This window comes from Gillisella terrae (assembly GCF_004801395.1).
Lineage (GTDB): Bacteria > Pseudomonadota > Alphaproteobacteria > Rhizobiales > Rhizobiaceae > Allorhizobium > Allorhizobium terrae.
In genome coordinates, this window is record NZ_SSOA01000006.1 from 115,343 (window position 1) to 218,964 (window position 103,622).

92 protein-coding genes (1 of these 92 cut by a window edge) are annotated in these 103,622 nt (G+C 56.0%); 41 read left to right on the forward strand and 51 right to left on the reverse strand.

Annotated features, from left to right (window positions below):
• Window positions 1–964 carry the 3' portion of a saccharopine dehydrogenase family protein gene (locus E6C51_RS12955; protein ID WP_190236266.1) on the forward strand. 140 nt of this gene lie to the left of the window's left edge, so 964 of the gene's 1,104 nt are visible here — the last part of the coding sequence; the start codon falls outside the window, past its left edge; its stop codon occupies window positions 962–964.
• Between the two features lie 68 nt (window positions 965–1,032).
• Here the strand turns inward: E6C51_RS12955 and E6C51_RS12960 are convergent, their stop codons facing one another.
• Window positions 1,033–2,520 (reverse strand): xylulokinase, encoded by a 1,488-nt coding sequence (locus tag E6C51_RS12960; RefSeq protein ID WP_190236267.1) that lies wholly within the window; start codon window positions 2,518–2,520, stop codon window positions 1,033–1,035.
• A 178-nt stretch (window positions 2,521–2,698) separates the two neighbouring features.
• On the opposite strand from E6C51_RS12960, the gene E6C51_RS12965 reads away from it, so the two are divergent.
• Genes E6C51_RS12965 through E6C51_RS12980 form a run of 4 tightly spaced genes read left to right on the forward strand, consistent with a single transcriptional unit; the run spans window position 2,699 to window position 7,429 of the window.
• Window positions 2,699–4,219: an ABC transporter substrate-binding protein gene (locus E6C51_RS12965; protein WP_190236268.1), complete on the forward strand. Its 1,521-nt coding sequence runs from the start codon at window positions 2,699–2,701 to the stop codon at window positions 4,217–4,219.
• Window positions 4,216–5,151, forward strand: a complete 936-nt coding sequence (locus tag E6C51_RS12970) for an ABC transporter permease (RefSeq protein ID WP_146935959.1) — start codon at window positions 4,216–4,218, stop codon at window positions 5,149–5,151. Before E6C51_RS12965 ends, E6C51_RS12970 begins: the two co-directional genes overlap by 4 nt.
• Window positions 5,148–5,966, forward strand: coding sequence for an ABC transporter permease (locus E6C51_RS12975; protein ID WP_190236269.1), 819 nt, complete (start codon window positions 5,148–5,150; stop codon window positions 5,964–5,966). The genes E6C51_RS12970 and E6C51_RS12975 overlap by 4 nt, the downstream gene beginning before the upstream one ends.
• The gene (locus E6C51_RS12980; protein ID WP_190236270.1) at window positions 5,963–7,429 is read left to right on the forward strand and encodes an ABC transporter ATP-binding protein; all 1,467 of its coding nucleotides are present in this window, start codon (window positions 5,963–5,965) and stop codon (window positions 7,427–7,429) included. The genes E6C51_RS12975 and E6C51_RS12980 overlap by 4 nt, the downstream gene beginning before the upstream one ends.
• Before the next feature lie 23 nt (window positions 7,430–7,452).
• On the opposite strand, the gene E6C51_RS12985 is transcribed toward E6C51_RS12980, so the two are convergent.
• From E6C51_RS12985 to E6C51_RS13020, 8 genes are all read right to left on the reverse strand, one after another.
• Window positions 7,453–8,721 (reverse strand): glycerate kinase type-2 family protein, encoded by a 1,269-nt coding sequence (locus E6C51_RS12985; RefSeq protein WP_190236271.1) that lies wholly within the window; start codon window positions 8,719–8,721, stop codon window positions 7,453–7,455.
• Between the two features lie 161 nt (window positions 8,722–8,882).
• Window positions 8,883–10,574: a glycerol-3-phosphate dehydrogenase/oxidase gene (locus E6C51_RS12990; RefSeq protein WP_190236272.1), complete on the reverse strand. Its 1,692-nt coding sequence runs from the start codon at window positions 10,572–10,574 to the stop codon at window positions 8,883–8,885.
• On the reverse strand, window positions 10,571–12,103 hold the full coding sequence (locus E6C51_RS12995; protein WP_190236273.1) for an FGGY-family carbohydrate kinase: 1,533 nt from the start codon (window positions 12,101–12,103) through the stop codon (window positions 10,571–10,573). The genes E6C51_RS12990 and E6C51_RS12995 overlap by 4 nt, the downstream gene beginning before the upstream one ends.
• A 56-nt stretch (window positions 12,104–12,159) precedes the next feature.
• Window positions 12,160–13,008 (reverse strand): DeoR/GlpR family DNA-binding transcription regulator, encoded by an 849-nt coding sequence (locus tag E6C51_RS13000; RefSeq protein ID WP_190236336.1) that lies wholly within the window; start codon window positions 13,006–13,008, stop codon window positions 12,160–12,162.
• A gap of 130 nt (window positions 13,009–13,138) precedes the next feature.
• Window positions 13,139–14,086, reverse strand: coding sequence for a D-ribose ABC transporter substrate-binding protein (locus E6C51_RS13005; RefSeq protein WP_190236274.1), 948 nt, complete (start codon window positions 14,084–14,086; stop codon window positions 13,139–13,141).
• 223 nt (window positions 14,087–14,309) lie between these two features.
• Window positions 14,310–15,350 (reverse strand): ABC transporter permease, encoded by a 1,041-nt coding sequence (locus E6C51_RS13010; protein ID WP_190236337.1) that lies wholly within the window; start codon window positions 15,348–15,350, stop codon window positions 14,310–14,312.
• Window positions 15,351–15,352: 2 nt separating this feature from the next.
• Entirely contained in the window at window positions 15,353–16,912 is a 1,560-nt protein-coding gene (locus tag E6C51_RS13015; RefSeq protein WP_190236275.1) for a sugar ABC transporter ATP-binding protein, read from the reverse strand.
• Window positions 16,913–16,914: 2 nt separating this feature from the next.
• Complete coding sequence (locus E6C51_RS13020; protein WP_190236276.1) at window positions 16,915–17,571, reverse strand: DUF2291 family protein; 657 nt, start codon at window positions 17,569–17,571, stop codon at window positions 16,915–16,917.
• 1,343 nt (window positions 17,572–18,914) lie between these two features.
• Between E6C51_RS13020 and E6C51_RS13025 the strand changes: the two genes are divergently transcribed.
• Genes E6C51_RS13025 through derI form a run of 6 tightly spaced genes read left to right on the forward strand, consistent with a single transcriptional unit; the run spans window position 18,915 to window position 25,258 of the window.
• Complete coding sequence (locus tag E6C51_RS13025; protein ID WP_190236277.1) at window positions 18,915–20,552, forward strand: FGGY-family carbohydrate kinase; 1,638 nt, start codon at window positions 18,915–18,917, stop codon at window positions 20,550–20,552.
• A complete protein-coding gene (locus tag E6C51_RS13030; protein WP_190236278.1) occupies window positions 20,549–22,069 on the forward strand; it encodes a glycerol-3-phosphate dehydrogenase in 1,521 nt (506 codons plus the stop codon). The genes E6C51_RS13025 and E6C51_RS13030 overlap by 4 nt, the downstream gene beginning before the upstream one ends.
• Before the next feature lie 15 nt (window positions 22,070–22,084).
• A complete protein-coding gene (locus tag E6C51_RS13035) occupies window positions 22,085–23,017 on the forward strand; it encodes a sugar phosphate isomerase/epimerase family protein (protein WP_190236279.1) in 933 nt (310 codons plus the stop codon).
• 18 nt (window positions 23,018–23,035) lie between these two features.
• Window positions 23,036–24,034 carry a sugar-binding transcriptional regulator gene (locus E6C51_RS13040; RefSeq protein ID WP_190236280.1) on the forward strand — a complete coding sequence of 333 codons (999 nt, stop codon included), beginning with the start codon at window positions 23,036–23,038 and terminating at the stop codon, window positions 24,032–24,034.
• Window positions 24,031–24,795 (forward strand): triose-phosphate isomerase, encoded by a 765-nt coding sequence (locus E6C51_RS13045; protein WP_190236281.1) that lies wholly within the window; start codon window positions 24,031–24,033, stop codon window positions 24,793–24,795. Before E6C51_RS13040 ends, E6C51_RS13045 begins: the two co-directional genes overlap by 4 nt.
• Before the next feature lie 10 nt (window positions 24,796–24,805).
• Entirely contained in the window at window positions 24,806–25,258 is a 453-nt protein-coding gene (gene derI / locus E6C51_RS13050; RefSeq protein ID WP_146935931.1) for a D-erythrulose-4-phosphate isomerase, read from the forward strand.
• A 56-nt stretch (window positions 25,259–25,314) separates the two neighbouring features.
• Here derI and E6C51_RS13055 read toward each other — a convergent pair whose 3' ends face one another.
• Both E6C51_RS13055 and E6C51_RS13060 read right to left on the reverse strand, forming a co-directional pair.
• Window positions 25,315–26,058, reverse strand: coding sequence for a response regulator transcription factor (locus E6C51_RS13055; protein WP_190236282.1), 744 nt, complete (start codon window positions 26,056–26,058; stop codon window positions 25,315–25,317).
• Window positions 26,039–27,277: a GAF domain-containing sensor histidine kinase gene (locus E6C51_RS13060; protein ID WP_190236283.1), complete on the reverse strand. Its 1,239-nt coding sequence runs from the start codon at window positions 27,275–27,277 to the stop codon at window positions 26,039–26,041. Before E6C51_RS13060 ends, E6C51_RS13055 begins: the two co-directional genes overlap by 20 nt.
• A 253-nt stretch (window positions 27,278–27,530) precedes the next feature.
• On the opposite strand from E6C51_RS13060, the gene E6C51_RS13065 reads away from it, so the two are divergent.
• The 6 genes from E6C51_RS13065 to E6C51_RS13090 all read left to right on the forward strand — a co-directional run bounded on the left by E6C51_RS13065 (window position 27,531) and on the right by E6C51_RS13090 (window position 33,271).
• Window positions 27,531–28,547 (forward strand): ABC transporter substrate-binding protein, encoded by a 1,017-nt coding sequence (locus tag E6C51_RS13065; protein WP_146935925.1) that lies wholly within the window; start codon window positions 27,531–27,533, stop codon window positions 28,545–28,547.
• Window positions 28,548–28,639: 92 nt separating this feature from the next.
• Window positions 28,640–30,094 (forward strand): sugar ABC transporter ATP-binding protein, encoded by a 1,455-nt coding sequence (locus E6C51_RS13070; RefSeq protein WP_407920808.1) that lies wholly within the window; start codon window positions 28,640–28,642, stop codon window positions 30,092–30,094.
• Window positions 30,091–31,035: an ABC transporter permease gene (locus E6C51_RS13075; protein ID WP_190236284.1), complete on the forward strand. Its 945-nt coding sequence runs from the start codon at window positions 30,091–30,093 to the stop codon at window positions 31,033–31,035. The genes E6C51_RS13070 and E6C51_RS13075 overlap by 4 nt, the downstream gene beginning before the upstream one ends.
• The gene (locus tag E6C51_RS13080) at window positions 31,032–31,979 is read left to right on the forward strand and encodes an ABC transporter permease (RefSeq protein WP_190236285.1); all 948 of its coding nucleotides are present in this window, start codon (window positions 31,032–31,034) and stop codon (window positions 31,977–31,979) included. The genes E6C51_RS13075 and E6C51_RS13080 overlap by 4 nt, the downstream gene beginning before the upstream one ends.
• Before the next feature lie 57 nt (window positions 31,980–32,036).
• Complete coding sequence (locus tag E6C51_RS13085; RefSeq protein ID WP_190236286.1) at window positions 32,037–32,957, forward strand: SMP-30/gluconolactonase/LRE family protein; 921 nt, start codon at window positions 32,037–32,039, stop codon at window positions 32,955–32,957.
• 131 nt (window positions 32,958–33,088) lie between these two features.
• Entirely contained in the window at window positions 33,089–33,271 is a 183-nt protein-coding gene (locus E6C51_RS13090; RefSeq protein WP_146936085.1) for a DUF3008 family protein, read from the forward strand.
• Between the two features lie 76 nt (window positions 33,272–33,347).
• Here E6C51_RS13090 and E6C51_RS13095 read toward each other — a convergent pair whose 3' ends face one another.
• From E6C51_RS13095 to E6C51_RS13110, 4 genes are all read right to left on the reverse strand, one after another.
• On the reverse strand, window positions 33,348–34,799 hold the full coding sequence (locus tag E6C51_RS13095; protein ID WP_230987273.1) for a phospholipase D-like domain-containing protein: 1,452 nt from the start codon (window positions 34,797–34,799) through the stop codon (window positions 33,348–33,350).
• A gap of 139 nt (window positions 34,800–34,938) precedes the next feature.
• The gene (locus E6C51_RS13100) at window positions 34,939–35,178 is read right to left on the reverse strand and encodes a hypothetical protein (RefSeq protein ID WP_146935915.1); all 240 of its coding nucleotides are present in this window, start codon (window positions 35,176–35,178) and stop codon (window positions 34,939–34,941) included.
• 359 nt (window positions 35,179–35,537) lie between these two features.
• The gene (locus E6C51_RS13105) at window positions 35,538–35,834 is read right to left on the reverse strand and encodes a DUF2934 domain-containing protein (protein WP_146935913.1); all 297 of its coding nucleotides are present in this window, start codon (window positions 35,832–35,834) and stop codon (window positions 35,538–35,540) included.
• A 68-nt stretch (window positions 35,835–35,902) separates the two neighbouring features.
• The gene (locus E6C51_RS13110) at window positions 35,903–36,829 is read right to left on the reverse strand and encodes a lysylphosphatidylglycerol synthase domain-containing protein (protein ID WP_190236287.1); all 927 of its coding nucleotides are present in this window, start codon (window positions 36,827–36,829) and stop codon (window positions 35,903–35,905) included.
• A gap of 72 nt (window positions 36,830–36,901) precedes the next feature.
• Here E6C51_RS13110 and E6C51_RS13115 point away from each other — a divergent pair, with 72 nt between their 5' ends.
• From E6C51_RS13115 to E6C51_RS13125, 3 genes are all read left to right on the forward strand, one after another.
• Entirely contained in the window at window positions 36,902–37,648 is a 747-nt protein-coding gene (locus E6C51_RS13115; protein ID WP_190236288.1) for an endonuclease/exonuclease/phosphatase family protein, read from the forward strand.
• 170 nt (window positions 37,649–37,818) lie between these two features.
• The gene (locus E6C51_RS13120; protein WP_230987276.1) at window positions 37,819–39,483 is read left to right on the forward strand and encodes a sensor histidine kinase; all 1,665 of its coding nucleotides are present in this window, start codon (window positions 37,819–37,821) and stop codon (window positions 39,481–39,483) included.
• Window positions 39,484–39,499: 16 nt separating this feature from the next.
• Entirely contained in the window at window positions 39,500–39,901 is a 402-nt protein-coding gene (locus E6C51_RS13125) for a response regulator (protein WP_146935905.1), read from the forward strand.
• Window positions 39,902–39,972: 71 nt separating this feature from the next.
• On the opposite strand, the gene E6C51_RS13130 is transcribed toward E6C51_RS13125, so the two are convergent.
• Window positions 39,973–40,617, reverse strand: coding sequence for a TetR/AcrR family transcriptional regulator (locus E6C51_RS13130; RefSeq protein WP_146935903.1), 645 nt, complete (start codon window positions 40,615–40,617; stop codon window positions 39,973–39,975).
• Between the two features lie 247 nt (window positions 40,618–40,864).
• Between E6C51_RS13130 and E6C51_RS13135 the strand changes: the two genes are divergently transcribed.
• The 5 genes from E6C51_RS13135 (at window position 40,865) to E6C51_RS13155 (ending at window position 46,395) form a co-directional block, all read left to right on the forward strand.
• Entirely contained in the window at window positions 40,865–42,484 is a 1,620-nt protein-coding gene (locus E6C51_RS13135) for a peptide ABC transporter substrate-binding protein (RefSeq protein WP_190236289.1), read from the forward strand.
• A gap of 109 nt (window positions 42,485–42,593) precedes the next feature.
• On the forward strand, window positions 42,594–43,517 hold the full coding sequence (gene oppB, locus E6C51_RS13140; protein WP_146935899.1) for an oligopeptide ABC transporter permease OppB: 924 nt from the start codon (window positions 42,594–42,596) through the stop codon (window positions 43,515–43,517).
• 4 nt (window positions 43,518–43,521) lie between these two features.
• Window positions 43,522–44,448 (forward strand): ABC transporter permease subunit, encoded by a 927-nt coding sequence (locus tag E6C51_RS13145; RefSeq protein ID WP_190236341.1) that lies wholly within the window; start codon window positions 43,522–43,524, stop codon window positions 44,446–44,448.
• A 1-nt stretch (window position 44,449) separates the two neighbouring features.
• The gene (locus tag E6C51_RS13150; protein ID WP_190236290.1) at window positions 44,450–45,418 is read left to right on the forward strand and encodes an oligopeptide/dipeptide ABC transporter ATP-binding protein; all 969 of its coding nucleotides are present in this window, start codon (window positions 44,450–44,452) and stop codon (window positions 45,416–45,418) included.
• The gene (locus tag E6C51_RS13155; RefSeq protein WP_190236291.1) at window positions 45,415–46,395 is read left to right on the forward strand and encodes an ABC transporter ATP-binding protein; all 981 of its coding nucleotides are present in this window, start codon (window positions 45,415–45,417) and stop codon (window positions 46,393–46,395) included. Before E6C51_RS13150 ends, E6C51_RS13155 begins: the two co-directional genes overlap by 4 nt.
• Before the next feature lie 110 nt (window positions 46,396–46,505).
• On the opposite strand, the gene E6C51_RS13160 is transcribed toward E6C51_RS13155, so the two are convergent.
• A complete protein-coding gene (locus tag E6C51_RS13160) occupies window positions 46,506–46,889 on the reverse strand; it encodes a hypothetical protein (RefSeq protein ID WP_190236292.1) in 384 nt (127 codons plus the stop codon).
• 85 nt (window positions 46,890–46,974) lie between these two features.
• On the reverse strand, window positions 46,975–47,490 hold the full coding sequence (locus tag E6C51_RS13165; RefSeq protein WP_190236342.1) for a hypothetical protein: 516 nt from the start codon (window positions 47,488–47,490) through the stop codon (window positions 46,975–46,977).
• A 241-nt stretch (window positions 47,491–47,731) separates the two neighbouring features.
• Between E6C51_RS13165 and E6C51_RS13170 the strand changes: the two genes are divergently transcribed.
• From E6C51_RS13170 to E6C51_RS13180, 3 genes are all read left to right on the forward strand, one after another.
• Complete coding sequence (locus E6C51_RS13170; protein WP_146935888.1) at window positions 47,732–48,400, forward strand: response regulator transcription factor; 669 nt, start codon at window positions 47,732–47,734, stop codon at window positions 48,398–48,400.
• Complete coding sequence (locus E6C51_RS13175; protein ID WP_190236293.1) at window positions 48,397–49,800, forward strand: sensor histidine kinase; 1,404 nt, start codon at window positions 48,397–48,399, stop codon at window positions 49,798–49,800. The genes E6C51_RS13170 and E6C51_RS13175 overlap by 4 nt, the downstream gene beginning before the upstream one ends.
• A gap of 122 nt (window positions 49,801–49,922) precedes the next feature.
• Entirely contained in the window at window positions 49,923–50,489 is a 567-nt protein-coding gene (locus E6C51_RS13180; protein ID WP_230987278.1) for a cytochrome b, read from the forward strand.
• A gap of 118 nt (window positions 50,490–50,607) precedes the next feature.
• Here the strand turns inward: E6C51_RS13180 and E6C51_RS13185 are convergent, their stop codons facing one another.
• The 6 genes from E6C51_RS13185 to E6C51_RS13210 all read right to left on the reverse strand — a co-directional run bounded on the left by E6C51_RS13185 (window position 50,608) and on the right by E6C51_RS13210 (window position 58,133).
• A complete protein-coding gene (locus E6C51_RS13185) occupies window positions 50,608–52,350 on the reverse strand; it encodes a hydantoinase B/oxoprolinase family protein (protein ID WP_190236294.1) in 1,743 nt (580 codons plus the stop codon).
• 1 nt (window position 52,351) lies between these two features.
• Entirely contained in the window at window positions 52,352–54,439 is a 2,088-nt protein-coding gene (locus E6C51_RS13190; RefSeq protein WP_230987280.1) for a hydantoinase/oxoprolinase family protein, read from the reverse strand.
• An 84-nt stretch (window positions 54,440–54,523) separates the two neighbouring features.
• Window positions 54,524–55,108, reverse strand: coding sequence for an amino acid synthesis family protein (locus tag E6C51_RS13195; RefSeq protein WP_190236295.1), 585 nt, complete (start codon window positions 55,106–55,108; stop codon window positions 54,524–54,526).
• Window positions 55,105–55,689 carry an amino acid synthesis family protein gene (locus E6C51_RS13200; RefSeq protein WP_190236296.1) on the reverse strand — a complete coding sequence of 195 codons (585 nt, stop codon included), beginning with the start codon at window positions 55,687–55,689 and terminating at the stop codon, window positions 55,105–55,107. The genes E6C51_RS13195 and E6C51_RS13200 overlap by 4 nt, the downstream gene beginning before the upstream one ends.
• Window positions 55,682–56,671 carry a UPF0280 family protein gene (locus E6C51_RS13205; protein ID WP_230987282.1) on the reverse strand — a complete coding sequence of 330 codons (990 nt, stop codon included), beginning with the start codon at window positions 56,669–56,671 and terminating at the stop codon, window positions 55,682–55,684. Before E6C51_RS13205 ends, E6C51_RS13200 begins: the two co-directional genes overlap by 8 nt.
• The gene (locus E6C51_RS13210) at window positions 56,643–58,133 is read right to left on the reverse strand and encodes a 6-hydroxynicotinate reductase (protein ID WP_190236297.1); all 1,491 of its coding nucleotides are present in this window, start codon (window positions 58,131–58,133) and stop codon (window positions 56,643–56,645) included. The genes E6C51_RS13205 and E6C51_RS13210 overlap by 29 nt, the downstream gene beginning before the upstream one ends.
• A gap of 195 nt (window positions 58,134–58,328) precedes the next feature.
• On the opposite strand from E6C51_RS13210, the gene E6C51_RS13215 reads away from it, so the two are divergent.
• Window positions 58,329–58,808 (forward strand): MarR family winged helix-turn-helix transcriptional regulator, encoded by a 480-nt coding sequence (locus E6C51_RS13215; protein ID WP_190236298.1) that lies wholly within the window; start codon window positions 58,329–58,331, stop codon window positions 58,806–58,808.
• Between the two features lie 84 nt (window positions 58,809–58,892).
• Here the strand turns inward: E6C51_RS13215 and E6C51_RS13220 are convergent, their stop codons facing one another.
• Complete coding sequence (locus E6C51_RS13220) at window positions 58,893–59,372, reverse strand: MarR family winged helix-turn-helix transcriptional regulator (protein ID WP_190236299.1); 480 nt, start codon at window positions 59,370–59,372, stop codon at window positions 58,893–58,895.
• Between the two features lie 338 nt (window positions 59,373–59,710).
• On the opposite strand from E6C51_RS13220, the gene E6C51_RS13225 reads away from it, so the two are divergent.
• From E6C51_RS13225 to E6C51_RS13240, 4 genes are all read left to right on the forward strand, one after another.
• Complete coding sequence (locus E6C51_RS13225; RefSeq protein ID WP_190236300.1) at window positions 59,711–60,898, forward strand: ABC transporter substrate-binding protein; 1,188 nt, start codon at window positions 59,711–59,713, stop codon at window positions 60,896–60,898.
• A 142-nt stretch (window positions 60,899–61,040) separates the two neighbouring features.
• The gene (locus E6C51_RS13230) at window positions 61,041–62,924 is read left to right on the forward strand and encodes an ABC transporter permease (RefSeq protein WP_230987284.1); all 1,884 of its coding nucleotides are present in this window, start codon (window positions 61,041–61,043) and stop codon (window positions 62,922–62,924) included.
• A complete protein-coding gene (locus tag E6C51_RS13235) occupies window positions 62,921–63,709 on the forward strand; it encodes an ABC transporter ATP-binding protein (RefSeq protein WP_190236302.1) in 789 nt (262 codons plus the stop codon). The genes E6C51_RS13230 and E6C51_RS13235 overlap by 4 nt, the downstream gene beginning before the upstream one ends.
• Window positions 63,706–64,410, forward strand: a complete 705-nt coding sequence (locus tag E6C51_RS13240) for an ABC transporter ATP-binding protein (protein WP_190236303.1) — start codon at window positions 63,706–63,708, stop codon at window positions 64,408–64,410. The genes E6C51_RS13235 and E6C51_RS13240 overlap by 4 nt, the downstream gene beginning before the upstream one ends.
• Before the next feature lie 412 nt (window positions 64,411–64,822).
• On the opposite strand, the gene E6C51_RS13245 is transcribed toward E6C51_RS13240, so the two are convergent.
• The gene (locus E6C51_RS13245; RefSeq protein ID WP_190236346.1) at window positions 64,823–66,340 is read right to left on the reverse strand and encodes an ABC-F family ATP-binding cassette domain-containing protein; all 1,518 of its coding nucleotides are present in this window, start codon (window positions 66,338–66,340) and stop codon (window positions 64,823–64,825) included.
• A 552-nt stretch (window positions 66,341–66,892) separates the two neighbouring features.
• Between E6C51_RS13245 and E6C51_RS13250 the strand changes: the two genes are divergently transcribed.
• Window positions 66,893–67,039, forward strand: a complete 147-nt coding sequence (locus tag E6C51_RS13250) for a DUF1127 domain-containing protein (protein WP_146935859.1) — start codon at window positions 66,893–66,895, stop codon at window positions 67,037–67,039.
• Window positions 67,040–67,522: 483 nt separating this feature from the next.
• Here the strand turns inward: E6C51_RS13250 and E6C51_RS13255 are convergent, their stop codons facing one another.
• The 8 genes from E6C51_RS13255 to E6C51_RS13290 all read right to left on the reverse strand — a co-directional run bounded on the left by E6C51_RS13255 (window position 67,523) and on the right by E6C51_RS13290 (window position 75,384).
• On the reverse strand, window positions 67,523–67,951 hold the full coding sequence (locus E6C51_RS13255; RefSeq protein WP_190236304.1) for a hypothetical protein: 429 nt from the start codon (window positions 67,949–67,951) through the stop codon (window positions 67,523–67,525).
• Between the two features lie 272 nt (window positions 67,952–68,223).
• On the reverse strand, window positions 68,224–69,090 hold the full coding sequence (locus E6C51_RS13260; protein WP_190236305.1) for a D-psicose 3-epimerase: 867 nt from the start codon (window positions 69,088–69,090) through the stop codon (window positions 68,224–68,226).
• Between the two features lie 73 nt (window positions 69,091–69,163).
• Window positions 69,164–69,817 (reverse strand): nucleoside triphosphate hydrolase, encoded by a 654-nt coding sequence (locus E6C51_RS13265; RefSeq protein ID WP_190236306.1) that lies wholly within the window; start codon window positions 69,815–69,817, stop codon window positions 69,164–69,166.
• A gap of 39 nt (window positions 69,818–69,856) precedes the next feature.
• Entirely contained in the window at window positions 69,857–70,717 is an 861-nt protein-coding gene (locus E6C51_RS13270) for a sugar phosphate isomerase/epimerase family protein (RefSeq protein ID WP_190236307.1), read from the reverse strand.
• A gap of 1 nt (window position 70,718) precedes the next feature.
• Window positions 70,719–71,714: an ABC transporter permease gene (locus E6C51_RS13275; RefSeq protein ID WP_190236308.1), complete on the reverse strand. Its 996-nt coding sequence runs from the start codon at window positions 71,712–71,714 to the stop codon at window positions 70,719–70,721.
• Window positions 71,711–72,742 carry an ABC transporter permease gene (locus tag E6C51_RS13280; protein ID WP_190236309.1) on the reverse strand — a complete coding sequence of 344 codons (1,032 nt, stop codon included), beginning with the start codon at window positions 72,740–72,742 and terminating at the stop codon, window positions 71,711–71,713. Before E6C51_RS13280 ends, E6C51_RS13275 begins: the two co-directional genes overlap by 4 nt.
• The gene (locus tag E6C51_RS13285) at window positions 72,735–74,243 is read right to left on the reverse strand and encodes a sugar ABC transporter ATP-binding protein (RefSeq protein ID WP_190236310.1); all 1,509 of its coding nucleotides are present in this window, start codon (window positions 74,241–74,243) and stop codon (window positions 72,735–72,737) included. The genes E6C51_RS13280 and E6C51_RS13285 overlap by 8 nt, the downstream gene beginning before the upstream one ends.
• A 163-nt stretch (window positions 74,244–74,406) precedes the next feature.
• Complete coding sequence (locus E6C51_RS13290) at window positions 74,407–75,384, reverse strand: substrate-binding domain-containing protein (RefSeq protein WP_146935844.1); 978 nt, start codon at window positions 75,382–75,384, stop codon at window positions 74,407–74,409.
• Between the two features lie 240 nt (window positions 75,385–75,624).
• On the opposite strand from E6C51_RS13290, the gene E6C51_RS13295 reads away from it, so the two are divergent.
• Window positions 75,625–76,695: a LacI family DNA-binding transcriptional regulator gene (locus tag E6C51_RS13295; RefSeq protein WP_190236311.1), complete on the forward strand. Its 1,071-nt coding sequence runs from the start codon at window positions 75,625–75,627 to the stop codon at window positions 76,693–76,695.
• 123 nt (window positions 76,696–76,818) lie between these two features.
• Here the strand turns inward: E6C51_RS13295 and E6C51_RS13300 are convergent, their stop codons facing one another.
• The 7 genes from E6C51_RS13300 to E6C51_RS13330 all read right to left on the reverse strand — a co-directional run bounded on the left by E6C51_RS13300 (window position 76,819) and on the right by E6C51_RS13330 (window position 84,874).
• Window positions 76,819–77,982 (reverse strand): OmpP1/FadL family transporter, encoded by a 1,164-nt coding sequence (locus E6C51_RS13300; protein ID WP_230987286.1) that lies wholly within the window; start codon window positions 77,980–77,982, stop codon window positions 76,819–76,821.
• A gap of 251 nt (window positions 77,983–78,233) precedes the next feature.
• Entirely contained in the window at window positions 78,234–79,292 is a 1,059-nt protein-coding gene (locus E6C51_RS13305) for an NAD-dependent epimerase/dehydratase family protein (protein ID WP_190236313.1), read from the reverse strand.
• Window positions 79,293–79,335: 43 nt separating this feature from the next.
• Complete coding sequence (locus E6C51_RS13310; RefSeq protein ID WP_190236314.1) at window positions 79,336–80,016, reverse strand: hypothetical protein; 681 nt, start codon at window positions 80,014–80,016, stop codon at window positions 79,336–79,338.
• A gap of 1 nt (window position 80,017) precedes the next feature.
• Entirely contained in the window at window positions 80,018–81,481 is a 1,464-nt protein-coding gene (locus tag E6C51_RS13315) for an aspartate aminotransferase family protein (RefSeq protein WP_190236315.1), read from the reverse strand.
• A gap of 1 nt (window position 81,482) precedes the next feature.
• Window positions 81,483–82,136, reverse strand: coding sequence for a class II aldolase/adducin family protein (locus tag E6C51_RS13320; RefSeq protein WP_190236316.1), 654 nt, complete (start codon window positions 82,134–82,136; stop codon window positions 81,483–81,485).
• Window positions 82,129–83,727, reverse strand: a complete 1,599-nt coding sequence (locus E6C51_RS13325) for a xylulokinase (protein WP_190236317.1) — start codon at window positions 83,725–83,727, stop codon at window positions 82,129–82,131. Before E6C51_RS13325 ends, E6C51_RS13320 begins: the two co-directional genes overlap by 8 nt.
• A 106-nt stretch (window positions 83,728–83,833) precedes the next feature.
• Window positions 83,834–84,874: an AraC family transcriptional regulator gene (locus E6C51_RS13330; RefSeq protein ID WP_190236318.1), complete on the reverse strand. Its 1,041-nt coding sequence runs from the start codon at window positions 84,872–84,874 to the stop codon at window positions 83,834–83,836.
• A gap of 231 nt (window positions 84,875–85,105) precedes the next feature.
• Here E6C51_RS13330 and E6C51_RS13335 point away from each other — a divergent pair, with 231 nt between their 5' ends.
• Both E6C51_RS13335 and E6C51_RS13340 read left to right on the forward strand, forming a co-directional pair.
• On the forward strand, window positions 85,106–86,251 hold the full coding sequence (locus E6C51_RS13335) for an MFS transporter (RefSeq protein ID WP_190236319.1): 1,146 nt from the start codon (window positions 85,106–85,108) through the stop codon (window positions 86,249–86,251).
• 5 nt (window positions 86,252–86,256) lie between these two features.
• A complete protein-coding gene (locus E6C51_RS13340; RefSeq protein WP_230987288.1) occupies window positions 86,257–87,660 on the forward strand; it encodes a coniferyl aldehyde dehydrogenase in 1,404 nt (467 codons plus the stop codon).
• Window positions 87,661–87,771: 111 nt separating this feature from the next.
• On the opposite strand, the gene E6C51_RS13345 is transcribed toward E6C51_RS13340, so the two are convergent.
• From E6C51_RS13345 to kdpF, 6 genes are read right to left on the reverse strand one after another with little or no spacing between them, the layout of a single operon-like run.
• A complete protein-coding gene (locus E6C51_RS13345; protein ID WP_190236320.1) occupies window positions 87,772–88,473 on the reverse strand; it encodes a response regulator in 702 nt (233 codons plus the stop codon).
• Entirely contained in the window at window positions 88,470–91,175 is a 2,706-nt protein-coding gene (locus tag E6C51_RS13350) for a sensor histidine kinase (RefSeq protein ID WP_190236321.1), read from the reverse strand. Before E6C51_RS13350 ends, E6C51_RS13345 begins: the two co-directional genes overlap by 4 nt.
• Window positions 91,176–91,183: 8 nt before the next feature.
• Window positions 91,184–91,753, reverse strand: a complete 570-nt coding sequence (kdpC, locus tag E6C51_RS13355) for a potassium-transporting ATPase subunit KdpC (RefSeq protein ID WP_190236322.1) — start codon at window positions 91,751–91,753, stop codon at window positions 91,184–91,186.
• A 4-nt stretch (window positions 91,754–91,757) separates the two neighbouring features.
• Window positions 91,758–93,794, reverse strand: a complete 2,037-nt coding sequence (gene kdpB / locus E6C51_RS13360) for a potassium-transporting ATPase subunit KdpB (RefSeq protein ID WP_190236323.1) — start codon at window positions 93,792–93,794, stop codon at window positions 91,758–91,760.
• A gap of 11 nt (window positions 93,795–93,805) precedes the next feature.
• Complete coding sequence (gene kdpA / locus E6C51_RS13365) at window positions 93,806–95,515, reverse strand: potassium-transporting ATPase subunit KdpA (protein WP_190236324.1); 1,710 nt, start codon at window positions 95,513–95,515, stop codon at window positions 93,806–93,808.
• Between the two features lie 20 nt (window positions 95,516–95,535).
• Complete coding sequence (kdpF, locus tag E6C51_RS20280; protein WP_083638641.1) at window positions 95,536–95,655, reverse strand: K(+)-transporting ATPase subunit F; 120 nt, start codon at window positions 95,653–95,655, stop codon at window positions 95,536–95,538.
• A gap of 404 nt (window positions 95,656–96,059) precedes the next feature.
• On the opposite strand from kdpF, the gene E6C51_RS13375 reads away from it, so the two are divergent.
• Both E6C51_RS13375 and E6C51_RS13380 read left to right on the forward strand, forming a co-directional pair.
• Window positions 96,060–96,617 (forward strand): DedA family protein, encoded by a 558-nt coding sequence (locus E6C51_RS13375; protein ID WP_190236348.1) that lies wholly within the window; start codon window positions 96,060–96,062, stop codon window positions 96,615–96,617.
• A gap of 188 nt (window positions 96,618–96,805) precedes the next feature.
• Complete coding sequence (locus E6C51_RS13380; protein WP_190236325.1) at window positions 96,806–98,104, forward strand: chloride channel protein; 1,299 nt, start codon at window positions 96,806–96,808, stop codon at window positions 98,102–98,104.
• 152 nt (window positions 98,105–98,256) lie between these two features.
• On the opposite strand, the gene E6C51_RS13385 is transcribed toward E6C51_RS13380, so the two are convergent.
• From E6C51_RS13385 to E6C51_RS13395, 3 genes are all read right to left on the reverse strand, one after another.
• The gene (locus E6C51_RS13385) at window positions 98,257–99,201 is read right to left on the reverse strand and encodes an XdhC family protein (protein WP_190236326.1); all 945 of its coding nucleotides are present in this window, start codon (window positions 99,199–99,201) and stop codon (window positions 98,257–98,259) included.
• 233 nt (window positions 99,202–99,434) lie between these two features.
• Window positions 99,435–100,214, reverse strand: coding sequence for an SDR family oxidoreductase (locus tag E6C51_RS13390; protein WP_190236327.1), 780 nt, complete (start codon window positions 100,212–100,214; stop codon window positions 99,435–99,437).
• Window positions 100,214–100,534, reverse strand: coding sequence for a nuclear transport factor 2 family protein (locus E6C51_RS13395; protein WP_190236328.1), 321 nt, complete (start codon window positions 100,532–100,534; stop codon window positions 100,214–100,216). The genes E6C51_RS13390 and E6C51_RS13395 overlap by 1 nt, the downstream gene beginning before the upstream one ends.
• 107 nt (window positions 100,535–100,641) lie before the next feature.
• On the opposite strand from E6C51_RS13395, the gene E6C51_RS13400 reads away from it, so the two are divergent.
• Window positions 100,642–101,547 (forward strand): LysR family transcriptional regulator, encoded by a 906-nt coding sequence (locus E6C51_RS13400; RefSeq protein WP_190236329.1) that lies wholly within the window; start codon window positions 100,642–100,644, stop codon window positions 101,545–101,547.
• Between the two features lie 142 nt (window positions 101,548–101,689).
• Here E6C51_RS13400 and E6C51_RS13405 read toward each other — a convergent pair whose 3' ends face one another.
• Window positions 101,690–102,865: a polysaccharide biosynthesis/export family protein gene (locus tag E6C51_RS13405; RefSeq protein ID WP_146938040.1), complete on the reverse strand. Its 1,176-nt coding sequence runs from the start codon at window positions 102,863–102,865 to the stop codon at window positions 101,690–101,692.
• A gap of 297 nt (window positions 102,866–103,162) precedes the next feature.
• Between E6C51_RS13405 and E6C51_RS13410 the strand changes: the two genes are divergently transcribed.
• A partial coding sequence (locus E6C51_RS13410) for an SDR family NAD(P)-dependent oxidoreductase (protein WP_190236330.1) occupies window positions 103,163–103,622 on the forward strand: 460 nt, incomplete at its 3' end.

Here is a 103,622-nt window from a genome sequence, read left to right on the forward strand (position 1 = left end):
TTCCACATCCCTGCTTGATATTGCCGATCAGGCCCAGCTGGTCAAAGCGCTTTCGGGCAAATTTGCCGTTCTTTCTGCCGCGCCCTTCAACCTCACCGGCCTGATTGCCGAAGCCGCGAAATCGGCAGGCGTGCATTACCTTGACCTGACCGAAGATGTGGCAACGACCAAAAAGGTCGAGCAATTGGCCCAAGATGCGGATGTCGCCTTCATTCCCCAGTGCGGCCTTGCACCGGGCTTCATTTCCATTGTTGCCAATGATCTGGCCAAACACTTTGACAGCCTCGACAGTGTGCGTATGCGCGTTGGTGCCTTGCCGCAATATCCGTCCAACGCGCTGAACTATAACCTGACATGGAGCACAGACGGGCTGATCAACGAATATATCGAGCCTTGCGAAGCCATTGTCGAAGGCAGGTTCGTCACGGTTCCGGCCATGGAAGAGCGCGAAGAGTTTTCGTTGGATGGTGTGACCTATGAGGCTTTCAACACCTCAGGCGGTCTCGGCACGCTCGCCAAGACGCTGGAAGGGAAAGTGCGGACCATGAATTACCGCACCATCCGCTACCCCGGCCACCAAGTGATCATCAAGGCGCTGTTGAATGATTTCAACCTGAAAAACCGCCGCGATGTGCTGAAAGACCTGTTTGAAAACGCGCTGCCTGCCACCATGCAGGATGTGGTGGTGATCTTTGTCACTGTTTGCGGCTGGAAAGACGGACGTTACTTGCAGGAAACCTATGCCAACAAGGTTTATGCCGGTGTTGTGGCAGGCAAAAAGATGAGCGCCATCCAGATCACCACGGCAGCAGGGATCACCACTGTTCTGGATCTGCTTGCTGAGGGCAAGCTGCCACAGAAGGGCTTTGTGCGTCAGGAAGAAATCACCCTGGATGATGTGCTGACCAACCGCTTCGGCCGCGCCTATGATCCAGCAGCGCAGCACCTCAAAGAAGCTGTCTAAGAGAAAAGACGATCACCCCTGTCTGGGCGGTGCTAAGCGCCGCCTGTCCTATCGGTCCAAGGGGGGGCTTACGTTCCAGGCAACCGGCAGGAGGCCAGACGGTGAGATGCGGTGCGGACCGGCTCTAAAGTGTCGAGGAAAATTGCATAAAGCTCGTCATAAAACCGGCTCTCGGCAGCTTGTGGCTCAAAACGTCGCCAAGGTGCCGAAATGCCCTCCGTCGCTTGCGCAATACTTGAGACAAGTGAAAGCCCAAAGCGAGCAACCGCAAGGCACCCCATAAGCCCGACCTCCTCGGCCTCGGAAACGATAACCGGTCTTTTGAGAATATTCGCCCTGATCTGGTTCCAGTCGGCATTGCGGGCACCGCCGCCGCCGAGGCGGATCTCCTGGACCTCCTGCCCTGCCCCCGCCTCTGCCCGCTCCAACACCATGCGGTTGACAAAGCTAACCCCTTCCATGGCACCGCGCACCAGATCACCCGGCTTATGGCTGGCCATCAATCCCATAAAACTGGCGCGGATATCTCGATCCCAGAGCGGTGTGCGCTCACCATGCAGATAGGGATGGAAAAGAAGGGGCAAGCCGGTCTGCTGCGACAGAAGAGCCGCGAGCCGTTCGTCGAACGGGCGCTCATCTGGCATCAGGCTGTTGACCATCCACGTCAGCACGTTTGCGCCATTCAGTCCGGGGCCGCCCAGTTGCCACAGAGTATCCGCCCAAGGCATTGTGATTAAACCCGGCACTTCTGCTTGTGCGTCGGACAGGATGCCGAATACTTCCGACGAGCCGGAAATGCAGTAGGCCATTGCATTCTTGAGCGCGCCAAGGCCAGCCGCTGCCGTCCATGTGTCGTTGCAGCCGCAAAAAACACTCGCCCCCGCGATCCTGCCAAGCGCGCCCGGCATGTGTTTCAAAACGGTTCCGACAGCCTCATGCGGCCTTCTCAATTCTGGCAGCAAAGACCTGTCTAAACCCGCCAAAGCCGTCAGCGCATTCTCTCCGCCCTCCATCGCACTCCGCAGCCAGAATTGCGAAATGGGGTCCGAGGCCAGCGCGCCTGTGAGCTTGAAGTTTAAATAGTCCTTCGGCTCAACAACCCATTTGGTCTTTTCCCAGACGGCGGGCTCGTTATGCTTCAGCCACAGGATGCGCGCCAGCGGATGGAAGGCATTGAAGTGGCGAACAAGCGGATGATCCGCAACGCCGGGACGCAACAACACGTCTTCCACAACGCCCTGAGCCCGTGAGTCCCGGAAGGTGATTGCCGGGCACACGGGCAGGCCATCATCGTTGAGAAACACCTGCGTTCGGGTGAACCCGCACAGGACAACCGCCTCTATGCCTGCCAGTCCGTCTGGAATGTGCTTGTCCAATCGATCTGCGACCGTCTGTAGCGCCGTCCACCAGCCGTCTGGCTGCTGTTCAGATTTGTTGATCTCATCCTCGATGAAGACATTGGCAACGCGCTCGGTGGCAATCAACGTGCCATTGAGGTCAAATACCCCGGCTTTGAGCGATGATCCGCCCAGATCAACCAATAGCGCTCGTCTCATGCAGTGAACTCCTGATTTGAATTTTCAAGCAGCACGATGTGGAGCCGTCCGCCCACCGGCGTTTTCAACAGGCAGATGGCATCCTCCGTCCGTTCGAGGGATAAATGGTCTTGAAGGACTCGACAAACAAAATGCTCATAACTAAAGACGTAATAATATAACATTATGAGGCGAACTTATGTTCAAGACATCCCTTTTTGTGGCATCGATCGTGATGCTATTTTCCGGCTCGGCACTGGCTGGCGTGAAAGACGCATCCGTAAACGTGGTGGCTCCTTTTGAGATCACCGGCCTGGACCCCGCCAAGTCGGGCGATATTTTTCTGCGGATGGGCATTGTCGAAACACTGGTTGAAGCGGACAAGAATGGCAATCCGATACCAGCCATCGCAAAAAGCTGGATCATTTCGCCAGACGGTAAGTCGGTGCGTTTCACGCTCCAGCCGGGCATCACCTTTCATGATGGATCGCCCCTTGTGGCAGAGCATGTTGCCAAAGCCTTGAACATTTCGCGCAGCAAGCCGGGCCTTCTGAGCAAGGCCCCGATTGAAGCCATCACTGCCGACGGTCCAGATACTGTTGTTGTGACGTTGAGTCGGCCTTTTGCCCCGCTACTGGCTTTTCTGGCCGAGAGCCGAGCGCAGATTCTGGCACCGTCAGCCTATGAGGGCGACGCCGTCAAGGCTGTTATCGGGACCGGCCCCTTTAAGCTGACGCGGATCGAGGCGCCGCAAAGCCTCGCCGTTGAACGCTTTGATGGCTATTGGGGTCACAAACCAAGCATTGAGAAAGCGACCTATCTCACTGTCAGCCGCAGCGAGACCCGCGCCTTGATGGCGGAAAGCGGCGATGCTGACTATGTCTTCAATCTCGATCCGGCCAGCAGAACCCGTCTGGCCAAAAGCACCAAGGTTAAACTGCTTTCAACCTCAATTCCACGCAGCGTCCTTTTGAAGGTGAATGCAGGTCTGACCTCATTGAAGGACGTCAAGGCGCGCGAGGCCCTGAGCCTTGCCATTGACCGCGAAGGATTGGCGGTTGCCATCTTGCGCTATCCCGCCGCCGCAACCCAGCTCTTCCCGCCAAGCGTCGGCAATTGGCATGACCCGTCGCTTGCCCCTCTCGCCTATGATCCAGCCAAGGCCAAATCCCTTCTTGCCGAGCTTGGCTGGAAATCGGGGCCAGATGGTATGTTGCAAAAGGATGGCAAACCCCTCGCCCTGACACTGATCACCTATCCCGACCGCCCGGAACTGCCGTTGATTGCCGCCGTCCTTCAGGAACAGTTCAAGGAGATCGGTGTTGCCTTGACAATCAACGCCACCAATTCGAGTGAAATCCCCGCGAAGCATCAGGATGGCACTTTGGAACTGGCGTTGATGGCGCGCAATTTCGCACTGGTTCCTGATCCCATCGGAACCATGCTGTCTGACTATGGCCCCAACGGCGGTGACTGGGGAGCGATGAACTGGACCAATCCGACCTTCAACAAGGCGCTTGACGCCCTTAGCCGCGTGACGGATCCGGCAGAAGCCAGCGCCTTGCGTCACCAGGCTGTCGCGACCATCCAAAGCGATATGCCTGTTATTCCGATTGCCTGGTATCAGCAGACAATTGCGGTTTCACCAAAGCTGGAGGGGGCGATGATCGACCCCTTTGAGCGCAGTTTCGGCCTACAGACCATGCGGTGGGTAAAATGATCCGGGCGATCACCAGCCGTCTCATTCAGGCCGCTCTTGTGGCACTGATGGTTGGCATTCTGACATTCATCATGGCAAGGTCGCTTCCCGGCGATCTTGCCTACCGGATCGCGGCTGGCCGCTATGGCTACGATATTGTCGATAGCGCCGCGGCTGCGAAAGTGGCAGCGGAGCTTAACACCGGCCAGACATCATTTGCAGCCCTTGGGCAATGGCTGCTGGATCTGTCGCGTTTTGATCTCGGCACATCGCTGGTGACGGGAGAGCCCGTGATACAGGCTATCCACCTTCAGTTGAGCCATACGCTCGAATTGTCGCTGGCAGCCATCCTGCTATCGCTTCTGATTGGCCCACCTTTGGGCGTTCTGGCCGGTCTGCGACCGGGCGGTCTGCTTGATCGTGCGCTGATGTTGCTCTCAACCGCGCTTCGGGCCCTACCGCAATTTGTCCTTGGCCTTATCCTGATTGTGATTTTCGGCCTCACTCTCAATATCTTGCCAACCGCTGGGCACGAACATGGTGGACACCTGATCCTGCCTGCCCTCACGCTGGCGCTTGGCCTCGCGGCCGTGTCCAATCGCGTCGCCAGAGACACCATGCTGTCCGTGTCACAATCCGCATACTATGCCTTTGGCCGCACCAAGGGCCTCTCGGAATGGCAGGTCTTTCGCCGTCACGGCCTGCGCAATATTGCCGTGCCGATCATCACCTATCTCGGAGTGCAACTGGTCTATCTTGTTGAAGGCGTGGTGGTGGTTGAGACGCTGTTCGCATGGCCGGGAATTGGGCATGCCCTGGTTCATGCTATTTTCGGGCGGGATGTGCCGATGATTCAAGGCACAGCCCTGATCATGGGCTTGTTCTTTGTCATCCTCAACGCAGGCATCGACCTTTTGTGCCACACGATTGATCCTCGGAGACGGACGCTATGACGGCTCTCGACTTTACCGCACCACCTGAAACACGCTGGCCACTGCGGCGATTGACCGGAATTGCGATTCTGGCAAGCTTGCTGCTCTTTGCCTTCCTGCCCTTGTTGATCGGTGGTGAAGACCCGTTAAAACAATCCTTGCGCCTTTCCCTGCAAGGGCCAACGGCAGAGAACTGGTTCGGATATGACCACCTTGGCCGTTCGATGCAAGCGCGCTTGTCAGCGGCGATGCGGCTATCCCTCGGGCTTGCCGGGCTTTCCGTGCTGACAGCAATGATCCCCGGTGCACTTCTGGGTATTGCCGCCGCCTGGCGGGGTGGTTTTGTTGATAGAGCCATCGGCAGCGTCTCCGAAGCCTTTATGGCGCTGCCCGGACTGCTCTTGGTGCTGATGCTGACCGCGATTGTGCCCGATAGCGCGACCACGCTCTATCTGGGGATTTCCCTTGTGCTCTGGGTCGAATACTTCCGCATCACCCGCGCTCTTGCCAAACCTTTGCTCACCTCGCCAGCCGTGGAGGCTTCAAGACTTCTCGGGTTCGGACCCGCTTATATCCTGCGCCGACACCTGTGGCCGGATATCGCACCGGTGCTGTTGACCGTGGGGGCCTATGGCGCGGCTTCAGCGATCATGGCCATCGCGGCACTCGGCTTCGTCAGTGTTGGTGTTCGGCCCCCTACGCCTGAGCTGGGGTCCATGATGATCGAACTTCTTCCCTATTACGAGGAAGCGCCGCACGCCATTCTCCAGCCCATCGCGCTGATTTTCCTGATCGTTTTGGCCTTGCAACTCATTGGGGGAAAGAACAAGCCATGACCGTTTCACTCAACGTGACCAATGCAACGGTGTTCACACCCAGCAATGTTCTTGTGCAGCCTGTCAACCTCGCCCTTCGCGCTGGCCGCGCTTTCACCATTCTGGGCGAAACGGGATCGGGTAAAAGCCTGCTCACCCAAGCGATCATGGGAACCCTGCCGGACGGCCTCATAGCCAATGGTGAAGCCATCCTTGACGGCAACACCCTGGACCTCGCCAATCCCTCAGGACATCGCGCCTTTTGGGGGCGCAAGATCAGCATTTTGCCGCAGGAACCATGGCTGGCGCTCGACCCGACCATGCGCGCGGGTGCCCAGATTGCCGAAGGCCATCGATATGTTGGCGGCATGACTGCTTTGAGAGCTCGTGCACAAGCCCGTAACGACCTGATGGCTTTGGATGTCGCCGATGCAGAAGGCAAATTACCGGGCGAACTTTCGGGTGGCATGGCCCAGCGCGTCGCCTTTGCCGCAGCGACAACGGGCGGTGCGCGGATTGTGATTGCCGACGAACCAACCAAGGGGCTGGACATTGCGCGCCGGGATGATGTCATCGCTTTGTTGATGAAAGAAATTGAGGCCGGGGGCACGGTCCTCACCATCACCCATGATCTGGCACTCGCCCGGCAAATGGGCGGTGACGTCGCCGTTATGCTCAATGGGCGGATTGTCGAGCAGGGAGAGACCGCAAGCGTTCTGGCTGATCCCGCCCATGCGTATACGCGCCGTCTGATTGCTGCCGATCCCGAGAATTGGCACAAAACGGCAACGCGACCTGCCATCCCGCGCGATCCTATCCTGACCGCCCGCTCCCTCGCGAAGCGTCGGGGCGGAAAGCACCTGTTTGAAGCGCTTGATGTGGATATTGCAGCAGGCGAAATTGTCGGCGTGACAGGCCCCAGTGGCTCCGGCAAAAGCACACTCGGTGACATTCTTTTGGGTCTGCTGCCGCCGGACACAGGATCTGTCAACCGCCCTAAAGCAATTGCGCGGACGCGCTACCAGAAGCTCTATCAGGATCCGCCCTCTGCATTCCCGGCCAAGATCCGCATCGGCACTGGGCTGGATGATCTTATCCGCCTCCACCGACTGGATTCAACGCGGATTGCCCCGCTGATGGATCGTCTTCATTTGTCGCAGACATTGCTGAAACGCTTACCCACCGAAGTATCCGGCGGCGAATTGCAGCGCTTTGCGCTGCTGCGCGCCCTCATCCTTGACCCCGTTTTCCTCTTCGCCGACGAGCCGACATCAAGGCTCGATCTCATCACGCAACAGGAAACCATTCAACTCCTGACCGAACTGGCACGCGAACAAAATTGCGCAGTGCTGATCGTGAGCCACGATCCAGCGATCATAGAACACACCTGTGACCGGAGACTGGACATTTCGCGCGGAACCTCTTCGACGGGCACCGTACCGCACAGCCATGTCAACTTCAGCGCGGTGCGCCATATTTGGTGAAAGGCGCTGGAGCCCCCGATACCTCATCCAATCAGGATCGCCCGGATATCATTGACATTGGTCAGCGTCGGGCCGGTGACAACCAGATCACCAATGGCCTTGAAAGCCGTATGGCTGTCATGGTTGGCGAGAGCCTGACGCGGCGCGATACCGGCCTGCTTCAGCCGGACAAGCGTATCTGGGCCAATAATTGCGCCTGCGGCATCCTCGACCCCATCAATTCCGTCGGTGTCGCCAGCAATTGCCCAAACAGAAGCAAGACCGTTCAAACCGAGGGCAAGGCTGAGGAGAAATTCGGTGTTGCGCCCTCCCCGTCCGGTGCAGCCCTTCGGCAGTGACACCGAGGTTTCGCCACCAGACAAGATGACGGCGGGAGCGGAAACGGGAAGCCCCTTGCTCTTCACCGACTGGGCAATGCCGGCAAAGACAGTGCCGACCTCCCGTGCTTCGCCCTGCAATGCGTCGCCCAAAATGATGCTGGGCAATCCCTCTTGCCTGCAAATCTCCGCCGCCGCTGCCAAAGCCATCGAAGGCGAGGCAATCAGCCGGACATCAACATTCATTGGCGCGGGAGAAATCTGGCTTTGCTTCTGCGCAAGAACCTGCTGTGCCGCTTCCGGCAAATCAAGCTTATACCGCGCAACAATCTCACGGGCATCCTCAAGCGTTGTCTGTGTCGGCACGGTTGGTCCAGATGCAATTTCGGAAGGATCATCACCCGGAACGTCGGAGATCACCAGCGTTACCACCTTTGCCGGATAGGCCGCCTGTGCCAGGCGTCCGCCCTTGATGGTGGACAATTGCTTGCGCACCGTATTCATTTCCGCAATCGTCGCACCACTGGCCAGCAATGCCGCGTTCACGGCCTGCTTGTCTGCCAGGGTCATGCCACCAGCCGGAGAGACGAGCAGCGAGGAACCGCCGCCGGAAATCAGCGCAATAACCAGATCGTCAGGCCCAAGACCGCGAACGCTTTCCAGAATACGTTTGGCCGCTTCCACACTCATGGCATCAGGAACAGGATGCGCCGCCTCGATGATTTCGATCCGCCCGGCAGACACGGCATGACCATAACGTGTGACCACAATACCGCTCAAATCAACATCCTGCCATGCAGTGTCGAGCGCCGCTGCCATGGCCGCCGAGGCTTTCCCGGCCCCGATCACCACACATCGCCCAGACGGGCGCTCGGGCAAATGCGCAGCAACAACTTTGGCCGGATCGGCGCTGGCAACCGCAGCGTTGAAAATTCGACGCAGCGTGGCCCGTGCAGAGGTATCATTCCAACTCATGCGGAAGCCGCCACTTTAAGGATATTGGAACCGGCGATTGTCTGGCAGACAGCCGCCGCGATCGGCGAAATCTTGTGTTCATGCATCAGAATTCTCCGTATCGGCTGTATCATTCCTCAAGTCAGACTCACTGTAAGGAATGGTGCAGCAGATTAACAGTGCTACCGCGCCGCGGCCATTGGCGGGCGAAGGTTTACGCCGTGGCGGTCGCGCAATTGCTGGATCACGGCTTCTATCTCTTCGGTCTGTCGTGCCGCATCCCATCCAAGGGTTGGGGCGGCAATGGCGGCGATTTCTTGCAAGGTTTGCCCACTCAACGCATTTTCAATCGCCATGCTGGTGCGGCGAAACACAATGTCTGCGAGGCTGACCACCAGTTCGTGCTTCACAAGCCAGTCGATTTCCAAGGCGCTGTAGGACGCCGCAGCACTCAAGCGTTGGTCATCCCCATAGGGCGAAGGTGTCGAGAGCATTGCTCGCGCCGTCGTGCCGTAGCGCGATAGTAACTCGGCAGCCCTTGCCGTGCTCAAGCCATATTGCTTGGCCAGATCGGCCACCCATTGGGCGCATGCATCATCGCTGGCGGGAAAATCCCGACCACCACCGATTGGCAGATTTTGCGTGCTGCAAACCCGTTTACGATCAAGCCTTGCAAGGACGCTATCCGTCACCTCTTCAGCGAAGCCGCGAAAGGTTGTCCATTTGCCGCCCACCAGAGAAATGATGGCAAAGGGCCGCTCACCGTTTGCCTCCAGCACGGGTGCGGAATGATCGCGGCTGATCAAGCCGGGGTTTTTGGCATCCGAGGCCGGGAGCGGACGAATGCCGCTGTAGCTGTACACCACCTGCTCACGGTCAAAGGACAGACCCGGTAGCAGGCTGCGCAAACTGTCGAGGAAATAATCCAGCTCTGGCTCTTCACAGCGCACCGCATCGGGGTTGTCGCTGGGAATATCCGTTGAGCCCACCAGAGCAAAGCCGAGATAGTCGTAGACCAGGCATATGCGCCCGTCATCGGCCTCAAAATAGATCATGTGGCCTTTCAGGCTTTGCAGCAGCTCCGGGTGGTCAAGCAGGATGTGCGAGCCTTTGGTGCCGCCGATCATCTTGGTGGGGGTACCCAGTGCTGCATTCACCCGATCAATCCACGGACCACTGGCATTGACCACAAGCGAGGGTTTTACCGAAAATGTCGTGTTGTCTTGCTGGCGAAAACTCAGAACACCTGCCTCACTTGCCACCAGATCGGTATAGGTAACCGCTCTGGACTGGGAATTGGCGTTGAGCCCGTCGCGCACCAGCTCATAGACCAACCTCTCAGGACGGCTGATTTTGGCATCATAATAAATGCCGCCCGCCACAATGCTGTCGGTCAAGGGCGGAATATGTTGTCGCGACGCGGCTTTAGACAAAAAGCGATGGCGCGGCATGACCCGATGGCGCGCGCCATAAAAATCATAAAGCGCTAAGCCGACCTTGATCAGCAAGGCACCTCGGCTACGCGGTGCCGTTGTTGATCCCGCAAGGGTGCGCAGCGCTGCGTAGATACCCCGCATCCATGAAAACGCCGGAATGAAGGTGGGCAGCGGCGTGACGCAATGGGGCGCGTTTTTTAACAGCAGGTTGCGCTCCAGTGTCGATTGCGCCACCAGCGAAAACTCGCCGGTTTCCAGATATTTCAGACCGCCGTGTATGAGGCGTGAGGGAGCGGCACTGGTGCCCGCGCCAAAATCGGTTTTCTCCACCAACAGGCATTTGATGCCCTGCTCGCACAGATCGCGAAACAGCCCGGCACCGTTGATGCCAGCACCGAGAATAACCACGTCAAAAAGGCTCTCATTACGGTCGTTCATAGCGCTACCTGCTGGGTGTCATTCAATGTAACCATTCGCGACCACATGGGGGCCATGACTGCTGCCAAATCCTGAAACAGCTCAAACCGTTGCTGATAGAAACTCGCCCTGCCCGCGTCTGGCACATAATGCTGCTCCAACTGATCCAGCGGGCGTGGGTCATGTCTGGGCGTTTCAAAAATATCGACACCGGAGCCCGCGCACAAAGCCGCACCCCAGGCGGCGGCCTCAGCTGTTGTGGTCACTGTCACCGGCATGTTCAGCACATCGCAAAACAGCTGGGCAACAGATGCGTTGCGCGACACGCCGCCGGTGAGGCGCACGCTGTCAAAGGCAAAGCCGGTGGTCAGATCATCAACATGCAGGCGATGATTGAAAGCGATGCCTTCCAGCACCGCGCGCAACAGATCGCCGCGATCATGCCAGCCGTTGAGCCCGAAAAATCCGGCACTGGCTTGCGCGCCAAAAGGAGAGCCGAACAGATAAGGGTGAAACATCACCGTCGAGGGCCTTGCAAAAGCCGCATCAATTTCAGCGGCCAGCAGCGTGTGGATGGATTGCCCATTGGCTTCGGCGGCCCGCGCCTCGGCATCACAAAGCCGATCAACAAACCAATCATAATTGGTGGTGGAAGCAGGCGAAATTGCCATATTGTTCCACTCACCGGCCGCGATACCGTTGCGGCAAAACCAGTTGCGGCTGACATTGGGCTGGAGCGACATTGTCTCGTTGATGGAATAGGTTCCGGCGATCACCGATGCAACCCCCGCACCATAACCGCCAATGCCCAGCGCTGATGCGGTCACATCATGCAGGCCTGCCACCACAGGCGTGCCGACAACCAGCCCGGTTTCCACGGCGGCTTTCGCACTGACCCCAGCCACCACGCAATCGGAACGGGAAATGGGCGGAAGCCACGGCCAGACCTCGTCAAGGCCAAACAGGGATAGCGCATCGCGGCTATAGGTCTGGCTTTGCACGTCGGTGAACGATGTGCTGGCCTCGGTGTAATCGGTTCCCACCTCACCGGTGAGGCAAAAGCGCAGCCAATCCTTGCAGCTCAGCACATGGCCAATACGGCCAAAGCGCTCAGGCTGGTGGCGCTTGATCCATGCCAGCAAGGCGGAAGGGGCGGACGCATGCGGCAATTGGCCGGTCAGCGCCAAAATTGCATTCGAGTCCGGGCCGTCGACCCATTGTTGCACTAACGCACCCGCTCGGCTATCGAGCGATAAAATACCAGCGCCCAAGGGTTGGTGGTGCTGATCAAGAAGGTAAATGCCATCACCATGGGCGGTTGCACCCACGGCTTGAATGTCAGACGCAGGCCGTCCCGATGAGGCAATCACCTCTTTGATGGCATCTGCGGTTGCCATCCAGAACGATTGCATATCACGTTCAACATGATGCGGCTTTGGCATGGCCTGGGCAATGCGACGGCGCGCAACGGCAATCTGCGTGCCATCCACGTCAAACAGAACGGCTTTGGTCACCGTCAGGCCACTATCAATTCCAAGCAGGCTTGGCATGCCGTCTCCTCTTTCCAGCAGGTCACGGCTTGCGCATGGTCTGCGCGGCCCGCCTGTTACGTCTTGTTTCGTGCGCCCCGTGCCACCAGCACATTGACGCCTTTGTCACGCATTCGATCCAGATCGATGTTGGGCATGCCCTCATCGACAATCACCACATCAAACTCTTTCAGCGCCGCAAAACTATGCAGAGCGCGGCGCTCAAATTTGGTGTGATCGGCCAGAAGAATGCGCTTGGCGGCACACTCAAACATGGCCCGCTTGGTATCCACCATTTCCGGCGATTGGTGAAAGGCGATGTCATCAATGATGGCCGACATCGACATGAAGGCGATGTCAGCGCGAAGCTGGCGGATTTCGTGGGTTGTCACCCGCCCCATGAACGCATTGCACCAATTGTAATAATGCCCGCCCAGACTGAGCAATGTCAGGTCACGCACATCCTTCAAGGCGTTGATCAAGGTCAGTGAATTGGTAATCGCTGTCAAAGGCACCTTGCCGGGGAGCTGCTGCACCATATGCTGCACAGTGGTGGAATCATCGAGAAAAATCGCCTGCCCCGGCTCCACGAAGGTCAGAGCCAGATCAGCAATCTGTTGTTTTTCATCGGCCTGACGGGTGGCGCGATAGACATCGCTGGCCTCAATCAGACTGGTGGGCGAGGCCGAGACAACGCCACGGGTTTTGCGAAACAGGCCCCGGCTGACCAGTTCATCCACATCGCGATGGGCGGTCATGAGGCTGATGCCAAAACGCTCGGTCAGATCCTCGATCCTCAGCGATCCTTCCGCCAGAATGGCCTCGGCAATCAACTGACGGCGCACCAGCTGGCGCGCATGGCGGCTGTCGCTGGGCAGTTCCGTGGAAAGAAGAGTGTCTAAATTGGCTTTTTTGCTCACGATCACGTCCGATGTTGATGGCACTCACACGTTGGTATCATCCATTGCAACACGCAGATCAACCGGCCAGCACAACGCTTTCGGCGAAAAACAAACAAAGGCGTGGCAGAGCCACGCCCCGATTTGCGGTGACCGCTTACTTCGACAACACAAAGGGTGCTGTGTATTTCGCCACATTGTCCTTGGTGATCAGCAGGCAATCAAACAGCTGCTTTTCAGCGCTGGCTCCGGTTTTGCCGGTCTTGATGAAACTGTCGGCCTGTTTCACCGCTTCGGCAGAAAACACAGCAACAGGCTGCAAAACGGTATATTGCAGCTCACCGGCCTTGATGGCGGCCACAGCATCTGGCGATCCATCGAAACCGCCAACCTTGACCTTGGACAGTTTACCGGCTTCCTTGAGGGCGGCAATCGCACCGAGCGCCATTTCATCATTGCCGCTGATCACGCCGATAATATCGGGATGCGCTTGCAGCATTGACTGCATCTTGTCATGGCCCTGGGTGCGGTCCCAGTTGGCCACTTCCTTGGCAACTTTGACCAGATCAGGATATTGGCTCAGGACCGTCTCGTAACCATTGGAGCGGGTTGCGGCGTTGTTGTCGGAAGGCGCGCCCAACAATTCGGCGTAATTGCCCTTGTCGCCCACATCAGCCACCCATTGGGTCGCACCAAGAGCCGCCCCTTGCGCATTGTTGGACACCAATTGCGCCTTGGCCAAACCTTCCTGATTGATCTCGGCATTGACCAAAAACACCGGAATGCCGGCCGCAACGGCCTTTTTCACCGCACCAACCGAGCCATCAGCATTGGCCGGGTCCAGAATGATGGCTTTGGATTTGTTGGTGATGGCGGTATCAATCAAACGGCTTTCCGTATTGGTGTCGCCTTTGTGGGCGCTGACGGTTGCCGTATAGCCCAGCTTTTCAGCTTCTGCTTTTGCCACCTGACCCTCCGTATACCAATAGGGGTTGGACGGATCATTGACGATAATCGTCATCAACCCATCGGCCCAGGATACGCTGGCCAGAAGCGGCAGAGCCGCAACGGCCGCAAACATGATTTTCATGGTTTTCTTCAACATTCACTCTCTCCCGTTAATTCAGTTCACCCATTTTGCCGAGAATCCGGCAGTCCTCCCGATGCGGCCCGTGAGCTACCCCACCCCGATGCGGAAAATTTTAAATTCACGAATGTCTGCCTTGGTTAGAGTCTGTCAGGTTCAGATTGAACCAGACAGGCTCTAAAATTCTTTGTTTTCGTTTGTCTTTTCGGGAAAACCGGATTCCACTTTTCCCTGACAAACTCTAATGACGTCCGTAACGAATGCTGTTGAGCAGCACGGCCATGACAATCACCGCGCCGGTAAACACGGTTTGCCAGTAGGAGGACACGCCGATGATCACCAGGCCATCCGACAGAAAACCAATCACGAAGGCCCCAAGCATGGTGCCCAGCACCGTGCCACGCCCGCCGGTCAGCGCCGCTCCGCCAATCACCACAGCCGCAATGGCGGTGAGTTCGTAAGATGTGCCCGCCGTTGGCCCCGCCGAGGTCAGTTGTGATGACAGCACAAGGCCTGCGATGGCGGCACACACGCCCGACAGCACATAGGCCGTGATCTTGACCCGCTTGACCGGAACGCCCGACAGCTCGGCTGCATTTTCATTGCCGCCCGATGCATAGAGCCAGCGGCCAAAGGCGGTGCGCATCAGCAAGATCGCGCACAAAATGGCAACGCTTGCCAGAACCAGCACGCCAATGGGCACGCCAAACAGGCGGTTAAAGCCCAGCCAGTCAAAGCCCATATTGCCATGCTCTGGTGTGCCACCCAGATTGTTAAACGTCAGACCATTGGTCATCAGCAGGGCGGCACCGCGCGCCACATACAAAACACCCAGGGTGGCCACAAAGGCAGGCACCCGCAAAAAGGCAATCAACACACCGTTGATAGCTCCGACAAAAGCCCCCAGCGCGCAGGTCATCACCACCACCGCCCAGACCGGCGGATAGAGAATGACACCATAGTCTTTCAGCACCACGCCCTGCATCAGAAAGCCTGCCACAACGCCGCAGAGACCAAGGGTGGAGCCGACTGAGAGATCAATGCCGCCGTTGAGGATCACCAGCAGCATTCCCAGGGCCAGCAAGCCATAAATGGCCACATGCGAGGCCATGATGAGGAAATTGTTCAAGGTGAAGTAATAGGGCGACAGCGATGAAAACACGGCAATAATTGCAATCAGCGCGAAAAATGCCCGTCCCTCGAACAGAAGCTGGATGATGTTGATCTGCCGTTTTGGCGGATGGATCTGGCTTTTTTTATCTATCGTGGTTGTTACCGACATCATCAATGCTCCATGCGTTCTGACGAATGCGCAACAACAGCCTGACCAGAGGCGGCCATGATCTGCTCCTTGCTTGCATCAGGTCCAAATTCTGCCGAAATGCTGCCGCGGCGCATCACGATGATGCGGTGGGCGATGCTCAGGCATTCTCCCACCTCGGAGGTGGAGTAAATCACGGCCAACCCCTCGCGTGCGCCCTCGGCCAACAGCTTGAACACTTCGGCTTTTGCGCCGATGTCGATGCCACGGCTGGGTTCATCCAGCAAAATGACGCGCGGGTTGGTGGCCAGCATTTTGCCAATCACCACCTTTTGCTGATTGCCGCCCGACAGGGCACCAATGGCGGAATTGCCGCCGCTGGTCTTGATATGCACCCGCTGGATGGAGCGATTGACAATCGCCTGCTCTTTGCTGTGCGAGGTAAAGAGCCCACGGACAAAATTGCTGATACTGGCCAGAGACAGATTGTTTCCAACCGTCATGGTTTGCACCAGCCCGTCGCGCTGGCGATCTTCCGGCACCAGAACAAGGCCTGCTGCGATGCAATCGGCAATGCGAAAATGCGAAATATCCTGACCTTGCAGCAGTATACGGCCGCTGGCAGCTGGCACCCGTCCGGCAACGCATTCCAGCAGTTCGGTGCGGCCAGCCCCCATCAAACCATAGATGCAGACAATTTCACCGGCGCGCACATTGAGTGACAGATTATCCACCACGGCATAGCCCTGACCGGGACCACCCTGAACCGTGACATTTTCAATCGACAGCGCAACATCACCCATGGTGTGACCCGTGGGTGGTGAGCCGAGATCGAAATTCTCGCCCACCATGTTGCGAACAATCCACTCAAGATCAATATCCTTGCGCTCGGCATAGGCTGTCATGGTGCCGTCGCGCAAAACCACGGCGTGGTCGGTGATCTGCAAGGCTTCTTCCAGATGGTGGGAGATGTAAACAATGGAAACGCCACGGCTTTTGAGATCGGAAATCAGCTTGAACAGCACCTCCACCTCGGAGGCGCTGAGCGCCGATGTTGGCTCATCCATGATCAGAATGCGCGAATTGACCGACAAGGCGCGGGCAATTTCAACAATCTGCTGCTGGCCAAGGCGCAATTCTTCCACCGGCGTCAGCGGATCAATGTCTTCTTCCAAATCTTGCAAAAGCGCGCGCGCCTGGCGCTCTTCCTCGGCATAATTTACCCCCGTGGCGCTTTTTATTTCGCGCCCCATGAAGATATTGTCTCGCACATTCATGTTGGGGGCGAGGCTGAGCTCTTGATGAATAATCGAGATACCAAGATCGCGGGCATGGGAGGACGAGGCCAAGGTTACCGCCTGCCCATCCAGCACAATTTCACCGGACGTGGGGCGCACAACACCGGAGAGAATTTTCATCAGGGTTGATTTTCCAGCCCCGTTTTCGCCAAACAGGGTGGTGACCTGACCGCGATAGATGTTGAAATTCACCCCTTTGAGCGCATGAATATTGCCATAGGATTTCGCCACATTGCGTGCGGCTAAAACCACTTGGGCAGAAGATGCGGATGCGAGATCAGCCATGGCTATTTCACCTCGAAGCTGACCGGCGTCACCAGCCAGTTTTTCGGATTGATCAGTTGAAACACGCCCACAACGGAAACCGTCTTTCCGCTCAGATTTGCCGGATCAAGATTGGCAAGAACCTCTTTCTTGACCTGATTGTTGATGGCTGAACCGGCGTTTTGATATTCGATCTGATTGGTAAACTGGCCAAATGAAATGGTGCCGGTGGCATCGCGCAAATCGGTGCCGTTCAAGGCTGGTCCCGTTTGCACCCGGACGGTCACGTCACCGGCAAGGCCATCGACCTTGACCACATTGTAATTGGCCTTGCGCTCGCTCACCACGCCGGTGAATTTGATCGGAATGATCGGGCCAACGCCGCCTGCCACACCAAATTTTTCACCGGCTGCTTTTTTATCAGCCTCAATGGCTTTTAACAGCACCACAGCATCCACGGCGCGCTTTTCGACATTGTCTCTGATCTTGGGAAATTCTTCGACGCCATAGGCTTCAGCCGAAAAGGCCTTTTGGCGCACATCCTGCTCCGAGCCAATGTGAACGACCGTGGTGTCGAGCGCGATTGCACCAAGAACGGCGAGCACACCGACCACGGTTATCACGCCATAGGAGCGTGATTTTGTCGATCTCGGTGATAGCCCTGCATGTGCTATGCTCATGGTCGAAGACCTCCGCTTCAATTCATCATCGCAATCGGTTGCCCACCAAAAAGGCGGCGTGGCGCGCTAGCCTCAGTTGGTAGACATTCAATTTTCGACACGCCTTCACCCTTCCAACCCGAAGAGGTTGAACGGAGGCAGTCACTCATGGTCGAAAATTGGTGTGAAAAATTTGCGCCTTTTCCTGAAGCCTTTGCACAAGACGCAGAAGCTAAAAGGCAAAGATCGCATCAGCCTGGCTCGAAAACAGCCAACGACCGGTCGACACGCCTTCCCCGGTCTGCGCACATTCCCCGGTTTGCGCACATTCCAAAGTGTAATGTAATCACGCGGATCTCCTCCCGACATTGACCGCCCTAAGCCTGACCGCCTCCTCCGGGCATGTTGGTCAGCATGGCAGCAATTTAACGGTATTACTGTGTTATATTCACCTCGAAAGATGTTATAAATATGAAGGGCTGTCAATCGGTGAATTTAACATTTTCCAACAATCTCGAAGATGTGAGAATGAATCAATCTGCCCATCAACCTGAGGCGGTGACGATTTCGCACAACAATCCTCCGCCCCATCATGCATCTGTCATGCACACATTCAAGATTGAAGGAGAAAGAAACAAGTCATTGTTTATAATAGATATTATTGTTTATCATGTTCAACACTCCCAAAAAACCGGTAGGAAGGCAACCCTGTCTTTTACGTGCAAAGCAGCAACAACCTCGGGATGGTCTGTGCGATTGCCAAGCAGGATGGCCCCAGGAGCGCAATGGCACTTGCCTGTATATTTTTTCTGGTTTTGAAAAATTTTACGAGACATATGTTAAATCTATGGTATTTGATAACACCAGTTGAGTGATTGATCTCACAGCAACGAACCGCAGCAAAAACAACAGCGGTTCGACGCGCTCCGGGAGAGAGCGCCAAAGAGGCGGGAGGAAACCATGGTAATCAGGCAGGATTGTTTGAAGCCTCTTAAAGCGGTTTACTGTTTCACGGAAACCACGGTAGACGACCTAAACGTTTTAACGTGCCGCTTACCCCCTCATCCCCCTGCCGGGACCTTCTCCCCGCTGGGGAGAAGACATGTCAGGGAAGCCTTGTCCTTCCTTAACGTGTCTTTCCTCAACACAGAACCGAGGCACCGTGCTGTCGCTTTGGTATCTTCTCCCCAGCGGGGAGAAGGTGGCGGCAGCCGGATGAGGGGGGCGAAGCCCCGAAAAGATTTGCGTCGTGTACTGTGCACGGAAACACCAAGCCGTTCTCACTTTTTGTTTTTGCGCATGTCCGAACGGAAAACCATTACACAGTTTTCCTGGACATGCTCTCAACGAGGTGGAGCGGCGCTATGATCGTTCAAAGTGATCGTCGGGGCGATATCATCATTGGCATTGATGCCGGCACATCGGTGATGAAAGCCGTTGCCTTCACGCTCAACGGCGAGCAATTGGCTGTCTCATCCATTCGCAATCACTATGTCATGGGCCATGATGGTTCCGCCACCCAGTCGCTTAGCAAAACATGGGCCGATTGCCAAAGCGCCCTACGCGCGCTGGGTGATAGGGTGCCGCAGCTGGCGGAGCGCACGGCAGCGATTGCCGTCACCGGACAGGGCGATGGCACGTGGCTGGTTGGCAAGAACAATCAGCCGGTGGGTGATGCATGGCTGTGGCTGGATGCGAGAGCCGCTCCCACCGTTGAGCGCCTTAGCCTGCAAGAGAGTGATCGCCCCCGGTTTGAAGCCACCGGCACCGGCCTGAACACCTGCCAGCAAGGCAGCCAGATGGCCCATATGGATGCCACCACCCCCAATTTGCTCGATGAGGCCGAGGTCGCCCTGCATTGCAAGGATTGGCTCTATCTCAATTTGACCGGTGTGCGCGCCACCGACCCCTCGGAGGCGAGCTTCACCTTTGGCAATTTCCGAACCCGCCGTTATGACAGCGTGGTGCTCGATGCGCTTGGGCTTGATCATCGTCGGCATTTGCTGCCGGAGATTCTGGAGGGCACGCAAGCAACCCATCCGCTCACCGAGGCAAGCGCCAAAGCCTGTGGCCTCAAGCCCGGAACACCCGTGTGTCTGGGCTATGTGGATATGGTCATGACCGCATTGGGGGCCGGTGTGCGCAGCGGCGGCCACAATGCCGCCTGCTCCACCATTGGCTCGACCGGTGTGCACATGCAGGCAAAGGCGGTGGCCGATGTGCAGCTGAATGCGGCCCGCACTGGCTATGTGATCGCCTTGCCCCTGCCCGATCTGGTCACGCAGGTGCAAAGCAATATGGGTTCGACCATCAATCTCGACTGGTTGTTGCAGCTGGCCGCCGATCTGATGGGCGAAAATGGCGATGTGGTTGATTACACGGCGCTGATCCCGCGCATTGATGCATGGTTTGCCAAAAGCCAGCCCGGCACCTTGATTTACCATCCCTATATTTCCGAGGCCGGTGAGCGGGGGCCTTTTGTCAATGCCCATGCGCGCGCGGGCTTTACCGGGCTCAACAGCCGCCATCGTTTTCCCGATATGGTGCGCTCCGTGGTCGAGGGTCTGGCCCTTGCCACGCGCGATTGTTATGCGGCCATGGGTGCCTTTCCCAAAGAACTGCGCCTGAGCGGCGGTGCGGCGCGCTCAAAGGCTTTGCGCCAGACACTGGCCGCCGCCGTTGGCGCGCCCATTCGCGTCAGCCGCCGCGACGAAACGGGCGCCGCGGGAGCGGCGATGATGGCAGCGGTGGCCATTGGCGCTTATGGCAGCATGGATGATTGCATTCAGGATTGGGTGACGCCCTATCTTGGCACCGCGGAAACGGTTGATCGGGGTGAAGCCCGCCGCTTTGATCTGCTTGCGGCATCTTATAGCGAAATCCGCCATGCGCTGGAGCCGGTGTGGAACCACATGGCCCAGGGTGACGGCTGGCCGGACGCAGCAGCACTCCCATCGCCCCCACAGGACACCATGACCACCATGCAGAGGAGCCCCTTATGACGGAGAGGGATGATAACACCATCATTGATCTTATGGTGATTGGCGGCGGCATTAACGGGGCTGGCATTGCGCGCGATGCCGCAGGCCGGGGACTGTCTGTTGTCTTGTGCGAGAAAGATGACCTGGCACAAGGCACATCCTCGCGCTCGGGCAAATTGGTGCATGGCGGCTTACGCTATCTGGAATATTACGAGTTCCGGCTGGTGCGCGAAGCGCTGATCGAGCGTGAGGTTTTGCTCAATTCCGCCAGCCACATCATCTGGCCGATGCGCTTTGTGCTGCCGCACAGCCCCAATGATCGCCCGGCCTGGCTGGTGCGTCTGGGTCTGTTTCTCTACGACCATCTGGGCGGGCGTAAAAAACTTCCCGGCACCCGCAGTCTGGACCTGCGCCGCGCGCCCGAAGGTGCCCCCCTGCAAGACCAGTTTACCAAGGGCTTTGAATATTCCGATTGCTGGGTCGATGACGCCCGCCTCGTTGTTTTGAACGCGCTGGACGCGGTTGAAAAAGGGGCAACCGTGCTGACCCGCACCGCCTGCATCAGTGCGCGGCGCGAAAACGGGCTTTGGACCGTGCAATTGCGCAACAGCCGAAACGGCATGGTCCAAACCTATAAGGCGCGCGCTGTCGTTAACGCCGCAGGGCCGTGGGTCAATGACATTATCGGTCGGGTTGCTGGCACCAACAGCCAGCGCACGGTGCGACTGGTCAAAGGCAGTCATATTATTGTGCCAAAGTTCTGGAACGGCAATCAGGCCTATCTGGTGCAAAACCACGACAAGCGGGTGATTTTCATCAACCCCTATGAGGGCGACAAGGCGCTGATTGGCACCACGGATATTCCCTATGATGGCGCGCCCGAACATGTGGCGGCAGATGAGAGCGAAATTGAATATCTGATTGCCGCGGTTAATCGCTATTTCAAGGAAAAGCTGCGACGCAGCGATGTGATCGAGAGCTTTTCCGGTGTCAGACCCTTGTTTGATGACGGCAAGGGCAATCCATCCGCGGTCACCCGCGATTATGTGTTTGATCTGGATGAGACCGGCGGCGCGCCGCTGCTCAACGTATTTGGTGGCAAGATCACCACGTTTCGTAAATTGTCCGAGCACGCCCTGCAAAAACTCGCAGGCTTTTTCCCGAAAATGGGACCCGATTGGACCGCCCGCGCCACCTTGCCGGGCGGCGAGATTGCCAATGCCGATTATGTGGCCTTCACGGAGCAATTGCGCAGCCGCTATCCATGGATGCCTCGGGCATTGCTGCATCACTACGGCCACCTTTATGGCGCGCGCACGCCGCAAATCATCAAGGATGCGAAGGCCTTGTCGGAGCTGGGACGCCATTTTGGCGCACAGCTTTATGAGGCGGAAGTGCGCTATCTGATCGCCACCGAATGGGCTGAAACAGCCGATGATGTGCTCAAGCGCCGCACCAAAGAAGGGCTGCACATGACGGAGCTGCAAAAGGCCGAGTTCACCGCCTGGTTTGAGGCTGAACTGGCAAAAGCGGCGTAAACGACAGGACACACCATGCCCCTCACTTTGTCTTTAAACACAAATCCGCTGGTCAATCGTTTTGCCGATCCCAATGACCTGATCGACACCGTGGCGCGGGATTTGAAAATCCGCGACCTGCAATTGACCCACGAGTTTATCAATCCCAGCTGGCCGGCTTCCACCCTTCGCCGCCTGACGCGGGAGATGAATGCAGCGCTGCACAGAACGGGCGTGCGCGTTACCTCCGGCATGACAGGGCCTTACGGCCGCCTGAACCATTTCGGCCATCCCGATGCCGAAGTGCGGCGCTATTATGTGGAGTGGTTCAAGACTTTTGCCGACATCACCGCCGATCTCGGCGGCCAGTCGCTTGGCACGCAATTCGCCATCTTGACCTATAAGGATTATGATGATGATGCGCGCCGGGAGGAGCTGATCCGCATTGCCATCGAATGCTGGCAGGAGGTGGCGGACCACGCGAAAGCGGCAGGCCTGTCTTTCTTGTTCTGGGAGCCGATGAGCATTGGCCGGGAATTTGGCGAAACAATTGATGCCTGTCTTGCCCTGCAAACCCGCCTGACCAACACGCCCATGGCCATTCCCATGTGGATGATGGCCGATATTGACCACGGCGATGTGACCTCCCCCAACCCGGATGATTACGACCCTTATGCCTGGGCACGGGCCGTGCCGAAACTCTCACCAATCATCCACATCAAGCAAAGCTTGATGGACAAAGGCGGTCATCGCCCCTTTACCGCCGAGTTCAACGCCAAAGGGCGCATTCAGCCCGCTCCTCTGCTCGAGGCTTTGGCCGCTGGCGGGGCCATCGACAATGAAATTTGTCTGGAACTGTCGTTCAAGGAGCGCGAGCCCAATGACCGGCAGGTGATCGACCACATTGCAGAAAGCGTTGCCTTCTGGGCACCGTTTATTGAGACCGGCGTCAACGACCTGAATATTTAGAGATTGGAACGGCTCGGCATGGATAGGCTCGTAAAAACCAATGTGACCACCAGCGACGCTGACGAATCTCTCGCCATCCGTGCCGCCTGGTTGCATTATGTTGGCGGCTTGACCCAATCGGCGGTGGCCAAACGGCTTGGCTTGCCCTCCGTCAAGACCCATCGGTTGATCGCCAAGGCGGTGGCAGAAGGGGTGGTGAAGGTCACCATTGACGGTGACATTGTCGAATGCGTTGAGCTGGAGATGCAGCTCTCAAACCATTTTGGTCTGGCCTATTGCGAGGTCGCACCCGACCTTGGCGAGGACGGACTGGCGCTGCGCACGCTGGGGGCTGCCGGTGCAGGCTTCTTGCGGCGCGAGATTGAGCGGGGTGACAACAAGGTAATTGGCCTTGGCCATGGTCGCACCTTGTCGGCAGCCGTGCAGCACATGCCAAGGCTGAATGGCAGCACCGTGCGGTTTGTGTCGCTTTTGGGTGGGCTGACGCGCCATTATGCTGCCAATCCCTATGATGTCATGCATCGGCTGGCTGAGAAAACCGGCACGCTGGCCTATGTGATGCCGGTGCCATTTTTTGCCAATACGGCCGAGGATCGCGATGTGCTTTTGGCCCAGCGCGGCGTGCGCGAAGTTTTTGATATGGCCAATCAGGCCGATCTGAAGCTGGTTGGTATTGGCACCGTCGATAGCCATGCGCAATTGGTGCAATCGGGCATGGTGGAAATGCGCGAGATTGTTGCCATTGCCAACCAAGGCGGTGTTGGCGAATTGCTGGGCCATTTTTTTGACGACAAAGGCCGAATCCTCGAAACCGACCTCAGCAATCGAACCCTTTCCGCTAATCTCCCCACCCGGCGCGGAGACAGGCTGGTGGCGCTGGCAGGTGGTGCCTCCAAACTTTCAGCCATCCGCGCCGTGCTCAAAAGCCATCGTCTGCATGGCCTGATTACCGATGAAACAACGGCGCGGCATTTGCTGAGCGAAGCCACCCCTATCAAGAGAACCGATAGATCATGACAGACACCACAGCTTGCTGGATTGGCACCAGCTGGAAGATGAACAAAACGTTGGATGAGGCTTTGGCCTTTGCCAATCGTCTGGCGGATGTTGCCGAGATGCCGGGCATTCAACGCTTTGTCATTCCGCCCTTTACCGCCGTTCGCGAGGTGAAAGAGGCTTTGGCAGGTACCGCCACCAAGGTGGGGGCGCAAAACATGCACTGGGCCGATCACGGTGCCTGGACCGGCGAAATTTCACCCTTGATGCTCAAGGATTGCGGCGCGGATCTGGTCGAGCTCGGCCATTCTGAACGGCGCAGCCATTTTGGCGAAACCGATGACACGGTAGGCTTGAAGGTGGAAGCGGCTTTGCGCCACGGCCTCGCGCCTCTGATCTGCATTGGCGAGACACTGGCTGAGCGCGAGGCGGGCGACGCGCAAAAGGTGCTGGAGATGCAGGTTCGCGCGGCACTGTCGCGCCTGTCACCACAACAATGCAAGGCTGAGATTCTTTTGGCCTATGAGCCTGTCTGGGCCATTGGCGAGGGCGGCATTCCGGCAACCGTTGATTATGCCGATGCCCGCCATGCCGAGATTATCGCGGTGGCACAATCGGTTCTGGGGCGCGCCATTCCATGCCTCTACGGCGGCTCGGTCAATCCCGGCAATTGTGAAGAGCTGGTTTCCAGCCCCCATATCGGTGGGCTTTTCATTGGCCGTTCCGCCTGGAGCGTTGACGGCTATCTGGACATTTTAGCGCGCGTTGCGCGGACATTGTGAGGAGAACATCATGAAAATTGCGATTGCCGGAGACAGCGCGGGTGAAGGTCTTGCAAGCGTGTTGGCAACCTATCTGAAAGACCGTTTCGAGGTGCATGAAATTTCGCGCACCGATGCCGGACCAGACGCCTTTTATGCCGACCTTGCTGACCGGGTGGCCTCTGCCGTCATAAAGGGCACCTATGATCGGGCCATTCTGGTGTGCGGCACCGGCATTGGTGTCTGCATTGCCGCCAACAAGGTGCACGGCATTCGGGCGGCCCTCACCCATGATACCTATTCGGCCGAACGGGCGGCCCTGTCCAACAATGCGCAGATTATCACCATGGGCTCACGGGTGATTGGCCCGGAAGTGGCCAAAGCGGTGGCGGACACTTTTCTCTCCAACACCTTCGATCCGCAAGGCCGCTCTGCCGATAACGTCAAGGCGATTGATGCGGTGGATGCCAAATATAGCGCGTGACAATACCGTGTGTCCTTGATTGAGCGACACACGGTCTATCTTTATCTCGGCATGGCTCACAATTGCGCGTCCTGCCGGGCAATGCGTTTCAACCAGATGGCAAGCTCTGCCTCTGCCCGTTCCAGCGCCGGGTGATTGAGCAGTTTGCGCAAAAACGCGACTGTCACCGCCCTAGCCCGCAGGTTGAACAAGGCCTCGCTGCTGGTGTCAGCACTGGGATTATAGACCCCCAATTTGTCGTAGATGCTTTGCAGACGGTTTTGAACGCTTCTGAGCGAGAGGTTGCGCCGTCTTGCAATGGCGCGATCCGTCAGGCCCAAGGCAATGTCGATGAGAATTTCATATTCGGAATCACTGAAGCCATAGACATTGCCCAGGCTTTTTTGCTGTAAGCCTCGAATTTCGCGATCAATCACGCATTGCGCCTCAACGAATATTGAGCGGAGCGCCAGATGCAGCCGTTCCTCTGATGCCGATTTCAACACATAGCCATAGGCGGCACCGTCGGGCACGATGCGGGCAATGCCGCGCACATTGGCCTCATCGGCAAAATTCGACCAGAACAGAATGCTGGTTTCCGGTCGCTCATGCCATATGGTTCGTGCCGCCTCAATTCCGTTGCGCGGGCTCATCTGCAAATCCATGACGATTTTGTCAAAGCGGTACTCACGGGCGAGCTTTTCACAGGCAAGCCCATCGGACGCCTCCATGATCAACTCGCACTCCGGCAGGGCTGCATGCACCGCTTCGTTCAAATACATCCGATGCAACGGATCATCTTCAACGATCAAAACTTTCATCGATCCCTCCCTGTTCTGGCACCGGCCAAAGTAAAGATACGCAGAAGCCGTTTTCGCCATTTCGGCACACAAACCGCGCTCCGATCAGTTCGGCACGGGTTCTCATATTGTCCAGACCGTTGCCGCGCATGACGCTCTTCTTTTCCAACCCGACACCATTATCGCAAACTTCAAGCACAATCTGGCCGTCTTCATTCCACAGACGCACGGTCAGCTTGTCTGCACGAGAATGGCGCACGACATTGTTGATCGCCTCCTGCGCAATGCGGAAAATTGCCAATGTTTCCGTGTCCGGCAATTGCGATGACAGGCCCTCTGTGTCGTCTGAAATCTGCCATGCGATCGAAACACCGCTATCGCGAATAGAGCGCTCCAAATGGTTTTCAATCGCTTCCACAAGGCCAAAGAGCTGCAACACCGAAGGCCGGGCCTGCTCGATGATCAGGCGCAAATCCTGCATGGATTGCTGCAAACTGCGGGTCAACGGCTCAAGCAAGTCTCCTGAAAGAGTCGGCATCAGGCTTAAGCGTTCGAGACGGCGGGCATAGCGGGTCATGTCGGCAAGGGTCTGATCATGCAGGTCCATGCCAATACGCTGGCGGTCCGCATCGAGCGCCTCCGTCAGGCGGCGCGCGCCCTGACGCAGCGTTTCCTCGCGCACCCGCGCTTCCGCCTCAATAATGGCCGATTGTTTTGCCCGATCGGCGATCAAAAGTGCGTAGAAATAGGGGGCCAGAAGATCGGCAATGGCTGCCAAACGCGCAAGATCGGCCTCCGTGTAAACATCGGCCTGAAGGCTTGAGCACGACAGCGCCCCAATTGTTTCACCATGCACCTTCAGGGCGGCGTGCAGCCGTCCTTTGAGCCTGTTTTCAAGGATTGGAGACGAAAAGGCACCGGGAAAATGAAAGCGTGGATCGGCGCAGGCATTGCCTGTTATCATGCAATCGATCACGCCCTTCAACAGGTCACGCAAGGGGCTTTGTTCGATACTGGCTGGTGGCCGCGTGCTCCATTCGGTCTCCAGGCCATTTTCATAGGCGGTGTGAAACGTGCTGCCCGGCGCAATGATGCAGACATCCATATGATCATTGGGCACAATGCTTTTGATTTCCTTGGCCACGGCATTGATCGCCGATTGAAAATCAAGCTGCCCGGCGAGAAGACGGGAAATACGCATATATTGCGCAAAAAGACCCGCCGATAGCGCGTTGGACATTGTTTCCTCCTGCCAGCGCCATCCTCCCGGCACTGTCCTACAGATTAATCCGATCAGGACGGCATCTGTCTTGCGGGATCCCGCACATGATCTGCATAAAACCGTAAGCTTTTTGCACCCCTTCGTCTATTCGCAAGCCTAAAGATGCGGCATTCTCTTCTTGCTGAAGACTGAATTCAGGACAGTATTTTCGGTCAAGCCGTTGAGGAGCGGCCCGAAAGTAGAGCCGCAAGCGGCTTTGAGGGAGAGAGACATGAATTCCAAGAGTATTTTCATGGCATCCGTTGCCATGCTGTGCGCAGCTTTGCCCTTATCGGCTCATGCCGAAACGGCTGATAAGAAAATTGCCCTGTCCAACAATTATGCTGGCAATTCGTGGCGTCAGGCCATGCTGACCAGTTGGGACAAAGTGACGAAAGAGGCGGTGAAAACCGGCGTTGTCAGTGCGGCCGATGCGTTCACAACCGCAGAAAATCAGGCGACAGAGCAGGCCGCCCAAATCCAGAACATGATTTTGCAAGGCTATAATGCCATTGTGATTGATGCCGCCTCGCCCACCGCCCTGAACGGCGCGGTCAAGGAAGCGTGCGATGCGGGCATCGTGGTTGTGTCCTTTGATGGTATCGTCACCGAGCCTTGCGCATGGCGCATTGCTGTTGACTTCAAGGGCATGGGCAAAAGTCAGATCGATTACCTTGCCAAGCGGCTTCCCAAAGGCGGCAATCTGCTGGAAATTCGCGGGCTGGCTGGCGTCTCCGTTGATGATGAAATCTCCGCAGGCATTCATGAAGGCGTAAAAGAACATCCACAGTTCAAGATCGTCGGTTCCGTGCATGGCGATTGGGCACAGGAAGTGGCCCAGCGCGCCGTGGCCGGTGTTTTGCCAAGTCTTCCCGAGATTGCCGCCGTTGTGACCCAAGGCGGCGATGGCTATGGCGCAGCGCAAGCCTTTGAGGCCGCCAAGCGTCCGACACCCGTCATTGTCATGGGCAACCGACAGGATGAGCTGCAATGGTGGAAGCAGCAAAAGGATGCCAATGGCTATGAAACCATGTCGGTCTCAATTGCGCCCGGTGTCTCGACACTGGCTTTCTGGGTGGCGCAGCAAATTCTGGATGGCAAGACCGTGAAGAAAGATCTGGTGGTTCCTTTCCTGCGCATCAATCAGGATACGTTGGACAAGGCGCTTGAAACCACCCCGAAGGGCGGCGTTGCCAATGTCGAATATACGTTGAAAGACGCGCAGGCCGTGATTGACGCGGCAAAATAACCCGGCCTCACAGTGTCTCACGCTCTGCCCTTTCACATGAGCGGCAGAGCGTCCGACGTCTCATGTTCGATTTTATTGGAATGCGGAGAGCCATGCAGAGCCCTCAAACAGTTGTCTCAGTCGAAAATGTGCGGATCCAGTTTGGTGCTGTCAAAGCGCTGGATGGCGTGGATCTTGCCATTCAAAGCGGTGAAGTGCTCGGCTTGATCGGCCATAATGGCGCGGGAAAATCAACCATTGTCAATGTGATCAATGGCGCTTTGGCACCCCATCAGGGAACGGTAGCCTATGGGGCGAGTACAAAGCGCACAGGCATCGCCACTGCTCGCGCCAATGGCATTCGCTGTGCTTTTCAAGAGCTGTCTTTGTGCCCCAATCTCACGGTTGCGGAAAACACCAGGCTGATGCACGCTGCACTCAAGGGTTTTGGCTGGCGAAAGCGTGCCGGTCAGCTTTTTCGCCAGGCCATGGATGAGATTTTTCCCGGCAACACCGTTGCCGCCGATGATCTTGTCGGCGATCTGTCGATTGCGGAGCGGCAGATGGTGGAAATTGCCATCAACTTTATGACCGCTGGTGAAAAGCCAAGGCTTGTTATTCTCGATGAGCCAACATCCTCGCTGGATTCCGGTCTTGCCGAGCAATTGCTGGCCTATGTCCGGCATTTTGTGGCAAATGGCGGCTCGGTCATCTTGATCTCCCACATTTTGAGCGAAATTCTGTCCACCGCCAACCGCATCGTTGTGATGAAGGATGGTAAAATCGCAGCCTCAAAACCAGCATCTGAGTTCACGGTGCGCAGTCTGGTGGAAACCATGGGCAGCGTGGTGAAAGAGAAAAGCCATCGTGCCGAAAACAGTGATCTGAACGGGGCTGAAATTGTTATCTCCCATGCTCAGAAGCCATCAGAAAACATTCCCTTCCATGCCCGCAAAGGCGAAATTGTCGGGCTGGCCGGTCTTGCAGGCCATGGACAGACCGAAATGCTGCTCGAACTTTTTGAGCAGCAGTCCAGCAATTGGTGGCCAGCGCGCGACAACAGCATTGCGTTTGTTGCAGGTGATCGCAGCCTGAACGGCACATTTGCGCTGTGGAGTATTCTCAGAAACCTGACGATCAGCAATCTGCGCGCCCTCGCCCGGTTTGGGACAATTGACGGGTTGCGCGAGGAAGCTTTGGGGCAGGACTGGAAAAAGCGCATCTCGATCAAGACGCCGGATACCGATCTGTCCATTCTCTCGCTATCCGGCGGCAATCAGCAAAAAGTGCTGTTTGCCCGGGCATTGTCGCTCAACGCCCCCATTGTGCTGATGGATGATCCCATGCGTGGTGTCGATATTGGCACCAAGCAGGAAGTCTACAAAATTCTGCGCGATGAGGCCGCCAAAGGCTGCACCTTCCTGTGGTATTCGACCGAAATGGACGAAATCTGCCTCTGCGATCGGGTCTATGTGTTCCGTGATGGGGCCATCGTGGCGGAGCTCTCTGGCGAACAAATTTCCGAAGAGAGCATTCTGGCAGCGTCGTTTAGCGGAGGAAATCCATGAAGTCCCCTTCAGCCAATGCCATGCGGCTCCTGATCCCGGCAATCTCACTCATCGCCCTGCTTGCCGCCGTTTTCTATCTCCAACCACGCGCCATGAGTTATGTTGGCCTCAACCTGCTGTTCAATCTGGCTGTGCCGATTGCGCTGGCCACCATTGCGCAAATGACCATCATGGCTGTGAATGATCTCGATTTGTCGATGGGCACATTTGTCAGCTTTGCCGCCTGTGTCACGGCGGTTTATATGCCGCAAGAGCCCGTGCTTGCTGTTGTAATTCTTCTGGCTGCCATTGCCATCTATGCCTTGCTTGGCTTTCTCATCGCGTTGCGCGATTTGCCGTCCATTGTGGTGACGCTTGGCATGAGCTTTGTGTGGGGCGGGCTTGCCGTTCTCATTTTGCCAACACCGGGCGGGCAGGCTCCGCAATGGCTGCGGGCCTTTATGACGATCAAACCACCATTCGTGCCCATGGCCATCATTGCCAGCGTGGTGATTGCTCTGTTGGCGCACTATCTCATCATGCGCACCACCTTTGGTGTGATCATTCGTGGCGTTGGTGGCAATAGCCGCTCTGTTGCCCGCGCTGGCTGGTCGGTGCTGAAAATCAAGGCTGCGGCCTATGCGCTCGCCGGTTTCTTTGCCGTGCTCTCCGGCATGGCGCTCGTGGGGCTCGCAACCTCTGCCGATGCCAATATTGCGCTGCGCTACACGCTGCTCTCCATTGCAGGCGTCATCCTTGGTGGCGGCGAGTTTGTCGGTGGCCGGGTTTCGCCCATCGGGGCTGTGATCGGCACTTTGACGCTCACCCTTGCCGGGTCATTCCTGTCATTTCTTCATATTTCGCCCGATTGGCAGATCGGAGCCCAGGGCGCAATCCTGATCCTTGTGCTTGGCCTACGCTTGCTGTTCAACCGTACACAAACTTCGGGGAGCAAATCATGAAACATCTATCCCTGCTGTTTTCCAAGCCATGGATCTGGTCGTTTATTGCGGCCCTGATCACCTGGATCATCACTTTGGTGTTTACCGGTGGCGCAAGCTTTGTCGGTCTTTCACAAGCGGCTTTAACCTTCGCGTCCTTTTCGATCATCGTAGGGCTTGGCCAGATGATGGTCATCACGCTCGGCCCCGGCAATATCGATCTTTCGGTTCCCGCCACAATCACCCTGTCAGGCACCGTGGCGCTGAAGGTGATGGACGGCAACAATGCCATGATCCTCTCGGGCCTGTTGATTGCCATCGGTATTGGGCTGGCAATTGGCGTGTTCAATTATGCGCTGATCAAGCTTCTGCGCATTCCGCCCATTATCGCAACCCTATCAACCAGCTTTATCGTGCAGTCGGCAGCCATCTGGTATAATCGCGGCCTGCGTGTAAAGCCGCCGGAGGCGCTGGCCACATTCACTACCTCAAGCGTGATGGGCATTCCCAATCTCGCCATTCTGGCCCTGATTTTGTCCCTGATCGGCTGGTGGCTGCTGGAAAAAACCGTTTATGGCCGCTGGATATCCGCCATCGGGCAAAGCGCATTTGCAGCGAAAATGGCAGGCATTCCGGTCGATGGTGTCAGGCTTGTGACCTATATGCTGTGCGCAGTGATGTCATCGCTCTGCGGCTATGTGCTGGCCAGTTTTTCCGGCGGTGCAGCACTCAATATGGGGGCAGAATATCTTCTGATGTCGATTGCCGTCGTAGTGATCGGCGGATCGGCGGTGGCCGGTGGCAATTCCAATGTTCCGGGCATTTGGGGCGCATCCCTTTTTCTGTTTTTGGTGGTGTCAATGCTCAATACCTATGGATTTGGTGCCGGTATCCGCCTGATCCTGACGGGCACCATCATCATCGCTGTCATCCTTGTTGCCAGTCGGCCCCCGCGCAGAGCGTGATGCTTTTTATACCCAACCATTTCGAACCCAATAGAATTTGAGGAGTTCAGTCCGCCCATGCCCCATGAAGACGACACCTGTTTTGAAATTCACGATTCGCGTTTTCGCCACCTGATTGTCCCAAGTGCCAAGCTCGAAGAGCTTTATTCGGGGTGCCGCTGGGCGGAAGGGCCTGTGTGGTTTAGCGATCACAACTATCTGATTTTCAGCGATATTCCAAATCAACGCATGCTGCGTTACACGCCGGACGCTGGCATCTCGGTTTTTCGCGAGCCCAGCAATTTCATCAATGGCAATACACGCGACCGCAGTGGTCGGCTGATCTCCTGTCAACACGGCAACCGTCAGGTGGTTCGCACCGAAATCGACGGCACCATCACGGTGCTGGCCGATCGCTATCAGGGCAAGCGCCTGAACTCACCCAACGACGTTGTTGTCAAAAGCGATGGCAGCATCTGGTTCACCGATCCGACCTACGGCATTTTGTCTGACTACGAAGGATACCGGACTGAACCAGACCTTCCGACCCGCAATGTCTATCGGCTTGATCCCGAAAGCGGTGATCTGCGGGCGGTTGTTGAGGATTTTCAACAACCAAACGGGCTGGCTTTCTCGCCCGATGAACGACTGCTCTATATCGCCGATTCCGCCTATAGCCACGACGAGTCAGCGCCACGTCATATCCGCGTTTTCGATGTGGTGGATGGGCAGCGCCTTGAAAACGGCTGTATCTTCTGCACGATTGATAAGGGCCTTCCAGACGGCTTTCGGCTTGATCTGCAAGGCAATGTCTGGACCAGCGCTGGCGATGGCGTTCACTGCTTTGCACCGGATGGCACGCTGCTTGGAAAAATTCTGGTGCCACAAACCGTCGCCAACCTGACATTTGGCGGACCACGCAAAAACAGATTGTTCATCACTGCCACCCAATCGCTCTATGCCATCTACACTCTCGCAACGGGTGCGCAATATCCGTAACGATAGAGAGGTTATGCTGAATATTATCTGCGCTGAAGGGAACATTGCGGGGTGGGCGTGGTTGGGGAATGGACGGCCTGATTTTACGAGGCCGGAATTTACCGCTCCAGATTGACCGAAAGGAAAAAATCATGCCCGCAAAATCACAAGCCCAACAAAAAGCGGCAGGAGCAGCCCTGGCTGCCAAGCGCGGAGAGATGAAAAAGAGCGATTTGAAAGGTGCTTCGAAAAGCATGGAAAAGTCCATGTCCGAGCGCGAACTCGAGGAGATGGCCTCCACCAAGCGCAAAGGAAAACCTGACCACGTTTCATGACCGCCCCTCCACGGAAGGTGTGGAAGGTGCCACGTGCCTGGGTATCACCTTTCCAGCAGCAAAATTGCGCAACAGATTAAAAAATCAGGGATATCAGCCGCGTCCCGATGTGCTGCATTCTTCTGCGAAGATGAGCCACGGGATGGAAAGGCCTGGACGGATCGACAAGCGCTGTTCCCATCACCGGCTCCGTCTTTCCCTTTTGCACATCAACCTTGAAATCGCGCAGGCCACGGGCGTTAACATTATGCCTGTCAATGGTTTGGCCCAGTGTGCCACATTCTTCAAAGGTTTCACAAATCTCTTTCGGGGTGCTGGCCAAATGCTCGGCCAGCAAGCGATGACGCAATCCGGCAATTGCCGCCCGCTCCTGTGGTGAATGGGCCTCAATTGCCAGATCCGCTTCTGTATCAAGCCCTTCTGAGCGATTGTTGAGATTGGAAGAACCGACGCGAATGAAGCGATCATCGACAATCAGCAGCTTGGAATGAATGTAAACGTCATGAAGCTCCCCGGCCTCATCGGGAACCACAGCATACATGACGCGCAGCCGGTTTTGCCTGTCAACGCGCTTCAAACGTCGAATGAGACGCTGGCGATTGACGCCCAACACCAGCTTTTCCATCAGACCATGGCAAAGGCGAGTGGTGACCACCACAATTTCAGGCGGGTTTTCTTCTGCCAGCCGTTTGGCCATCGCGTCTGCAATGGAAAAGGACGTGAGATACTGCGCTTCGATATATATATGGCTTTCGGCCGCGTGAATGGCATTCAGGGCGAGCCGGTTGGATTGCCCTCTTCTGATCGGAGATTTTGCATCGGGTTGAGTGAGAGCCAGCGCGACGCGACAATTCTCCAGATCCGGCATGCGGTGAGCAGGCCAGCGCGTGGTCTGCACCGGCCGATGCCGGGGTATTTCTTCATTCGCTTGCGCCCAGCGATGGCGCACAATATCGCTGATGCTTCTGGCTGCGGAGCCATCTATCATCACCTGCATATCGTGAACGGCTTCATACGGTTTACCGTTGGGGCTGACGCGCAGCGGATTGGTGGGCAGATGATTGCTATCATCCCAGCGGCGGGCCGTCAGATCGATCCCACCGATGAAGGCAATGGAATCGTCGATAACCACGATTTTCTGATGGTGCGAGCTCCAAACGGGCTGACGCATGGCAAATTTCAAACACACACGCTCGTGACCAAGAATGCCGTTTTCCTGGAACACCTTCAGCGATTTTCCAGAATACACCGGCCCCATGGCCCAGACCAGAATGCGGATCACCAGATCCGGTTTCGCATCCAGCGCCTGTTGAAACAGCTCCCCTAGCCGACACTCATCCTCGTGTCCGGGGCGTAAGGGAATGTCCGGGTTAAAATCCCAACCAACCACCCATATCTCGTGCTCCGCCTGGCGGAGCGCCTCGGCAAGTTCATTGAAGTAATCGGCGGAATCCACCAGAAAGGCCAGCCTTCTGGCGCGATCCATGCTCCACACGGTGTCCTGAGAATGAGCGAGAACTGTATTCAAGATCGATAGTCCGGCTTGTTGGAATAGCAGACTAACCCCTCAAACGTCCTATTGTTCCTTGAATACCCTGCTTCATCGACAAACTTTGTTCGAAACGCCATCTGGTCCGTCGTCCAATCACAAGAAGATTGCCACGCCGTTAAGCAACGGAGTCGTCATCGCTGACCGACGGCAGCAGTAAGATAACCTCTCTTTGCCTTTCTTCATCGAGACTTTCAATGTGTTTATGCCAGAAGATCTTCGCCTCCTCGGGCTCATCTTCCCAGTGGCGCACAAACACCTTGTTGTCATCGATCAGGCCAAGGCGGGTACCGCCCAGCGAGAGATATTGTTTGGCAAGGCCCTCAGGTGCAAGTTCGGCAGGGTGGCTCTGAGACATGGGTTCACACTTCTCGGGTTCAAGCTCCTCGCGGAGGATTAAGAGAGCGGAGTTGCGTCGGATGGATAGGAAGCTCGACTGCCATTTCGTTGGCCATCGGTCGAAAACGGAAAAAGACCGATGTTCTTCAGCACCATCGTGTCCGTTTGGCACGACGCAACTCCTGTCTGTCAAACTCAGCTCGGCCGCCATGGTTCCAAATGATTGAGACGTTTTCGCCGGGAAGTTTTCGGATTGGAACGGCAATGACGACCCGCCACTGAATGCTTTCTTCAATCGGAAAGCCTCTTCAAAAAACTGCGAAGCCACACCCCTGTTTGGGGTGCGGCTGCATTTTATCACCTGCGTGAGGTTCCAGCCTACCGACTGGACGATTTCTGTTTGGGGCTGCCTGCCACAGAGGGCGAGGAGATTGCCACAGGGTCACTGGCAGGAAAGCTATCTTCGATGGCGGATTCCAGCGTGTCCTCCTTCTGCCCCGCCTGCTTCTTCTCCTTCAGATAAGACACAACCGGCGCACTCTCGCCTCCTTCCGCTTCATTTTGCAGCTCTTTCTCGGCTTGAAGCCAATGATCGACACTTCGACCTTGCTTGCAGCCGTCGTTCTGCCAAAGTTGATAGGCGCGGGCACGAATTTTATCTGTTTCAATCGACATGGTTTTCTCCCTTTGTTGATACACTAACCCGCAAATGTCGCTTGTGTTCCATCCCGGCGCATCTGAATTTATTCCAAGCTTTGAGATCGGCGTTGCTCAGCGGGGGCAGTAGTGGCGACTTCATAGAGCCCGAACAGCAGCAGACCGAGCAAAAGCGGCACAAAATAATAGATGACGCGAAAAGCGATGACCGCAGCCAAGGCTTTTGCCCCCGGCAGAATATAGGAGACGGTGGCTTCGAGAACGCCAAAGCCGCCGGGCACATGGCTGATGATGGCGGCAACATTGGCAATAACAGAGATGGCAGCGACCTTGAGATAGCTGGCCTGTGAAATGGCAGAGAGCACCTGATGCAGGCTTGCAGACACAAAAGCAAAGTTCACCGTGCCAATGATCACCTGCAAAACCGCAATGCGAAGGTGCGGCAGATACAGGCGACGTCCGCGAATGGTCAGCGGGCGGCGAAAAAAAGCAGCAAAAACGAGATAGAGCACAGGCAAACTCGCAGCAGCGGCCGCAATAGTGGCAATGACGCCCTCACCCAGCCCTGTCAGGGCTTCGGCATCCTGAGGTCGGAGCACCAGCGCCGCAGAGCCCAGCGTGGACAAGCCCAGCACCACGGTGGCACCACAAAAGATGACAACCAGCCCCACATCGCCGGATGAAAATCCCCAACGGGAATAAAACCGATAGCGGATGGCGGCACTGCTCAAGGCCGCCATGCCGACGTTATGGCCAATGGACAGGCTGATAAACGAGGTGAGGCCTGTTTTCCAAAGCGGCAGAGGCTTGCCGATGTAGCGAGTTGCCAGCCAATCAAACAGCGAGAGCGACGCATAGGAAAGACCCGCAAACAGAAATGCCAGCCCCAGACTGCCAAAAGGCAGCGCAAAAAGCGCATTGATGATCTGTGCAACGCTATATTGCTGTACGGTCTGAAACAGCAGATAGGCCGCAACCCCGATGCTGATCACAATGACCACTTTGAAAATCATGTTTAAAAACATCGTTCTGCCATTTGTTTGTTCACGGTGGGAACGAAAAGGCAGAGGAATAGTTCCCTTTTTATGAGCCCAAGATCAGACAATTCATCCGACACGACCTTCACTGTACTGACCTACAATGTTCACAGTTGCATCGGCACCGACCGGCGATTGAACATCCGGCGTGTTGCGGATGTTATTCTTGAAAGCAAGGCCGAGATTGTGCTGCTTCAGGAGCTGGATGTGGGACGTCTTCGCACAGGGCACATGGATCAGGCAGCAGAAATCGCCGCATTTCTGGGCATGAGCCCGCATTTTCATGCTGCACTGCATGTAGAAGAAGAGCAATATGGTGACGCCATCCTGACAGCTTTGCCGTCCCGCAGGGTTCACGCCGCAGCCCTTCCGTCTTTGGGTGAACAACGCGGGGCGATTTGGGTGGAGGTAGAGGTGGGTGGTCAGCCTGTTCAGATCATCAACACCCATCTCGGCTTGCGCCGCAAGGAACGGATCCTGCAAGTCAACCACCTGCTGGGTGACGAGTGGCTGGGGCATGCCAAGCAAGGCGGCAAGCCGCTGATTTTTGGCGGCGACCTCAACGCCGTGCCATTGTCTGCCGCGTTCAAAACCTTGGGAAAAGTGCTGCACACGGGTCGCAAACCGCACGGCTTACGTCCGACCTTTCCCTCGCGCTTTCCTTTTTTGCGCCTTGATCACCTGTTCTGCCAAAATGGCATAGACCTGCTGGACATGGCCGTTTTATCAACGCCGCTAGCGCGGCTTGCATCTGACCATCTCCCACTCTTGGCGAAGTTTCGTTTGGCGAGCTGACAGACAGCGCATGCCTGACCAAACAGGGCAGATCCTGAACACAGTTGACGCATCCAGTCGCCCCGCTGGAATGCAAAGATGTGTCACTCAGATAAAATTAGAAAAGCGTTATTGTTTATATTCGATACTACATATGCTTGTGCATTTAATGAGCCGTGCGAGGGAGAGCAATGCGCAATTATCTCGAGCATATTTTGGAAAATCTCGGTCAAGGGATTGTTCTGCTCGACTCTCGTAATGTTGTTACATTTTTCAATTCGACCGTTTTAGAGATGATCCAGCCGTTGCAAGCCACCCTGCGCACGGGAATGATGGGGGAGGTTTTGTTGAATGCGGAGAATTATCGCTCACCATGCATTGAAATGCGGGATGGAAACATCGGTTTTCTTAAAAAACTGAAGGAAAAACTCGGATTATTTCTCAACACAATCGTAGGTCCGCATCAAAGCCCACCGGACATTGCCACGTCATTCTTCTACGCCGACTATCTGGAAAAAAAGATATCGCGCTCGTTTCGGTTTTCGCTTCCAGACGGGCGAACCATTTCTTTGACCTGCGTTCCTTTACAGGATGGGGGATGGCTTTTAACCTATGATGATGTCTCGACGCTCACCCGCAGCGAATCCAATTTGGCCCAGCAAAACAGCAGGTTTGACGCGGCGTTGAACAATATGCCGCATGGGTTGTGCATGTTTGATGCCGACACAAAACTCATCTTGTGCAATGCCTCTTACGCACGCATGTATAGCTTGCCTAAAACCTTGACGCGGCCCGGCACCCCATTGACCAGCATTTTGACCCACCGCCGTAAGATCGGCAACGGCCCGGCCAATAGCGCGCGCTACTTTGATGTTGTTGCTGAAGCAACCTTGAAAGGCACGTCTGCCAGCCAGAATACGCTGCTGGAAGATGGAAGGGTCATAAAAATTTATCACACGCCCATGCATGGCGGTGGCTATGTCGCAACCCATGAGAATGTGACTGAAACAGTACGCATGTCGGAAAAACTGGTGGAGCATCGCAACGAGCTTGAGGCAACCGTTCATGCCCGCACAGCCGAGATAGAGCGACAGGCGCAAGAGCTGGAGCGAATGCTTGATCATGAGCGCGGCATCAATGAGTTGCAGCGGCAGTTTGTGGCCATGGCATCGCATGAGTTCAGAACGCCGCTGGCAATTATTGACGCCGCAGCCCAAAGACTGGATCGCAAAAAGAAAGATTTGACGCCTGAATTTGCCAGCCAGAAGATTGAGCAGATCCGCACATCGGTCTCGCGCCTTGTTGATCTGATGGAAAGCATTTTGGCAGAAGGTCGCCTCGACAATGGCAAGATCAGCATACGTCACGAGCCTTGCGCCTTGGTGCCCCTGATAAAGAAATGTTGCGACCGTCAGGCGGCGATCAGAAACACCCACAAATTCCTTCTGGACATCAAACGCTTGCCGGAGACGATTGAGGCCGATCACAAGGCGCTGGAACAGGTGATTACCAATCTTTTGTCAAATGCAGTGAAATACGCCCCCGCGGCACCCGATATCCGCATTGCTGGCTGGCAGGAGGGGGACACTGTCAAAATCGCAATCAGCGATAAGGGCCTTGGGATCGATGAAGACGACATTCCCCAATTGTTTCAACGCTATTTCAGAGCAAGAACCTCGGTGGGCATCGCTGGCACTGGCCTGGGTCTGCATCTGGTCAAGCATATTATAGAATTGCATCAGGGATCCATTGAGGTTGCAAGCGTCCGCGGCTCTGGCACCACATTCACAATCACGCTTCCTGTCATGGCAGGCAGTCCATCAGCGTCGGTGTCTTCGCACATTGATGCAGCTTAAAATGAGGATATTTTAAATGGTTACTGTTCTATGCATCGACGACGAGATCGACATCCGCAAGCTGATTGTTGAAGAACTTGCGGACGCCGGCTTCAACACATTGGAAGCCGCCAATGGTCGCGAAGGGCTGGAGGTCATCACGACAAAATGGCCCGACATCGTTATATGCGATATCACCATGCCGGAAATGGATGGCCATGCACTTTTGGCCGAAATTCAGATCAACTACCCGGAACTCAGCAATATCCCCTTCATATTTTTGACCGCGTTGACAGATCGTGACAACCTGATTGCTGGCCTGAAAGGTGGGGCCGCTGACTATCTCACCAAGCCGATTGATTTTGATGTGCTTCTGGCAAAAGTGGCGGGTTGCGTGTTGCGGATCGAAAATGATCATAAAACCGGCAGAGGTTTTTGAAAATACTGCATAAGTCCTTAAACCGTAACCGATGTAAGGAGAAAATTATGCGGAGGAATGAACTGCATAATTTATCCGCTCACCTCTGATATACGACATTCAGACGCCGCGAGCACGGGGGTAATCAGTGTGATGGTCATTGCAATCTGCCGCTCAATTGCAATCTCATCATTCGTGCTGGTCAGTCGCCAATAGCTCCAATTGGCATTTACCAGCGTGTAGAGGCTGATCCCGAGATCAAAGAGCTGCTCCGGTGCCCAGCAAGACCCCAATCTTCGCAACAATCGGACATAGTTCGAGGCAATCAGCCTGGCGTGTTGCTGGGCTATGGGAAACAAGGCTTCATAGTAATAGGCGGCATCAACAATGGTACGGTCCAGGCCGATGGACAGTTGATAGGCCCATGTCTCGCGGATGACGGTTGCCAATTGGCTCTGCCAATGCTCCGCCGCGATTGTCTCAAAACCGGCCTCGAAAAACCGTCGCACCTGCGCCAGTTTTTCCTCGTAGATTTCGGCAATGATCGCCTCCTTATTTGGAAAGTAATCATAGATCGATCCGACTTTGATGCCCGAATGGGCCGCAACCGCGTTGGTGGTGACCGCCCGCACTCCCTTTTCGCGCATTACCGCATGGGTTGCGTCTTTAATGGCTGTTCTGGTTTTTTGAGATCTCGCCTGAACCGGCCTGCGCTTGATCTCTGTACTCGTCACCATCCCCTCCTCCCTCATCATCACATTTGCGACAACCATCAGATAAATATCCGTCTTGCGCAAATGAAAAAACCGGATAATCATTCGGATTATTCGAGCAGCCTTTTTTTGTTCAGGATGTAAACATTTTTCAAGAACCTGTGAAATGCAACAGAAGAACAAAATATAGGCATAATACAAGCCAAATCATGATGCGCAAATACATATTTATATTTGTTAATTTGCGATCATTATAAAATATAAAAGGGGAATGAACTTGAAAAAAATCCTTCTGCTGACAACATGCCTCGCCTTTTCATTGAACAGTCTCGCCTTCGCAGAGACCCGCATGAAAAATGGCGAGAAGCTCGCTGAAAATCAAAGCTACACCTATCGCGTGCTGGATTCATTCAAAACGCTGGACCCGCAGTTAAACGCCGACACCGATGGTTCGGACGTGCTGCGCAATCTGTTTGAAACCTTGATGAATGAGGATTCGCAGGGCAACCTCGTGCCGGGTGCCGCATCCAGCTTTGATGTGTCTGCGGACAAGCTGACTTATACATTCCATCTGCGCCCGGAAGCGAAATGGTCCGATGGCAGCCCTCTCACCGCCGGTGACTTTGTGTACGCCTGGCAACGGCTGGCCGATCCCAAGACCGCTTCTGAATATGCCTCCTATCTTGAAATGATGCAGGTGGAGAATGCCAAGGACATTGTTGCGGGTAAAAAGCCGCCACAGGACTTGGGTGTGAAAGCCGTGGACGACCACACCTTTCAGGTCAAGCTGATTGCGCCGATTCCGTATTTCGTAAAAATGACCGTCAATGCATCCATGTCTCCGGTCAAAAAATCGGTGATCGATAAGTTCGGTGATGACTGGACCAAGCCCGGCAATCTGGTAGGCAATGGTGCCTATGTTTTGACCGAGCACGTGCCCGGTGAAAAGCTGGTGATGAAGCGCAACCCGAATTATTGGAACAACGCCAATACCGGACTGGACACCGTGACAGCCTTGATCATCAATGACGGTAATCAGGCGATGACCCGCTACCGCGCTGGCGAATTGGATAAGACCGATATTCCGGCAGGCCAGTATCCGCGCTTGAAAAAGGAATTTCCGGATCAGGCCATATCCACCCCGAAATCCTGCACCTACACCTATTTGTTCAACCTTTCTGAAAAAGGCCCGGCCGCGCTGAAGGATGCGCGCGTGCGTCAGGCGCTGTCTTACGCCATCAACCGTGATGTGATTGTCAACAACATCCTGCAAGGTGGGCAAAAGCCAGCCTATAACTGGGTGCATTGGGCGACTGCCGGTTTCAAAATGCCAGACATTCCTGCGGCAAAGATGACCCAAAAGGAACGCGACGACAAAGCCGTGGAGCTTTTGAAGGAAGCAGGCTACAGCCCGTCTCATCCGCTCAACCTGACCTTGAGCTATAACACCGACGAAGGCCACAAGAAAATTGCCATCGCGGTTGCGCAATTCTGGAAAAAAATTGGCGTCAATCTGACGCTCACCAATATGGAATGGAAGGTCCTGACGGATAAAATGAACCATCAGGATTTTGAAGTCGCTCGCTACGCCTGGTGTGGCGATTATAATGAAGCCTCGACCTATCTGGATGTGTTTACCACCAGTTCTGGCAACAACTATGGCAAATATTCGAATCCGGCCTATGACAAGTTGATGCAAGAAAGCAAGACCGCCGCCGATCCGCAGCCTCTCTACACCAAGGCCGAGGAAATTCTGGCAAAAGATGCGCCCCAAGCGACTATCTATCAATATACCGGCGTGATGATGCTGAAGCCCGATATTCACGGCTATCCAGAGAAAAACGTGATGAACAACTGGTACGCCAAGGACATGTACCGCGTCGCAAAGTGACGCCGTCTTTCTTGTCATAGCATCGGACCGGACATTGTTTTTCGATCCGGTTCGATGCTTTCACGGGCAGCAGGCTTTTCACTGCCCCCTCTTGTAGAGGCGATCCAGAATGCTGGTCTATATCTTAAGGCGGTTGGCCATTGCCATACCGACATTGCTGATCCTGATTGTTGCCTCTTTCCTGTTGATGAAAGCGGCTCCAGGCGGCCCTTTCACCATGGAAAGAGCTGTACCACCCGAAGTGCTGGCCAACCTCAATGCCAAATACGGCCTTGATGCGCCGCTGTGGCAGCAATTGGTCACTTACGTCTGGGGCGTGATTGCCCATTTCGATTTCGGCCCATCCTTTGTTTACAAGGATCGCACCGTCAACGAAATCATTGCCCAGGGCTTTCCTGTCACTTTGACCTATGGTGCCATTGCCTTTGTGGTGGCCGTGCTGGTGGGCGGCGCACTCGGCATTTGTGCAGCTGTGTGGCACAATAGCTGGCTGGATTATCTGGCGGTTGGCGTGGCCATCGGCACCCATGTGCTGCCCAGCTTTGTGCTTGCCCCCATTCTGGTTCTGGTCTTCACGCTTTGGCTGGGCTGGCTGCCGGGTGGCGGCTGGGAAGGTGGTCAATGGCCTTATGTGATCATGCCGGTGCTCTCGCTCTCGGCACTGTTCATCGCCTCGATCTCGCGGCTGACCCGCTCGTCCATGCTGGAAGTGTTGAACGCCAATCACATCCGCACCGCCCGTGCCAAGGGCATTCCGGCAAGGGTGGTTATTTTTCGCCACGCGCTCATTCCGGCGCTGCTGCCGGTGATTTCCTATCTCGGGCCTGCCTTTGTCAGCATGATCACCGGGTCTGTGGTGGTCGATATGTATTTTTCCACCGGTGGCATTGGCAAATTCTTCGTCGATGCGGCCCTTAACCGCGATTACGCGGTGATGATGGGGATCACCATTCTCATCGGTGGCCTGACAATTCTGTTCAACCTTGTGGTCGATCTTCTCTATGCGTGGATTGATCCGAAAATCCGGTATTGATGCGATGTTGGTTGAAAGAGCACAGCTGCAAAAGCTGGCAGAACACATAACCGAAGAGGCCGTCAAAGGCCGCTCGCCTTGGGCCGATGCACGGCGGCGCTTCATGCGCAACAAGGCGGCGGTCGCGGGGCTGATTGGCCTCTGTTTTGTCGTCCTGTTTGCCGTTTTCGGCTCCTATCTTGCCCATTGGTCCAATGACGAGCTGGATTTCTCGGTGATGGGACAGGTGGCTGATCTTGGCCGACCATCCTTTGAGAACGGCCATTATTTTGGCACCGACGATCTGGGGCGCGATCTGTTTGCCCGCACGGTGCAGGCAACGCAGGTCTCCATGTCGGTGGCGCTGATTGGCAGTCTGATCGCCGTGGTGGTTGGCACGCTCTATGGGGCAATTTCAGGCTATGCGGGCGGGATTGTCGATAGCATCATGATGCGCGCTGTCGATATTCTGATGGCCATTCCCTACATGTTTGTGCTGATCCTGCTTTTGGTGATGTTTGGCCGCTCCACCACCATTTTGTTTGTTGGCATCGGGTTGATGTCGTGGCTGGATATGAGCCGCATTGTGCGCGGGCAAACGCTCAGCATCAAATCCAAGGAATATATCGAGGCGGCACAGGCCACAGGCGTATCCTCCATCAAGATCATCCTGCGGCACATTCTGCCCAATCTGATGGGCGTGGTCACGGTCTATGCCACTTTGCTGGTGCCGATCATGATCATGACCGAGAGCTTTATCAGCTTCCTTGGTCTTGGCATTCAGGAGCCTTTGACCAGTTGGGGTGCGATGATTTCTGAAGGGGCTGGCAGCATGACCCATGGCACCCTGTGGCAATTGGCGGCCCCGCTGTTTTTCTTCGTCATCACACTGTTCTCCTTCTATTTTGTGGGAGATGGTCTGCGTGATGCACTGGACCCAAAGGATCGCTGATATGACATTGCTCAAGATTACCGATCTCTCGGTCAGTTTCGACACACCAGACGGTCAGGTGCAGGCCGTACAAGGTGTGAATCTAACGCTCAACCGAGGCGAAACACTCGGCATTGTTGGCGAAAGCGGCTCTGGCAAAAGTCAGGCCTCCTTTGCCATCATGGGCCTTCTGGCGCGCAATGGCAGGGCTTCCGGCTCTGTGCTGTTTGATGGTCAGGAAATTCTCAACGCACCTGCCAAGGTGCTGAACCCCATTCGCGGCGCGCGCATTGCCATGGTGTTTCAAGACCCGATGACATCGCTCAACCCCTATATGCGCATCTCCGATCAGATGGCTGAGGTGCTGATCTATCAAAAGGGCATGTCCAAACGCGACGCGCTGAATGAATGCACCCGCATGTTGGATGCGGTCAAAATTCCCGATGCCAAATCCCGCATCCGGCTGTATCCGCACGAATTTTCCGGCGGCATGCGCCAGCGGGTGATGATTGCCATGGCGCTGCTTTGTCGCCCCGATCTGTTGATTGCCGATGAGCCGACAACCGCTCTGGATGTGACCGTTCAGGCCCAGATCATGCGGCTTTTGAGCGATTTGCAGGCTGAATTTGGCATGGCGATGATTTTGGTCACCCATGATCTCGGTGTGGTGGCAGGCTCCTGCAAGCGGGTGCTGGTGCTCTACGGCGGTCGCGTGATGGAAACGGGGCCTGCGGAAGCGCTGTTTTCCTCGCCATCACATCCTTATACGCAAGGTCTGCTGCGGGCCATTCCGCGTGTGGACCGGGAGGATGAGCGGCTGCGCACCATTCCCGGCGTGCCGCCCAATATGATGAACATGCCGCGTGGCTGTCCATTTTCGCCGCGCTGTGATTATGCCATTCCCACCTGCAATGAGGCACCTCGCCCGTTGGAAAGTTTTGCGCCAGACCGTGCGCGGGCTTGCACGCGTCCTGTGGAGGAACTCGTATGACCGCGCCCCTTCTCAAGGCCGAGAATCTGCATGTGTCTTTTGCGCTCAAGGGTGGCGGATTGCCATGGCAAAAGCCTCGCAAATTACATGCCGTCAATGGCGTGAATTTCGAACTGCGTCCGGGCGAAACATTGGGTATTGTGGGTGAATCCGGCAGTGGAAAATCCACGCTTGCCCGCGCCATCATCCGCATGCTGGAGGCCACAGGCAGCGTGATCTGGCAGGGCAAGACGGATCTTCTGCGCCTGTCATCGCGGGAAATGTTGAAACATCGCGCTGACATCCAGATGATCTTTCAAGATCCGCTGGCAAGCCTTAATCCACGCATGACCGTGGGCCAGATCATTTCGGAGACGCTGATCACCCATCACCACGGACTCTCTTCAAAAGAGATTAAGGCACGGGTGCAGGCTGCCATGGATCAGGTGGGCCTGTTGCCCAGCATGATTAACCGTTATCCCCATGAATTCTCCGGCGGGCAATGCCAGCGCATCGGCATTGCCCGCGCCTTGATTGTCGAGCCAAAGCTGATCATCTGCGATGAGCCGGTTTCTGCGCTGGATGTGTCGATTCAGGCGCAGGTCATCAACCTGTTGATGGATTTGCAAAAAGATTTGGGATTGGCGCTGATTTTCATTGCCCATGATCTCAGCGTCGTCAAACACATCTCAACACGGGTGATGGTGATGTATCTGGGCCGCACCGTCGAGATTGCCGATCGGGATGCACTTTATGCCAACCCGCAGCACCCCTATACCCAGGCGCTGCTCTCGGCTATTCCCATTCCCGACCCGAGGCTGGAGCGCGAAAAAATCGTGATTCCTCTGGAAGGCGAATTGCCAAGCCCAATGGCACCACCCTCTGGCTGTGTGTTTCGCACCCGCTGTCCGCGCGCGCAAGCGCGCTGTGCTGTGGAGGTTCCTGCCTTGCGAGGCGACGGCCATGCTGTCGCCTGCCATTTTCCGGGCGCGATTTAGATTTTGTCAGCAATCCATTGCTACGCAACAGTGCCACGCAGCAAAAACGGCTGCGTGGCACGCGTCAAATTATTCGGACATGACGCGAACAAAATCAGTTGTGCAGAAAATCAGTTCTGTGCAGGCCCGTTCAGACGATCAATCACCTGAAGCAGGATATCCGCACAGGCCTTCATCGGCTCGTCGTCGGCGCATTTGATGTCGATTTTGGTCTCGCCATCCTCAACCCGGAAGTGGGCTGCCTTCGATGGTGGCGGTGGTGGTGGCGGACGATGGCCGCGAGGCCCCATTGCACCTTCAGGGCCTCTTGGCGGCGGTGGTGGCGGGGCGGCGCGGTCCTGCGGATCGGCAGGGCCTCCCGGAGGAGGTGGAGGCATAACCGCATCAGCAGCCGGAGGTGCACCGGCAGGCGCTGGTGGTGCGGGTGGCTGCTGGGCAAAGGCGGTTCCTGTCAGAGCGGCGAGGGCCAGGGCGGACATAACATATCTTTTCATAGCGTTTCTCCTTGAGTGAGGTAAGGCGAAGCAGGCATCCCATAACGCGAGAGGCCGCTTTTGGTTCAATGAGATTGAAGGCCGTTTAGGGCGCTGGTCGGGGAGCCGGTTTGCGCATAAAATCGCCAGGCTCGCCGTGTGGCGGTGGCGGTGGGCCTGCTGGGCGAAGAGCTTCCGTTCTGCCGTCTTTATCAATCAGGTAGCTGGCATGAACAAAGCCATCGTCAAACCGGCCCTGGATGGTGACCACCTCATCCTTGGTAACAAGCCCGCCACCGTCGCCAGCCCGGCCGGTTTCAACCAGCGTCTTGCCGCTATCGTCCTGCAAGATGAATTTATTGCCGTAAATCTCGGCAACCTTGCCCTTGATCGTTACCAGACTGGAAGCCGGCATGGCGGAAATGGCAACGGGAGCCAGAGGAGCCATTTCCGGTGCCGGGCGCATCAGCTTCATGGCTCCGGCACCGCCAACGGCACCAATGGTCAGGGCAATGGCAATGGCTGGAAGAACAACCCAACGGCGACGGCGCTCATGCGGCGGCTTTGGCTTTTTATCTCCGTGCGGGGGGCGGTGTGTATGGTTGTCGTCTTCGTCTGTCATCATTCAGTCTCCGTGGTGATTGACAAGCCGAACATACGCCCTACCTGCCATCACCTCGCTGAACCTTCTGGTTCAGATTCAGTTCAGCCGTTTGCGATAACTCTGCATCTCCTCTTACAGCACCGTGCGCCATATATGGCGCACAAAGGATGCTGTAACACTTTAAATCTGCTGCATAATTGTCTCCTGAAATCGTTTCCGATTTCAGGAATTATGCAGTAAACATGAAAGTCATGGTCCAATGCGCATACTTCTCGTCGAAGATGATGATGATCTCAGCGGCCGGATCGCAGCCGCGCTCAGGTCCGAGAATTTTGTCGTTGATATTGCCCGCAACGGTGAAGATGCCCTGCACGCCGGACTGACCGAGCTGTTTGATGTTGCCATTCTTGATCTTGGTCTGCCCAAGATCGATGGCGTGGCGGTCTTGAAGGGATGGCGCGACAGCGAGCGTAATCTGCCGGTGCTGGTTTTGACAGCGCGCGACGGATGGCCGGATAAAGTCTCCAGCTTCAAGGCGGGCGCTGATGACTTTCTGGCCAAACCCTTCAAGATAGAAGAGCTTGTGTTGCGGCTGCGCGCTCTGGTGCGCAGATCCACGGGCCACGCCGCGTCGCGCGTCAGCTGTGGTGCGCTGGTGTTTGATGCGCAACTGGGCACCTTTGAGCTCAACGGCCTTCCCGTGAAGCTCACCGCGCTGGAATGGCGGGTGCTCTCATGCCTGATGCTGCGAAAAGAAACTGTGGTTGAGCGCCGCGAGCTGAATGAGCGTGTGTATGATGGCGATGCAGAGGTGGATTCCAACTCTTTGGAAGTGATCATTGCCCGATTGCGCAAGAAGCTTGGCGCGGAGGCAATCGAGACCGTCCGTGGCCGGGGCTATATGCTGACCGCGGCAGGGTCGCCATGAAGACCGCGCGGCACATGGGGCCGAAATCGATTGCCGGACGCTTGCTGATCTTTTCAGGCGTTTTTGTCACGCTGGCGCTTGTGGTCGCCTCGGTTGTGCTGTGGCTGGCGCTGAAAACCGTGATCCGTGAGCAGATCGATCAGCGCCTTGATACCCAGATCAGTGCGCTGGCGGGAGCCGTGGTCAAAGACGCGGGCGGCAAGCTCCGCCTCACGACGCGCATGGATACGCCGCCCTTTGATCGAACCGGTTCCGGCTGGTACTGGCAGATTGATAGTGGGGGACAGCGCTTGACTTCGCGCTCACTGCTTGGCGCAAGCATAGATGCGCCCCCTTTGCGCCAGAGCTTTCTGCAGATCATGACCGCCACCCCCTCTCCCGGTGAGGGGGAGGATCGCGGACGAAAGCTGTATTTGCGCCAAACAACCCGTGATGTGGGTGGCATCATCATGACCATCACTGTGTCTGCGCCGCAAGCCGCTTTGGCCGATCCGGCCATCCGCGCCTTGCTCTGGCTGATCCCCAGCATGTTGCTGCTGGGTGCTGTGCTCATTGCTGGCACCTTGTGGCAAATCCGCTTTGGCCTGCGCCCCCTCACCTCCATGGCGGGTGATATTGACGCCATCAATCGCGGCGAAAAATCGCGGCTGGCGGAGATGTCGATCCGGGAGCTTGCGCCCTTGGCCTCCAAGACCAATGCATTGATTGAAACCAATGAAGAGAGGCTTGTGGCAACCCGCATCCAGTTTGCCAATCTTGCCCACGGATTGAAAACACCCATTGCCAGCCTGCTGCTGGCGCTCAATGACACCAACGATCCAGACAGCACCTTGCGCAATCTGGTTATCCGCGTTGACACCAGAATCAAACATCATCTCAGTGCGGCCCGCAAGGTCATGGTGTCGGCAGGCGCGCCCGCCAGCACCGATCTCGCCCGGTCCGTGAAGGATGTGAGTGGCGCTGTCAGCCTGATCCACGCGGAGAAAAACATCAGCCTGCGAACCGACATTGCCAAGGGCACATCTGTTGCCTGCGATGAAAAAGATGTTGAGGAAATGCTTGGCAACCTGATCGACAATGCGTTCAAATGGGCAGCAACGCAGGTGTTCATCACGGCAGGGCGTGAGGGACCAGCGATAAGGATCACCATTGACGATGACGGCCCCGGCATTCCGCCGGAACGCCTTCAGGCCGTGCTGCTGCCGGGCGTGCGCGAGGATGAGCGTATTCCGGGCGATGGCTTTGGTTTGAATATCGTCATGGAAATGGCGGCACTCTACGGCGGGTCGTTTGAGCTTGCGCAACGGGAGCCTACGGGCCTGCGGACGAGTCTGGTGCTGCCTGCTGCGCAAAAGCGCGAGCCGAAGAAGGACAACGGGCAAAAAAGCGCAACGCTTTGATCACAGAGATCCACAAAACCTCCACGAAATATCCACACAACGATGAAGATTGACTGATAGGGGAAGGACTTGAAGGTCACAGAAAAGCAATTTTGATCGTGTTTCGCCCCAGAGAGGTCACCATGATGGATAAAAAAGCACGAGATACGGTGGAAAAATATCCCTTGTCCATGCGAGCCGTTCACTGGTTGCGGGCCTGTCTGGTGCTCGGTTTGCTGGTCTGCGGCTGGTACATGACCGGGCTTCCCGAAGGCGATTTATCGTCTTTTCTGTATAAGAACCACAAGAAATTCGGCATTCTGGTGTGGCTGGTCGCTTTGCTTCATCTTGGTCTGCGCTGGCGTTATAAGTCGGTTTTGCCCAGCGCTCCACAGGCTTTAGCCGCATGGGAAAAATTGCTTTCCCACCTCATTCACAGGCTTATCATTGCATTGACGCTGCTGGTTCCGATGATGGGCTATCTTCTGTCAAGCACCTTCACCCAGAGCGATGGCGTCCCGTTCTTTTTCATTGCGCGACTTCCTGATTTTCTGCCCAAGAATGATGCGGCCTTTGAGGTCTTTCAGACCCTTCACAAATACAGCGCCTATCTTCTGCTGGCTTGCGTTGTTCTTCACGTTGCTGGAGCGCTCAAACACAGATTTCAAGACAAAGGCGGCAAAACCGACGTGCTGCCACGCATGATGTAGGGCCACTGTCCCCAAAATAGCGATCCCCAACATAGCAACCGGCTTTCGAGACAGAAGTTTCATTGTCCGAGGCGTAAACCACACGTCTTGCTCTGCGCTGCGTGTGGTTTACGTTCGTTCATCCTCTGGTTTGGCGGCAAACCTTGGTCGCTTGCCCATCCACGCTGCCATCCCGCATCAGTATCACGCCAAACAAATGCTCGGCCTGTTTGGATGTGTAGCGGCCCAGACGGACATCTTCAGCAACGGTTTCACTATCGCGGCGCAAGGGGTCGCCATAACCGCCGCCGCCGGGAGTCATGACCCGCACGCGATCGCCAGGGTTGAGCGGAATATCCTGCGCTTTTGAAAGATGTTGCGGCACAATCACTCCATCACCCTTGAACACCTGCACGCAATTGGGCGCGCCATCTTTGCCGCCCAATGCACCGGGCGGGCCGAAACGACCGTGATCCATGACAAAGCTTGCGGTTGCCTGCCCGCGCCGCAACTCGATTTCATAATCCAGCCCAAAGCCGCCGCGATGATGGCCCGCACCGCCGGAGCCTTCGCGCAGCGCATAGCGGTGATAGAGCACCGGATATTGCTGCTCCATGATTTCCACCGGCGGGGCCTTGGAAATGCCGATGGTGGAGCAGCCATTGGCCAGACCATCGTGATCAGAATTTCCACCATAACCGCCACCGGAAATCTGATACATCACATAGCCCTGATTGCGCTCAGGATCGAAGCCGCCCAGCGCAAAATTGCCGGAACTGCCAGCGGGCGATGCCGTGACACGATCGGGCAAAGCCTCGACAAGGGCGGCAAACACCGCTTCGGCAATGCGCTGGCTGACTTCTGCCGCACAACCGGACACTGGCCTTGGATAGTGCGCATCCAGAAAGGTGCCGACGGGTCGGATCACGTTAAGTGGCTCGAAGGCACCAGCGGAGATTGGCACATCCGGGAAAATATGGCGCATGGCCAGATAGACCGAAGACAGCGTCGTGGCCAGAACCGAATTCATTGGACCAATGCAGGGCTTGGACGAGCCGGTAAAGTCGAAGGTCAATTCCCCGGATTTGGCGGTGATGCTCAAGCGAATTTCCAGCGGTTCGTCGACCACACCATCGCTATCAACATAGGCGGTGGAGGTGTAGGTGCCATCCGGGATCAGCTTGATAGAGGCGCGCATTTGCTCGGCTGATCGGTGGCGCAACTCGGCAATCGCCTCGTTGACGGTCGCATCACCATAGCGATCCAGCAGCCGCGTGAGGCGTTTTTCACCAACCAAAAGGGCGGCGGCCTGCGCCTTTACATCGCCAATCCGCTGCTCGGACACCCGGATATTGGAGCAGATGATGGCGTAAATCTCTTGATCCAGCACCCCTTGCTTAAACAGCCGCACCGGCGGCAGGCGCAATCCCTCTTGCTCCACGGAAGTGGCAGAGGCCGAAAAGCCACCCGGCACCGCACCGCCAGTATCTGGCCAATGGCCGGTGTTGGACAGCCAGCAAAAGATTTCTCCACCCCGATAGACCGGCATGGCAAAGCGCACATCCATCAAATGGGTGCCGCCGAGATAAGGATCGTTGACGATATAGATATCACCGGGCTGCGGTGCTGCGGCCTTGCCATTGGCGATCATCTCAATCAACACGCGGGTGGAATATTGCATGGTGCCAACAAACACCGGCAAGCCACTGGAGCCTTGGGCAATCAGCGCGCCATCAATGGCCGAATAAATCCCGTCAGAGCGGTCATTGGCCTCGGCAATCACCGGCGAAAAGGCCGCACGCGAAAAGGAAAGATCCATCTCGTCGCATACCTGTTGCAGGCCAGACTGGATGACCGAGAGGGTGATGGGATCAACGCTCATATCAGCCTCCAATGCCGTTTTTCAAGGTGATGATAAGATTGCCGTCCGCATCCTGATGGGCATGATCGCCCGGTTCGATGATAATGGTCGTGTCCATTTGCTCGACAATGGCGGGGCCAATCAGCGTGGCATCGGCAGGCAGGTGGTCGCGCCAATAGATTGGTGTATCAACAAACCCGTCAAACCATACGGAACGAATGCCGGTTTGGGCATCGGTAAGGCTTTGCTTACGCCCCTCGCTATCAATCAGCGCTGAAAGGTCAATCTCCTCACGACGGCCAATCACCGAAGTGTTGACATTGACGAGATTGGCGCGAATTTCCGGCAAGGCCACATGGAAGCGGGAGAAATAGGCCTCTTCAAAGCGCTGTTGCAGCTCTTCACGGGTGGGTGTCGCATTGGGCAAAGGAACCCGCAAGAGATGTGTCTGGCCGATAAACTGCATGTCCACCGAGTAGATCTCGCGGATCTCGCGAATGAAGACTGCTTCCTTGCCGATCAGACGATGCCCCTCGTCTCTTTGGGCTTTGAACCGCTCATGCACCGCATCCATATCGACAATCGCTAAGGGCCGATTGACGGTGTTGACAAAATCGTGACGCAGATCGGCCACCACGCAGCCCAATGCATTGGTGATGCCGGGGCGTGATGGCACCAGCACTTTGGGAATGCCCAGTTCGCGGGCAATGGCTGAGGCATGCAGCGGCCCTGCCCCGCCAAAGGCAAACAGCGCAAAATCACGCGGGTCTTCGCCAAGGCTGACAGACACCATCCGCACCGCATCAGCCATGCGGGCATTGGCAATGCGCAGCACCGCAGAAGCGCTGGCAATGGCATCAAGGCCCAAGGGCTTGCCCAGCTCCGTTTCAAAAATGGCTTTCACATCATCCAGCGTCATGCCGCCGGGCACTTTGTTCAGCCGCGACGGGTCGAGCCTGCCCAGCAGCAAATTGGCATCTGAAATGGTCGGCTTGGTGCCGCCGCGTCCATAGCAGATTGGGCCGGGCGAAGCCCCTGCACTCTCTGGCCCCACCTGCAACAGGCCAGCGGCGGTGATGCGCGCAATGGAGCCGCCACCAGCCCCCACCGTGCGTACATCCACCATCGGCACATGGATGGGCATGGCATATTCAATCTCGATCTCATTCGAGACGGTGGGTTCTGCATTGCGGATCAGCGCCACATCGGTGGAGGTGCCGCCCATGTCATAGGTGATCAGGTTGGGCATGGCGGCTCTGCGTCCGGTGTAGGCAGCGGCCATCACGCCGGATGCGGGGCCGGACATCACCGTTTTGGCTGCCTCTCGCGCCACGTGGCGGGCAGAGACCATACCGCCATTGCCATTCATCACCAACACATCATGCTTATAACCGCGAGCGGCCAAGGTGTCGGCCAACCGCTCAACATAGCGCCGCAGCAAGGGCTGCACAGAGGCGTTGACGGCAGCGGTCACGCCGCGCTCATATTCACGGCTTTCCGACAACAGCGCGTGGCCAAGGGTGATATTGTCATTGGGCCAAAGCTCAGCGGCAATTTCGCCAGCCCGAAGCTCATGGGCCGGGTTGGCATAGGCATGCAAAAAGTGAATGACCAGCGCCTCACAGCCCATATCGATCAGGCTGGTGATACTGTGGCGCAGGCTTTCCTCATCCAAGGGCGTAACAACTTGCCCTTGAGCATCCATGCGCTCCGGCACTTCAAGCCGCAAATCACGCGGAATAATCGGCTTGAACTCGCCTTTCATACCATAGGCTTGCGGACGGGTGCGTCTGCCAAGCTCCAGCACATCGCGAAACCCCATCGTGGTGATAAAACCGGTTTTGCACAGCTGGCGCTCCAGCACCGCATTGGTGGTGGTGGTGGTGCCATGCACAATCAGATCCAGCGCGGCAATGTCGGCCCCTGCCGCATCCAGCGCGTTGATGACGCCAAAGGCCTGATTGTCCAGCGTGGTCGGGGTTTTCGCCAGCCGCACGGTGCCATGGGTGGCATCAAACAACACAAGATCGGTAAAGGTGCCACCCACATCAATGCCGGCCACCACCGATTGTGTGCCCTTGCCGTCCGCTGATTTGGCTGCTTGATCCACGCCTGTTCCCTTCTTGTTTTTTTGCAAAAGATGCCCCGTTCTGTGCGGGGTCATCTTGTTAAACCGTTCTGTCACGATCGATTTTCACCGCAGCCCGTCCTTGCCCTCAATTTCGGACACTTGCAGCCCGCCAATGCGTGGCAAAGGCCTGCCGCTATCGGTTATCGCCACCGCCACCATGATTTCATCGGCGCGGGGACTGTCGTTGAGAGAGATGCGCATGGCATCGAAATGGCTGCGCACATAGGCGGCGTCTTTGTGGCCCAGCGGCACATCCAGCACCTGCCCCGGACCGCCCATCGCCTTGGAAGATGGCACAAGAGCCGCCCCTTTCTCCACCGCATCGCGCAAAGGCTTGCCCAAGGCCGGGTGCAAAATAGCGGCAGCATGTTCCAGCTCGCCATGTTCGCCGACCATGGCGGCCTTGCCATAGCTCTCGGCTTTTGTGGGTGAAATACCCAATGCGTCGACGCAACGCTTGCCCAGCAATCCGCCCAGCTCCGCCCCGATCTCGATCAGCTCCGACAAATCCTCTTGATAACGCCCGGCGTAAGGGTTGCGAACAATTGCCACCGCACAGGCTTTGCGGGTGGCGGGGGCAATGTCCTTGCCCATCTCGCGCCGGGTTTCATCCACAAAGGTCACAAGCTTGCGGATCTGCGCTTTCATCGCAAACCGTCCTCGCCCTTGATGTCCGCCGCATTAAGGCCGCCAACGCGGGCATGGATGCGGCTGCCGGTGGTCATGACCAGGATGAAAGCCAGTTCATTGGCGCGTGGACCATCGGGCACGCCCACTTCCATGGCGTCAAAATGGCTGCGCACATAGGATGCGTTGATATGGGTGATGGGCACATCCAGACGGGTGCCGGGGCCGCCAACCTTCTTGGTGGATGGTACAATGGCTTTCGCATTGCCCAGCACATCGCGCATGGCATAGCCGCCCGGCGCGTGCCACAGAGCGCCGTGTTCCAGCTCGCCTGCCTGACCAATAATAGAGCCTTTGCCATAGCCTTGAATGGCCTTGGCATCGCCACCGAGGGCATTCAAAAGGCGAGTTGCCATGTCAAGACCCAGCGGCTCAAGGTCTTTCATGAAACCGGCGATGTCTTCGTGGTAGCTGCCGGCAAAAGGATTTTCGATGACGGCAATCACTGCACCGCGCTTCAAAGGCACTTCCGAAACGGGACCGCCTTCGTGGAAAATGTCTTCAACAATGGTCAGGACTTTGCGGATTTTGGGTTCAGGCATAGTGTCTTTCCTCCGGAATAAAGGCTGTCGCCTTCGAGCTAAGCATAGGAATGGGGTTGGGCGTAACAATACGCGACCGCCCTTTGAGAAACAGCGCACAACGCGCCACCAGCCCTTTCGCCATAAAATGGCGAGCCAGCACTTCGCCAGCGTCCAACGCTTGCGCGATATCATCATCATTAAGAGCACCGCAGGCGGTCACCACCAGCCGCTCGCCCAGATCGCTATCGTCCTTGATGCTGTTGGCCGCAGCGCGCGCAATTGCGGCGTGGCCGGGAAGATCCACAGCATTGCCAATCAAGGTCGCCGCCGCATCGGCCATCGCAGCAGAGCGGGCAATGACCGTAACACTATCGGCAATGCCCATGGACAGGCTGCGGCCACCGCGCCCGGATGTGGCAATGCCCCGGTTTGGTTCCTGACCGCTCACCTGAAAACGTCCCAGGGCCGAGCCGGATTCGTCAGCAATGCCAATCTCAAACGCTTCCTTGCTCGCCAGATGCAGCGCAATATCGCCACCATTGTTGACATAAAGCCGGGATGGCCGATCATCACCCTGACAAGCGACCAAAATGGCACTGACAATTTCATCGGCAACAGAACCCGCCACAGCCGCCATGGGCGTGATGAAATGATGGTTGGAGAAATGCGTCACCGCATCGACCATGCGCTGCGCAATCGGCGAGCTTGGGCGCGGATTTGTGGCACCATGGGGCATTTTCAGCAAGCTCAGCTCTCCCACAAGCTCCTCCAGCACCGTTGCAAACCGGGCATAGGCCACCTGAAAAGCAAGGGCACGCTGACGCTCCACGCCGGCATTGCCAACGCGGTCGTGATCGCCCACGCCAATCACCAGATCAATCGGGCCGTGCTGCAAATGCAGCCGTCCATTGCGGTCTCCATCCAGATAAGATGCTGCTATGCTGCCATTCATCGGCTGATCTTTCGCTTGCTCACGCACCCCATCGAAAATTCGTCTCATCCATCGGCCAGGGCGCATCACTCTGCCGGGCAATGCGCCGCTCTGCCTGCCTGAGCGCCTCTTCCAGCGGCACAATCGCCTCCATATGGCCGCCAAGCGCGCGGTAATCCTCAAGCCGCATGGTAAATTCAATCGGGGCAACAATGGCGGGGGTTGGCACATAGCCAAAACTGTTCGATGGCATTTTGCTCACATCCGCCATCACCGTAATGCCGCCACCGGGCCACAGATAAGCAGGGGCTCCACCGCAGGTGACATTGGTCAGCGCTTGCCGCACCGAATTGGTCAACCGCACCGGATTGGTGGTCACCCCTGCCCGCAGGCTGCCGCCAGCACCGCCCATGAACAGCACCGATACCATGGCCGGTTCACAGTTTTCGGCCACAATCGCCACAGTTTGGGCAACCGCATCAGGTAAAACATCCTGTTTGACCGGACAGAGCGCATCATCGAGCACATAATAGCCAAATTGCTCGCCGGTGGTGGACACCATCAGCAAACGCAGGCCCGGATAGGCAATTTTGGGGTCAAAATCGCCAAGAATGTCCAGCGGATCGGAAATATTGGTGCCGCCCCAGCCGATGCCCGGCTCTGCCACCTGAAAATAGCGCCCCGGCGTGGAGCGTCGGCCTTTGATCTTGATACCGGTGGGTGCAACATCCAGCAGCTTGCCCGCCTGATGCTCGGAAAGCACCCCGGTGATATGGTCATCCACCACCACGACTTCATCGACCATATCTTTCCATTGGCGCGCAAAAATGCCAATGGTGGCCGAGCCGCAGCCAACCCGCATGCGCTCTTCCAGTGTGCCATTGATGATGGGGGCGGCCCCGGCTTTCAGCAACAGCGTCGCGCCGCCATCCACCACCATTTCCAGCTGTTCGCCATTGCAAAGGCGCATCAGCGTATCGCAGGTCACACGGCCCTCTTTTTTCGAACCGCCCGTGAGATGATGCACGCCGCCCAGCGAGAGCATTTGCGAACCATATTCGCCGGTGGTGACATGGCCCACGGCCTCGCCATCGACCCGCACCAGCGACGTCTCCGGCCCGATGAAACGATCCGTGTCGATTTTAACCTTGGCACCGCAATAGGAAAAAATGCCCTCGGTCACAACCGTGACCATATCCACGCCATTTTGCTTTTGCGAAACAATGAAGGGGGCAGGCTTATAATCAGGATAGGTGGTGCCTGCACCAACCGCCGTAATAAAGGTTGATCCGGCGTGCACAAGATCGCCATCCCAATCAGCACTGTCGTCAGGCAGGAAGGGTACAATTTTGCCGCCCTCAGATGCGGTTTTCTCGATCACCGTAAAGGGATCAACCCGCACCAGCTCACCGCCCTGGTTGGCATAGCGATCACACGCACCAGATTTGCCATCGGCGATATAGCACATCACCGGACAGGCATCGCATCGGATTTTGCCGTTCACTGCATTGGCGACTGGCTGCGTAACCATACCCTGCTCCCGATTGTTGACGATATCGGATCGTCTGCCGTGTTCCCGTTCATCGTTTTCGATGATATTGTTTGTATACGAATGACTATCCACGCACGAAAAGGAATGTCAAGAGAGTGCCCATCGCATCACGCTGGCCATTTTATTGACAATTCAAATGAGCGGGGTATGCGATAGCAGGCACAGGGGGAACCTATGTCCAACACAGACCGCAGCACGCCACAAGATCCACACTTGAGTCCTGCATCGAAGACAGATCGGGTCGGCGATTACCGTGTGGACCAGCAGATCGGCTTTTATCTTCGCCAGGCCAACCAGCGCCATGTGGCCTTATTTGGCGAGCGCATGGGCGAACGTTTGACCACCACGCAATGGGCGGCACTCACCAAGCTGAGGGAAATCGGCCCCACCTCGCAAAACCAGCTCGGTCGCGATACGGCCATGGATGTGGCAACCATCAAAGGTGTGGTGGATCGACTGGTGGCGCGTGGCTACGTCTGCTCAAGCCCCGACCCCAATGATGGACGCCGCCTGCTGCTTAGCGTCACCAAGGATGGCAATGAAGCCATTCAACGCAATATTGCCAACGCATTGGCTGTTTCCGACGCAACGCTGGCACCGCTGACCTCGGGTGAGCAAATGATGCTGGTCGAGCTTTTGAAAAAGATCTGTTAAGGCAGGCGTTATCTCGCGCGTCATGTCTGGCATGGTTGGACACCATGCTCTCTCTTGCAAATGTCATTTGCATGCGAATGACGATTATCGATTGTGTTGATCGTCTTCCCATGCGCTTTCGCCGGTGTTTCCCTCGTTCGGCTCTTCCAGCAATCGCTTGAGTAGATAAATCAAGGCGACCCGTTCGGCCGCATTGAGCGATCCCATGGTCAGTTCGGAAATCATTTGCGCACTGGGCACCATATTGTCGAGCAGGGCGTCAGCCTCGGGTGTCAAGGCCATGATCACCTTGCGGCCATCCTGCTCATCGCGTGACAGCGAAATCAAGCCCCGTGCGGTCAGGCGCTCGATAATGCCGCGAATGGTGCCTTGATCAATGGCTGTTGCCCGCACCAGTTCGCTTTGCGAGCTGGGCCCCTTGTCGCGCAACACGCACAGCGTCATAAACTGGACCGAGGTTATGCTCGGATCAAAGGCGTGGTCTTGGAAAATCGCCAGATGACGCTGGTAAACCCGCCGCAAAAGATGGCCAACCTGTTCCGTCACATTATACGCTGTGCTCATGCATTTGGCCTCCGTGAGAATAAATCGGCGTATAAATAGAGTACACACCCTAAATGGGTGAATGTCGGCGATAAAAAACTGAACCCTATCATCATCGACCCAAAAAATGAGCAAAAAAATATCTTGCTTTTAAAGTGGGCACACTTGAAGATGCCCTTCGGAGCCGCGCAAAAATAAAATAAGCGCCGGACCGCATTATAAAAATAAGGCTGCTATAAGGTCTAGAGTGGTCAGGAAAGAGAAACCATCGTTTTTCCTGAAGACAACTCATACCAGGAACCGTGGGCCTGTTTGGTTCTCGCTGAACCCGACAGCTCTAAGCCAGAGAGAGAACAGTGATGAAGCGCATTTTGGCCGTCATGGGAACGGCTCTGAGCCTTTGCGCCGGAGCAAATGCATCTGCTGCCGATATTAAAATTGGCGAAATCAATAGCTATTCTGGACTTCCTGCCTTTACCGAGCCCTATAAAAAGGGTTGGGAAATGGCCGTTGATGAAATCAATGCCGCAGGCGGTATCCATGGCAACAAGCTTGTGGTGATCTCCAAGGATGATGGCGGCAAGCCGGGCGATGCCATCACCGCCGCCAATGAACTGGTGTCCAAAGACGGCGTTGTGATGATTTCCGGATCATTCTTCTCCAACATCGGCTTGGCGGTTTCGTCTTTTGCCCAGCAAAAGAAGATTTTCTATCTGGCGGGCGAGCCGCTGACCGACGCAATGACCTGGTCTAAGGGCAATGATTACACCTTCCGCCTGCGTCCATCCAATTATGTACAGGCGGCCATGCTGGCAACGGAAGCCGCAAAGCTGCCGGCCAAGCGCTGGGCCACCATTGCCCCCAATTACGAATATGGTCAAAGTGCTGTCGCAGTTTTCAAAGAGCTGTTGAAGAAAGCCCGGCCTGATGTGGAATTCGTGGCAGAGCAATGGCCGCCACAGGGCAAGATTGACGCCGGATCGGTGGCGCAAGCCATTGAAGCCGCAAAGCCAGAGGCCATTTTGAATGTTACCTTTGGTGCCGATCTGGTCAAACTGGTGCGCGAGGGTACAACGCGCGGCTTGTTCAAGGATCGCTCGGTTGTTTCGTTTCTGACCGGCGAGCCGGAATATCTTGACCCGCTGAAAGGCGACACTCCAACCGGCTGGATTGTTACCGGCTATCCGTGGGACAAGGTGACAATTGCCGAGCACAAGGCATTTCTGGACGCCTATCAGAAGCGCTATAATGATTACCCGCGTCTCGGCTCGGTGGTGGGTTACACGCTGATCAAATCAGCCGCAGCCATCCTCAATAAGGCTAAATCCACAGACACGGACGCGCTGATTGCCGCCGCCAAGGGCATTTCAGTGGATAGCCCCTTTGGCCCCATCACTTACCGTGCTGCCGATCATCAATCAACGCTTGGCGCCTTTGTTGGCAAAACCGCGCTGGTGGACGGCAAAGGCACCATGGTGGATTTCAAATATGAAAGCGGTGCCGATTTTCTGCCCAGTGAAGCGGACGCTGCAAAGATGCGCCCCTGATTTTTGGTTGTCGCGCTGTTGATGTCATTCGGGCGCGACACGCCAATCAATTTGCTCCTTTGCCGCAAAACGTGAGATCATGTCGTTTGCGGCGAGGCAGCCATTATCTTTCGCGCCAACGTATCCGGGGAAGGAACCTCTCTTGGATCTCTATTTCGCACAATTCCTGACCGGACTTGCGAATGCCGCATCGCTGTTTCTGGTTGCCAGCGGCCTATCGCTGATTTTTGGCGTGACCCGCATTGTCAATTTTGCCCATGCCGCTTTCTACATGCTCGGGGCCTATCTGGCTTATAGCCTGACAACCCGCTGGGAAAGCGCGCTTGGCTTTTGGGCAGCGCTGTTGGTTGCCGCTGCTATTGTGGCCGCAGTTGGAACGGTGATCGAGATTCTGCTGCTCCGGCGCATCTATCATGCACCGGAATTGTTGCAGCTTTTGGCAACCTTTGGTGTGACGCTGATCATCGAAGATCTGGTTCGGCTGATCTGGGGGCCGGAAGATCTGGTGGGGCCACGGGCTCCCGGCCTTGAAGGCGCATTCACCATATTTGGGCATCAGCTACCGATTTATGATTTTGTGCTGATCGGTCTGGGGCCTGCCGTACTGGCCGGTTTGTGGCTACTGCTCAATCGTACCCGCTGGGGCACACTGGTGCGCGCCGCAACCCAGGACCGAGATATGGTCAATGCCTTGGGCGTTAATCAAAAATGGCTGTTTACCAGTGTTTTTGCGCTGGGTGTTTTTCTGGCCGCCTTTGGCGGCGGCCTGCAAATCCCGCGCGATGCGGTCAGCCACTTTATGGATCTCTCGGTGATCACGGAGGTTTTCGTGGTTGTCGTGATTGGCGGGCTTGGCAGCATCCCCGGCGCGTTTTTGGCAGCCGTGATTGTGTCTGAGCTGAACGCCTTTGGCATTCTGGTGTTGCCGGGTATTTCGCTGGTGTTGATTTTCATTGTCATGGCGGTGGTGCTGGTGGTGCGCCCCTTCGGCCTGCTGGGCAAGCCCATGCCCAAATCGCGCACCAATCTGGTGACATCCGCAGTCTGGAAGCCGCTTGGTAATGCTGCGCGGCTTGCCGCTTTGGTGTTTGCGATTGCCATGGTGTTTTTGCCTTGGGTGTTGGGCAGCTATGGCATTGGCGTGGCTGCCGAAGTGATGATTGCCGTGACCTTTGCCATCAGCTTGCAATTTTTGATGTCGGTGGGTGGGCTGGATTCCTTTGGTCACGCCGCAGGCTTGGGGCTTGGTGCCTATGGCGCTGCCCTGTCGGTCCAGTATTTTGCCTTGCCGATGGAATTGGCATTGATCGCTGGACCAATTCTTGCCGTTTTGGTCTCAGCCATCGCAGGTTGGTTTTGTGTTCGGCTTTCCAATATCTATTTCGCCATGCTGACATTGGCATTTGCGCAGATTGTCTGGTCCATTGCCTTCCAATGGGTGGAGGTGACCGGCGGCGACAATGGCATTATCGGCGTGTGGCCATCCGCCTGGGCCAGCAGCGCGCAAGCCTTTTATTGGCTGACGCTGGCAGCCGCCGTGATCACTATTGTCGTCTTTCGCCACCTCACCTTTTCGCCCTTTGGCTATGCGTTGCGGGCGCTGAAAGATTCCCCCATGCGGTCGGCATCCGTGGGTCTTTCGCAGCAAAAAGTGCAGCATCTGGCCTTCACCATCAGCGCCTTCTTTGCCGGATTGGCCGGTGCTCTACTCGCCTTTCAAAAGGGCAGCGTTTTTCCCGACAGTCTTGGCATTTCCACCTCAATTGACGCCTTGGTCATGGTGCTGCTGGGCGGTTTTGGAACGGTGTCGGGCAGCGTTGTCGGCGCGGTGGTGTACAAAACCGCATCCATCTGGCTGATGAGCAACACAGATTATCCGCGTCTGATCCTCGGCGCGCTGATTATCACGCTGGTCATTGTTTTCCCCGAGGGCATTGTCGGCACAGGCGCACGCCTGATCCGCTGGTGGCAAGCGAGAATGGCCATGGACAGGAGCGTTCTTCAGCCCAAAGGAGAGGTCGCATGAGCAGGCTAGCCCCCCTTCTTTCTGTCGAAGACTTGAGCAAAAACTATCAAGGTGTTCATGCCGTGCGCAGCGTATCATTTCAGGTTCAGCGCGGCGAATTGCTGGCCATGATTGGTCCCAATGGAGCGGGAAAAAGCAGCTGTTTCAATATGATGAATGGTCAGATCCGCCCCAGTTCCGGGCGCGTGATGATCGAGGGTGTCGATACGACGCGCTATTCTCCGCAGAAAATCTTTTGCCTTGGCGTTGGCCGCACATTTCAGATTGCCGAGACCTACCTTTCAATGACGGTGCTTGAAAATGTGCAAATGGTGCTGCAATCCTGTCATAAGGGTGCCTTGAGCCTCTCGGCCTTTTTCGGTCGGCTTGGGACGCTCTACCGCGACGATGCCATGGCGCTTTTGGCCTTGATCGGTCTTGATAACCAGGCTGATCGACTCTGTCGCGAACTGCCTTATGGTGATGTGAAGCGGTTGGAACTGGCCATTGCCCTGGCTGGCGAGCCAAAACTGCTGCTGATGGATGAGCCAGCCGCAGGCATGGCCGCCAAAGAGCGTGTGGCATTGATGGAGCTGACGGCAAAGGTTGTGCGTGAGCGACAGATCGGCGTGCTGTTTACCGAGCATGATATGGACATTGTGTTTGAACATGCGACCCGTGTGATCGTGCTTAACCGCGGCGAAATTATTGCCACCGGCACGCCCGATGCCGTGCGGGCCGATCCGCAGGTGCAAGCGGTCTATCTCGGCTCTGGAGCCTTGTATTCCCATGGAGAGGCGCATTGATGCTCAGTATTTCCGGGTTAAACAGCTGGTACGGTCCGGCCCATATTCTCTTTGGCGTGGATCTTGAGGTAAGCGCTGGCGAAGTTGTTGCCCTGCTTGGCCGCAATGGCGCTGGCAAATCCACCACCTTTAAATCTATCATTGGTCTTTTGGCCCGCAGAACCGGCACAATCCGCTTTCAAAACGATGACATCACCGCCCTGCAACCCTTTGAAATTGCGCGCAAAGGGCTTGGCTATGTGCCGGAAGAGCGCCGGATTTTTACCGAACTCACCGTCGAGGAAAATCTGGAAGTGGGCCGCCAGCCAGCCCGTGGTCAAAATGCAATTTGGACGCCAGAGCGGATTTACGAGATTTTTCCCAACCTCGCTGAAATGCGCAAACGCCCCGGCGGTGCCATGAGCGGCGGTGAACAGCAAATGCTGACCATTGCCCGCACCTTGATGGGCAATCCTTATCTGGTGCTGCTTGATGAGCCATCGGAAGGCATTTCACCAAAGATTGTCGAGCAAATGGCGCAGGCCATCACCATCATGAAGCAATCCGGCATTTCCGTTCTTTTGTCTGAGCAGAACCTGCCGTTTGCCCGCCTGATCTCTGACCGTGCCTATGTGCTGGAAAACGGCACAGTGCAATTTTCAGGCACGATCAAGGAACTCACCGAGCGCGATGATATTCGCAAGGCCTATCTCGCTCTTTAGAAAGGCTAACAGGGGCGTGCGCTATAATTAGAGTCTGTCAGGTTCAGATTGAACCATAGTACCCGACACAAAGGCCTTTATGTGCCGTTTACCCCCCTCTGGCTTGCCAGCCATCTCCCCCACAAGGAGGGAGATCGGATAGGCGCTCCCGCTCGTTTTTAACAATGAACCTGTGATCTCCGACACATAGGACGTATGCTGTTGAGCAATAGGGTTGCTTTTTGTCGATCTCCCTCCTTGTGGGGGAGATGCCCGGCAGGGCAGAGGGGGGTGAGCTATACGGTAAAACCTATGCGTCGTGTACTGTGAGATTGAACCAGACAGCCTCTAAGATTTTTTGTTTTCGTTTGTCTTTACGGGAAAACCGGATTCCACTTTTCCCTGACAAACTCTTGCGCACGCCCATGTAAGTCTATGTCACTTGCAGGAAAAATTCATCCGGACTGTCCACTTCGATCAACCGTTTGCGATCAATCATCCAGAACCGATTGGCAACGGCGTGAACAAAATATCGATCATGCGACACAAGCAAGCAACTGGCCTCTTTGTCGCGCAATTCCTGCTCCAGCGCCTCCTGCCCTTCAATATCGAGATGGTTTGTCGGCTCATCCAGAACGAAAAAATTGGGGTCCGCCAAGCGCAATATCAGCATGGCCAGCCGGGCTTTCTGCCCACCCGACAAGCGTTCAACGGGGCGAGATTGCATGTCAAGGTTTATGCCAGCACCGGCAAGCAAGGTTCTCGCCTTTTGATCACCAATGTCGAAACGGCTGATAATCGCTTCCATCGGCGTGTCACGGCCTCGCAGATTGTTCAAGCCCTGATCAATCGCACCCAGCACCACGGATGGTGTGGCTTTTATGCCCGGGTCTTGATGGTCCGGCCGCTCAATCGCGCCCCGTAAGAGATTGATGAAGCTGGATTTTCCGACGCCATTGCCGCCCAGCAAAATAATCCGGTCGCCTTGGCGGATAAATTGCTGACCGGTTTTGAAGAGCAAACGTCCATCAGGGGTGCAGACCTCCACGTTGTCTAACGTCACCAGAACTTTCGCATGGGTTCCGCTATTGGTAAGCCTGATGGTGCCGGCAGAACGCTCCTGATAAGCAGGCTTTGCCGTGCTCTCAAGCTTATCGGCCCGCTCCTTCAACTGTTTGGTTTTGACAACCAGCAAGTCGCTACCAGAGTTGATGCCAATATTTTTAAGCTTCGCGGCCTGCCGACGCAGTTGATCCGCCGTTTTCATATCGCGCTCAAACTGCTTTGCATCAGAGGCGTCCATGCGTGCAAGCTCGCTGCGCGCGCGCGAATAGGGCAGCGAAAACAAAGGGCTTTGTCGCTCCCGCAGGAACAGCGTTTTGTTGGTCACCGCGTCCAGAAAGGCGCGGTCATGACTGGCGATGATGACAGGAACGTCCCGCTGCAACGCATTGAGCCAGTTTTCCAGCGCCGCGATCTTGCCAAGATCAAGGTGGTTTGTTGGCTCATCCAGCAGCAGCACATCTGGCTCGGTAACCCAAACATGGGCCAGCATCATCATTCTTTGCCAGCCACCACTGAGCGCCATCACCTGTTGGCCCCGAAGCGCCTCTGGCACATCCAGCATATCCAGCACAATGTCCACCCGCCAGCTTTCTGTCTCTATCTGCTCCGGGGAAAGGGCCGAAAGCACCGCCTCATAAAAGGACAGAGAGTGGAGGGCTGAAGGCACATTTTGTTCAACATAACCAACAAGAAGCCCACGGGTCTTGGTAATTTCACCCTCGCTTGGCTCAACCGTGCCCGCAATACATTGCAGAAGCGTAGACTTTCCACGCCCATTGGCGGCCACGAGCCCAATACGGTCCCCGGCATTGACGGTGAAATTGAGGGTCGAAAACAAAGGTTGAGCGCGCACCACGCCAAGATTACGAATATTGATCAGCGACATTTTGGTCTCGAATGATGTCCGCATCACTGCTGCGCCCATGGCAAAGCCAAGGCACGACGACAATCAAATGCGGTGAAAACACATTGCCAGCGTCTCAAGCTCAATAGCTTAAGCGCCAGCGCCATAAAGGGCGGACCAGTAACGTCTTAAACGAGATTTGGTCAGCCCTGCAAACGCATCTGCAGGGCGTTGACGGGGCCACGTTGCTGGTAGAACCGGCAATAAAAATTATACACGTGACCCTCCTTTCTCTCAATTGGTTGCACGAAGATCTTAGCGTCGTGATTTTTGGGTTGCAAGGATTTTTAGATGCAATGGCAGCAATCATACCAAGATTGCCCGGACAAGATACCCCCTTGGGTGACGAAGCTTGCGCGATGAAGCTTGAACGAGATCATCGCGTAGGCGCCGCTATGCATATGTTGCATAGCGGGCGTGAGGTCTTGTGCCTTATCAACAAAGGCATGAGAGCCTATATTCCAATCATCGAAACGACGTTGGAACTGAAGCAAAGTTGCTGGCGTCACAGAGGACCTTGAAAAGGGGATCATTATGAACGTAGCTCGCTCTTTCAATACATGGCGTAAATATCGTCAGACCGTTACCGAACTGGACCGTATGAGCTCTCGTGAGCTTCAGGATCTCGGCATCAACCGCGCCGACATCCGCAGCGTCGCCCGCGCATCGGTCGCTCGTTAAACCCTGACGTCATAAATAATCGATGATCGCAACGCCCGCCGGTAACGCGGGCGTTTTTGCGTTTTCTCTACGGAGAGGGCGTGACGGTGACGGAATACGGAGATGCTTCATTTTTGCATATCTGCACTGCAACAAAGTCTATTTTCTGAGCTGAAAAATAGGCTATCTTCAATTTCAACGAAGCGATGCTCCTCCTCCCGCAAAGCTTCGGTTTCAGACGGCCCACTCCTCCTCCCTACGGGCGTCTGATGGAGCAACAGCACTCCTCCTCCCAGCTGTTGTTCGTTGTTTTCGAAAAGCCTGCCGCACCTCCTCCCGCGGCAGGCTTTTTCGTTTTCAGAACCAAGCCGTTCAAACATTCATCTTGCACCGCGTTTTTTCTCTCCATTCGGTGCCAGACCGGAAAAGTGGCGCACAAAGGACGCTGTAACACTTTTAATCTGCTGCATAATTTTCTCCTTAAGTCGATTCCGATTTAAGGAATTATGCAGTAGAGTTTCCACTCACGTCCGCCTGAATGGGTAGGCCCGAGGGAGGGAAATTGAAAACAATCGTACCCTTCAAGCGAAACTGGACAATACGTGACTCGCACCTCAAAAGCGCTCTCAGCGCGGCATTCGCAAAGGCGGTATCGATCGCATCTTGACCACTTTCAATGATCTTTGGCTTCTCGGCGAAAGACCCGTCCGCGGCAAATGTAACCGACACCTGCGCGTTGTGTGTCGCTCCGGGCGGTGGAGAGAAGCAGGATAAAATCGTATCGCCCAATCGGCTGTCGATGGAGGCAGCACGCGCTGTAGAGATCGAAAAGGCGCAGACGCCCAAAATTGTCAAAATCATAACAATCATGTCGATAAAGGTGCGGCGCTTTTGGATGACATGCTCGCGTCCAATGCCGTTGAGTTCCGCCATCGAAAATGAAGAGGATGACAAACATCTCATGAGCAAAATCAACTTTCTGGAGAGCAGGAATATCCATCTCTCTTGATGATAGTGCTCAGAGGTTCGCGTGGCAAATCTCAGCCCCAACAGACACCAGTGCCATGATGAAGGAGCAGGACCGAGCCGGATGTGTCAAAGATATCTTACCTCATTGTCGTCCTTGTTCGCGTTCTATTTGATCGACGCGTGTATACCGCCCCAACTCCTTGGTTGAGGCGGGTGTCCATTTCTGTAACGCCTTATCAGCCCAAGACGAAACGCGAGAATGCAAGCGCGTTTTTCGCGTCTTCATCCATCTTTGCGGCATCCGCGCCGCCGGTCAGATCGCGCCAGACCTTGATGTCTGAACCGATGGTGCCGCCGGTCTTGACAAAGGGTTCCATGACCACTGCGCCGGTGTAGTTGATGTCTCGCAATGCTGCGCCAATCTCATGCCATGGCATCCGGCCCTTGCCCGGCACACGTCGATTGCTCTCGCCGGTGTGAAAGTGGCCAAGGAGGGAGCCAGCTGTGCGAATGGCCTCGCCGAAGCTGTCTTCCTCAATGTTCATATGGAAGGTATCGAGCATAACCTTGACGTTGGATTTGCCAACATCTTTTACGAAGGCAACCCCTTCTGCCGCGGTGTTGAGAACGTGGTTTTCGAAGCGGTTCAGCACTTCGATGCAAAGATTAATTCCAAGATCATTGGCGAAATCCGCAATGTCGTGAATGCCTTCAACGCCGCGCGCGCGGTCACCTTCCTTGTCCACCGGTTGCGAATAATCGATTGGCCAATAGGAGTGCAGCGCACCACCGATTGTATGGATATCGAGCTTGGCCACATTGGTCAGCGTCTTCTCAAAGAAAGCCTTGCCCGCGTCGCGGACAGCCTTATCGGGTGAAGAGAGGTTTTTCGATTTTGACGGGCCGATACCGGCCGTCAGGATAATGCCGTTGTCGCGCGCACTTTGTTTGATCGTTGCGAGTTCAGCATCGCTATATTCGTTAATATGGTGGGCAGCGACTTCGATAATATCGAAGCCAAGCTTGGCGACTTTCTCGACATAGGGGCCGAACTTGGCGCTCCATTCATGTTCCCAATAGGAGTAATAGATTCCGTGTTTCATATCAGCCTCTTGATTTAGCCGTTTGATGTCTGTGTTGATGGTTGGATTGGTGTTCAAAGCCCTGCAAAATGCGTCACGCGCTCCCCGGATTTTTCAGCCTGAGATCGGGCTCTGCGGCGGTCTGGGTGATGAATGCGCCGTTGGGTAAATCGTTTTCTTCGACCTTGCGGTTGATCTCGGCCTCATCAAGACCGAATCCACGCCAGCGCGACCGTAACCGCTCACGCAGATCGACGGTCTCCACATCGACAAAGACCGTGAAATCGAAGATCGGCTTCAGCCTGTCCCAAGGGGATTGCCTGGCCAGCAGATAATTGCCTTCACAGACGATGATCTGCACAGATTGGGCAATGAGGCGTGCCCCGGCGCGGGCGATTTCGATGGATCGATCAAACACCGGCACAGCAATGACATCGTCTTCATTGGCTTTGAGGCGCTCCAGCATATGCCGCAAGCCATGGGCGTCGAAGGTGTCGATTGCGCCTTTGAAGGCGCGTCTGCCCATCGTCTCCAGAACGGCATCATCGTAGTGATACCCATCCATGGGGAAAAGTGCTGCTGAGGTACCGCTTTCGCAGATGAGGTCTACGACCCGTTCGGCGATTGTGGATTTTCCCGATCCCGGCGCACCGGCAATGGCAATAATCAGCCGCTGTCCCTGCCTGTCAGCGAAACGCTGCATGGCAAGGGTGGCAATGTCACGGGCATTGGTGTCAATCGTGCTCAAAGGCTTGGCTCACATAATGGATTTGAAGCGTTTCTGTGGTTATGAGCGGGAGGCAAACAGGCCGTATTGCGCTGCCTTGTTGCGCAGAAATGGAATGCCTTTGTCCAAAACGTCCTCAGCGCTCAGGGCTGCGGGTCGCCAGGTGCAGGTTGATCCCGCCATGGAAGACGGCAGGCCTCCAAAGCTTTCCAGAACCAGAAGCCCGTCGAAATCAATGGCCGCCAGCGCACCGAAAAGCTCATCCCAGGCAATATTGCCGAAGCCCGGCGTGCCGCGGTCGCTTTCCGACATATGCATATATTTCAGGTGATCGCGCGCAGCGACGATCCCGCTCGCAAGCCCCTTTTCCTCCATGTTCATATGGAAGGTATCGAGATGCACGAAGACGTTGTCCATGCCGATCCGCTCGACGAGATCCACCGCCTGTTTGGCGGAATTGATCAGGTGGCTCTCATAACGGTTGACCGCCTCAATGCCAAATTGGAGACCGAGCGCTTTTGCGTGCTTTGCGACTGTGCCTAAGGCGCGGGTCAGATTGTCATATTCGCTTTGCGTCGGTGCAAACCCTGTGCGCTCCGTCGTGCCGCCGAAGGTAACGCCGGTCAGCGCGTCAGCACCAATCTCGGCAGCCTTGTCGAGGGCAGCCTTGAGGTGATCGATTGCCGCGTCCGGGCGCACAGAGGCCCAGGCGTGTTCCGGTAACACCAGAGAGCAGGTTGCCCGCATCAGGTGCGTTTCCAGAAGGGCTCGGCAATGGGCGGCATCGACCGAGGGAATGTCGAAGAACGGGATTTCGATATAATCCTGTGCATGGCGCGCGGCTCCGGCAATGGCGCGCTCAGCGCTTGCGTGGTCCCACGTGCTTGCCCACATCATGGCGTGAACACCAAATCCTTGCATATTATACTTTCCTTCCACGGGCAGCAGAGAGTTTCGACGCCAGCGTCCTGGCCGCCATGACGACGATCATCAACACGCCCCACAAAGCTGTTGCGAGATGCTGGTTCGCGCCCATAAGATTGAGACCAGACGAGAGAAGCTGAAGAACAATCAGCGCGACAAAGACTGGCAGAACACGCCCAAAGCCGCCAAAGGGGTTGACGCCACCGAGAAAGGCGGCAAGCACCGTGATCAACAGATAGGATTCACCATGGCCCACACGCACTGAGTTGAAGCGGGCCAGCATGATCAGGCCAGCGACAGCGCACATCATACCTGACAGGGTGTAGACGAGAACAAGAATGCGGCGGGTGTTGAGGCCAGAATAGCGGGCAGATTCGATATTGGAACCGATCATCAAAAGCCCAAAACCGAGCTTTGCCCGTGTGAGCAAGATATGCCAGAGCCCGACACAGGCGATGAAGATGACCAAGGGGATAGGCAACCCGAGCACAGAACCCTGACCGATGGTGGAAACGTAACCGGGAAAGCCGGAGATATCGCCGCCGCGTGTCAGAAACTCGCCAAGACCACGCAAAAAGATCATCATCGAGAGTGTGATCAGGATGGGGTGCGCGCGCGTATAGGCGATCGCTGCCCCGGTTAACGCGCCAACGGCTGCGCCGGTGAGGAGGGCTGCAAGGCAGGCGAGAAGAAAGGCACTTGGCGGCGCATTGACGCCACCTTGAGCCTGCAACACCCATGCGGCGGCAAGGCCGGACAGATTGGCAGCGAAGGTGATCGACAGATTGATCCCGCCTGTCAACAGCGGAAGCAGCATGGCCAGCGTCAGAAGACCCAGCTCCGGTAACTGGAAGGAGACGGAGCCGAATGTTCCAAGGGAGAGGAAATTGTCGGCCAGGGTTCCAAAGACGACCATGACCGCAATGAAAGCAATCACTGGCCCCGCCATGTCCGCGCCGAATGTGCGGTTAAACTTCTGGGTGAGAGAGGTCATTGGCGCACACTTCCCTGTCTTGAACTCTTTGTGGGGTTTGAACTCTTCATGGCGGACGGCAAAAGCTTGTCGAAGCGGGTCGAAGAGAGTGTGATCGCGATCAGAATGATGGTGCCGACAACCATCTTGAAGGCGAAGGGCGACACGCCCATCAAATTGAGACCGTTCTGGGTAATCGACACAAGCAGCACGCCAAGCACACAGCCAATGACTGACCCCTTCCCTCCCCCGAGACGTGCACCACCGAGAACGGTTGCGGCGAGAACATCGAGCTCACGGCCATAGAGCGCGTTTGGCACCACTTCCTGGGCGTAATGCGCCTGCATGAGACCGGCAATTCCGGCCATCAGGCCAAGCCAGCCGAAGGAAAGATAGTGCATGGCACCGATATTGATGCCAAAGCGGCGAGCCCCTTCCGGATTGTCGCCGAAAGCGTAGAGTTGGCGGCCAATGGTGGTGCGCGATATCATGAACCAGGTGGCGATACAGCAAAGGATCATGACGACAACCGGCAGCGTCAGCTCGATCCAGGAGCCATCACTCATCTCGTGTTCGTAAAAAACCACACGGGTGGAAAGCCAGTCTGGCAGATTGTAGATCGAAACGCCCTTTGTGAAGAACATCAACAGACCGAAGAAGATGTTAAATGTCGAAATCGTCGCTACGATAGAGATGATCTTCAGCCGCCAGACGAGAAACGCGTTGATCAAACCCAGTCCGATGCCCACGGCACCCGCGATGATAAAGCCCTCAGCCCAGTTGCCGCCACCAAGTTTCGCCACAGCAAGGGCGGTGACATATTGAACAACGGAGGCCGCGACGGCAAAGGAGATGTCGATACCACCAGAAATCAGCACGACCAGCAGACCGACAGCAAAGATGATGTTGACGGCAGAGACATTCAGCACATCAAAGGCGTTTGAGACCGTGAAGAAGCGATCAGTCCCAAGCGACAACCCAGCACAGAGCAGGATTGTTACGATAATCAGCGCGAATTCTGTTGTATTCGCCAGGATCAGCCTACGCATAGATTGCAGTCTCCAGTTCGGTCATGGAAATGGTTCGTGGATCGTAGGTTGCGTGGAAGCGCCCCTCGACCATGTGAACGATCCGGTCTGAATTGAAATAGACCTCCGGTGCCTCGTCCGAGATCAGGATGATGGAGAGGCCTTCGGCCGCGAGCTTGCGGACAATGTCGAAAATCCCGGCGCGTGCACCGACATCGACACCGACGGTCGGTGCATCCAGAATCAGTATCTTCGGACCGATGGCCAGCCATTTGGCAATGGCAACGCGCTGTTGGTTACCGCCTGACAAGGTACGGATCGGGTCTTCCGGCTGCCCAATCTTGACGCCGAGGGAGCCGATCCAGTGTTTGACGACCGAGGCTTTTTTTGACGTCGAGATCAGCCCACCGACGAGCAACTTATCAAGGGACGCCATAACGAGATTGTCGGCAATCGATTGCGGCTGATTGAGGCCGAGCGACAGGCGATCTTCGGAGAGATAGGCAATCCCTGCCCGAATGGCATCCCGATTTGATCCGAAGTCCACCAGCTGGCCCTCAAGACGCATTTCACCGGCATGGGGACGGTGCATTCCAAACAGTGTCAGGGCAAGTTCAGTGCGTCCGGCACCAAGCAGACCCGTAATACCGAGCGTTTCTCCGCGCCGCAGATCGAATGAAACATCCGAGAACTCGCCATGCCGGCTCAAGCCGCGCACGGAGAGCACCACCGGCTGGTCATCATGATCTGTCGCAATGACGGCATTGTCGAACATGCGGCCCGTCATCAGTTCAGTGACGCGCGATTGCGTCATGCCTTCAACGGGATAGACACCGACAAGCGCGCCGTCACGCAGCACTGTGATCCGGTTCGAAATTTCCAACACTTCGGCGAGACGATGGGAGACAAAGACGACAGCCACGCCGGAAGCTGACAAATTGCGCACAATGTCGATGAGATAATCAGTCTCCGACTGCGTCAGGGAGGCGGTTGGTTCATCCATGAAAACCAGACGCGCCTCACCCACCAGCGCGCGGGCGATGGCGACGATCTGGCGTTGAGCGATTGGAAGTTCCTTAAGTGGACGATCCAGGTCAATGTCCACGCCAAGCCGCGCGAGCGCCTGCTCGGCAGCCTTTCGGATTGCACCTTTGTCGACCAGGCCAAATTTACCCTTCATGGCGTGCTGGAAGCCGATGTTTTCGGCAACCGTCATTTCATCGAAGAGAGCGAGATCCTGCCAGATGACCTGAATACCGAGAGATTGTGCGAGCGCCGGTGTCATGGCCCCAATCGGCTTGCCATCAAACTGCAATTGTGCGCCTGCTTGCGGTTTGTAGACACCGGTGATGACCTTGATGAGTGTGCTCTTGCCGCAGCCGTTTTCACCGGCCAAACAATGGACCTCTCCAGGATTAACCTCAAAAGACACGCCCTTGAGTGCACGGACACCGCCAAACGTGACGCTGACATCGCTCAGTGATAAAAGTGGCCTCAAGGGCAAGACTGGTTTGTCGCTCATGGCGCAATGATCTCCCCTCGCCCGACTGCAAGTGGGCGTCGTTCATTGTCTTGTTTTGCAGAAGATACCGTCGCGTCACCGATGGTGTGCAACGCGACGGAATATAGGGTTGGCGGCCCGCTTTGAGTTCAGCATTGCGGGCGCGCTCGACGCTCAGGCGTGTTTAAAGACCCATGCCGACAAGCTTGTCGATGCTTTCCTTGTCGATCTTCAGAAGCTGATCGACGACGATCGTGTTGCCTTCTGGATTGATCTTGCCAAGACCCTCAATGTCATCGCCAGCCTTCGGGGTTTCGCCCTTGACGAGACGATCAGCAAGCGTAATGAACACTTCGCCCGCCTGCTTGGGGTTCCACATGAAGCCACCGGTCAGAGCGCCGCTCTTGATGAGCTTGGCACCCTGTCCGGGAGAAAACGGACCAACCACGAACACTTTACCGTCCTTGCGGCGCTCTTCCACGGCGCGTCCGGCACCAATAGGCCCCTGCGAACCGAAGGCCAGAAAACCCTTCAGATCGGGATTGGCGGACATAAGGTCGAGCGCTGTAGAACGGCTTTTATCGAGATCTTCTGCAACGCCATAGCGGTCGCCAATGAGCTTCATGTCAGGATAATGCGCCTTGATGTAGGCGATCGCCGCGTCAGCCCAGGCATTGTGCAGCGGAACTGTGAGCGAGCCAACGAAAACCGCGTAAGACCCCTTGCCGCCCATCTTTTCGCCGAGAAGCTTGCCATGGGCTTCGCCAAAGCCCTTGGCCGACGCCAGTTCGAAATCCCAGTTTGCGCCCTTCTGATTGGGCGATTCATGCGTGATGACCTTGATGCCAGCTTTCTGCGCCTTCTCCAACACTGGCTCCAGAACTTTCGCATCATTCGGAACGACGCCAATGACATCGACCTTTTGCGCGATCAGATCCTCAATGGCGCGCACCTGAAGAGCAGGATCGGCGCTGGTCGGGCCGACCATGAAGCCATCGACGCCAAGCTTGGCGCTCTGTTCCTTAATGCCTGCCTCCATGGCGTTGAACCACGGAATACCGCCGATTTTAACAACGACACCAACCTTGGGGCCTGCGGCAAAAGCCGTGGACGCGAGCAAGGCAAGTGACAGACCGAATGCGGCTGAAATGATTTTTTTCACGAGTGTTCCTCCTCCAGGAAACGTGTTCAGCAGGTGTCCCGCCACAGCTTTTGCCTCTGCGTGCGAGCACTTTGATCTCGGCTATTCGAAATTTTCCTCCTGCTACTCCCATAGCGTACATCGTTTGCACAATCGATATTTCAAGGTTGCACAATCGATGGTGCAGAAACGTTAGGCAGATTTTTTTCTTTCGTCAAGAGGAGGATTGCTCTACACATCAATTTCATGAGGAGGATGAAAATGGCAGACCTTAATCCCAAGAAGGCGACTATTTACGATCTGTCGGTGTTGTCAGGCGCATCCGCATCGACGGTCAGCGCTGTGTTGAATGGCACCTGGCGCAAGCGTCGCATTTCTGAAGAAACGGCTGGGAAAATCCTCTCGCTGGCGAAGGCGCAGCGCTATACCACCAATCTTCAGGCCAGAGGGTTGCGCAGCTCCAAATCAGGTCTGGTGGGCCTTTTGGTGCCTGTCTACGAAAACCGGTTTTTTTCCTCCATGGCGCAGGCTTTTGAGGCCGAGGCCCACAAGCGTGGTCTCTCACCGATGGTTGTTTCCGGGCGGCGCGATCCTGAAGCAGAGCGCAAAACTGTGGAGAGTCTGATCGCCTATTCGATTGATGCGCTGTTCATTGCTGGCGTGGCCAACCCCGATGGTGTCCATCAGGTTTGCGCCGATGCCGCCCTTCCCCATGTCAATCTCGATCTTCCCGGTAAGCTCGCTTCTTCTGTCATTTCCAACAACAGACATGGTGCTGAAATTCTAACCAGCGCGATTTTGGAGCATGCGGCACGCGCTGGCGCGCTTTCGCCTGACGATGTGGTGCTGTTTGGTGGGCATGATGACCATGCCAGTCTTGAGCGCATCGCTGGCTTTCATGCCGCCAAAAGCGCTTATTTCAAAGCGGACGGCAGCGTCGATGATGTCGAGAAAACAGGCTATTCACCAAGGATGACAGAGCTTGTTCTCGAAAACTATTTTAAGAGAAAAGGCCGCCTGCCGCGCTGCTTCTTCGTCAACTCATCCATCAACTTCGAGGGCCTTCTGCGCTTTATGGGAAGGCATGATCCTTCGGTTGTTTCGGACATCGTGGTTGGCTGTTTTGACTACGATCCCTTCGCATCATTTTTGCCGTTTCCGGTTTACATGATCAAACCCGATATTTCCAAGATGCTCGAAATCGGCTTCGAGCTTCTGGACACCGCACCCGTTGAGCCGCTCGTAACAATCATCGAACCAATGCTGATCCCACCTCGCACCGCGCTAACCGGCCCGCTCGACGACGTCAGCCAGATGCACACCGCGAAGTGATTGCTTTTGCGGGTTGGTGAGGCAGGCAGGCCGTCAGCGATCAAAAATCCCGTTTGGATCTGATGTCGGCTTGAAGCATGTCGCAGTGAATCCCATTGACTGCGATGGGCACTGCGACGGGCTTTAGAATTTCAGTTTGTAGGACACGGCTGCCGCCACGGCCCAATCGCCTTTGGCGTCGGCATCAAAGGTCGCGCCCTGAGATACACGCTGCTTCCCGGCCGTCAGGTAGGAGATGGCGGCACCCAGGCCAAATGTGCCGACATTGGCCTTGTATTGCAGGCCAGCACCAAGGGTCCAGGTATCGGTGGTGATATCGGCACCTGTGCCCACGCCCTGATCCCAGGTGATGTCGGTGGAGCCGGAAATCTTGTCGGTGAAGTCGTGGCCGACGCCAAGCTGGAGCGTATAGCCGTTTTTGTAATTGAACACCTTTCGGGCCGTACCAAGATCTGTGACTGTGTAGTTGAAATTCGGCAAGACGCTCCATTCGGTCCATGCGGCAGAACCGTAAACGAGCCAACCCGGTGCCACGCCTGTTTGAGCGGCAAGCTTGATGGATTGCGGCAGAGTGCCCTTCCCGAAGGCTGGCAGTGTGTTTGGAATACCCAGCGAGGTGCCGACATCGGACGCCGTGAAGGTGCCATTGCCTTCATGCTTGACCTCGGAACGATAGAGGAGCTGGACGCGAAAGGCGTATTCAGGAATATCATAGGCCAGCCCTGCCCGATATCCGAATTCACCGTTATCTCTCAGCCGCACGCTGCCGATCAACGTGTCCTCGCGATAGCTGAAACTTTCAATAAACATACCGCCGATAAAGTGCAGGCGTCCGGGACCGGCGGCAACATGCACATCACATGTCCCGCCATATTCGTCCGACGACAGTTCCATGTGAGAGGTGGGGTTTGGCAAGGGATTGCCATTGGCGGCGGCTGTCACGCCTTCAGCATTTTGTGCGGCCTGGCTATAGGTCCCTGCGCCGCCGAACGGTTTTGTGTATGTGAAGGCGCATGACAGATTGTCGGTTAAGCGCGCAGCAAAGGCGATATTGGGAATGGTAAAGGACTGAGAATAATCGCCATCATGGACGGACTGCCCAAGGAGTTTTGAATAGGAGCGATTTGGCGACACATACACAAGCGACGATTCCGTGCTGAAACGTGCGTCATCAAAAAGAATATCAGTGTTTGCCTCACCGCGCGAAAAGCCGCCTGCCATCGCCGGTATGGAATATGCCGTCGTCATGCCTGCCAACAGCAGGAAGGCGCCTGTGCGCCGAGCCATCCTGAATTTCATCTGCTACGTTCCCACCTTGTTTTTATGGAGATGATCACGCAGTTGGTTGTCGCTGATGATTTGCCGGTCCTTGCCTCCTGCCGGCTTATCGCAACGCCCCTCTGCGCTGATCGTGTCCAGAATATGGACAGAGGGTCAACCTTCAACGTGGCAGCGGGGACAAAGAAGGATCATTTACGGCCATTTGCCCCTATCGTGTCGCAAGGAGGGGACGCAACCCTATTGATCGTGGCCGGTGATCAGGACCGGCCGCGCTGGTCCGCCCAGCTTTGGTAATGATCGGCAATCGTCTCCGAAAATGGTCGGTATGTGATGCCGAGTTCTTCGCGGCTGCGATGATTGTCGAGCGCGAAACGAATGCCGAGATGGTTGGTCATGTAAGACTGGGTCAGTCCGAACAGCGGCCCTACGAGCCGCACGACGGCATTGGGAATTTGCCAGGTGGGCAAGAGATAGGGTCTGGGATGAACCCTTCGCGCCACGGACGCAATTTCGAGAAAGCTGCGGGTGTGGTCTTCAGCCACGATATAACGGCCCCGGGCCGCAGGATTTTCAGCAGCGCGGATATGGGCTGCGGCCACTTCGCGGACATCAACGCAGGCAAGGCTCAGATCGGGCATGCCGTAGAAGAAATAGCCCTTGAACATCTCGTCCAGCAAAAACAGTGAGCCGGATTCAGACGCCGGTGTCAGAGAGGGGCCGAGGATCATGCCGGGATTGATGGTGATAAGCTCCCACCTGTCCTGTTCCTTGGCTTTTGCCCAGGCGGCTTTTTCAGCCAGCACCTTTGAGTAATGATAGGGGTTATTGTCAACGGTGCTGGTCGTATTGAAATACTCTTCGGCAACCGTGTTGTTCTTCATGCGTCGCACGTCAGCATAGTCACCAAAGATGGCGCCAATGGTCGATGTCATGACCACCTTGCGCACCGAAGGCGTTCTGTTGACGCTACCCAGCACATTATGGGTGCCGCGCAACGCTGGCTCCACCATCTCTCTTTGGCCATCCTTGATTTTCTCCGGCAGTTTGAAAGGCGAGGCAACGTGATAGACGATGCTGCAATCGGCCATGGCCGCGTCAAATGAGCCGTCCCGCAAAAGATCCGCCTCGAACAGTTCAAGGCGGTTATCAAATTGCGCCCGCATCTTTTGCAGCGGCGCTATTTTTTCAGCATTTCGCAAGCTTCTCACCGTGGTGCGCACCGTCTTGCCCGCTTGCAACAGCTGCAAAATAACATGGCTCGCGACAAAACCGCTACCACCCGTCACAAGGACAGTCTCTCGTGCAGTCTCTTGCATGTTTGCTCTCCTCCTCCCGGCTATATGACGGCTGTTCAGCAGATCAATAGCCAGCTTTCATCACGGATCGTTTGCCGCTGATGTGCAGAGCTGCGGCCTCTTTTTCGTCTTTGCGCAATCGGCCATTTGCAATGTAACGGATGAGCCACGGAATCCGCCTCACACGGCTGCCTGAGCTGTGGGCCAGCACATAACACTGCGCACATTTTTCCAGAATTTCGATATTCAGCAGCAGACGTTCCAGCCCCATGCCGAAGCAAAGAACAAGATCGTCCAGACAATATGCGTTTGCGCCATTTGAAAGCGCCGGTATCGGACCCGTTTGTTTTGAGGATAGGCCGACGCGTTTTGCTTCGACACCCAGATGACGAACCTGCTCATCGAAAATGGCTGGCATGGTCAAATCAGTACGCGATAGCCAGGAGCACCAGGTGAGTTGACCCGCTGCAATCGCCCCGACATCCGGGCGGGCCTGATAAATCCGCTGATGGAGATCTGTCGATGGTTGGGTCATATCCACCCATTCGAACGTGCCGGGAATGTCGCGCCCGGCCTCGATGCGAACGCGCACAAAGGCCTGACGCTCAGGAATGCGCTGAGAGACAACATCACCCGGCTTGAGCAAACCCTTGCCAAACAGGCGGGCCGCAGCGAGCCCCAATTCCTCTTCCACGTTGGCATTGGTCTGGTGACTGACCGCCTGATTTACCATTGGAGCGACCATATCACACCATCCCGAACACAGTATCGAAACGGTTGAGTGCATCGTCGATCACCTCATCGGTGTCGGCCATGCTGGTGTAGATGCGGCTTCCGGCAAGGGTGAGCAGCCCCTGCGAGAGATAGGCAGCGCCCATTTCTTCCATCAGGTGCTTTCGAGCATTGGCCTCGCGCATGAGCTTGATCGGATTGCGCATGCTCATCAGCAGCACTGCGGATGTCTGAAGATGAACAATCGAGCCCATGTTGTAGACAACATAGGGCAGGCTTCTTCGGTTCATGATTTCCTTGAGGCCCCGCGCCAGCCGATCTCCGGCCCGCCCGGCCAGAATGGGAGCGTTTGTGCGGGCCATTTCCTCAATGGCATAATAGCCAGCCACGCAGGACAAGGGGTTGGCCGAGAGTGTGCCGCCAACGAAGGCCCGTTTGCTGGAGGTGCCAATGCCGCCGACAAGGGCCATCATCACTTCTTTTCGTCCGCCAATACCGCCCGCCATCAGATAGCCGCCGGTCAGGCATTTGCCAAACACCGTGATATCGGGATTGACGTTAAAATAGCCCTGTGCGCCACCCATGCCGACGCGAAAGCCGGTGACCACTTCATCAAAGATCAACAGCGCGCCGAACTCGTCACAAAGCTTGCGCACCTCCCTGTTATATTCCGGGGTCACAGGTCGCGTGCCGCTCTCGGGGCCGAGCGGCTCGACAATGACCGCAGCCGTGCCGCCGCGAATGCGGTTCAGCATGAGTTTGCGACGCAACGTGCCAAGCTCATTGGGAAAGACTTCCTGCGTATAGCCTGTCACGCCCTTTGGTATGCCGGTTGCCTCACGGCGGCCCGTTCCCGGCACGCGCATGCCATACACCATCTGGTCGCTCCAGCCGTGATAATCGCCTCCGACCTTGATCACCCATTTCTTGCCGGTGTAGGCGCGGGCGAGACGGATGGCCCCCATGCAGGCTTCGGTGCCGGAGCCAAGCATGCGAAACATCTCGATACCCGGCATGTGCTGACGGATGATTTCGGCCAGCTTGATTTCATACTCATGCAGCAGGCCTGTGACCGGCCCGCAGGCATCCAAGATTTCATGGGCCTTTTCGCGCACCGGCAGATAGTTTGACCCCAGCAGTGTTGGGCCGCCTGCCTGCAAAAAGTCGATGTATTGATTGCCATCGGCATCCCACATATGCGCGCCATCCACCTTGGTGGCCGCAATTGCGAAGGGATAGTTGAAGGCAAGATTGTGCTGCACACCGCCGGGAATAACCTCGCTTGCGCGTGTCGCCAAAGCCTTGGATGTCTGGCATTTTTGCTCGAAATAGTCCAAAACCTTGGGCATATTGGCCTTGGATATGCCTTTGGGCGGCTGTTTCAGCAAGGTGCCGAGCCGATCCATCAGATCCTTATTGTCTGGCCAGGTGCTGATGGCATAGGCGGCGGGTTCTGCGGTTCTTGTTGCCATGTTCATATCAGGCTCCTTTGCCCTTCGACGTCTCCAGCGCTGCCAAAAGAAAGGCCTGAAGCTGCTTGTCGAGCGTTGTCATTTTTTGGATGCGTGTTTGAAGGTAATGCTGGGCGGATTGCTCGATCTGGCGCAGCATTGTTGTTGCCGCTTTCAGATTGTCTGCCGAGCAGATAACGCCATGACTTGCCATAAGGTAGGCGTAGGTCTTGGGCTTTATTGCCTTGGCGAAGGCTTTGGCAAGCATGCCCGTTCCCGATGGCCTGTAGGGGATCAAACCAACATTGTCGCCATTGGCATCAGTGCTGATACCCGGTCCCCAAGGCAGAATCTCATGCAAAAGAGCGATGGCGCTGGCAACCGGCTGATGGGTGTGAATGCTGGCGCGCCGCGATGGATAGGCTTTGATCATGCAGGCATGGAGCGCCTTTTCCACCGTTGGCACCGTCTCACCGTCAACGCGTTTTAGCGTTGCAATCTCGATGATCGGCACATCTGCGGGGCCGATGGCATAATAATCGGTGGCAGATGGCGTGACGGCCATAAGGCTGGCGTCAAGCCGGACACCAATGTTTCCGCCCGTGCCGGCAAAGTAACCATGATCTGCCAGATAGCGACACGTATCGGCAATCTCCTGGCGAACGGTGGCAAATCTAACCATGTTTGAAGCCCTTTGAGCTGTTTATTTTGTGATAGATTGGAGCAAGGCGGCGGTGGAGCTCATTGAAAATGCCAAAACGCTCCTCGTAAAATGCAACAGCAGGTGCCGATGGTTCATAAAACCGCTCGATCTTGACCTGACGCACGGATTCATCCAGCCGCATCAAACCCAGCCCATGGGCACCGATAAAGGCGGCCCCTCTCGCATTTGCCTTCAAAGGATCATGGGGCTGGCGGATTGTGACGTTGAGGACATCGGCGTAAATGCGACACCAGATATTCGACATGGCACCGCCGCCGATCATGGTAATCGCTTCGGGACGCTTGCGCATGAAACGCTGGATCGGCTTCATCATCCAGCGGGTGTTGAATGCCACACCCTCAAAAACGGCGCGCACGATTGTTTCGCGATTATGGCCCATGCCGAGATTAAAAATGCCCGCACGAAGCAAGGGGTCGTCCACCGGGCAGCGCTCTCCAAACAACCATGGCAGATAGAGTGCACCATCAGCACCAATCGGCTGGCGGGCGGCAATCTCGTCGAGAATGCGATAGGTATCGGCCGAAGGCTCGCCCCTGATCAGACCGTCATCGTGAAACACAATGCGATCCTTGAGGAAGGCGATATTGTTCGCCCCGCTCGTTTGCAGGGCCACCATCAGATATCGGGAGGGAACGGCGCAAGGCACGGATGTGATCTGATCGAGCACATTGGTGCGCTTGAAAGGAACGTGTGCGGCAATCCACGAAGATGAACCGACATAGAGATGGCAATCGAAGTCATCGAGTGTGCCTGCACCAATGGCGGCTGCGGAATTATCGATCGCCCCGGCCACCACAGAGGTCTTTGCTGAGAGACCAAGCTGTTCGGCAACATCCGGGAGCACGGTTCCGATCACATCGGTGCAACGCACAAGGTCAGGAAATTTTTCGCGCTCTATGCCACTGGTGGCAATCAGGCCGTCATCATAGCGAATATTGTCCGGGTCACGATTGTCTGTCACCCACGACGTCAGAATGGAATCCTGTGTGGCACAAAAGCGCCCGGTCAGGCGCAGGTTCATATAATCGAGAACATTGAGGAATTTGTAGGTTTTTGCGTAGATCTCGGGAAAGGCATCGCGGATGAGCAGCATATGGCTTGCCGGATCCTTGCCCGAAAGCGCAGGCGCACCGCCACACAAGCGAATCCATTTTTGCAGTTTCAAGGCATCGTAGCCCGCGATTTTCACCCGGCCGCCCATTGTGTTCTTGAGGTGTTGCGCGCCCCGCATATCCAGCCAGAGGACAGCATTCATCAAGCTTTGACCGTTGCGATCAACGGCAACAGTGCTTTCTCCCTGGGTCGAGGCGCAGATAGCAACAATATCGGAGCGCGGAACGTCGCTGACACTCAAGACTTCGCGGGTCGCATCAATGAACGCATCCCACCAATCCTGCGGGCGTTGTTCTGCACCAACGCTGTCAACGACGATAAGCTCCACGGGGCGAAAGGCCCAGGCGACAACATCACCTGCCAAAGACACCAAGCCGACTTTGCAGCCGCTGGTGCCGAGATCGATGGAAAGAATATATTGATGTGTGCCTGTCATGGCCCCTCAGCCGGATCATGCCGGCTCGGGCCGGTCGGTTTTCTTACTGAGAGGATAGTCCCGCCAAGGCGGCGAAATGAAGCGGTCCAGCCGCCCTAATCAGGGTCTATTCCGGCCAAATCCGAGATAGGTCGGTTCGAAGCGCACCCGGCGTTGTGCCGGTCCAGCGGCGAAAAGCACGGCGAAAATTATGCGAGTCGGTAAAGCCAACGGCAAAGGCGACCTGCTCGATAGACATCTGAGGATTGCCCAGAAGTTCCAGAGCTTTGTTCTTGCGCAGATCGTCCAGCAAGTCCTGAAAGGACACGGAAGCCTCAGCAAGTCTGCGCCTCAATGTTCTCTCGCTCATGCCCAATGTCTTGGCGACGCCTGAAATGCTGATCCGCTTTTCAAGCTTCTGGCGCAGCACGCGCTCAACGGCTTCTGTGGTTTCCACAGCCTCCCTTGCCCGTTCATGATGATAGGCGATACATTCGAGCAATTGCCGATTGGTGTAGGGATCAGAGGTCGCCAAGGGCTGTTTGTACAAGCTTGGTTCACACAGAAAAAGATTCTCAATGGTTCCAAACCGAATCTCGCAACCGAAAATCCTTTTATACGCCGCCGAATGTGCAGGCTCTGGATAGGCGAGTTCAACCCGCAGCGGCTTGAAGCCATCGCCCAACAGGCCAATACCGATTGTCATGAAATTGGCGAAGGCTTCTTCAACAAGAAAGCTGTAGATTCCAGGCTCCGGGAAACGGCTGGCCGCGGTAATAGCAACCCCCTCTTTGGTCAAGCGGGTGTCAAACTCCAGCATGCTTCCCGTGTTCTTTTGAAATTGCATGCCGAGTTTGACGGCCTCTTCAACGGTGGCCGATGTCAACATCGCAAAGCCAACGAGCCCAACGGAGTGTATGTTTTGTCGAAAGCCTGTCTCCAGTCCCAATGCATGGCCGTCTGCCATCTGTAGCGCGCGAACAATGATTTCACGGCCCTGGCGAAATGAAACCCGACAGTCTGGATCCTCTATATCCGTCAGGGTAAGCCCGACGCCCACCAGCAACCGGCTGACATCGATGTTGCAGTCTTTCAGCGTTGCCACGAGGCTTCTCAGCATGAAGACAGGGATATTGGCCGTCGTTAAACGTGAATCGATAGGTTTCATGTGCCGTTTGATCTCCTCCCCGACACTTATATTGCTTTTATGACACCTCTTTTCCAACTGTCCGGTCAATAAACTTTGCGTTGTTCTTACCATTATTGGCCGAAAATGACCCGAAACAGGCCCCCGAAATCATTTGTAGGATCGGGGGCTTGTCATATGGTCGTCATTCGAAAAGCTGGAGAAAGGCTGGAACGGTCGCACAGCGTGGTAATCTCCCGGGGAGAGACTGCAATGATCTTATGGATTGTCAGTTTGAGTGCCGCCTATGCCATCGCGTTGAATGGCACGATGGTTATGCCGGTGGTCGTTTTAGCGATGAGCAAACTTGCCGGATACAATGAAGGGCTTGCGACCATTGTTGCCAGTGCGGAACTGGCGGGGGTTGCGATTTATGGTCTGTTCCTGCCGAAACTGGCGCAGCGGTCATGGAAAGCCGTGGCAATCTGCGGTGTGCTGGCTGTTCTTGCCGGGGAAGCGTCAAGCTTTTGGCAGCAATCACCGTCGCTGCTTGCCTTGGCCCGTTTTATCACGGGGCTGGGTGAAGGCGCGATCTTTTCCATCGTTGCGATGAACCTCGCGTCGCTGGCCAATGCCGAGCGGTTGTGGGGGGCGCTTGCGCTCATTGGCGGCACGGCAATGGGTATTTTGCTGTTCGTTGTATCGCTGATGCCGCATCAACAGGCGCAAGCGCCGGTGTTTCTCGCCATTACCGCTTTTGTAGCCCTCATGGCACCTTTCATGCTGTTTATGGCCAGACGGCCGCGCGACTTGCAAAAAGCAACGGTGCATTCCAGGCTCGATCGCAAAAAGATGACACTGGCGATGATCATCGTGTTCATGGTCTATGCTGTTCAGGCCGGACAATGGGCCATCTGTGGCTATGTCGGCGAGCGTATTGGCCTCGACAATTCCGAGGTTGGGTTTTATCTCGCCATTTCATCGCTTGCCGGTTTTCTGGGGGCCGTGGTTCCAGCGATGACCCATGATAAGGCCAAGCGTCTGCCTGTGGTTTTGCTTGGCTTCGTGATCATGGCTATATCAATCTACTATCTTTTCCATGTCTTCACGGCTTCCGTGTTTTTGGCCACACAGGTTCTGGTCAACATCGGCTTTTTCATTGTCACCCCGTTTGTGACCGGTGTGCTGACAGAAAATGACCCGGACGGCTCTCTCATGTCACGCATTCTGGTCATCGCCATCATCGGCGCAACCATTGGCACAGCCATTGCGGGGCCTATTTTCTCCATGGCAGGTGCCTCGGTCTTTGCCTGGTCATGTATCCTGCCTTTGGTGCTTGCCGTTGTGTGTGCAATATTGGTGTTTGGACACCTTCACCGCAGCCTTCCGGCAACAGTGAGAACAGGCCTATCGGAGTGAGCAGGTTGAGCGAAAATAACTTTCTTGAGATGTCACTGGCGAGGCTGCGCAAGGCGTTCGAGGCAGACATCAATCCGTCGCTTGCCACGCGCCGCGATCGTCTGAGCCGGATTGGCCAACTGCTCAAGGAAAACCAGGACGCTCTGTGCGTTGCCGTCTCCAACGACTTTGGCCACCGCTCCCAGCATGAAACGATAATGCTGGAGATTGTGCCGCTGATGGGCGCGCTGAGACATACGCGCAGCCATCTCAAGCGTTGGATGAAAGCGGAGCGTCGCGCGCGCTCCATCGAGTTTTTGCAGCTTTCAAATTATGTTCAATATCAGCCGCTTGGCGTCGTCGGCATTATGGCCCCCTGGAACTATCCGCTCTTTCTGACACTTGGACCATTGATCGATGTGCTGGCCGCAGGAAACCGCGCCATGATCAAGCCTTCGGAGCTGGCACCACAAACCTCGGCCCTGATATCATCCTTGATTGGCAAATATTTCTCCGCCGACGAGGTGCTTGTGGTGGAGGGCGATAACGAGGTGGCAGCGGCTTTCTCAGCGCTTGCTTTCGATCATCTCGTTTTTACGGGTTCGACGGCGGTGGGCAAAAAGGTCATGGCGGCGGCGGCCGCCAATCTTACACCCCTGACACTTGAACTTGGTGGCAAATCGCCAGCGCTGATCGCGCCGGATTATGACAATAAGCGTGCTGCGCGCGACATCGTCTTTGGTAAACTGATGAATGCAGGCCAGACCTGCATTGCGCCGGACTATGTGCTGGTCGAGAAAAGCCGTCTTGATGGTCTTGTCGATGCGCTGGTTTCAGAAGTGCAACAGCGTTATCCAAAATCCAGCGCCGCTGAAAACTATTCCAGCATTCTTGGAGAGCGCAGTTACGCACGATTGATGGATGGACTTGATGAATGCCAGAGCCGGGGTGTGAAACTGGTGACCGCCGACATTGCCGTTGCGCAACAGGGGCAAAGTATCAGGCCGACTTTTGTGCTGAATCCTCCTGCCGATTGTCGCTTGATGGAGGAGGAAATCTTCGGGCCCATCCTGCCGATCATTGCCTATGAGACAATTGATGAGGCAATCGCTTTCATCCGTGCCCGTCCGCGTCCTCTGGCGCTTTATCTTTTCACAAGTCACCGTGCGTTGGAGCGCAGCGTATTGGAAAAAACGATTTCCGGTAATGTGACGGTCAACGGCACACTTCTTCACGTTGCGCAAAATGATCTGCCTTTTGGCGGCGTTGGACCAAGCGGCCTCGGTGCCTATCACGGTCAAGATGGCTTTCGGCGGTTTTCCCACGCGCGCGGCATCAGCAAAGTGCGTATATTCAACCCGGCCCGTCTCGCTATGCCGCCCTATGGGGTCATGACACGGCTGCTGGCAAAGTTGATGGGGCGGGGCTGAAGCATGATTCCTGAAATCGGAATCGATTTAAGGAATTATGCCGTAGTGGGATAGGCAGTTCGCAAAAACGTTTAAAACAGAGCTTTGGTGAACCTGACAGAGTCCAGGCGGTTAGGCCATCTCTTTGTCGTCGCCCATAAAGCGGTAGCCAACCCCGGCTTCTGTGCAAATAATACTCGGCTGCGTTGGATCTCGCTCTATCTTCTGGCGGAGCTGACCAATAAACACCCGCAAATAATGAAGATCATCGCCGTGCGCCGGACCCCATACGGAGGTGAGCAATGTTTTGTGGGTCACCACCCGGCCTGAGTAGCGCGCCAACAGAACCAAGAGGTCATATTCCTTCGGTGTCAGCTTGATAGGCTTTGTATCCCGCGTCACCAGTCGGCGCACGGTATCAATGGTCAGACCATCAACGTTCAAAACGGTCGCAATAGCGCTTTCGCGATTTTTTCGGCGAAGGGCGGTGCGAATACGGGCTGTCAACTCGCCAATGCCAAAGGGCTTTTCGATGTAATCATCCGCGCCAAGGTCGAGGGCCGCGATTTTTTCGCTTTCCCTGTCGCGGGCCGAGAGAATGATGATCGGAATTTCCGACCAGCCGCGCACGCTGGCAATCACCTCTTTGCCGTCCATATCGGGCAGGCCCAGATCAAGGATCATCACATCAGGTGCAGCGGTGGCGGCCGCTTTCAAGGCTTCTGCGCCGGTGGCAGCCTCAATCACATGGTAGCCGGCAGCCGTCAGCGCCGGGCGCAAAAAGCGCTGGATCTGCGGCTCGTCATCAACCACCAAAACCCGATCAAGGCTCATGGTGCGTCCTCTCGACAGGGCATGTCCTTGCCCTGTATCTCTTTGATCGGAAACCGCATCACAATTCTCGTGCCTCTCTTTTTCAAAGCGGGGCTTTCCGCTTTGATTGTGCCGCCCATGGCAGTGACAAAACCCCGTGCAATCGAAAGGCCAAGCCCTGTTCCCGGTGCGCGGCCATCCGCCTTGCCACGGCGGTAGAATTTCTCAAAAACCTGCTCAAGCTCTTCCACAGGAATACCTTTACCAAGGTCTGTGACAGAAATCAGCACCTCATTGCCATCGCGCCTTGCATAGACGTTGATCGGCTCGGTTCCGCCGTATTTGACCGCATTGTCGAGAAGATTGAACAACACCTGCCCCAAAAGAACACTGTCCGTCTCGATCAATGGCAGGTCGGGCGCAATGCCCGTCTCAATCACCCGTCCCGGAAAATATTTGCGCGCCCGATCAGTGGAGGCCCGAACAACATCAGCCACATCCACCCAATCGCATTTCAGGCGCAACATGCCCGCTTCAATGCGGCTCATATCGAGGAGATTGGCGACAAAACGTGAAAGACGTTCACTTTCTTGCTCGATCGATTGCAAAAGGTCGTCGCGGCTTTCCGCATCCATCTTGTCACCAAAAGTGCGCAGACTGCTGACCGCCCCGGTGATGGTGGCAAGCGGTGTGCGCAAATCATGGGAGATGGAAGACAGCAGAGCATCACGGTAGCGCTCGCCTTCCAGTCTTGCGGCCTGCTCAATGCTGGTTTTGGACAGGCGTGCCCGGTCAATGGCAATGGCGGTCTGATCCAGAATGGCCGAAAATGCCTTTTCTCCCGCCGCATCCAGCGCAGTGTCGCCTTGCTCTATGCCGCACACCCCAACGGCACCGTGGGGTGTCATCAAGGGCCGGAAGTGAAAGCGGCTGTTGGGAAGGGTGCCGGTGCCCTTGCCCGCCGGTTCCTGCTTTTCATAGGCCCAGCGTGCGGCGGTGATGTCGGTCACGCCCGGCTCGGTATCGGGTGGCCATGCCGCTTGCGTTTTGAGATCACCGTCTTGCGGCAAAAGCAAAATGGCGTTGCCTTTGACACTGGCCTGCAATTGGGTCACGGCAGCCCAGAGCACCTCGTCTGATTTGACGGTGCCGGAAAGTTTTCGGGAAAAATCATAGAGCGCCTGCATGGCGATGGTGCGCACACGGGCTGTGGCCGCCTGTTCGCGAATGCGCGCGGCCAAGCTGCCCGCCAGGACCGCGGCCCCAAGATAGGCAAAAAGGGCAAACACTTCATAGGGTTCGGCAACCGTGAACGTATAGCGCGGCACAATGAAAAAGAAATTATAGGCCAATGTGGACAGGCCCGCCGCAACCAGCGCCGACAACAGGCCGCCGTAGCTTGCCGCCGATAACACGGCCAGCAAAAAGATAATCGATAGATTGGGCAGGTGCACAAAGCTGTCGATGGCAACCCCAAGAGCGGTGGCACCACCAACAAAGCCCGCCGCCACCAGCAATGAGCGCGGCGCATTGGACAACTCGATTGGCTTGAATATGAATGCCCGCTTTTTCTCACCCTGATCGGGCGGCACCAGATGAATGGCAACGCCCGGCGAGCGCTTTGCCAGCGCATCGGGCAGCGTGCGGCGTCGGAGGGAATACCAGGGGCGCTTTTGCGATGTGCCGATGACAATCTGGGTGGCGTGCTCGCGCCGCACGAGCTTTATCAGCTCTTCGGTAAAATCGCTGCCCGCAATGCGGCGCAGATCGGCACCCAATTGTTGTGCCAGTTGCAATGTGCGTTCCAGCCGTTGCTGGTCTTCGCCCTGCCCGGCATCGCGATCGACCATTTCGACATGCACAACGATCCATGACGCATTCAGGCCAGAGGCAAGGCGGCTTGCCGTGCGCACCACCTTTTCAGACAAAGGGTCTGGGCCGACGCAGACAATCAAACGCTCACCGCTGGCCCATGGGCCTTCGATTGCATTCTGGCGCAGATAATCGATCATCTGGTCATCAACGCGGTCGGCGGTGCGGCGCAGGGCCAGTTCGCGCAGGGCCGTTAAATTACCGATGCGAAAAAAGCGATCCACGGCGCGGGTGGCGCTCTCCGGCAGGTAGACTTTGCCACCCCGCAGGCGCTCCACCAGTTCTGCCGGGGGCAGGTCCACCAGCAGCACCTCATCAGCCTTGTTCAACACCGTATCGGGCACCCGCTCACGGATGGTGACACCGGTGATCTGGGTGACAAGATCCGAAAGGCTTTCGAGATGCTGGATATTGATCGCCGTCCAGACATCAATGCCCGCTTCGATCAGCTCTTCAATGTCCTGATAGCGCTTGGGATGGCGGGCATCCTCGGGATTGCTGTGAGCCAGCTCATCAACAATCAGAATGCGGGGCTTGCGGATCAGCGCTGCATCCAGATCAAACTCTTCCAGCACACGGCCACGATAATTGACCTGTTGCCGTGGCAAAATGGTGAGACCCTTGAGAAGATCAGCGGTCTCCGAGCGGCCATGGGTTTCCACCAGACCCACGACAATATCGACACCATCATCATGCAAGCGCCGGGCGCGCGACAGCATGGCATAGGTTTTACCCACACCCGGCGCAGCGCCTAAAAAAACAGTGAGTTTACCCCGGCGGTCTTTCTCCGCCAGGGTCAGCAAAGCATCCGGGTCGGGACGCTTGTCCGGGTCTTGACTGCTTGCAGCCATGCGCTTGATCAGCCTTTCAATGCATCCAGTGCCAGGTTCAGCTTCAGCACATTGACCTGTGGTTCACCAATGAAGCCAAGGGACGGCAGAACTGTTTCACTTTGCACCAAAGCAGCAACGCTGGTTTCTGGCAAGCCTCGCGCCTTGGCCACCCGCGCAATCTGCGCCTTGGCAAACGCTGGCGAGATATGCGGATCAAGGCCGGAGCCGGAGGCCATCACGGCATCGGCGGGCAGAGGGCCATCGATGCCGCTGTCTTTCAGGTGCTTGATGTTGGCGGCAACCGCATCACGCAGCTTGGCCGCCGTTGGCCCCAGATTGGAGCCGCCCGATGCTTGCGCGTTGTAGGCATCGGGGCTTGTGGCCGATGGCCGTGGCCAGAAATAACGCTCGGTTGTGAAATTCTGGCCAATCAGTTGCGAACCAATCACGGTATCGCCTTTGGTGATCAGGCTGCCATTGGCCTGCGCAGGCATGGCAAACTTGGCAACCCCGGTAATAGCCAGCGGATAGCCGATCCCCGTGAGCACGGTCATGAGAATAACAAGCGAAAATGCGGGACGAAGATGATTAAGCATGATCTTACACCAGATTGAGGAAGCCAACCACAAGGTCGATGATCTTGATGCCCGCAAAGGGCAGAACCAGACCACCAAGCCCGTAGATCAGCAGGTTGCGGCGCAGCAGCACGGCAGCACTGGCCGGGCGATATTCAATGCCCTTCAGCGCCAGCGGAATGAGTGCAATGATGATCAGCGCATTGAAAATTACAGCCGACAGAATGGCCGACTTGGGCGACGATAGCCCCATGATGTTCAAGGCATTGAGCTGCGGATAGGTGACAACGAACAAGGCCGGGATGATGGCAAAATATTTGGCCACATCATTGGCAATCGAGAAGGTTGTCAGCGCACCACGGGTCATCAAGAGCTGTTTGCCAATACCAACGATTTCGATCAACTTGGTGGGGCTGGAGTCGAGATCCACCATGTTGGCGGCTTCGCGGGCGGCCTGGGTGCCGGTCTGCATGGCAACACCCACATCGGCTTGCGCCAGTGCTGGGGCATCGTTGGTGCCGTCGCCGCACATGGCCACAAGGCGACCGCCCTGCTGCTGCTTGCGGATATAGGCAAGCTTGTCTTCCGGCTTGGCTTCGGCCAGATAATCATCCACGCCAGCTTCTGAAGCAATGGCGGCGGCTGTGACCGGGTTATCACCCGTGACCATCACGGTGCGAATGCCCATGGCGCGCAATTCTGCAAACCGCTCCTTGATGCCCGGCTTGACCATGTCCTTCAGATGAATCACACCCAGCAGACGATTGCCATTGGCAACAGCCAGCGGTGTGCCGCCGGTGCGGGCCACCTTTTCCACGGCCTGACGGAAAGCGGCAGGGGCGCTGTTTTCCTTGACGTTGGCAAATTTCAGCACCGAGTCAACGGCCCCTTTGCGCAAGCGCCGATCGCCAATATCGCAACCCGAGATGCGGGTTTCGGCGGCAAATGGCACCAGAAGATCCACCGTGACATTGGGCGTTTTCACACCATAGGTGCCGTTGGCCAAAGCAATGATCGAACGGCCTTCCGGGGTTTCATCGCCAAGGCTTGCCAGCAGGGCTGCTTCGGCCAGCTCATTGGCATCGACGCCGGGAGCGGGAATAAAGTCAGCCGCCATACGGTTGCCGTAGGTAATCGTGCCGGTCTTGTCGAGCAGCAGCGTGTCCACATCGCCTGCGGCTTCCACGGCCCGGCCCGAGGTGGCAATAACATTGAACCGCACGAGACGATCCATGCCGGCAATGCCGATGGCCGACAACAGGCCGCCGATGGTGGTGGGAATCAACGTCACCAGCAAAGCTGCCAGAACCGTGATGGACACAACTGTGCCGGAATAACCTGCCAGACCCCAGACCGAGACAACGACAATCAGGAAGATCAGCGTCAGGCCGGACAGAAGAATGGACAAGGCGATTTCGTTGGGGGTTTTCTGCCGTTCGGCCCCTTCGATCAGAGCAATCATGCGGTCCACAAAGCTGGAGCCAGCCTGCACGGTGATGCGCACCTTGATCCAGTCCGACAGCACCTGTGTGCCGCCGGTGACAGCCGAGCGGTCGCCGCCGGATTCACGAATGACGGGCGCGGATTCGCCGGTAATGGCGCTTTCATTGACCGAGGCAATGCCCTCAATCACTTCACCATCGCCGGGGATGAGTTCACCCACATCAACGCGAACAATATCGCCGACTTTCAAGCTGGTGGCAGGCACCATCTCTTCCTGACCATTGGCCGAGAGACGGCGGGCCACCAACTCGGATTTGGTCTTTTTCAGGCTTTCGGCCTGAGCGCGGCCGCGGCCCTCGGCCACGGCTTCGGCAAAGGTGGCAAACAACACGGTAAACCACAGCCAGGCGGCAATCTGGCCAGAAAAAACCGGATCGCCAGTGTGGGTGATCAGATCACGCAGGCAAAGGGCCGTGACAAAGGCTGCCACAACCTCGGTGACAAAAATCACCGGATTGCGCACCAGCTTGCGGGGATCGAGCTTGATAAAGGCATCTTTTGCGGCTGGTCCCAGAATGGACGGATCAAGAATGCTCATGCTGGAGGATGTGCGAGACATGGAAATCTCCCTCAAAATGTTTGGCCAGCGAGCATGGCGAGATGCTCAACAATCGGACCAAGGGCGAGTGCTGGGAAAAATTGCAGGCCACCAAGGATCAGGATGACCCCGATGAGAAGACCGGCAAAAAGCGGTGTGGCGGTAGGGAATGTGCCTGTCGATGCCGGAATTTTCTGCTTGGCGGCCAGAGATCCGGCAATGGCCATCACGGGTACGATATACCCAAAGCGGCCCAGCATCATGGAAATACCCAGCGTGGTGTTATACCAGGCGGTATTGCCATTCAGACCGCCCATGGCCGAGCCATTGTTGCCGGCAGCAGAAGTAAAGGCATAGAGAATTTCTGACAAACCATGCGGACCGGGCGTGCCGATACTGGCCACCGCAAAGGACAACATGGCAGACACCGCTGAAAAGCCAAGGATGACGGCAGGCAGGATCAGCACCGCAAGCATGGCAAATTTCATTTCGCGCGATTCAATCTTCTTGCCCAGAAATTCCGGTGTGCGTCCCACCATCAGGCCAGCCACAAACACCGCCAGAATGGCAAACACAATCAGGCCATAAAGACCGGAGCCAACACCGCCGGGCAGAATTTCGCCAAGCTGAATCAGGAACATCGGCACCAGACCACCAAGGCCGGTAAACGAGCCGATCATGCCATTGACGCCACCGTTGGATTCACCCGTGGTAACGGCGGCATAAAGCGCTGTCATGGCCTGACCAAAGCGCACTTCCTTGCCTTCCATATTGCCTTGCAGGCTATCTACACCCAGCGAGGTCAGAATGGGATTGCCTTGGGATTCGGCCCAATAAATGATCGCCACACCGGCAAGCAGCAGAGCAGCAATCGAGCAGATCAGGGTCCAGCCCTGACGGCGGTTGCCGGTCATTTCGCCAAAGGTGAACACCAGAGCGGAGGAGATAGACATCATCGCAAAGATGTTGAGATAGCCGGAAATCACATTTGGATTTTCAAACGGATGGGCGGCATTGGCATTGAAAAAGCCACCGCCATTGGTGCCAAGCTGCTTGATGGCTTCCTGACTGGCCACAGGGCCAACGGCGATCATCTGCTTTGCGCCTTCCAGCGTGGTGGCAGCCACCGAGCCATCCAGCGTCTGCGGCAGACCAAGCGCCACAAACACCAGCGCCAGAATGATAGCCATCGGCAACAGCACATACAGCGTGGCGCGGGTGACATCGACCCAGAAATTACCAAGGGTCGGGCTTTGCGAGCGCATAAAGGCGCGGGTCACGGCAATGGCCAGCGCAATGCCCGTGGCCGCAGACAGGAAGTTCTGCACTGTCAAACCGGCCATCTGGGTGAAATTGCTCATCACCGCCTCACCGCTATAGTTTTGCCAATTGGTATTGGTCACAAAGCTGACGGCGGTATTGAACGACAGATCGGCAGGCACATTGGCGAAGCCTTGCGGATTGATGGGCAGATAGGCTTGCAGGCGCATAATGGCATAAAGAACGATAAAGCCAGCCAGCGAAAATGCCAGCATGGCCAGCGTATAGGCCAGCCATCCCTGTTCCTTGTCTGCCTTGATCGCAGACAGTTTATAAAATCCGTGCTCCAGCGGGGCGAGAACGGGGGTGAGAAATGTTGGTTTGCCGGAAAAAACCGCGCTCATGTAAAGACCAAGCGGTTTGATGACGGCAAGGACGAGCAGAAAGACGATGCAGATTTGCATCCATCCGAGCAAAGTCATGGGAAATGTCCTTGAGGCGTTTAGAATTTCTCGGGCCGGAGCAACGTTGCCACCAGATAGACTGCCAGGGCCGCTGCAATGAAAAGACCAATAAGGGGCTCAAGCATGGCACCCTCACAAACGCTGGAGAGAATGCGCATAAAGCGCGAGAGCACCGAAGATGCCCACGCCCAGCGCAATAAAGATGATGTCGGACATAGCCGCACTCCTGTTGTTTACAGGCACAATCTAGGCTGACTTCGGCTCAGGTTTCGATTGCGAAGAGCCGGTGCGGGCATAAAGAAAATATAAAGATCGAGCCTATGGCGGCGGAGGTCTTACAAATTGCTTCCGGGCGGATCTTTGAGGCTTCTGCATAATTCCTTAAATCGGAATCGATTTAAGGAGAAAATTATGCAGCAGCTTAAAAGTGCTACAGCGGATAGAAAAGTGCGGCAGCAAAACTTTATGTGCCACATATGGCGCAGGGCGCGGTAAAGAGAGCTTTCGCGGAAAGATATGCGGCTGTCGTGTGTCTCCAGCATCCATCATGGGGATCACACTTTTGTCGATTGAACATTTTGTAGAGCATTATGGCTTGCTCGCTGTCTTTGGCGGTGCGGGGATAGAAGGCGAAGCTGTGGTTTTTCTCGGCGGCGTGCTCGCCCATCGCGGCTTGCTGATCTATTGGCAGGTGGCAATGGCTGCCGCCGCAGGGTCGTTTCTGATGGATCAATTGCTGTTTTTTGCCGGGCGCTATGCCAGCGGCAATCTGTGGGTGCGCAAGCTGATTTCGCATCCGATCCTGATCCGTGTAACAGAGCTACTCGAGCGTTATCCCACCGGGTTTGTCGTGGCCTTTCGCTGGATTTATGGAATGCGCACCATCAGCCCGATCGTTATCGGTATGTCACGCATTCCCACCCTCAAATTCATGGCGCTGAACGCGATGGCTGCGGCAATCTGGGGGCCGGTTATTGCCGGGATTGGCTTTATCTTTGGCCACGGTATTGAAACGCTGTTGGGCCGATTTGCGCTCGAAGCACATCTCGCCTTCGCTTTGGTGGCCATTCTTGTGGTGCTGTGCGCCGCCGTTCTCTATCAAAAATATGCGGAAAAATAGCGCCAACAGCATTGGAACGAAGCGTGGAAACCGCTCTTTCTCTGTGCTGCATCATTTTCACCTTAAATTGATTCCGATTTGCGATGAAAATTATGCAGTAGCTGCACCAAGAACGCATTTCAACCAGATGTGTATAGGCTGAAGGTTTGATGTTTTGAATGTATTGCAAGACTGAAAGAGTAGAGGATATGAGTGACGCCGTTTCGGCCGCAAGCCGCTCCACACCTGTGCCGCGAGATTTCCATGCCATTGCCTGGCGCTTTCCGGTGGCCATTGCCGCAACCGGTTTGTTTGCAGGTATTTCGGGGATGCTGCTGGCGCTTTTGCTGCATGCCCTCCAGCACATTGCTTTTGGCTATAGTTTGGATGCGATCATTGGTCCCATCAGTTTTCTTGAGGGTGTTCAGCATGCCTCACCGATGCGACGCCTTATTGTGCTGTTGACATGCGGTGCCATTGCGGGCGTGGGATGGTGGCTTGTCTACCGTTTTGGCCGCCCGCTCGTGGCTATTCGCAAAGCCGTTGCCAATCCCGAATTGGAAATGCCGATCATTTCCACGCTCGGCCACGCTCTCTTGCAGATCATCACCGTCGCGCTCGGATCGCCGCTTGGCCGTGAGGTTGCGCCGCGTGAGGTGGGCGCCTTGTTTGGCGGCTGGCTGGGCAGAAAACTCAAGCTTTCTTTGGAACAGGTGCAGATTCTGATTGCCTGTGGCGCAGGGGCAGGCCTCGCGGCGGTGTATAACGTGCCATTTGCCGGTGCCGTGTTTGTTTTGGAAGTCCTGCTGGTAACGTTTAACACCCAGGTTGCTGCCGCCGCATTATTCACCTCGGCAATCGCGGCCTATGTGGCATGGCTTGGGCTGGGAGATGCATCACAATATGCCTTGCCGCCGTTGCAGATGGGGATTTCGCTTGTGGTCTGGGCCGCCATTTGCGGGCCGATCTTCGGTGTCGCTGGCCTCCACTATGGTCATCTGGCCGCCTGGGCCCGCAAGGCCGCGCCGCGCCAGCGGCAAATCATTCTGTGGTGTGTCGGTGCTTTTGGCCTGCTCGGCGTGTTGTCCATGGCTTTCCCGCAGCTTCTGGGCAATGGCAAAGGGCCAATCCAGTTAGGGTTAAACGGCGGCGTCTCAACCCAACTGGCGCTTACACTTCTTGTTTTGAAACTCTTTGTAACAACGCTGTGTCTGCGGGCCGGTGCTGAAGGCGGACTTCTGACCCCGGGCATGACGATTGGCGCACTCCTTGCCCTTGTGCTGGGGTCTCTGTGGAATATGCTGGGTTTTTCCCCAATCGCCATGGGTGCCTTCGCACTGATCGGTGCAAGTGCCTTTCTTGCTGTGTCCATGAACATGCCGCTGACGGCCATTGCCCTTGCATTTGGTTTTACCGGCGCAAATCAGGATTTTTATATTCCCATTCTGATTGCCGTATCCCTCGCAACCATGACGGCCAAGCAATATAGCCGGTTCGGATCCCGATAATCGTTTACAGTGCCTCTCGCCTCTGTGGTGAGAGGCACTGTTGATGGGTGCAACGCCCCTCCTCCGCAATCGCGTGTGGCGGTTAAGGTGCGCGTATCGGGACCAATAGCGTTGGACTGTCTTGGTGACGGTATGGAAGGGTGAGAGAACGATCAGGGTGCCGACGGCTGGTTTTTGACAATATCGGCCAGAACCGAAATGGCGATGTCCCGAGCCGATTTTGAGCCGCGAAAAAGACCGGCAGGCCCGTGGATGCGCTCGATATTTTCTTGTGAAAAGCCGCTTTTCAAAAGTGCTTCACGCCGCCGGACGTGGGCCGCCTCATTTCCAATCGCGCCGATATAATAGGCAGGTGATGCAAGCGCTGATGGCATGAATGCGTCTTCCCACAAATGATCATGAAACATGAAAACAACAGCCGTACGGGCGTCGGCAGCAAGCGCATAAGTCTTTGTGGTGCTGACAAGTGCTATGACTTCTACCCCCAATGACTTTGCATGTTCGCGGGTCATGGCATCGGGAGAGAGCAGTTGAACATCAAACTCGGAGATTATCGCCAGACGGGCCAATTGAACCGCAGATGGCCCGCTGCCTGCAATGATGAGCTGGCGTCGCGGCCTGTAGTGCACAGTGAACACGCTCGCAATATCGCTGCGGAATGCGGGCAAATGCAGGGTCATGATCTGCGGACAACGTTGTTGCAGTCCTCTATCGATAGAAATGAGGGTCTCGGTGGGCTGGCTCACATCAAAATAGAGGTCTATCCCACTGCCACATGGCAATTGGATGTCGAAATATTCCGATCCCTCGCCATATCTGACCAGACGGTTTTGGCCACTGGTCAGCGCGCCCAGCGCTTCGGCAACAATGGCGCGTTCAATGCACCCGCCAGATAGATAGCCAATGAACGAGCCATCTTCTGAAACCACCATTTGAGCTCCAGGATAGCGCGGTGAAGAGCCATCAATGCGAACCAAAGTCACAATGACGTAACGATTGCCCTTTCTGGCGCAATCAATCGCATAGTCCAAGACGTAATCGGTCAATGCATCCCATTGCATCTGATTGTGTTTCATATCGCACTTTTCATGGTCCATGCGCCCAGTCGCCTATTGGAAAAGCCATCTTGCAGCTACAAAACTTGCAAGATAGTTTATTGTATAATTTAAGCGTTTACAGCGTGCCTTGTGGGCCATAGATGGCGCACGCTGCTGTAACACCGCCTCATCGTGCATCTTCTGATTTGGTGATACGCATCTGTGCATAAGAGCACAGATGCGTTCAATGGGAATTTCCGACCACCTGCCCGGAAATATGAAGAAGCACTTGGTTAGACGGTGGGCACGGTCCCACCGTCAATGGTGTATTCTGCGCCGGTGATGGAGGCAGCGCGCTCGGACGCCAGAAAGGCAATCAGATTTGCCACCTCTTCCGGGTTGGCGGGGCGGCCAAGGGGTATGCCACCCAATGAGTCCATGATGATCTTTTTGCCGCCTTCAAGGTCTGTGCCTGCCTGCATTGCCAGTCGCTCCGCCAAATCAAGAGAGGATTCTGTGGCGATCCAACCGGGAGAAACCCGAACAACCCGCACGCCCTTGGGCGAAACCTCTTTGGAGAGAGACTTGCTATAGGTGGAAAGTGCGGCTTTTGCTGCTGCATAAGCTGTGGTGGACTCCGGCAAAGGAAGAACACTCTGGATCGACGTGACATGGATGACAACGCCACCGCCTTGGTCGATCATCTCCGGTAGCAATTGGCGATCGAGCCGAACAGCCGGATACAGATTGAGCGAAAATTCCTGATCCCACACCGCGTCTGAAAGGGCCGAGAAGCCTCCTGCGGGCGCAGATGAGCCGCCAAGCATGTGCACCAGAACATCAACTCCACCCAGATGCTGGCGGGCGGCCATGGCCACAGCTTTGCATCCGTCTGATGTTGTGAGGTCTGCTTCGACAAACGCTACCTCCGACATGTGAGGGGGACGCGAGCGCGCAGTTGTCAGAACCTGCGCGCCAAGCTGTTGAAACAATTGGACGGTGGCGGCCCCCGCACCTTTTGTTCCCGCCGTCACCAGAACGCGCTTGCCTTTCAGATTGATGAAATCTTCCATCACTTGATCTCCAGCTTTGCGATCTTCCCATTCGTGATGGTGAATGTATGCGTGAGTGTTATGGGGCTGCCCGCAAATGCACCACTGACGCTGGCCCGGACTTGGGTCACATTGCTTTCGGTTTTGACGTCCAAAGGCGCGACCACGAATTGCGATGCCTGCTTTGCCGCCGTCCACCAGATGCGGATAGCATCCTTGCCTTGATGCAGGCTTTGTTCATCGTCAACAACGGCATCCGTTGTGAATGTATCTATGAGCGCATCGGCATCATTGTGATGATCCGCCTCAAAATATGAGGCCACAATCGTTGGCATCGTCATGGTCTTCTCCTGGCTTTCGATTTCGATCTCTGCAGGGAGATGTAAGGCTCTTTGTTTCTTACGATAAGTGGGATAAAATGGCATCTTGAGATGAGAAAATCGGGACAATGGAACAGGCAAGCCTTAGAGAACTGAATGCAGTGATAACCATCGCCCGGCGAGGAACATTTCGTGCAGCCGCTGTCGAACTTGAAATGTCCACCACGGCCCTCAGCCATATGATTGCGAAGTTTGAGGCAGCTCTGGGCGTACGATTGTTTAACAGGACGACGCGGAGTGTATCGCTCACCGATGCTGGCAGGCTTTTGGTTGACCAGGTAACGCCCTCACTGCATGACATCTTTGATACATTGACGACTGTGCGCTCCCAGCGCGAAACCCCTTCGGGAACAATCCGCATCAATGCCGCCCCGTTTGCCGCCCGCGCCATCATGTCGCCAATCGTTGTGGAATTCCTTCGACGCTACCCCGATATGCACATCGATCTGGTGACGGAAGGTAAAATGGTCGACATTGTCAAAGACGGTTTCGATCTGGGGGTGCGGGTCGCAAGTCTTGTTCCCACCGACATGATCGCGGTCTCGCTTGGCAGTCCTCATCGACACGCGGCTATCGCGGCGCCCGACTATCTCGAACGATATGGCAGACCTATGGTCCCCGCCGATCTGCTTTCCCATAAATGCATCCGCGTGCGCCTTCCCGATGGCTCCCTTTTTCCATGGCGTTTTGAAAAACAGGGTGAACCGGTGCAAATCAACGTGCAAGGGCCCATCACGCTTGATGAAGCCAGCCTGGTAAAAGCCGCAGTGATTGAAGGCATGGGCATAGGATATGTCATCGAGCAAGATATCCTGCCGGATATTATTGCAGGCCGCCTTATCCGACTTCTGGAAGATTGGACGCCGCCCTATCCGGGCCTCTGTCTCTATTACCCCGGCCGTCGGAATCTTTCCGCGGGCATGAAAGCTTTTTTGGATCTGGCACGCGATTTCGCAAGACGGCAGAGAGCCTGATGGGAAAAGCGCATGTCCCATACCTTGCTTTTTTAACGGTCATGCCAGCGGTATAGACACACCAAATGCCGTGTCTATAGCTTGTCCTGAGAAGCCGTGGGGCGGACCTTGCATCTCTCCATGCCTGTCACAAGGTCATGATTTACTTCATATTATTTGTGACGGTTGTTGCGGCTGCGACGATACCGACGGGGCTTGCGACGATGTTTATGAACTTTGAGAAGTCGACGGATGGGTGACGGGACGCATAGATGACGTCGCGGTTTTTGACTTCGAATGTCTGTCCGATGAGGAGGCTGTCGGCTTTTTCCATGCTGAGGCGGTAGACGACGGGGTATTTTCCGTCCTTGTCGGGCTGCATGCCGTTGGCGAGGAGCTGCTTGACGCGGGCGGGGCCGACGAGATCCATGAGGACTTCAGGCTCTTCGAAGCGGAAGACGAAGTAGCCCTTCATGTTGACGGATGCGCTGTCTGCGCCGCCTGCGAGTGCAATGGCTTCGAGCAGGTTGACATCGCTCGCGCCAAACTCGACACGCTTGGCCTGTTTGACAGAGCCGAGAATGGTGAAGGTCTGCGGATCGCGGTAGACATAGATCTGGTCCTTGGGCTGGACCGGAATGTTTTCCTTGGGATTTTCGATGATATCCTTGAGCAGAACCGAGCCGCGCACATTGTTGCGCGTCAGGCTGATATAGGTCTCATAGGGCTGGGCGACAGCGCCGCCAACGCGGGCGAGCATGTCGAGAATGGTTTCGTGGCCAAGGCCAAGCGGGATGACGGCGGAGCGGGCAACGGCACCCGACACCGTGACATCGCGCGAGGACGAGGAGACCAGATTGACCAGAACATCGGGCTCGACGGCCTTGTTCTTGAGGGCGGATTTGATGGTTTCGCGCACCTGCTCAAGGGTTTTGCCCACCAGCCGCACGGTTCCGACATAGGGAATGGAGGCCATGCCATTGGGCTGGACCACGATGTCGATGCTTGCCTGCTTGGAGTTTTCGGTCGAGAACAAGCCGTCGGCACTGGCCTCAAAAATCGTCACCTTGAGAGCATCACCAACGCCAATCACCGGCACACCGGTGGAGCCACTGACCTTGAAGCGTCTTTGCAGCTTTCTGGCCTGGAAGGCATGGATGACATTGGCCATTCTGGCATCAACGTCAATCAGCTCAAACACTTCTGCACTGGCACGGCTCTGCTGGGCAGCGGAGCGTCCGGCTTCTCCAACAATATCACTTGCGAGGGGGCCATCCGCGGGCACCATTTGACAGCCCGATAACGCTACGCAGGACAAAATGACAATCGCTTGTTTCAATTATAAAAGTCCCCGTCGTTTCCGCGATTGTCAAATCATATTTCTGACGAACCGGCAAGGTCCAGATCGTTTCAATGCCGGGTTTTACACCTGCTGCGGATGCCGCGCCTGCACCAACACGGCACACGTGCGCACCCGACAGCATAAGGCCCACCAGACGATATTTTTTCAGGATTGGCACAGATCTATTACAGTTCTATTAAAGTTTAACCGCGTGAAGAGACGTGCTCAAACACCCCAAACCATCGCATCCGCCACGCCCGACTGGCGGATCAAATCATCGCAAGGCTTGTTGATATGGCGCATATCTTGATCACCGGAGGCTCCAGCGGCATAGGGCTGCACATTGCAGGTCTTTTGGTGCAGCGGGGCGATAGCGTCAGCTTGCTGGCACGCGACCAAGACAAGCTGGACGCGGCAAAACGCGCCTTGCAAAGCCAATATCCGAACAGCCGCCCGGTTCACACCCAAGCTGCCGACGTCACAGATGGTGCGGCGCTACACACTGCGGTCATGGAATGCGTTGCCATCCATGGTGCCATTGATACATTGATTGCCTCGGCTGGCATGATTATCCCCGGCAATTTTGCCGATCAAAGCGGTGCGGATTTTGATGTGCAGATCCATACCAATCTGATTGGAGTGAGCAATGCCATCCGGGCGGTCTACCCATCGATGATCGCAGCCGGGCGCGGCACGATCACGATCATTTCATCGGGTGCAGCCTTGCTGGGCATTCCGGGCTATACGGCCTATT

Excerpts from the sequence above, each read along its gene's own strand:
- E6C51_RS12960 (WP_190236267.1), bottom strand. The coding sequence starts at position 2,520 with ATGAGACGAGCGCTATTGGTTGATCTGGGCGGATCATCGCTCAAAGCC.
- E6C51_RS12965 (WP_190236268.1), top strand. The coding sequence starts at position 2,699 with ATGTTCAAGACATCCCTTTTTGTGGCATCGATCGTGATGCTATTTTCC.
- E6C51_RS12970 (WP_146935959.1), top strand. The coding sequence starts at position 4,216 with ATGATCCGGGCGATCACCAGCCGTCTCATTCAGGCCGCTCTTGTGGCA.
- E6C51_RS12975 (WP_190236269.1), top strand. The coding sequence starts at position 5,148 with ATGACGGCTCTCGACTTTACCGCACCACCTGAAACACGCTGGCCACTG.
- E6C51_RS12980 (WP_190236270.1), top strand. The coding sequence starts at position 5,963 with ATGACCGTTTCACTCAACGTGACCAATGCAACGGTGTTCACACCCAGC.
- E6C51_RS12985 (WP_190236271.1), bottom strand. The coding sequence starts at position 8,721 with ATGAGTTGGAATGATACCTCTGCACGGGCCACGCTGCGTCGAATTTTC.
- E6C51_RS12990 (WP_190236272.1), bottom strand. The coding sequence starts at position 10,574 with ATGAACGACCGTAATGAGAGCCTTTTTGACGTGGTTATTCTCGGTGCT.
- E6C51_RS12995 (WP_190236273.1), bottom strand. The coding sequence starts at position 12,103 with ATGCCAAGCCTGCTTGGAATTGATAGTGGCCTGACGGTGACCAAAGCC.
- E6C51_RS13005 (WP_190236274.1), bottom strand. The coding sequence starts at position 14,086 with ATGTTGAAGAAAACCATGAAAATCATGTTTGCGGCCGTTGCGGCTCTG.
- E6C51_RS13010 (WP_190236337.1), bottom strand. The coding sequence starts at position 15,350 with ATGTCGGTAACAACCACGATAGATAAAAAAAGCCAGATCCATCCGCCA.
- E6C51_RS13015 (WP_190236275.1), bottom strand. The coding sequence starts at position 16,912 with ATGGCTGATCTCGCATCCGCATCTTCTGCCCAAGTGGTTTTAGCCGCA.
- E6C51_RS13020 (WP_190236276.1), bottom strand. The coding sequence starts at position 17,571 with ATGAGCATAGCACATGCAGGGCTATCACCGAGATCGACAAAATCACGC.
- E6C51_RS13025 (WP_190236277.1), top strand. The coding sequence starts at position 18,915 with ATGATCGTTCAAAGTGATCGTCGGGGCGATATCATCATTGGCATTGAT.
- E6C51_RS13030 (WP_190236278.1), top strand. The coding sequence starts at position 20,549 with ATGACGGAGAGGGATGATAACACCATCATTGATCTTATGGTGATTGGC.
- E6C51_RS13035 (WP_190236279.1), top strand. The coding sequence starts at position 22,085 with ATGCCCCTCACTTTGTCTTTAAACACAAATCCGCTGGTCAATCGTTTT.
- E6C51_RS13040 (WP_190236280.1), top strand. The coding sequence starts at position 23,036 with ATGGATAGGCTCGTAAAAACCAATGTGACCACCAGCGACGCTGACGAA.
- E6C51_RS13045 (WP_190236281.1), top strand. The coding sequence starts at position 24,031 with ATGACAGACACCACAGCTTGCTGGATTGGCACCAGCTGGAAGATGAAC.
- derI (WP_146935931.1), top strand. The coding sequence starts at position 24,806 with ATGAAAATTGCGATTGCCGGAGACAGCGCGGGTGAAGGTCTTGCAAGC.
- E6C51_RS13055 (WP_190236282.1), bottom strand. The coding sequence starts at position 26,058 with ATGAAAGTTTTGATCGTTGAAGATGATCCGTTGCATCGGATGTATTTG.
- E6C51_RS13060 (WP_190236283.1), bottom strand. The coding sequence starts at position 27,277 with ATGTCCAACGCGCTATCGGCGGGTCTTTTTGCGCAATATATGCGTATT.
- E6C51_RS13065 (WP_146935925.1), top strand. The coding sequence starts at position 27,531 with ATGAATTCCAAGAGTATTTTCATGGCATCCGTTGCCATGCTGTGCGCA.
- E6C51_RS13070 (WP_407920808.1), top strand. The coding sequence starts at position 28,640 with ATGCAGAGCCCTCAAACAGTTGTCTCAGTCGAAAATGTGCGGATCCAG.
- E6C51_RS13075 (WP_190236284.1), top strand. The coding sequence starts at position 30,091 with ATGAAGTCCCCTTCAGCCAATGCCATGCGGCTCCTGATCCCGGCAATC.
- E6C51_RS13080 (WP_190236285.1), top strand. The coding sequence starts at position 31,032 with ATGAAACATCTATCCCTGCTGTTTTCCAAGCCATGGATCTGGTCGTTT.
- E6C51_RS13085 (WP_190236286.1), top strand. The coding sequence starts at position 32,037 with ATGCCCCATGAAGACGACACCTGTTTTGAAATTCACGATTCGCGTTTT.
- E6C51_RS13090 (WP_146936085.1), top strand. The coding sequence starts at position 33,089 with ATGCCCGCAAAATCACAAGCCCAACAAAAAGCGGCAGGAGCAGCCCTG.
- E6C51_RS13100 (WP_146935915.1), bottom strand. The coding sequence starts at position 35,178 with ATGTCTCAGAGCCACCCTGCCGAACTTGCACCTGAGGGCCTTGCCAAA.
- E6C51_RS13105 (WP_146935913.1), bottom strand. The coding sequence starts at position 35,834 with ATGTCGATTGAAACAGATAAAATTCGTGCCCGCGCCTATCAACTTTGG.
- E6C51_RS13110 (WP_190236287.1), bottom strand. The coding sequence starts at position 36,829 with ATGATTTTCAAAGTGGTCATTGTGATCAGCATCGGGGTTGCGGCCTAT.
- E6C51_RS13115 (WP_190236288.1), top strand. The coding sequence starts at position 36,902 with ATGAGCCCAAGATCAGACAATTCATCCGACACGACCTTCACTGTACTG.
- E6C51_RS13120 (WP_230987276.1), top strand. The coding sequence starts at position 37,819 with ATGCGCAATTATCTCGAGCATATTTTGGAAAATCTCGGTCAAGGGATT.
- E6C51_RS13125 (WP_146935905.1), top strand. The coding sequence starts at position 39,500 with ATGGTTACTGTTCTATGCATCGACGACGAGATCGACATCCGCAAGCTG.
- E6C51_RS13130 (WP_146935903.1), bottom strand. The coding sequence starts at position 40,617 with ATGGTGACGAGTACAGAGATCAAGCGCAGGCCGGTTCAGGCGAGATCT.
- E6C51_RS13135 (WP_190236289.1), top strand. The coding sequence starts at position 40,865 with ATGAACTTGAAAAAAATCCTTCTGCTGACAACATGCCTCGCCTTTTCA.
- oppB (WP_146935899.1), top strand. The coding sequence starts at position 42,594 with ATGCTGGTCTATATCTTAAGGCGGTTGGCCATTGCCATACCGACATTG.
- E6C51_RS13145 (WP_190236341.1), top strand. The coding sequence starts at position 43,522 with ATGTTGGTTGAAAGAGCACAGCTGCAAAAGCTGGCAGAACACATAACC.
- E6C51_RS13150 (WP_190236290.1), top strand. The coding sequence starts at position 44,450 with ATGACATTGCTCAAGATTACCGATCTCTCGGTCAGTTTCGACACACCA.
- E6C51_RS13155 (WP_190236291.1), top strand. The coding sequence starts at position 45,415 with ATGACCGCGCCCCTTCTCAAGGCCGAGAATCTGCATGTGTCTTTTGCG.
- E6C51_RS13160 (WP_190236292.1), bottom strand. The coding sequence starts at position 46,889 with ATGAAAAGATATGTTATGTCCGCCCTGGCCCTCGCCGCTCTGACAGGA.
- E6C51_RS13165 (WP_190236342.1), bottom strand. The coding sequence starts at position 47,490 with ATGACAGACGAAGACGACAACCATACACACCGCCCCCCGCACGGAGAT.
- E6C51_RS13170 (WP_146935888.1), top strand. The coding sequence starts at position 47,732 with ATGCGCATACTTCTCGTCGAAGATGATGATGATCTCAGCGGCCGGATC.
- E6C51_RS13175 (WP_190236293.1), top strand. The coding sequence starts at position 48,397 with ATGAAGACCGCGCGGCACATGGGGCCGAAATCGATTGCCGGACGCTTG.
- E6C51_RS13180 (WP_230987278.1), top strand. The coding sequence starts at position 49,923 with ATGATGGATAAAAAAGCACGAGATACGGTGGAAAAATATCCCTTGTCC.
- E6C51_RS13185 (WP_190236294.1), bottom strand. The coding sequence starts at position 52,350 with ATGAGCGTTGATCCCATCACCCTCTCGGTCATCCAGTCTGGCCTGCAA.
- E6C51_RS13195 (WP_190236295.1), bottom strand. The coding sequence starts at position 55,108 with ATGAAAGCGCAGATCCGCAAGCTTGTGACCTTTGTGGATGAAACCCGG.
- E6C51_RS13200 (WP_190236296.1), bottom strand. The coding sequence starts at position 55,689 with ATGCCTGAACCCAAAATCCGCAAAGTCCTGACCATTGTTGAAGACATT.
- E6C51_RS13205 (WP_230987282.1), bottom strand. The coding sequence starts at position 56,671 with ATGAGACGAATTTTCGATGGGGTGCGTGAGCAAGCGAAAGATCAGCCG.
- E6C51_RS13210 (WP_190236297.1), bottom strand. The coding sequence starts at position 58,133 with ATGGTTACGCAGCCAGTCGCCAATGCAGTGAACGGCAAAATCCGATGC.
- E6C51_RS13215 (WP_190236298.1), top strand. The coding sequence starts at position 58,329 with ATGTCCAACACAGACCGCAGCACGCCACAAGATCCACACTTGAGTCCT.
- E6C51_RS13220 (WP_190236299.1), bottom strand. The coding sequence starts at position 59,372 with ATGAGCACAGCGTATAATGTGACGGAACAGGTTGGCCATCTTTTGCGG.
- E6C51_RS13225 (WP_190236300.1), top strand. The coding sequence starts at position 59,711 with ATGAAGCGCATTTTGGCCGTCATGGGAACGGCTCTGAGCCTTTGCGCC.
- E6C51_RS13235 (WP_190236302.1), top strand. The coding sequence starts at position 62,921 with ATGAGCAGGCTAGCCCCCCTTCTTTCTGTCGAAGACTTGAGCAAAAAC.
- E6C51_RS13245 (WP_190236346.1), bottom strand. The coding sequence starts at position 66,340 with ATGTCGCTGATCAATATTCGTAATCTTGGCGTGGTGCGCGCTCAACCT.
- E6C51_RS13250 (WP_146935859.1), top strand. The coding sequence starts at position 66,893 with ATGAACGTAGCTCGCTCTTTCAATACATGGCGTAAATATCGTCAGACC.
- E6C51_RS13255 (WP_190236304.1), bottom strand. The coding sequence starts at position 67,951 with ATGGCGGAACTCAACGGCATTGGACGCGAGCATGTCATCCAAAAGCGC.
- E6C51_RS13260 (WP_190236305.1), bottom strand. The coding sequence starts at position 69,090 with ATGAAACACGGAATCTATTACTCCTATTGGGAACATGAATGGAGCGCC.
- E6C51_RS13270 (WP_190236307.1), bottom strand. The coding sequence starts at position 70,717 with ATGCAAGGATTTGGTGTTCACGCCATGATGTGGGCAAGCACGTGGGAC.
- E6C51_RS13275 (WP_190236308.1), bottom strand. The coding sequence starts at position 71,714 with ATGACCTCTCTCACCCAGAAGTTTAACCGCACATTCGGCGCGGACATG.
- E6C51_RS13280 (WP_190236309.1), bottom strand. The coding sequence starts at position 72,742 with ATGCGTAGGCTGATCCTGGCGAATACAACAGAATTCGCGCTGATTATC.
- E6C51_RS13285 (WP_190236310.1), bottom strand. The coding sequence starts at position 74,243 with ATGAGCGACAAACCAGTCTTGCCCTTGAGGCCACTTTTATCACTGAGC.
- E6C51_RS13295 (WP_190236311.1), top strand. The coding sequence starts at position 75,625 with ATGGCAGACCTTAATCCCAAGAAGGCGACTATTTACGATCTGTCGGTG.
- E6C51_RS13300 (WP_230987286.1), bottom strand. The coding sequence starts at position 77,982 with ATGGCTCGGCGCACAGGCGCCTTCCTGCTGTTGGCAGGCATGACGACG.
- E6C51_RS13305 (WP_190236313.1), bottom strand. The coding sequence starts at position 79,292 with ATGCAAGAGACTGCACGAGAGACTGTCCTTGTGACGGGTGGTAGCGGT.
- E6C51_RS13310 (WP_190236314.1), bottom strand. The coding sequence starts at position 80,016 with ATGGTCGCTCCAATGGTAAATCAGGCGGTCAGTCACCAGACCAATGCC.
- E6C51_RS13315 (WP_190236315.1), bottom strand. The coding sequence starts at position 81,481 with ATGAACATGGCAACAAGAACCGCAGAACCCGCCGCCTATGCCATCAGC.
- E6C51_RS13320 (WP_190236316.1), bottom strand. The coding sequence starts at position 82,136 with ATGGTTAGATTTGCCACCGTTCGCCAGGAGATTGCCGATACGTGTCGC.
- E6C51_RS13325 (WP_190236317.1), bottom strand. The coding sequence starts at position 83,727 with ATGACAGGCACACATCAATATATTCTTTCCATCGATCTCGGCACCAGC.
- E6C51_RS13330 (WP_190236318.1), bottom strand. The coding sequence starts at position 84,874 with ATGAAACCTATCGATTCACGTTTAACGACGGCCAATATCCCTGTCTTC.
- E6C51_RS13335 (WP_190236319.1), top strand. The coding sequence starts at position 85,106 with ATGATCTTATGGATTGTCAGTTTGAGTGCCGCCTATGCCATCGCGTTG.
- E6C51_RS13345 (WP_190236320.1), bottom strand. The coding sequence starts at position 88,473 with ATGAGCCTTGATCGGGTTTTGGTGGTTGATGACGAGCCGCAGATCCAG.
- E6C51_RS13350 (WP_190236321.1), bottom strand. The coding sequence starts at position 91,175 with ATGGCTGCAAGCAGTCAAGACCCGGACAAGCGTCCCGACCCGGATGCT.
- kdpC (WP_190236322.1), bottom strand. The coding sequence starts at position 91,753 with ATGCTTAATCATCTTCGTCCCGCATTTTCGCTTGTTATTCTCATGACC.
- kdpB (WP_190236323.1), bottom strand. The coding sequence starts at position 93,794 with ATGTCTCGCACATCCTCCAGCATGAGCATTCTTGATCCGTCCATTCTG.
- kdpA (WP_190236324.1), bottom strand. The coding sequence starts at position 95,515 with ATGACTTTGCTCGGATGGATGCAAATCTGCATCGTCTTTCTGCTCGTC.
- kdpF (WP_083638641.1), bottom strand. The coding sequence starts at position 95,655 with ATGCGCATTCTCTCCAGCGTTTGTGAGGGTGCCATGCTTGAGCCCCTT.
- E6C51_RS13380 (WP_190236325.1), top strand. The coding sequence starts at position 96,806 with ATGAGTGACGCCGTTTCGGCCGCAAGCCGCTCCACACCTGTGCCGCGA.
- E6C51_RS13385 (WP_190236326.1), bottom strand. The coding sequence starts at position 99,201 with ATGGACCATGAAAAGTGCGATATGAAACACAATCAGATGCAATGGGAT.
- E6C51_RS13390 (WP_190236327.1), bottom strand. The coding sequence starts at position 100,214 with ATGGAAGATTTCATCAATCTGAAAGGCAAGCGCGTTCTGGTGACGGCG.
- E6C51_RS13395 (WP_190236328.1), bottom strand. The coding sequence starts at position 100,534 with ATGACGATGCCAACGATTGTGGCCTCATATTTTGAGGCGGATCATCAC.
- E6C51_RS13400 (WP_190236329.1), top strand. The coding sequence starts at position 100,642 with ATGGAACAGGCAAGCCTTAGAGAACTGAATGCAGTGATAACCATCGCC.